Annotated in this window: 96 protein-coding genes and 3 pseudogenes (2 of these 99 running past the window's edge); 49 read left to right on the top strand and 50 right to left on the bottom strand. The window is 68.1% G+C overall.

Annotation, left to right across the window (positions count from 1 at the left end):
* From gyrA to dnaA, 6 genes and pseudogenes are all read right to left on the bottom strand, one after another.
* A protein-coding gene (gene gyrA / locus KO481_RS00830) for a DNA gyrase subunit A (protein WP_215914989.1) crosses the window boundary here: on the bottom strand, positions 1-1,893 show its 5' portion. The gene continues 612 nt to the left of window position 1, outside the view; only the first 1,893 of its 2,505 coding nucleotides appear in the window; the start codon lies at positions 1,891-1,893; its stop codon lies off the left edge, out of view.
* Between the two features lie 48 nt (positions 1,894-1,941).
* Complete coding sequence (gyrB, locus tag KO481_RS00825; protein ID WP_215914988.1) at positions 1,942-3,978, bottom strand: DNA topoisomerase (ATP-hydrolyzing) subunit B; 2,037 nt, start codon at positions 3,976-3,978, stop codon at positions 1,942-1,944.
* 462 nt (positions 3,979-4,440) lie between these two features.
* Entirely contained in the window at positions 4,441-5,010 is a 570-nt protein-coding gene (locus KO481_RS00820) for a DUF721 family protein (RefSeq protein ID WP_215915850.1), read from the bottom strand.
* Between the two features lie 487 nt (positions 5,011-5,497).
* Positions 5,498-6,664, bottom strand: a pseudogene (gene recF, locus KO481_RS00815) (DNA replication/repair protein RecF); the annotation flags it as partial.
* A gap of 128 nt (positions 6,665-6,792) precedes the next feature.
* Complete coding sequence (dnaN, locus tag KO481_RS00810; RefSeq protein ID WP_215914987.1) at positions 6,793-7,962, bottom strand: DNA polymerase III subunit beta; 1,170 nt, start codon at positions 7,960-7,962, stop codon at positions 6,793-6,795.
* An 855-nt stretch (positions 7,963-8,817) separates the two neighbouring features.
* A complete protein-coding gene (gene dnaA, locus KO481_RS00805; protein WP_215914986.1) occupies positions 8,818-10,623 on the bottom strand; it encodes a chromosomal replication initiator protein DnaA in 1,806 nt (601 codons plus the stop codon).
* Between the two features lie 540 nt (positions 10,624-11,163).
* Between dnaA and rpmH the strand changes: the two genes are divergently transcribed.
* The 9 genes from rpmH to KO481_RS00760 all read left to right on the top strand — a co-directional run bounded on the left by rpmH (position 11,164) and on the right by KO481_RS00760 (position 18,859).
* On the top strand, positions 11,164-11,307 hold the full coding sequence (gene rpmH, locus KO481_RS00800; protein ID WP_033085250.1) for a 50S ribosomal protein L34: 144 nt from the start codon (positions 11,164-11,166) through the stop codon (positions 11,305-11,307).
* A gap of 159 nt (positions 11,308-11,466) precedes the next feature.
* A complete protein-coding gene (gene rnpA / locus KO481_RS00795; protein WP_215914985.1) occupies positions 11,467-11,868 on the top strand; it encodes a ribonuclease P protein component in 402 nt (133 codons plus the stop codon).
* Complete coding sequence (gene yidD, locus KO481_RS00790; protein WP_215914984.1) at positions 11,865-12,254, top strand: membrane protein insertion efficiency factor YidD; 390 nt, start codon at positions 11,865-11,867, stop codon at positions 12,252-12,254. The genes rnpA and yidD overlap by 4 nt, the downstream gene beginning before the upstream one ends.
* Before the next feature lie 4 nt (positions 12,255-12,258).
* Positions 12,259-13,464, top strand: a complete 1,206-nt coding sequence (gene yidC, locus KO481_RS00785; protein WP_215914983.1) for a membrane protein insertase YidC — start codon at positions 12,259-12,261, stop codon at positions 13,462-13,464.
* Positions 13,465-13,496: 32 nt separating this feature from the next.
* Positions 13,497-14,132: a Jag family protein gene (locus KO481_RS00780; protein ID WP_215914982.1), complete on the top strand. Its 636-nt coding sequence runs from the start codon at positions 13,497-13,499 to the stop codon at positions 14,130-14,132.
* A gap of 158 nt (positions 14,133-14,290) precedes the next feature.
* Complete coding sequence (gene rsmG, locus KO481_RS00775; protein WP_245400211.1) at positions 14,291-15,082, top strand: 16S rRNA (guanine(527)-N(7))-methyltransferase RsmG; 792 nt, start codon at positions 14,291-14,293, stop codon at positions 15,080-15,082.
* Between the two features lie 802 nt (positions 15,083-15,884).
* Positions 15,885-16,877, top strand: a complete 993-nt coding sequence (locus tag KO481_RS00770; RefSeq protein ID WP_245400320.1) for a ParA family protein — start codon at positions 15,885-15,887, stop codon at positions 16,875-16,877.
* 4 nt (positions 16,878-16,881) lie between these two features.
* Entirely contained in the window at positions 16,882-17,898 is a 1,017-nt protein-coding gene (locus KO481_RS00765; RefSeq protein WP_215914981.1) for a ParB/RepB/Spo0J family partition protein, read from the top strand.
* A 208-nt stretch (positions 17,899-18,106) separates the two neighbouring features.
* A complete protein-coding gene (locus tag KO481_RS00760; RefSeq protein WP_215915848.1) occupies positions 18,107-18,859 on the top strand; it encodes a GNAT family N-acetyltransferase in 753 nt (250 codons plus the stop codon).
* An 82-nt stretch (positions 18,860-18,941) separates the two neighbouring features.
* On the opposite strand, the gene KO481_RS00755 is transcribed toward KO481_RS00760, so the two are convergent.
* The 8 genes from KO481_RS00755 to KO481_RS00720 form a co-directional block, all read right to left on the bottom strand.
* Entirely contained in the window at positions 18,942-20,135 is a 1,194-nt protein-coding gene (locus KO481_RS00755; protein ID WP_215914980.1) for an N-acetylmuramoyl-L-alanine amidase, read from the bottom strand.
* 305 nt (positions 20,136-20,440) lie between these two features.
* The gene (trxA, locus tag KO481_RS00750) at positions 20,441-20,767 is read right to left on the bottom strand and encodes a thioredoxin (RefSeq protein ID WP_215914979.1); all 327 of its coding nucleotides are present in this window, start codon (positions 20,765-20,767) and stop codon (positions 20,441-20,443) included.
* A gap of 26 nt (positions 20,768-20,793) precedes the next feature.
* A complete protein-coding gene (gene trxB / locus KO481_RS00745; protein ID WP_215914978.1) occupies positions 20,794-21,780 on the bottom strand; it encodes a thioredoxin-disulfide reductase in 987 nt (328 codons plus the stop codon).
* 149 nt (positions 21,781-21,929) lie between these two features.
* Positions 21,930-22,778, bottom strand: a complete 849-nt coding sequence (locus KO481_RS00740; protein WP_215914977.1) for an RsmA family anti-sigma factor — start codon at positions 22,776-22,778, stop codon at positions 21,930-21,932.
* Positions 22,779-22,970: 192 nt separating this feature from the next.
* Positions 22,971-23,528, bottom strand: coding sequence for an RNA polymerase sigma factor SigM (sigM, locus tag KO481_RS00735; protein WP_215914976.1), 558 nt, complete (start codon positions 23,526-23,528; stop codon positions 22,971-22,973).
* 293 nt (positions 23,529-23,821) lie between these two features.
* Positions 23,822-27,697, bottom strand: coding sequence for a murein biosynthesis integral membrane protein MurJ (gene murJ / locus KO481_RS00730; protein WP_245400210.1), 3,876 nt, complete (start codon positions 27,695-27,697; stop codon positions 23,822-23,824).
* Positions 27,698-29,114: 1,417 nt separating this feature from the next.
* A complete protein-coding gene (locus KO481_RS00725) occupies positions 29,115-31,685 on the bottom strand; it encodes a DUF6049 family protein (protein ID WP_245400209.1) in 2,571 nt (856 codons plus the stop codon).
* Positions 31,686-31,707: 22 nt separating this feature from the next.
* Positions 31,708-32,244: an NUDIX hydrolase gene (locus tag KO481_RS00720; protein ID WP_215914975.1), complete on the bottom strand. Its 537-nt coding sequence runs from the start codon at positions 32,242-32,244 to the stop codon at positions 31,708-31,710.
* A gap of 124 nt (positions 32,245-32,368) precedes the next feature.
* Here KO481_RS00720 and KO481_RS00715 point away from each other — a divergent pair, with 124 nt between their 5' ends.
* On the top strand, positions 32,369-33,826 hold the full coding sequence (locus tag KO481_RS00715) for a CCA tRNA nucleotidyltransferase (RefSeq protein WP_308166194.1): 1,458 nt from the start codon (positions 32,369-32,371) through the stop codon (positions 33,824-33,826).
* A 10-nt stretch (positions 33,827-33,836) separates the two neighbouring features.
* Here the strand turns inward: KO481_RS00715 and KO481_RS00710 are convergent, their stop codons facing one another.
* The gene (locus KO481_RS00710) at positions 33,837-34,652 is read right to left on the bottom strand and encodes a hypothetical protein (protein WP_215914974.1); all 816 of its coding nucleotides are present in this window, start codon (positions 34,650-34,652) and stop codon (positions 33,837-33,839) included.
* Between the two features lie 140 nt (positions 34,653-34,792).
* Between KO481_RS00710 and KO481_RS00705 the strand changes: the two genes are divergently transcribed.
* The 4 genes from KO481_RS00705 to KO481_RS42645 all read left to right on the top strand — a co-directional run bounded on the left by KO481_RS00705 (position 34,793) and on the right by KO481_RS42645 (position 38,764).
* Complete coding sequence (locus KO481_RS00705; RefSeq protein ID WP_215914973.1) at positions 34,793-35,191, top strand: TOBE domain-containing protein; 399 nt, start codon at positions 34,793-34,795, stop codon at positions 35,189-35,191.
* Positions 35,188-35,955 (top strand): molybdate ABC transporter substrate-binding protein, encoded by a 768-nt coding sequence (modA, locus tag KO481_RS00700; RefSeq protein ID WP_215914972.1) that lies wholly within the window; start codon positions 35,188-35,190, stop codon positions 35,953-35,955. The genes KO481_RS00705 and modA overlap by 4 nt, the downstream gene beginning before the upstream one ends.
* A 270-nt stretch (positions 35,956-36,225) precedes the next feature.
* A complete protein-coding gene (locus KO481_RS00695) occupies positions 36,226-37,089 on the top strand; it encodes an ABC transporter permease (protein ID WP_372451915.1) in 864 nt (287 codons plus the stop codon).
* A gap of 289 nt (positions 37,090-37,378) precedes the next feature.
* Positions 37,379-38,764, top strand: coding sequence for a sulfate/molybdate ABC transporter ATP-binding protein (locus KO481_RS42645; protein WP_443677987.1), 1,386 nt, complete (start codon positions 37,379-37,381; stop codon positions 38,762-38,764).
* Positions 38,765-38,767: 3 nt separating this feature from the next.
* Here KO481_RS42645 and KO481_RS00680 read toward each other — a convergent pair whose 3' ends face one another.
* Positions 38,768-40,354: a glycoside hydrolase family 183 protein gene (locus KO481_RS00680; protein WP_215914971.1), complete on the bottom strand. Its 1,587-nt coding sequence runs from the start codon at positions 40,352-40,354 to the stop codon at positions 38,768-38,770.
* A gap of 202 nt (positions 40,355-40,556) precedes the next feature.
* Here KO481_RS00680 and KO481_RS00675 point away from each other — a divergent pair, with 202 nt between their 5' ends.
* The gene (locus tag KO481_RS00675; protein WP_215914970.1) at positions 40,557-40,865 is read left to right on the top strand and encodes a fimbrial protein; all 309 of its coding nucleotides are present in this window, start codon (positions 40,557-40,559) and stop codon (positions 40,863-40,865) included.
* Between the two features lie 16 nt (positions 40,866-40,881).
* Here the strand turns inward: KO481_RS00675 and KO481_RS00670 are convergent, their stop codons facing one another.
* Positions 40,882-42,252 carry an MFS transporter gene (locus KO481_RS00670; RefSeq protein WP_372451863.1) on the bottom strand — a complete coding sequence of 457 codons (1,371 nt, stop codon included), beginning with the start codon at positions 42,250-42,252 and terminating at the stop codon, positions 40,882-40,884.
* A 205-nt stretch (positions 42,253-42,457) separates the two neighbouring features.
* Between KO481_RS00670 and KO481_RS00665 the strand changes: the two genes are divergently transcribed.
* Positions 42,458-43,249, top strand: coding sequence for a pirin family protein (locus tag KO481_RS00665; protein ID WP_215914969.1), 792 nt, complete (start codon positions 42,458-42,460; stop codon positions 43,247-43,249).
* A gap of 70 nt (positions 43,250-43,319) precedes the next feature.
* Positions 43,320-43,802 carry a DUF4190 domain-containing protein gene (locus KO481_RS00660; protein ID WP_215914968.1) on the top strand — a complete coding sequence of 161 codons (483 nt, stop codon included), beginning with the start codon at positions 43,320-43,322 and terminating at the stop codon, positions 43,800-43,802.
* 1 nt (position 43,803) lies between these two features.
* On the opposite strand, the gene KO481_RS00655 is transcribed toward KO481_RS00660, so the two are convergent.
* On the bottom strand, positions 43,804-44,331 hold the full coding sequence (locus tag KO481_RS00655; RefSeq protein ID WP_245400208.1) for a hypothetical protein: 528 nt from the start codon (positions 44,329-44,331) through the stop codon (positions 43,804-43,806).
* Positions 44,332-44,444: 113 nt separating this feature from the next.
* On the opposite strand from KO481_RS00655, the gene KO481_RS00650 reads away from it, so the two are divergent.
* From KO481_RS00650 to KO481_RS00640, 3 genes are all read left to right on the top strand, one after another.
* A complete protein-coding gene (locus KO481_RS00650) occupies positions 44,445-45,296 on the top strand; it encodes a helix-turn-helix domain-containing protein (protein ID WP_215914967.1) in 852 nt (283 codons plus the stop codon).
* A gap of 10 nt (positions 45,297-45,306) precedes the next feature.
* Positions 45,307-45,696: a DUF397 domain-containing protein gene (locus tag KO481_RS00645; protein ID WP_215914966.1), complete on the top strand. Its 390-nt coding sequence runs from the start codon at positions 45,307-45,309 to the stop codon at positions 45,694-45,696.
* 82 nt (positions 45,697-45,778) lie between these two features.
* Positions 45,779-47,761 (top strand): M13 family metallopeptidase, encoded by a 1,983-nt coding sequence (locus tag KO481_RS00640; protein WP_308166193.1) that lies wholly within the window; start codon positions 45,779-45,781, stop codon positions 47,759-47,761.
* A gap of 152 nt (positions 47,762-47,913) precedes the next feature.
* Here KO481_RS00640 and KO481_RS00635 read toward each other — a convergent pair whose 3' ends face one another.
* The 9 genes from KO481_RS00635 to KO481_RS00595 all read right to left on the bottom strand — a co-directional run bounded on the left by KO481_RS00635 (position 47,914) and on the right by KO481_RS00595 (position 58,569).
* Positions 47,914-49,089 carry a Fic family protein gene (locus KO481_RS00635; protein WP_245400207.1) on the bottom strand — a complete coding sequence of 392 codons (1,176 nt, stop codon included), beginning with the start codon at positions 49,087-49,089 and terminating at the stop codon, positions 47,914-47,916.
* Positions 49,090-49,204: 115 nt separating this feature from the next.
* Positions 49,205-50,437: an alginate lyase family protein gene (locus tag KO481_RS00630; RefSeq protein WP_215914964.1), complete on the bottom strand. Its 1,233-nt coding sequence runs from the start codon at positions 50,435-50,437 to the stop codon at positions 49,205-49,207.
* A gap of 88 nt (positions 50,438-50,525) precedes the next feature.
* The gene (locus KO481_RS00625; RefSeq protein ID WP_215915839.1) at positions 50,526-51,797 is read right to left on the bottom strand and encodes an ABC transporter substrate-binding protein; all 1,272 of its coding nucleotides are present in this window, start codon (positions 51,795-51,797) and stop codon (positions 50,526-50,528) included.
* Positions 51,798-51,879: 82 nt separating this feature from the next.
* Positions 51,880-52,731, bottom strand: a complete 852-nt coding sequence (locus KO481_RS00620) for a carbohydrate ABC transporter permease (protein WP_215914963.1) — start codon at positions 52,729-52,731, stop codon at positions 51,880-51,882.
* Complete coding sequence (locus tag KO481_RS00615) at positions 52,728-53,651, bottom strand: carbohydrate ABC transporter permease (RefSeq protein WP_215914962.1); 924 nt, start codon at positions 53,649-53,651, stop codon at positions 52,728-52,730. Before KO481_RS00615 ends, KO481_RS00620 begins: the two co-directional genes overlap by 4 nt.
* Before the next feature lie 328 nt (positions 53,652-53,979).
* Positions 53,980-54,861, bottom strand: coding sequence for a L,D-transpeptidase (locus KO481_RS00610; protein WP_215914961.1), 882 nt, complete (start codon positions 54,859-54,861; stop codon positions 53,980-53,982).
* Between the two features lie 335 nt (positions 54,862-55,196).
* Positions 55,197-56,597, bottom strand: a complete 1,401-nt coding sequence (locus KO481_RS00605) for a cytochrome P450 (RefSeq protein WP_215914960.1) — start codon at positions 56,595-56,597, stop codon at positions 55,197-55,199.
* A complete protein-coding gene (locus KO481_RS00600) occupies positions 56,597-57,823 on the bottom strand; it encodes a serine hydrolase domain-containing protein (RefSeq protein ID WP_245400206.1) in 1,227 nt (408 codons plus the stop codon). Before KO481_RS00600 ends, KO481_RS00605 begins: the two co-directional genes overlap by 1 nt.
* 164 nt (positions 57,824-57,987) lie before the next feature.
* The gene (locus KO481_RS00595) at positions 57,988-58,569 is read right to left on the bottom strand and encodes a DUF6764 family protein (protein WP_245400205.1); all 582 of its coding nucleotides are present in this window, start codon (positions 58,567-58,569) and stop codon (positions 57,988-57,990) included.
* Between the two features lie 143 nt (positions 58,570-58,712).
* Between KO481_RS00595 and KO481_RS00590 the strand changes: the two genes are divergently transcribed.
* Positions 58,713-60,188 (top strand): MFS transporter, encoded by a 1,476-nt coding sequence (locus KO481_RS00590; protein ID WP_215914958.1) that lies wholly within the window; start codon positions 58,713-58,715, stop codon positions 60,186-60,188.
* A gap of 90 nt (positions 60,189-60,278) precedes the next feature.
* On the opposite strand, the gene KO481_RS00585 is transcribed toward KO481_RS00590, so the two are convergent.
* On the bottom strand, positions 60,279-60,950 hold the full coding sequence (locus KO481_RS00585) for a chymotrypsin family serine protease (protein ID WP_215914957.1): 672 nt from the start codon (positions 60,948-60,950) through the stop codon (positions 60,279-60,281).
* A gap of 582 nt (positions 60,951-61,532) precedes the next feature.
* Between KO481_RS00585 and KO481_RS00580 the strand changes: the two genes are divergently transcribed.
* From KO481_RS00580 to KO481_RS00520, 13 genes and pseudogenes are all read left to right on the top strand, one after another.
* Positions 61,533-62,351 carry an MlaE family ABC transporter permease gene (locus KO481_RS00580; RefSeq protein ID WP_215915837.1) on the top strand — a complete coding sequence of 273 codons (819 nt, stop codon included), beginning with the start codon at positions 61,533-61,535 and terminating at the stop codon, positions 62,349-62,351.
* A gap of 3 nt (positions 62,352-62,354) precedes the next feature.
* Positions 62,355-63,218 (top strand): MlaE family ABC transporter permease, encoded by an 864-nt coding sequence (locus KO481_RS00575; RefSeq protein ID WP_215914956.1) that lies wholly within the window; start codon positions 62,355-62,357, stop codon positions 63,216-63,218.
* A gap of 9 nt (positions 63,219-63,227) precedes the next feature.
* Positions 63,228-64,724, top strand: coding sequence for an MlaD family protein (locus tag KO481_RS00570; RefSeq protein WP_215914955.1), 1,497 nt, complete (start codon positions 63,228-63,230; stop codon positions 64,722-64,724).
* 156 nt (positions 64,725-64,880) lie between these two features.
* Positions 64,881-65,909 (top strand): MCE family protein, encoded by a 1,029-nt coding sequence (locus KO481_RS00565; protein ID WP_215914954.1) that lies wholly within the window; start codon positions 64,881-64,883, stop codon positions 65,907-65,909.
* The gene (locus KO481_RS00560; protein WP_215915836.1) at positions 65,909-66,904 is read left to right on the top strand and encodes an MCE family protein; all 996 of its coding nucleotides are present in this window, start codon (positions 65,909-65,911) and stop codon (positions 66,902-66,904) included. Before KO481_RS00565 ends, KO481_RS00560 begins: the two co-directional genes overlap by 1 nt.
* Positions 66,901-67,992, top strand: a complete 1,092-nt coding sequence (locus KO481_RS00555; RefSeq protein WP_215914953.1) for an MCE family protein — start codon at positions 66,901-66,903, stop codon at positions 67,990-67,992. Before KO481_RS00560 ends, KO481_RS00555 begins: the two co-directional genes overlap by 4 nt.
* Positions 67,989-69,086, top strand: a complete 1,098-nt coding sequence (locus tag KO481_RS00550) for an MCE family protein (RefSeq protein ID WP_215914952.1) — start codon at positions 67,989-67,991, stop codon at positions 69,084-69,086. The genes KO481_RS00555 and KO481_RS00550 overlap by 4 nt, the downstream gene beginning before the upstream one ends.
* Entirely contained in the window at positions 69,083-70,252 is a 1,170-nt protein-coding gene (locus tag KO481_RS00545; RefSeq protein WP_215914951.1) for an MlaD family protein, read from the top strand. Before KO481_RS00550 ends, KO481_RS00545 begins: the two co-directional genes overlap by 4 nt.
* Positions 70,253-70,381: 129 nt before the next feature.
* Entirely contained in the window at positions 70,382-71,350 is a 969-nt protein-coding gene (locus tag KO481_RS00540; RefSeq protein ID WP_215914950.1) for a hypothetical protein, read from the top strand.
* 326 nt (positions 71,351-71,676) lie between these two features.
* The gene (locus KO481_RS00535; RefSeq protein ID WP_215914949.1) at positions 71,677-72,312 is read left to right on the top strand and encodes a hypothetical protein; all 636 of its coding nucleotides are present in this window, start codon (positions 71,677-71,679) and stop codon (positions 72,310-72,312) included.
* A gap of 165 nt (positions 72,313-72,477) precedes the next feature.
* Positions 72,478-73,662 (top strand): L-2-hydroxyglutarate dehydrogenase, encoded by a 1,185-nt coding sequence (gene lhgD, locus KO481_RS00530; RefSeq protein ID WP_308166188.1) that lies wholly within the window; start codon positions 72,478-72,480, stop codon positions 73,660-73,662.
* Positions 73,663-73,772: 110 nt separating this feature from the next.
* A complete protein-coding gene (locus KO481_RS00525; RefSeq protein ID WP_215914947.1) occupies positions 73,773-74,285 on the top strand; it encodes an SRPBCC family protein in 513 nt (170 codons plus the stop codon).
* Positions 74,286-74,294: 9 nt separating this feature from the next.
* Positions 74,295-74,724: pseudogene (locus tag KO481_RS00520) on the top strand (ribonuclease H family protein); the annotation flags it as partial.
* A 535-nt stretch (positions 74,725-75,259) separates the two neighbouring features.
* On the opposite strand, the gene KO481_RS00515 reads toward KO481_RS00520, so the two are convergent.
* The 5 genes from KO481_RS00515 to KO481_RS00495 all read right to left on the bottom strand — a co-directional run bounded on the left by KO481_RS00515 (position 75,260) and on the right by KO481_RS00495 (position 80,383).
* Positions 75,260-76,051, bottom strand: a complete 792-nt coding sequence (locus KO481_RS00515; RefSeq protein WP_215914946.1) for a TIGR03084 family metal-binding protein — start codon at positions 76,049-76,051, stop codon at positions 75,260-75,262.
* A 70-nt stretch (positions 76,052-76,121) separates the two neighbouring features.
* Positions 76,122-77,477 (bottom strand): DUF445 domain-containing protein, encoded by a 1,356-nt coding sequence (locus KO481_RS00510; protein WP_215914945.1) that lies wholly within the window; start codon positions 77,475-77,477, stop codon positions 76,122-76,124.
* Between the two features lie 150 nt (positions 77,478-77,627).
* Positions 77,628-78,632, bottom strand: a complete 1,005-nt coding sequence (locus KO481_RS00505; RefSeq protein ID WP_215914944.1) for a zinc-binding dehydrogenase — start codon at positions 78,630-78,632, stop codon at positions 77,628-77,630.
* 36 nt (positions 78,633-78,668) lie between these two features.
* A complete protein-coding gene (locus KO481_RS00500; RefSeq protein WP_215914943.1) occupies positions 78,669-79,799 on the bottom strand; it encodes a PrsW family intramembrane metalloprotease in 1,131 nt (376 codons plus the stop codon).
* Positions 79,800-79,855: 56 nt separating this feature from the next.
* A complete protein-coding gene (locus KO481_RS00495; RefSeq protein WP_215914942.1) occupies positions 79,856-80,383 on the bottom strand; it encodes a hypothetical protein in 528 nt (175 codons plus the stop codon).
* Positions 80,384-80,575: 192 nt separating this feature from the next.
* Between KO481_RS00495 and KO481_RS00490 the strand changes: the two genes are divergently transcribed.
* On the top strand, positions 80,576-81,166 hold the full coding sequence (locus KO481_RS00490; RefSeq protein WP_215914941.1) for a Uma2 family endonuclease: 591 nt from the start codon (positions 80,576-80,578) through the stop codon (positions 81,164-81,166).
* Positions 81,167-81,210: 44 nt separating this feature from the next.
* On the opposite strand, the gene KO481_RS00485 is transcribed toward KO481_RS00490, so the two are convergent.
* The 3 genes from KO481_RS00485 to KO481_RS00475 all read right to left on the bottom strand — a co-directional run bounded on the left by KO481_RS00485 (position 81,211) and on the right by KO481_RS00475 (position 84,143).
* Positions 81,211-82,419 (bottom strand): glycoside hydrolase family 76 protein, encoded by a 1,209-nt coding sequence (locus KO481_RS00485; RefSeq protein WP_215914940.1) that lies wholly within the window; start codon positions 82,417-82,419, stop codon positions 81,211-81,213.
* A 536-nt stretch (positions 82,420-82,955) separates the two neighbouring features.
* Positions 82,956-83,429, bottom strand: a complete 474-nt coding sequence (locus tag KO481_RS00480; RefSeq protein ID WP_215914939.1) for a flavodoxin family protein — start codon at positions 83,427-83,429, stop codon at positions 82,956-82,958.
* 138 nt (positions 83,430-83,567) lie between these two features.
* A complete protein-coding gene (locus KO481_RS00475) occupies positions 83,568-84,143 on the bottom strand; it encodes a TetR/AcrR family transcriptional regulator (RefSeq protein ID WP_215914938.1) in 576 nt (191 codons plus the stop codon).
* 296 nt (positions 84,144-84,439) lie between these two features.
* Here KO481_RS00475 and lon point away from each other — a divergent pair, with 296 nt between their 5' ends.
* The gene (gene lon, locus KO481_RS00470) at positions 84,440-86,875 is read left to right on the top strand and encodes an endopeptidase La (RefSeq protein ID WP_245400307.1); all 2,436 of its coding nucleotides are present in this window, start codon (positions 84,440-84,442) and stop codon (positions 86,873-86,875) included.
* A gap of 266 nt (positions 86,876-87,141) precedes the next feature.
* On the opposite strand, the gene KO481_RS00465 is transcribed toward lon, so the two are convergent.
* Positions 87,142-87,582 carry a PaaI family thioesterase gene (locus KO481_RS00465; protein ID WP_215914937.1) on the bottom strand — a complete coding sequence of 147 codons (441 nt, stop codon included), beginning with the start codon at positions 87,580-87,582 and terminating at the stop codon, positions 87,142-87,144.
* A gap of 3 nt (positions 87,583-87,585) precedes the next feature.
* A complete protein-coding gene (locus tag KO481_RS00460; RefSeq protein WP_215914936.1) occupies positions 87,586-88,158 on the bottom strand; it encodes a TetR/AcrR family transcriptional regulator in 573 nt (190 codons plus the stop codon).
* Positions 88,159-88,233: 75 nt separating this feature from the next.
* On the opposite strand from KO481_RS00460, the pseudogene KO481_RS00455 reads away from it, so the two are divergent.
* The 7 genes and pseudogenes from KO481_RS00455 to KO481_RS00425 form a co-directional block, all read left to right on the top strand.
* Positions 88,234-88,707 (top strand): annotated as a pseudogene (locus KO481_RS00455) (Y-family DNA polymerase); the annotation flags it as partial.
* Between the two features lie 429 nt (positions 88,708-89,136).
* Positions 89,137-89,652, top strand: a complete 516-nt coding sequence (locus KO481_RS42640; RefSeq protein WP_308166343.1) for a DinB/UmuC family translesion DNA polymerase — start codon at positions 89,137-89,139, stop codon at positions 89,650-89,652.
* A gap of 193 nt (positions 89,653-89,845) precedes the next feature.
* On the top strand, positions 89,846-90,631 hold the full coding sequence (locus tag KO481_RS00445) for an enoyl-CoA hydratase/isomerase family protein (protein ID WP_215914935.1): 786 nt from the start codon (positions 89,846-89,848) through the stop codon (positions 90,629-90,631).
* A gap of 71 nt (positions 90,632-90,702) precedes the next feature.
* Positions 90,703-91,080, top strand: a complete 378-nt coding sequence (locus KO481_RS00440) for a RidA family protein (protein WP_215914934.1) — start codon at positions 90,703-90,705, stop codon at positions 91,078-91,080.
* Positions 91,081-91,259: 179 nt separating this feature from the next.
* Positions 91,260-93,413, top strand: coding sequence for a hypothetical protein (locus KO481_RS00435; RefSeq protein WP_215914933.1), 2,154 nt, complete (start codon positions 91,260-91,262; stop codon positions 93,411-93,413).
* A gap of 122 nt (positions 93,414-93,535) precedes the next feature.
* Positions 93,536-94,531, top strand: a complete 996-nt coding sequence (locus tag KO481_RS00430) for an acrylyl-CoA reductase family protein (RefSeq protein ID WP_215914932.1) — start codon at positions 93,536-93,538, stop codon at positions 94,529-94,531.
* 404 nt (positions 94,532-94,935) lie between these two features.
* Positions 94,936-95,829 carry an RpnC/YadD family protein gene (locus KO481_RS00425; RefSeq protein WP_215914931.1) on the top strand — a complete coding sequence of 298 codons (894 nt, stop codon included), beginning with the start codon at positions 94,936-94,938 and terminating at the stop codon, positions 95,827-95,829.
* A 60-nt stretch (positions 95,830-95,889) separates the two neighbouring features.
* Here KO481_RS00425 and KO481_RS00420 read toward each other — a convergent pair whose 3' ends face one another.
* Entirely contained in the window at positions 95,890-97,776 is a 1,887-nt protein-coding gene (locus KO481_RS00420) for an ABC transporter ATP-binding protein (RefSeq protein WP_215914930.1), read from the bottom strand.
* 357 nt (positions 97,777-98,133) lie between these two features.
* Here KO481_RS00420 and KO481_RS00415 point away from each other — a divergent pair, with 357 nt between their 5' ends.
* Entirely contained in the window at positions 98,134-99,033 is a 900-nt protein-coding gene (locus KO481_RS00415; RefSeq protein WP_215914929.1) for an NADP-dependent oxidoreductase, read from the top strand.
* A 6-nt stretch (positions 99,034-99,039) separates the two neighbouring features.
* On the opposite strand, the gene KO481_RS00410 is transcribed toward KO481_RS00415, so the two are convergent.
* Positions 99,040-99,426, bottom strand: coding sequence for a hypothetical protein (locus tag KO481_RS00410; protein ID WP_215914928.1), 387 nt, complete (start codon positions 99,424-99,426; stop codon positions 99,040-99,042).
* Between the two features lie 240 nt (positions 99,427-99,666).
* On the opposite strand from KO481_RS00410, the gene KO481_RS00405 reads away from it, so the two are divergent.
* Positions 99,667-102,441: an FAD-binding and (Fe-S)-binding domain-containing protein gene (locus KO481_RS00405; protein WP_215914927.1), complete on the top strand. Its 2,775-nt coding sequence runs from the start codon at positions 99,667-99,669 to the stop codon at positions 102,439-102,441.
* 363 nt (positions 102,442-102,804) lie between these two features.
* Positions 102,805-103,728 (top strand): DNA-3-methyladenine glycosylase family protein, encoded by a 924-nt coding sequence (locus KO481_RS00400; protein WP_215914926.1) that lies wholly within the window; start codon positions 102,805-102,807, stop codon positions 103,726-103,728.
* A 5-nt stretch (positions 103,729-103,733) separates the two neighbouring features.
* Here KO481_RS00400 and KO481_RS00395 read toward each other — a convergent pair whose 3' ends face one another.
* From KO481_RS00395 to KO481_RS00360, 8 genes are all read right to left on the bottom strand, one after another.
* Complete coding sequence (locus KO481_RS00395; protein ID WP_215914925.1) at positions 103,734-105,008, bottom strand: ABC transporter substrate-binding protein; 1,275 nt, start codon at positions 105,006-105,008, stop codon at positions 103,734-103,736.
* Entirely contained in the window at positions 105,005-105,829 is an 825-nt protein-coding gene (locus tag KO481_RS00390) for a carbohydrate ABC transporter permease (RefSeq protein WP_372451913.1), read from the bottom strand. Before KO481_RS00390 ends, KO481_RS00395 begins: the two co-directional genes overlap by 4 nt.
* A gap of 46 nt (positions 105,830-105,875) precedes the next feature.
* Entirely contained in the window at positions 105,876-106,727 is an 852-nt protein-coding gene (locus KO481_RS00385) for a carbohydrate ABC transporter permease (protein ID WP_215915834.1), read from the bottom strand.
* Positions 106,728-107,146: 419 nt separating this feature from the next.
* On the bottom strand, positions 107,147-107,899 hold the full coding sequence (locus KO481_RS00380; RefSeq protein ID WP_215914923.1) for an SDR family oxidoreductase: 753 nt from the start codon (positions 107,897-107,899) through the stop codon (positions 107,147-107,149).
* Positions 107,900-107,986: 87 nt separating this feature from the next.
* Positions 107,987-110,227, bottom strand: a complete 2,241-nt coding sequence (locus tag KO481_RS00375; RefSeq protein ID WP_215914922.1) for a hypothetical protein — start codon at positions 110,225-110,227, stop codon at positions 107,987-107,989.
* Positions 110,228-110,455: 228 nt separating this feature from the next.
* A complete protein-coding gene (locus KO481_RS00370; protein ID WP_215914921.1) occupies positions 110,456-110,746 on the bottom strand; it encodes a hypothetical protein in 291 nt (96 codons plus the stop codon).
* An 83-nt stretch (positions 110,747-110,829) separates the two neighbouring features.
* Positions 110,830-111,033: a hypothetical protein gene (locus KO481_RS00365; RefSeq protein ID WP_308166186.1), complete on the bottom strand. Its 204-nt coding sequence runs from the start codon at positions 111,031-111,033 to the stop codon at positions 110,830-110,832.
* Positions 111,024-111,338 carry a hypothetical protein gene (locus tag KO481_RS00360; RefSeq protein ID WP_215914920.1) on the bottom strand — a complete coding sequence of 105 codons (315 nt, stop codon included), beginning with the start codon at positions 111,336-111,338 and terminating at the stop codon, positions 111,024-111,026. Before KO481_RS00360 ends, KO481_RS00365 begins: the two co-directional genes overlap by 10 nt.
* A 327-nt stretch (positions 111,339-111,665) precedes the next feature.
* Between KO481_RS00360 and KO481_RS00355 the strand changes: the two genes are divergently transcribed.
* The 3 genes from KO481_RS00355 (at position 111,666) to KO481_RS00345 (ending at position 113,192) form a co-directional block, all read left to right on the top strand.
* Positions 111,666-112,574 (top strand): helix-turn-helix domain-containing protein, encoded by a 909-nt coding sequence (locus KO481_RS00355; RefSeq protein ID WP_215914919.1) that lies wholly within the window; start codon positions 111,666-111,668, stop codon positions 112,572-112,574.
* Positions 112,575-112,624: 50 nt separating this feature from the next.
* A complete protein-coding gene (locus KO481_RS00350) occupies positions 112,625-112,828 on the top strand; it encodes a DUF397 domain-containing protein (RefSeq protein ID WP_215914918.1) in 204 nt (67 codons plus the stop codon).
* Between the two features lie 169 nt (positions 112,829-112,997).
* A complete protein-coding gene (locus KO481_RS00345) occupies positions 112,998-113,192 on the top strand; it encodes a hypothetical protein (RefSeq protein WP_215914917.1) in 195 nt (64 codons plus the stop codon).
* 123 nt (positions 113,193-113,315) lie between these two features.
* Here KO481_RS00345 and KO481_RS00340 read toward each other — a convergent pair whose 3' ends face one another.
* Both KO481_RS00340 and KO481_RS00335 read right to left on the bottom strand, forming a co-directional pair.
* Positions 113,316-114,062, bottom strand: coding sequence for a succinate dehydrogenase/fumarate reductase iron-sulfur subunit (locus KO481_RS00340; protein WP_215914916.1), 747 nt, complete (start codon positions 114,060-114,062; stop codon positions 113,316-113,318).
* 2 nt (positions 114,063-114,064) lie between these two features.
* A protein-coding gene (locus tag KO481_RS00335; protein ID WP_215914915.1) for a fumarate reductase/succinate dehydrogenase flavoprotein subunit crosses the window boundary here: on the bottom strand, positions 114,065-115,343 show its 3' portion. The gene runs 662 nt beyond the window's last position; only the last 1,279 of its 1,941 coding nucleotides appear in the window; its start codon lies off the right edge, out of view; the stop codon is at positions 114,065-114,067.

The following is a 115,343-nucleotide window of genomic DNA, read 5'->3' as shown; positions in this document are numbered from 1 at the left end:
CAGGCCGTTGCGGGTCGCCAGCACCAGATACGGCGCGTCCTCGTAGGTCTTGAGCTGGATGACCTGGGCGATCTTCTCCTCCGGCTGGAACGCCAGCAGGTTGGCCACGTGCTGGCCGCGGGCGGTGCGCGCGGCCTCGGGCAGTTCGTAGGCTTTGGCCCGGTACACCCGGCCCAGGTTCGTGAAGAACAGCAGCCAATCGTGCGTCGAGGTGACGAAGAAGTGCTTGACCAGGTCGTCCTGCTTGAGCCCGGCGCCCTGCACACCCTTGCCGCCGCGCTTCTGGCTGCGGTACAGATCGGTCTTGGTGCGCTTGGCGTAGCCGGTCTCGGTGATCGTCACGACCACGTCCTCGCGGGCGATCAGATCCTCGTCGGCGACGTCGCCGTCGGCGGAGATGATCCGGGTGCGCCGGTCGTCGCCGTACTTCTCGACGATCTCCTTCAGCTCATCGCGCACGATCGCGCGCTGGCGCTCGGGCCTTTCGAGAATGTCCTTCAGATCGGCGATCTCGAGCTCGATCTTGGCCAATTCGTCGACGATCTTCTGGCGCTCCAGGGCCGACAGGCGACGCAGCTGCATATCGAGGATCGCGGTGGCCTGGATCTCGTCGATGTCGAGCAGCTGCATCAGGCCGGTGCGCGCGGTGTCGGTATTGGCCGAACGCCGGATCAGCGCGATGACCTCGTCGAGCGCATCCAGGGCCTTGACCAGGCCGCGCAGGATGTGGGCACGCTCCTCGGCCTTACGCAGCAGGTAGCGGGTGCGCCGGACGATGACTTCCAACTGATGCGCGACGTAGAACCGGATCATCTGGTCCAGCCGCAGCGTGCGCGGCACGCCGTCCACGATGGACAGCATGTTCGCGCCGAAGCTGGTCTGCAGCTGGGTGTGCTTGTAGAGGTTGTTCAGCACCACCTTGGCCACGGCGTCGCGCTTGACCGTGACCACGATCCGCATGCCCGCGCGGTCCGAGGACTCGTCGTGGATGTCGGAGATACCCGCGATCTTGCCGTCCTTCACCTGCTCGGCGATCGAGTTGATGAAGTTGTCGGTGTTGACCTGGTACGGCAGCTCGGTGATGACGATCGTGGTGCGGCCGCGGTTGTCCTCCTCGATCTCGACCACGCCGCGCATGCGGATCGACCCACGACCGGTGGTGTACGCGTCGTGGATACCGTTCGTGCCGACGATCAGGCCGTGCGTCGGAAAGTCCGGGCCCTTGACCCGCTCCATGCAGGCCTCGAGGGTGGTCTCCTCGTCGGCCTCGTGGTTCTCCAGTGCCCAGTAGATCGCCTCGGCGAGCTCGTTGAGGTTGTGCGGCGGAATATTGGTCGCCATGCCGACCGCGATGCCGTTGCTGCCGTTCATCAACAGGGCGGGTACCCGGCTGGGGAGAACCGTCGGCTCCTGGGAGCGACCGTCGTAGTTCGCGATGAAATCGACCGTCTCGTGGTCGATTTCGCGCAGCATCTCCATCGCCAGCGGGGTGAGCCGGCATTCGGTGTACCGCATGGCGGCCGCGCCGTCGTTGCCGCGCGAGCCGAAGTTGCCCTGACCGTCGACCAGCGGGTAGCGCAGCGACCAGGGCTGCGCCATGCGCACGAGGGTGTCGTAGATCGAGGTGTCGCCGTGCGGGTGATAGTTACCCATCGTCTCCGCGACCGGGCGCGCGGACTTCACGTAGCCGCGGTCGGGGCGATATCCGTTGTCGTACATCGCATACAGCACGCGGCGGTGCACCGGCTTGAGGCCGTCGCGGACCTCGGGCAGCGCGCGGCCCACGATCACGCTCATCGCGTAATCGATGTAGCTGCTCTGCATTTCGTTCTGGATGTCGACCGGTTCGATCCGGTCGCCACCGCCGCTGGGCGGCAGCGTTGTTTCAGTCATGAAGTCTCCTAAGTAGTCCGGGTGTGCGGCAGTGTGTTTCGCACCGGACTACACGTCGAGGAAGCGAACGTCCTTGGCATTGCGGGTGATGAAGCTGCGACGCGCCTCGACGTCCTCGCCCATCAGGATCGAGAACAGCTCGTCGGCGGCGGCGGCATCGTCCAGGGTGACCAGGCGCAGCACGCGGACCGACGGGTCCATCGTGGTCTCCCACAGCTCCTTGGCGTTCATCTCGCCCAGACCCTTGTAGCGCTGGACGCCGTCCTCCTTGTTGATCTTCTTCCCCGCGGCCAGGCCCGCCTCGAGCAGGCCGTCGCGCTCACGGTCGGAGTAGGCGAACTCCGGATCCGAGCGCTGCCACTTGAGCTTGTACAGCGGCGGCTGGGCCAGGTACACGTGCCCGTGCTCGACCAGCGGGCGCATGAACCGGAACAGCAGCGTCAGCAGCAGGGTCGAGATGTGCTGGCCGTCGACATCGGCGTCGGCCATCAGCACGATCTTGTGATACCGCAGCTTGGCGATGTCGAATTCGTCGTGGATGCCGGTGCCGAACGCGGTGATGATCGACTGCACCTCGTTGTTCTTCAGCACCCGGTCGATGCGGGCCTTCTCGACATTGATGATCTTTCCGCGCAGCGGCAGGATCGCCTGATACATCGAGTCGCGCCCGGACTTGGCCGAGCCACCGGCGGAGTCACCCTCCACGATGTAGATCTCGGACTTCGTCGGATCCTTGGAGCGGCAGTCGGCCAGCTTGCCGGGCAACCCGCCCAGATCCGTCGCGCTCTTGCGGCGCACCAGCTCGCGCGCCTTGCGCGCGGCGACGCGCGCCTGCGCCGACGAGACCGCCTTGTTCACAATGGTTTTCGCGTCGGCCGGATTGGCCTCGAACCAGTGCGCCAGGTGCTCGTTGCAGGTGCGCTGGACAAACGACTTGACCTCGGTGTTGCCGAGCTTGGTCTTGGTCTGGCCCTCGAACTGCGGCTCGCTGACCTTCACGCTCACGATGGCGGCCAGGCCCTCACGGATGTCGTCACCGGTGAGGTTGCCGTCCTTCTCCTTCAGGAGCTTCTTGTCCTTGGCGTACTTGTTCACCACCGTGGTCAGGGCCGCGCGGAAGCCCTCTTCGTGGGTGCCGCCCTCGTGGGTGTTGATGGTGTTGGCGAAGGTGTGCACGGACTCGGAATAGCCCGAGTTCCACTGCATCGCGACCTCGAGCTCGTGGCCGGTGCCCTTGCCGGTGAACGCCACCAATGTGTTGTGGATCGGCTGCTTGGTCCGGTTGATGTGCTTGACGAAATCCTCGAGGCCGCCCGGGTAGTGATAGGTGCGGGTCTTGACCTTGTGCTCGGCGGGCGCGCCCTCCTCGGCGTGCTTGGGCGCCTCGGCGGTCTCGCTCACCACCTCGTCGGTGATGTCGGTGTCGGCCACCCGCTCATCGGTCAGCGTGATGGTCAGGCCCTTGTTCAGGAACGCCATCTCCTGCAGCCGGCGGGCCACGGTCTCGAAGTTGTAGACGGTGGTCTCGAAGATGTTCGGATCGGCCCAGAAGCGGATCGTGGTCCCGGTGCGCTTGGTCGGGTCGCCCTGGAGCAGCTTGCCGGGCCTGGCGTCCTTGTACTCCTGGCTCCAGTGATATCCGTCGTAGTCGATATCGGCCTGCAGCCGCGTCGACAGCGCGTTCACCACGGAGATACCGACGCCGTGCAGACCGCCGGACACCGCATAGGACTCGGAGTCGAACTTGCCGCCCGCGTGCAGCTGGGTCATGACCACCTCGATGGTGGGGATGCCCTGCGCGTGCATGCTGGTGGGGATGCCGCGGCCGTCGTCGACGACCTCGACGCCGCCGTCGGCCAGCAGCGTGACATCGACGCGGGTGGCGTACCCGGCCATCGCCTCGTCGACGGAGTTGTCCACAACCTCCCAGATCAGGTGGTGCAGACCGCGTTCACCGGTGGAGCCGATGTACATGCCCGGGCGCTTGCGTACCGCCTCGAGCCCCTCGAGCACGGTGATGGATTCCGCGCCGTAGGTCTGCTTACCTGATTTGGAGCCGCTTGCATTGGAGTCGTTGGCAGCCACTGCTCGGTAGCTCTCCTTACTTGCTGATCTCCCGGCTCGATGTCGAAGCACAGCGCGGCACACGCCGGACCCCAGATGGTGTCTGCTCGAGGTGACGAACGGCTCGAGAACTACGGGTCCAGCGGGCGGCTGCACGGAACGTGCCGGGGGTATCGCCGCTAGTTACTCCCCCATCCTACTGGCACACCCAGCCCAGGACCCACCTATGACACCCCTGACGGCGTCGTGAGTGCGTTAATTCGGATGGCAACGGGTCGGCTTGTAGGTTTGAATCCGTCACAAGCCTGCGCGGCCCGTCGGATGCCCGCGCGGCGGTTTGCCGGATGGTTGAGCGGATCTTGTCATCGGCCGGTGCGCGGTTCCACGTGAAACGACCCCGCTTCAGCAACCGCCCGACCTAATGGGCGCCGTCGGCGAAGCCGTCCGAAACCGTGCATGGCCGGAGCGAATGCGGAGGTACGCCTAACCGTACGTATCGCGGGGCCCCAGCCCCTTCACGTGCCGCGCCCCCTTGCGCCAGCTCGGAGCAGCCGGGCCGCTGATCTTGAGCTGTTTCACCACGCCCTGACCGACGGCGGCATTGATCTTCGCCAGCAGCTGCGCCTGCAGCATGCGCAACTGAGTCGCCCAGGCTGTGGACTCGGCCTGGATGCTGAGCACCCCGTCGGTCAGCGAGACGGGGGTGGCGTGGCTGGCGATGTCCTCGCCGACCACGCTCGACCAGCGGCCGAATACCGTTCCCTCGGCGACCTTTCCGGACCAGCCGCGGCCCTTGGCCAGGGCGCCGGCGACCGCGGACAGCAGCTGGGGATCGCGCTCGTCGGGCCCGGCACCCGACCAGCCGCGGCGCCGCAGCGCCCGCACGCCGCCCCTGCGCGGCGAGGCCCGGCCCTGCCCGACCGCCTTGCCGCTGGCCTTGGCCGCGGCGCGCGCCTCCTCCAGCGCCCGACGGGCCAGGTCGATCCCCCGCAGTTCGGTCTCCGGGCCGGTGGATTCGGCGGCGGAGGAACCGCGCTCGAGATCGTCCGCCATCGCCATCGCCCTTCCCTGCACTGCCGGTGCGGCCCGGTCGTGCGGGCAAGGGACAGGCTCGCAATCGGCTCCGGGTGCCGGTGTTGCACAAAGGCTAGCGGGTGGGATCGATGACACGCCCATGCGGCGAGCAGTGTCATGCAACCCAATTACGACACGTGACGATGGACGGATATGGGCAATATCACAGGCTCATCGATCAGTGCGCGGAATCACCACCGGATGATGCGCCGAGGGGGGCGTCCGGGTCTGTGGGGACGTCCGGGTCCGTGGAGGCGTCCGGATCCATGGAGGCGCCCGGATCCATGGAGGCGCCCGGATCCATGGAGGCGCCCGGATCCATGGAGGCGCCCGGATCCATGGAGATTTCGGGCGCAGCAGCAACGTCTGGCGCAGCCGCGGTGGCCGACGTAGCGGCGGTGTCCGGCGCACCGGCAGTGGCCAACACATCGGCAACGGTCGACGCAGCGGCAGTGGCAACGGCCGGATCCACGATGCGGGAGATGCGGTGGTCGGCCGCACCGCTGGTCTCCACGTGCAACGGCCGCGCCTCGAGCTCCGCGGGCACGTCCTCGGGCACGGCGGCGGTGATCAGCACCTGTTCGGCGGTGGCCGCGACGGCGGCCAGGGCCGTGCGGCGACGTCGGTCGAGCTCGGCGAAGACATCGTCCAGCATGAGGACCGGATCGGTGCCGAGACAGCGCAGTAGTTCGAAGGAGGACAACCGCAGCGCCAGCGCGAACGACCACGATTCCCCGTGGCTGGCAAAGCCTTTCGCCGGTGCGGAGCCCAGCATCAGGTCCAGGTCGTCGCGGTGCGGGCCGATCAGGCAGACACCGCGTTCGAGTTCCCGTGGGCGCGCGGCGCTCAGCTCGCGCAGCATGATCTCCTCGAGGGCCTGCGCGTCATCGGGATCCGGAGACCGGCCGGGTTCCAGGAACTCCGGCGGCAGATAACCGCTGCGATAGCGGATGGCGGCGGTGCGGGACTCCGGCGCGATCGAGTGGTACGCCTGCTCCAGGTGTGGATGCAGCTCGTGTACCAGGCGTAACCGCTGTGCCAGTAGTTCGGCACCGTGTACGGCCAGATGCCCGTCCCAGACATCCAGCGTGCTCAGATCCGCCGACGAGCGCGAACGTGCGTGCCTGCCAGCGGTTTTCAGCAGGGCTGAACGCTGGCGCAGTACCCGGTCGTAATCGGAGCGCACGCCGGCCAGGCGGGGCAGCCGCGCGGTGCACAGCTCGTCCAGGAAACGACGGCGCTCGGATGGATCGCCGCGGACAAGCGCGAGATCCTCCGGTGCGAACAGCACCGTCTGCAGGATCCCGAGGATCTCGCGGGTGCGGCGCACGGGCGAACGGTTGATCTGTGCGCGGTTGGCCGAGCCCTGGTTCAGCTCCATATCGATGCGCAGCTCGCGCCCGGAGTTGACGACCGTCGCACCGATCCGGGATCGCTGCGCGCCCAAGCGAATCAGTGGTGCGTCCGCGGCCACGCGGTGGGAGCCGAGTGTGGACAGATATCCGACGGCCTCGATCAGGTTGGTCTTGCCGTTTCCGTTGGAACCCAGGAAAACCGTGCGACCGCTGGATAATTCGAGATCGGTCTGGTCCCAGGAGCGAAAATCACGCAGCGTCAATGTCCGCACGTACATCGCTCAGTCCACCGCTCCCGCCGGGGACCCTGTGGAAAACCTGGGGAGGCGGACCGAACGGCCCACCCGCCCAGGGTATTTCACAGAGTTGTCAACAGTATCCACAGCTCGCCCCACAAGGCGCGGACTCAGCCCGGCAGGCGAACCGGCATCAGCAGGTAGATGTAGTCGGTAGACAGCGCGGGGAAGGCGCCGGACTCGTTGACCTCGGGCTCGGCCTCGCCGACCGGAGTCAGCACCGCGGGCCGGCTCGGCGTGGTGAATCCGAAGGTCACGCGGTCGGCGTGCAACGCGGACAGACCGTCGTTGAGGTAGCCGGGATTGAAGGCGATGGTCAGCGGCTCGCCACGGAAATCGGCCGACAGCCACTCCTCGGCGCGACCCGCGTCGTCGCCACCCGCCGAGAGCAGCAGGCCCTGATCGGAGAATTCGAGGCGAACCTGGGCGCCGCGTTCGGCAACCAGCGCAACGCGTTTGATCGCCTCGATCAGCGCGGCGACCTCGAGCGTGGCGATCGAGGTGTGCTCCTTGGGGAGCAATTGGCGGAACTTCGGGAATTCCGCGTCCAGCAGCCGGGTGGTGGTGCGGCGGCCGCCGTTGACGATACCGAGCAGACCGTCGGTGCCCGTGCCGAAGGCGAGTTGCACCGGAGCATCGGTGGCGCCGAGCGTCTTGGCGGCCTCGGAGAAGGTGCGCGCGGGGACCAGCACCGCGGTCTCCACATCGGGGCGGCCGGGCTGCCACTCCAGGTGCCGCACGGCAAGGCGGAAGCGGTCGGTGGCGGCGAGCACCACCTTGGAACCCTCGATCTCGACCCGGATGCCGGTGAGCATCGGCAGCGTGTCGTCGCGGCCGGCGGCGACGGCCACCTGGCTCACCGCCGAGCTGAACAGATCGACCCCGAGCTCACCGGTCTGCGGGGGCAGTTCGGGAAGCTGGGGATAATCCTCGACCGGCATGGTCGGCAACGAGAACTTGGCACTGCCGCAGGCGATCAGCACGCGGGTGCCGTCGACCGACACGTCGACCGGCTTGTTGGACAGCGCCTTGGTGATGTCGGCCAGCAGGCGCCCGGAGACCAGGACCTGTCCGGGACCGGCCACCTCGGCGGCGACTCGCATCTGCGCGGAGACTTCGTAGTCGAAACCGGAGACCGTGAGCCCCTCCTCGCTCGCGACGAGCAGGACGCCGCCGAGCACCGGCACGGGCGGGCGCGACGGCAGACTGCGCGCCACCCAGGCGACGGACTCCGCGAAATCCTCGCGAGCGACCCGAAACTTCATGCTTGCAAGCTCCATCGCCCGGTATTTCCTCTCCCAGTCTCGGTCGGTCGTGACCTGTTCGATACGTGCGCGGGTTCATGCATGAGGTGCTGGATCGGCCTCCCGCATTCCCTCTCACCGCAGTGTGACACAGGCGACCGACACCAAACCGTACCCGTGAACGACAGCAAAGACCACGCCGCCCCCTCCGGTGCGTCGGATGGGATGCCGGGGGTCCATCCGTGGGCGGTGCCGATACCGGATGGGCGCCGCTCCGGGTCCTGCCCTTCTCCCTGCCTTCGATTCGGTCCTGGGGATGGTGCCGTCGTGTCGATGTATCCCCGAACCGAGTTTCCACACACCCTGTTTTAAAAGAGATCTCTCTAGAGAGAGAACTGAAGTAGTAGTAGGCGCTGTGGAATCTGTGGAGTCCGGGCGAACTCCCTGCTAGGGAGGCGTGGCGGCATGGGGATGTCCGGAGGGTGACTCGAGGATGAACGGGGAGCCACTGTGGAGTTCACGGATCTGTCCCAACCCCATCCTCGAGCCATCCTCGAGTTCTCCCCCGGTGATCACCCTGTTGTGCACACGTGTGCGTAATCCGGTGCAGAACCCGTGGATTCCTCGAGGACCTGACAGGGATTCCTCGAGGAATCCACACCCCGAATCGGGGATCGCGACTGGTCAGCCCCCGTGGATGAATCGGCCTGTGCAATCTGTGGACTAACCCCTGTGAGCGGTCGATGCACAGATTGCTCCCCAGCGCTGTGGGCAACTCGGTGGACAGCCGGGGGATTCCTCGAGGACTCCACAAGAATTCCTCGAGGAATCCACAACGCGAAAAGGCCCCTTCACCCAGGTCAGCGGGGTGAAGGGGCCCTGTGGATCGAATCAGCGGGAGCGCTGTTTAATTCGGGCTGTGAGTTCCTGAACCTGGTCGTACACGCGCCGGCGCTCGGTCATCTCCTTGCGCACCTTCTTCTCGGCGTACATGACCGTGGTGTGGTCGCGGCCGAAGGCCTGCCCGATCTTGGGCAGCGACAGATCGGTGAGTTCGCGGCACAGGTACATCGCGATCTGCCGCGCCTGGGCCAGCGGCCGCGCCTTGCCCGGACCGGTCAGCTCCTCCAGCGTGGTGTTGAAGTACTCCGCGGTGACGGCCATGATCGTCGAGGCGGTGATCTCCAGCGTGGTGGTGTCGGGCATCAGATCCCGCAGCACCACCTCGGCCAGCGACAGATCCAGCGGCTGCCCGTTGAGCGAGGCGAACGCCGTCACCCGGATCAGCGCGCCCTCGAGCTCGCGGATATTGCGCTCCACCCGGCTGGCGATCAGTTCGAGCACGTCGTGCGGCACGTCGAGGCGGTCCATCCGCGCCTTCTTGCTCAGGATGGCGATCCGGGTCTCGAGTTCGGGCGGCTGCACATCGGTGATCAGGCCCCACTCGAACCGGGTCCGCAGCCGCTCCTCCAGCGTCGCCAGCTGCTTGGGCGGCCGGTCCGAGGACACCACGATCTGCTTGTTGGCATTGTGCAGCGTGTTGAAGGTGTGGAAGAACTCCTCCTGGATGCCTTCCTTGCCCTCGATGAACTGGATGTCGTCGACCAGCAGGATGTCGGTCTCGCGGTAGCGGCGTTTGAAGGCCACCTTGCGGTCGTCGCGCAGGCTGTTGATGAAGTCGTTGGTGAATTCCTCGGTCGAGACGTACTTCACCCGCATCCCCGGAAACAGCCGCTGGGCGTAGTGGCCGGCCGCGTGCAACAGGTGCGTCTTGCCCAAACCCGAAGCGCCCCAGACAAACAGCGGGTTGTAGGCGCGCGCGGGCGCCTCGGCGATCGCCACCGCGGCCGCGTGGGCGAACCGGTTGGAGGCGCCGATCACGAACGTCTCGAACGTGTATTTGGCATTGAGGCTCGCCGACGAGGAGGAGGCGGCCGGGGCCGGCGCGGGTGGCTGGGGGGGCTTAGCGAAGTATGTCGGCCACGAGTTGGGGCCCTGCACGACCGGTTCGTCGTCCTCTGGCTTCTCCGGCTGTGGCCGCCGCACCGGTATGGGTTCGGACTCGGGCGCGAAAAGCGACTCCTGTCCGGGCGGGCTCGGGGCGTTGCGGACCGGGGGCAGGTCCATGTCGTGGCGCATCGGGGTTGCCACCCCGTGGTTGGGGATGTTCGGCAACTCTCCGGCCATCTGCACGGCCGCAAACTCGGGCTGGGGATAGTCGTCGCCGGCCGGATACTCGGGCGGGGTGTGATAGCGCGGCGCCGGGTAGTCCGGTGGTGCCTGGTACTCCGGTGGTGCGGGGTAATTCACAGGCTCGCGGGGAGCGCGCGGATGCTCACGCAGCCGGTCCGGGCGGGAGGTCAGGCGCGCATGCCGGGGCTGGCCGCCGAGGCGATCGGCGGGCGGGGCCGCGGGCGCCGCGATCCGGACGCCGAGTCCTTCCACCTGTGGGCCGAGCCGTCGGCCGAGGGAACGCAGGATCGGTTCGCGCAGATCGCGCTCGATCGCCTCCTGGGCGAGTGAGGAGGGCACCGAGAGCAGGGCGAATCCCTGTGCCACCGTCAACGGTTTGACCAGGCCCAACCATGCCTTCTGGGCGTTGCTCACCGGAGGGATGGCACCGTCGGCCGAGCCCATGGTGAGTTCGGCGACCACCTCCGGCCAGACTGCGGTCAACACGTTCTGCTCGTCGTCCACGTATACTTCCTCCCCGGAACATCTCGCTTGGAGCAGACGGTCGGCATCGCCCGCAGTCCCCCGCAGCATGGGCGTCGGCAAGGCCGTCTTGGTGGGCTGGGGGCCATAAGAATATGCCACCCCAGGGGTGTTTCCACACAATTATCCACAGATGTGGAAAAGCGCATCAGTGCGCGTAGGGCTGTACACATCCCCCGGACGATGCCCAGACCAGGCGTTCTTCGGCAATCCCCCAGCAACGCACCATACTCGTTGCCGTGACCGTGCGGCAGGGGCGCTGGGCGAGTCGCCGCGGGGCCTCGGTAGTGGCGCAGATCGCATCGAGGGACCCGAGTTTGACCCTGTACGAGCTGATCAGTACCCTCGTACAGTCACCCATTGACGCGGTGCGCAGTGCCTGCTGTCTCCACACGGACAGGTCATTGCACCCCGATGGGCGTTGTTCGGATGCGGCCTCCAGGCCCACATTGCGAACACAGTATGTTTCACCGACTAACTTCGAGCGCCGCCTGGCGCTCACCAACTCGAGGAGTGTTGACCGTGGCCAAGGGCAAGCGGACGTTCCAGCCGAACAACCGTCGTCGGGCGCGGGTCCACGGCTTCCGTCTCCGGATGCGGACCCGCGCGGGTCGCGCCATCGTGTCGGCGCGCCGCGGCAAGGGCCGCGCCAAGCTCACGGCCTGATCGATCGGTACCGGCATCGCGCCGCGCACCGGCGGGCCCGAAGGAGGCAGCTTGCGTAACTACGCAGGGCCCTCGGAAGCGGCGCCGGAGGATGGAGCGTCGTGAACTGTTCGCCGTTCGGTCCGTACCTCTCCACCCGATACGTGCTCGGACACCCAGGTGTTGCCTGAGCCGTATCGGCTGCATCATCGTGCCGATTTCTCCCGGACGGTGCGGCACGGCCGGCGAGTCGGGAGACATGATCTTGTCGTGCACGCGCTCCTGACACCTGTGTCGATCGAGAATGTCCGCTCCGGCGGCCCGCGATTCGGTTTGATCGTCAGCAAGGCGGTGGGCAATGCGGTGGTGCGTCACCGCGTGGCTCGCCGCCTGCGTCATATCTGCGCCGGTGTGGCGGGTGAGCTTCCCGTCCTGGCGGATATCGTTATCCGGGCCTTGCCGGGCGCGGCGACCGTGGACAGCGCCGAACTGGATCGGCAGCTGCGGTCCGCGCTGCGCCGGCTGCTACCCGAGGCGAGTCCGTCCGAGCCGCCCACGCTGGAATCCGGCAGACTCTCATGAAGTACCTTCGCGCCGCGGGCCATTTCCCGGCCAAACTCCTGATCTTCCTCATCGAGCTGTACCGCACCTACATCTCCCCCACCCGGCTGCCGGTGTGCCGGTTCACCCCCACCTGCAGCGAGTACGCGGTGACCGCGTTGCGCACCCGAGGGCTGTTCATCGGCCTCGGATTGACGGCCGTGCGTCTGGCCAAATGTGCGCCCTGGCACCCTGGTGGGTGGGACCCCGTTCCGGAACGGAAGCGGAAGGGGGCTGCCGCCGATCCGGTTGTGCCCGAGAGCTCCGCGCCCGCGCCGAGCTCGGCGACCGGTGAGGCAGCCGAACAGAAGCCTTTGAAGGGGTCGCCGCCCGCGGTGACCGGCGACACGACCGACGGGAGTGCATAGAGCCGTGCTCGATTTCATTTACTATCCGGTGTCCTGGATCTTTTGGTTCTGGCACCGCGTTTTCGGGTTCGCGCTGGGCCCGGACAACGGGTTCGCCTGGGCGCTTGCCGTGGTGTTCCTCGTGTTCACCCTCCGCGTCGTGCTGTACTGGCCGTTCCTCAAGCAGGTGCGCACCACTCGGCAGATGCAGACGCTGCAGCCGAAGATCAAGGAACTGCAGAAGAAGTACAAGAACGATCGCCAGAAAATGGCGGTCGAGATGCAGAAGCTGCAGAAGGAACACGGCTTCAATCCGCTCATGGGCTGTCTGCCCATGCTCGTGCAGATCCCCGTCTTCATCGGCCTGTACCACGTGCTGCGCTCGTTCAACCGTGTCGGTGTGGTCAGCGGTCTGCCCGGCCTCGGCCACAGCGGCGGCATGACTCCCTATGCGAACGCGCACACCCCGAACTACGCCTTCGGCGTCGGCGACGTGCAGTCGTTCCTGCGGGCCCGCATCTTCGGTGCGCCGATCTCCGCGGCCATCACGACCCCCAAGTCGCAGCTGGCCGCGTTCGCCGACTTCGGCGGCATCCCCCATGTGGCGAACATGATCGCGGTCGCGGTCCCGCTGATGCTCATCGCGGGTCTGGCGACTCACCTGAACGCTCGCGCCTCGGTTGCCCGCCAGCGTGCGACCGGCGTCGGCGGCGTCGATCCGACCGGCATGGGAGCCGCTCCCACGACGAGCCCGATGGGTCCCAACCAGGCCGAGATGATGAACAAGCTCGCGCTCTATGTCTTCCCGATCGGTGTGATCATCGGTGGACCATTCCTGCCGATCGCCATCCTGTTCTACTGGGTCTCGAACAACATCTGGACCTTCGGTCAGCAGCACGTCGTCTTCAAGCAGATCGACAGGGAAGAGGCGGCCAAGAAGCAGGAGGCGCTGGAGCGCCGTGCGCAGAATGCCCCCAAGCCGGGCGCCAAGCCTGATGCCCGGCGTAAGCGCGGCAGTGCGGCGACCGATGCTCCCGTGGACGAGCCCATCGATGCTCCCGTGGACGAGCCCGTGGATGCACCCGTCACCGGCACCGAGGTCACGGCGCAGTCGAAGAACGGAACCGCTAGGTCCGGGAAGGGTCCGGCCTCGGCGGGTAAATCGGCAGGGCAGGGCAATCGCAAGCGATCCGGTAATCGTGGCCGCCCGAATCAGAAGCGACGTCGCTGATAACTCGCGGCTGGAATGAAGGAAACGACAACATGACTGTTGAGACCGACGGAGGGGACGCCACTGTGGCGCTGAGCGCGAACGGAACCATGGAGGAAGCCACGACGGAACCCACGCACCCCGCAGAGCCCGCCTCGGACACACCCGCGGACGACGAGGCCGGACGAGAGGTTGCCGCCACGGAGGACGACGACGCGGGCGACGCCGAGGAGGAGCTGATCGAGGAGGGCGAGATCGCCGGTGACTACCTCGAGCAATTGCTGGACGTGCTGGACTTCGACGGCGATATCGACCTCGATGTCGAGGGCGATCGCGCCGTGGTGAGCATCGATGGTGGTCGCGATCTGTCGAAGCTGGTAGGGCGCCGCGGCGAGGTGCTGGACGCGCTCCAGGAGCTGACCCGGCTGGCGGTTCAGCAGGCGACCGGCGTGCGCAGCCGGCTGATGCTGGACGTGGCCGGATGGCGGGCCAAGCGCCGCGAGGAGTTGAGTGCCCTCGGTGCGGCGGCCGCCCAGCGGGTGCTCGAGTCGGGCAAGCCGGAGTCGCTCGCGCCGATGACTCCGTTCGAGCGCAAGATCGTCCACGACGCGGTGGCGGTCGTGGACGGCGTGGAGAGTGAGAGCGAGGGCGTCGAGCCCAATCGACACGTGGTGGTTGTTCCCGCTTAGTCGGACGCCAGCACCGCGAGCACCAGCGTGCGAGAGGGCCCCCGGTTCCCCGGAACCGGGGGCCCTACGCTTGTACGGAGGTAGTCGCACGGCCGGAAGCATCGTCAATGGATACTGAGTCCCATCGGTCCGGAAGGAAGTTTCACGTGGAACGAGGCATGAGCGGGTCAGTGCCGGAGGCGGCAGCGGAGCGTAACCACGCAGGCTCCCCGGTCATGCCCGATCGGCTCGGCGCGGGCGTCACCGACTCGAACCCCTCCCCCGGTTCGGGTGTCGAGCCGCCGCCGGCCGAGGCGGCACGCGTGTTCGGCGACCGGCTGCCGCTCGCTCGGCAGTACCACGCGGCACTGGCCTCCGTCGGCGTCGAGCGTGGACTGATCGGGCCCAGAGAGGTTCCGCGGCTGTGGGATCGGCACATCCTCAACTGTGCAGTACTCGGAGAGCTCATCGCGGAGGGGGCCACGGTGGTCGATATCGGCAGCGGTGCCGGACTTCCGGGAATCCCCCTGGCCATCGCCCGGCCCGATCTGCGGGTGACGTTGGTCGAACCGCTGTTGCGTCGAACCATCTTCCTGGCCGAGTTTATCGAGTCCGCAGGGCTGAACGTGACCGTCGTGCGCGGTCGTGCGGAGCAGCCCGGTGTCCGGAAGGAGGCCGGCGGCGCGGATGTGGTGACCTCGCGCGCGGTGGCCCCGTTGGCGAAGCTGGCGCAGTGGTCGCTGCCGCTGGTGCACGATCACGGGCGCATGCTCGCGTTGAAGGGCTCGAGCGTCGCTGAGGAACTCGAGCGTGATCGTGAGGAGCTGACGCGCGCGGGTGGCGGTAATGCGGAGGTGCTCGAATGTGGCGCGGGGATCGTCACGCCGCCGACGGTCGTCCTGAGCGTCGAACGACTCCCTCGCTCCGAGAGGGAGAATCGGCGCGGAGCTCGAAAGCAGCGCGCCCGCTGATCGTGTCAGGCGGCGCGCTCGCGGCCATCTGGTGGGCTGCGTCGCCGGGTTTGCGTCGGGATGTTCGCTCGGGTGTTTCATGTGAAACCACGCCAGGGTGCGATGTTTCACATGAAACCCGATGATCGAAATCGGGTCGCGCTGAGCGACGATCGTGGTGTTTCACATGAAACATGCTCGGCCGCTTACGTCGTCCCACGCCGGGGTGTAACCCCCATCGATGCGCAGGTGTTCGAGTGCAGCTGTTCGCGATGAGCTGCCCCTCTGGCCGGGTGGCTGACCGGGAGTTCCCGTTCGGTCGTGTGTCCGATCGAGATGCCTCGCGGTGCGCGTGAATTGATGCGCGCATGCCCTGTTGGCTCCAGTTCGGATCGCTTCGTCACGGTGACGAAGGTCTGTCGACCATTCGGTGTCGTACCTCATGTCCATCGGTATCGCCCTCCCGATCCCCATGGCGGGCCAACCGATTCGGCGTCGAGGTTTCATGTGAAACAACCCGAAATTTGATGCGGAGCCGGATCTGTGGACGCGAATCGGTCATTCTGCGCGTGTCGTAGAAGGATTGCCGCGGTTCAACTTCCGTATTCGGTCCGGTGCTGGCAAGCTAAGTGGCGTTGAGCGTGAGCGCGGAATGTGATGCCCGACAGGCTCGCCGGAAGGGCATCGTTCTCACCCTAGGCGCCGCGCTCCGCTTGCTCGAGCCACGCGGCGCTGAAGCCGCTCCGGCGCGTGTCTGAAGTTCTCGGGGTTAGGAGCCTGTATGTCGAACGTTTCACGGGAAACAACGTCCCGGGTCCCTGGAATGCTGGAGGGTAGCGGCTTCGATCCAGATGAGTTCGGCCGCTCTGCCTTTTCGGGCATCTCCGCCGATACGCCGATCGCGGCCGAGGCTCAGCGCGCGAGCCAGGTCCTACACCCTGGAGGAATGAACATCCCGAAGCCCCGCGAGCAGAGAATCATCACGATCGCCAACCAGAAGGGCGGGGTCGGCAAGACGACCACGGCGGTCAATCTGGCCGCCGCGCTTGCGCTGCAGGGGATGACGGTGCTCGTCATCGATCTCGATCCGCAGGGCAACGCCAGTACGGCCCTCGGCGTCGAGCATCACTCCGGTGTGCCGTCGAGTTATGAGCTACTCATCGGCGAGATCTCGGTCCAGAATGCGATTCAGCAGAGCCCGCACAACGAGCGCCTGCTGTGCATCCCCGCCACTATCGATCTGGCGGGCGCCGAGATCGAGCTGGTCTCGATGGTGGCCCGCGAGGGCCGGCTCAAGGCCGCGATTCAAGAGGCGAATCTGGCCGGCTATGACATCGATTACGTCATGATCGACTGCCCGCCCTCGCTTGGCTTGCTGACCGTCAATGCGCTCGTTGCGGCCAAGGAGGTGCTGATCCCGATCCAGTGCGAGTACTACGCGCTGGAGGGCGTGGGGCAGTTGTTGCGCAATATCGGGCTCGTGCAGTCGCATCTCAATCCCGAACTGCACGTGTCGACCGTGGTCCTCACGATGTACGACGGGCGCACCAAACTCGCCGACCAGGTCGCCGAGGAGGTGCGCGGACACTTCGGCGATGTGGTCCTGCGTTCGGTGATTCCGCGCAGCGTCAAGGTGTCCGAGGCGCCCGGCTACGGTATGACGGTTCTCGATTACGATCCCGGCTCTCGCGGTGCGATGAGCTATCTGGATGCGGGTCGGGAGATGGCCGCACGGTCGACCGGCTCCGGACATGCGTCGGATCTGGTGGCCGCGGCGCCGGTGGAGAGTGGCGATAACGAGGAAAGGGGCCGATAAGCCGATGAGTCAGGCGAAGAAGGGTGGACTGGGGCGCGGGCTCGCCGCGCTGATCCCGACCGGACCGACCGAGGTGCAGGGGCTCGGAAGCGCCGCGGCAAATGCCGTCATCGGACTCGATCCGATCGGTCCGCATCCGGCTGAGGCGTATCTGCATCGGGTACCCGATCCGGTCAGCGAATCGGACGCCGGTGCGACCTACCGCGAGATCCCGCCGGAGCAGATTCAGCCCAACCCCAAGCAGCCGCGTCAGGTCTTCGAGCAGGAGGCGCTGGACGAGCTGGTTCACTCGATTCGCGAATTCGGCTTGATGCAGCCGATCGTGGTGCGCGCCCTGTCCGGTGTGACCGCGATCGGTTCCGACTCCCCCGTGCAGTACCAGATCGTCATGGGCGAGCGTCGCTGGCGCGCCTGCCAGGAGGCCGGCCTGACGACGGTCCCGGCGATCGTCCGGGAGACCACCGACGATGCGATGCTGCGCGATGCTCTGCTGGAGAACATCCATCGCGTGCAGCTCAATCCTCTGGAAGAGGCGGCGGCCTATCAGCAGCTGCTGGAGGAGTTCGACGTCACCCACGAGGAGCTGGCGAACCGCATCGGCCGGTCCCGACCGGTCGTCACGAATATGATCCGACTGCTGAAGCTGCCGATTCCCGTGCAGCGTCGGGTAGCGGCCGGTGTTCTCTCCGCCGGCCACGCGCGTGCCCTGCTCGGCCTGGACTCCGGCGCGGAGGCTCAGGAGAAGTTGGCCGAGCGAATCGTTGCCGAGGGCCTGTCGGTCCGGGCGACGGAGGAGGCCGTCACGCTCGCGAACCGGTATCCGGAACAGGAGCGCAAGCCCGGGCCGGAGCGCAAGCCCGTCTACTCCCCCGGGCTGGATCGTCTCGCCGAACGGCTCGCGGATTCCTTCGATACCCGTGTCACCGTGAGTATGGGTAAGAAGAAGGGCAAGATCACCGTGGAGTTCGGGGACCTGGCGGACCTGGAACGCATCGTGAGTCTGATGGAACAGCAGCGGTAGCCCTGACAGCGCAAATATGCGGGCAAACACCCGCGAACACCTGATGAGTATTGCCCCGGCGTAGAAACGTCACTGTGACAGCGTCGGGGCGCCGGGTGTGACGATGTGAAATGAGGCGGTTGGCGTTGATCGCTTATTCTTGCTGGCGAGAAGATATTGATGCGACGTGAGTGTGGATGAATCCGACAGCTGGAGGCTGAGCAGAGCGGTGTCGACCAGCGTGACCGCACTGACCCTCGGCGGACTGGACAAGCTCCCCGCGCACGCACGGCGATGCGTGTTCTGGGAGATCGACCCCGCCGTGGCCGAGGACTCTCGCGAATTCAGCGATCCGGTCTTCGAAAAGGAAGCATGGCTGTCCACGGTCATGCTCGAGTGGGGTTCCTGCGGTCAGGTCGCACTCGTCAACGATCAGCCCGCCGGCTGCGCGCTGTACTCGCCGCCGAGCGTGGTGCCGCGGGCCGGGCTCTTCCCGACCTCACCGGTGAGCCCGGACGCCGTGCTGCTGACCACGCTGCGCGCCGAATTCCAGTATCAGGACACCGACGTTACCAACCGGCTCATGCAGGCCGTGGTGGCCGATCTGATGCGTCGCGGCGTGCGTGCGATCGAGGCATTCGGCATTCGCAAGGATCCCTCGGCGACGCTGCTACCGACCCGCTCGATCAGCTCGATGATGCTCATGGAGCGCATCGACACCCCGGCCTTCGGAATTACCTCGCCCGGAACGCCGTCCGCGTCGCGAGCGAACGGCGCCTGCTCCCCCGAGGGCTGCATGATCGATGCCGAATTCCTCGAGGATGTCGGCTTCGACGTCGTCGCGCCGCATCAGCGCTTCCCCCGGCTCCGCCTCGAGCTGGACAGTGACCACCTCTGGAAGGAAGACGTCGAGCGCGCGCTGGATCAGCTGCTGGCCACCGCGGCACTGACCGTGACGCCGACAAAGGTCGGTTGTCGGTAGCGAACGGCACACAGCAAAACGGCGGCCCCCGGGATAACCGGGGCCGCCGTTTTCGGTGCCGGGGGCGTCTGCACGCCCTTCCTCACATACGGTCCGCCGCGGCAAGTTCCTCCGCCAGCAGTTCGGCGAAGGTGTATGTGCCGGTGGGCTGATCGTCCTGGCCGAGTAGGTACAGCCGCTTCACCGAGACGAGGATGGCCTCGGCGACCACGTCGCGCATCCGCGGGTTGGTCAGCACAGAGGAGTCGTAATCGTTTGTGAGATAGCCGATATCGACCTGAACGGTCGGCATCTTGGTCAGCCGCAGCAGATCCCAGGTACGCGAGTGCGTCCGGCAATCCTGCAGCGATGTGCGGGCAACGATCTCGCGCTGGATGAATCCGGCCAGCACCTGGCCGATCATCGACACCGAGCCGTGCGAATTGCCGAAGTGAAAGCTGGCGACACCGCTGGCCAGCGGGCTGGGATTGGTCGCGCAGCGCAGCGAGATCATCAGATCCGCGTCGAAGGTGTTGGAGATCTCCGCCCGCTCGGCATCGGTCGGATTGGCGCCCCACGGCCGGGACAGGAAGGTCTCCATGCCTGTCGCCGCCATCCGGCCCTCCAGCCGGTTGGCCAGGTCCCACAGGATTTCCGACTCGTACACGTCGCCGAACTCGGTGGGCACGGTGACGCCCTTGTCCGGCCCGCCCATGCCCGGATCGATGACGATCCGCTTGCCGGTCAGCTGCGGCCCGGCCCGGTGCACGACCTCCTCCTCCGCGATGCGGTGCGGATTGCCGCCGGTGACGCGGGCGCCCAGCAGATCGAGCGAGCGCAGCGTGTCGGGGCCGCAGATGCCGTCCGCCGACAGGCCGATCTCGCGCTGGAACGCGGTCAGCCCGTCGTGTGTGTGCGGGCCGAAGTATCCGTCGATACGGTGCACATAGAAGCCCAGGTCCTGCAGGCGCCGCTGCAGCGTGGCCACGTCGTCGCCGTAGAGCGGTGCGGAGAGCTGATAGATCAGCGTGCGGGCGCCCAGGCGATAGGAGGCCTCCTTGAGGGCGCGGTACGTGGCGGGACCCACCACTCCGTCGACCAGCAGGCCGCGGTGCTGCTGAAAGGCGCGCACTGCGGAATCGAGTTCGTGATCGAAGGAGGCGTCGGCATCCTTCCAGTACTCACCCGACTCGCCATCCCCGATGCGCGGATGCATATGTAGGAAACCCAGACTTGCAAGGGTGCTCCGAACCTCTGCTACGGCTGGACCGGTATCGCCGTGACGAAGTCGGTGCATGCGTGAGAGCCCTTTCCTTCCGCCAAACCCGGGTACCCATTCGTGGGACCACCCAACCCCGAAACCTTTCCGAGGATGTACGAGGGCGCCGCCCCCCGCAGGGCACACGACCGGAGCGCCGGTCGATTGTCTCAGACCCGGACCGAATTTCGGCAATTCTGGCGAGTGCAGAGGATCCTACCCCGCTGTCGACGCCACACTGCGCAACGACGGAGGCTCCGCTGACGGCGTGATCGAGACACACCACCAGCGTGCGGCGCCGAAATCGTACCCTGCGCCGCCGCCGTCGTGATGCTGATCGCCGGTTAGATCACGCCTTCGAGTTCGCGAAGCAATGCGGCCTTGCCCTTGGCGCCGACGATGCGCTTGGTCTCCTTGCCATCCGTGAACAGGATCATGGTGGGAAGGGCCAGGACGCTGTAATCGCGCGAGGTCGCCGGGTTGGCGTCCGCGTCGAGCTTCGCGATCGTCAACTTGTCGCCATGAGCGGCCGCGATTTCCTCCAGCACCGGCGCGACCATCTTGCACGGCCCGCACCAGTCCGCCCAGAAGTCGACTAGCACTGGCTTGTCGCTGGCCAGGACGTCCTGCGCGAAACTGGCGTCGGTGACGGTTTTCGTGGATTCGGACATGGTGGTGTGACTCCTCGAACTGCGGATCAGTGGGCGGGGACTTCGACCGGCTGACCGGCGTGATTCAGTGTGTTGCTGGTGATGTCGCCCTGCTCGGCCAGCCAGCGTTCGGCGTCGATGGCCGAGCGGCAGCCGGTGCCCGCGGCGGTGATGGCCTGGCGGTAGGTGTGATCGACCAGATCGCCCGCGGCGAAGACGCCGGCGAGGGAGGTCGCAGTGCCCGGCTCGCTGACCTTGACGTAGCCGTCGCCGTCGAGATCGATCTGCCCGCGGACCAATTCGCTGCGCGGATCGTGGCCGATCGCGACGAACAGGCCGGTCGCGGCGAGCTCGGAGGTCTCGCCGGTGCGAGTGTCGCGCAGGGTCAGGCTGGTCACGCTGCTGTCGCCGTGCACCTCGACAACCTCGGAGTTGAGCTGGAAACGGATCTTCTCGTTCGCCTTCGCCCGCTCCAGCATGATGCGCGAGGCGCGGAACTCCTCGCGGCGGTGCACGATGGTGACGCTGGAGGCGAATTTTGTGAGGAAGGTCGCCTCTTCCATCGCCGAGTCGCCGCCGCCGACCACCACGATGTCCTGACCCTTGAAGAAGAATCCGTCACAGGTGGCACAGGCGCTCACGCCTCGGCCCAGCAGCCGCTGCTCCCCCGGAACGTTCAGATAACGCGCCGCCGAACCCATGGCGAGAATGACCGCGTAGGCCTCGTAGGTCTCGCCGCCGACGGTCACCTTTTTGATCGGGCCGGACAGGTCCAGCTCGTCCACATCCTCCGTGCGGATGTCGGCGCCGAAACGCTTTGCCTGCTCACGCATTTCGTCCATCAGGTCCGGGCCCATGATGCCCGAGCGGAAGCCGGGGAAGTTCTCCACCTCGGTCGTGGTCATCAGCGCGCCACCGAATTGGGTGCCCTCGAACAGCAGCGGTTCGAGCTCGGCGCGCGCGGCGTAGACCGCGGCGGTGTAGCCGGCGGGGCCGGAGCCGACGATGATCAGGTCGCGAACTGGCGTACTCATGAGGCCCTTCCGAAAGATGTCTCAACAGGCGTGTCGGTCAACAACAGGGTAAACGCTGTTGTTCCCGCACTGTGTCCGGTAGTACTCACGGCGTTACGGCCGGACACGGCGTTAGTGCCGGTGGTGCCGCCGCCCGCCGCGCTCGAGGCTCAGCCGATGTCCTGCATCACAAGCTTGTGGGGGTGACCGGCCCCGCAGTCCTTCCCCACGATCAGCGCGGTGATCTTCGGCGGGTTCGGTCCGGTCAGCAGCACGAGCACCGCAGGCTGGCTGCGATAGGTGGCGTTCATCGCGCCCAGCACTGTCCGATCCAGGCCGACAGCGGCGAGGCAGCCGTTCAGCGCGCCCGGATTCTGCAGCGGGCCGCTCAGATCGCGGCGGCCCATGGCGCCGAGCAACTGGGAGACGGGCAGATCATCGGACAGGTTGACGACATCGTCGGATTGCTTGATGGGCAGCGCATTCGGTGCCGCTTGGTGCCCCCGGAGGGAGTCCACTCCGACGAGGGTGCCCGCGACGAGGGCGATGGCGGCGGCGGCCGCGGCGAGCCAGCGCCATCGTCGCCGGTCGATCCGGATGGGCGCGGGGACGGGCTCGTCCGATTCGAGGGGGTCTATGGCTTCGAGGGCCGCGGTATCGACCGCGGGCAACGGATGTGTCGCCGGCGGCTGCGTGGCGGCACGGGCGACCGGGAGACGATGCACGGTGGCGACGCGCTCGGCCGGTGGCTGTGCGGTGCCGCTGGCAAGCTCGTCGAGCAGCCGGTCCAGGCGCGCGGTGACATCCGGTGGCATGGCGTGCAGCACGGCCGAGTCCTGGCCGAGCGCGTGTAATTCGGCGGTGACATCGTCCAGCGAGCGCAGGAACCGCAGGGCCTCCGGATCGCTGCGGACCTGCGGCCACAGCTGTTCGGACAGATCGGGTGTGACATTGTTTGCATGCAGGTCGGCCAGTAGATCGGTGGAGAAGGGAGGCTTGGGAGCTGAGCTGGCTACCATCGAGCCTCCTGATTCCTCTTTGTCACCGGGTGCCCCGGGATGGCGCCGACGCGCGGCGCTCTCGCGCTTGTCGTCCATCGTCTCTCCGGATCGGGCGGTGCTGAGCAAGTAGTACCCGCGGACCTCGCAGTGCGGATGAGGGCCTTGCGAGTCCGGCGAAATTTGTTCGTCACTAGTAATGACGCATCTCAACTACTTCCGGTTCCCAGGATTCCGCAGGAATTCCAACTCCTGCTGAAGTCGCTTGCGGCCCCGGGCACACCGGCTCTTGATGGTCCCCTCGGCGACGCCCAGCAACTGCGCCGCTTCTGCCACCGTATACCCCTCCATATCGATCGCCACAAGCGCGGCGCGCTGATCGTCGGGCAGGCGCAGCAGCGCGCCGTCGACCAGCATCGATACCTCGAGCTGGGCGATGTCGTCGCGTTCGGCCGCGGGCTCGGCGACGGTCTCGTCCGACAGCGACACGCTATAGCGGGACTTGTTGCGGCGAATGCGATCCAGGCAGGCGTTCAGCACGATCCGGTGCAGCCAGCTGCGGACCTCCGCGTCGCCGCGGAATCGGGCCGCATTGCGATGCGCGGACCACAGCGCGTCCTGCAGCGAATCGGCGGCATCCTCCGGAATGCGGCAGGTTCGCAGTGCCAGCTGCCACAGATGGTTGTAGTGACGGCGGAACAGCGCGCCGAAGGCATCACGATCGCCGGCGACATGGGCATCGAGGAGTTCGACATCGGTGGCCGTATCCAACTCGATCGGGCGCCTGCGCTGAACGGACGCCCCCGACGTCCCCCCACTGGATCGCTCGATCGCTTCAAACGACAACACATACCCCTCGAAAAGCGCTCACGATGGCATACGCGTCCACAAATGGACACCGGCGGTACTTCGCTCGTCCGGGACCGCGTTGTCAGATCCCGGGAAGCTCCCCTGCTGAGAGCGCGCTGAGAATCATATCGGCTGGTTCGAACCTCGAGCAACCAGACCGTGGGAACTCGGGCGGGGCGCGGCTGTGCCACCGCGACGGACCGGTGGTACGCCGATCAGGGCGCCGCCTGATAGCGGATGTCGGCGATCGCGGACTGGAACTGACCACCCGACTGGGCCAGCGTCGTGATCCAGATGAGCATGTAATTGACCGGCTGATCGGTCTTCACGGAGATCTCGGTATTGCCGTTGCCGAGCGTGGCCTGGCCGATCAGCTGGGTCTGGTCGAGGGTGGGCGAGGCGGTCGGCGAGGTGCGGACCTCCACCACGGTGCCCGGGCTGGGCGAGGTGATGACCACCTTGGTCAGCTTGCTGGGGCTGCCCAGGGTGGTCATCACGCCCACGCCCTTCTTGAGCGCGGGGAACTGCTGGAAGTACTGGTCGGTGCGCCATGCGGTGGTGGGGTTGCCGTCCAGCACCGCCGTGACGTGCCCGGGATCGTCGGGGGTGCCCTCCGGGGAGAACACCGTGGCCGCCGTGATCGGCACCGGGACCCCGCCCGTGGCCGGGGTCATGGGCGCGGAGGTGGCCGCGCCGTGGCTCACCGGGGCCACGGCGGCGGTGGTGAGACCGAGCTTGCGCTGCTCGTCCAGCGGGGCGTTGGAGCTCGCGGGTGCGAACACGCTCAGCAGCCACCAGATGATCACGCCGACCACCAGCGCGGCCAGCACGCCGAGCCCGACCAGGATCCACATCATCCGCTGCGAGCGTTCCTTCTCCGCCGCCAGCAGCTCGGGATCGGCCAGGGACTCGTCGGCCGTGGCATTCGCACGCTGACCCAGCCGCAGCACCGGGATGAAGTCGGTCTTCTGATCGACCACCGAGGCCTGTTCCAAGACGTGCTGCACCGTCGCGGCCGTGCGGACGCCCTTGTTCGACTCCAGCGATCGCACCGCGACCGCGGAGATCTCGAACGGCGTCTCCGGCCGGATCTGCCGGGGCTCGACCGGGGTGCCGTCCGGGCCGAAATCGGCCAGCCGCAGCCCACCGATCGTGGCGGCGGTCCCCGAGACACCGGCGGTCCGGATCGGCCAGCGCGCGGTGATCAGCGCGTACAGCATCGCGCCCAGGCCGCGCACGTCCGACTGCGCATCCGAATCGGACAGGGTGCCGGGGAAGGCCAGCACCGCATCGCCGGATGCGCTGATGCGCACCCGATCCGGGTGGTCGATAGAGAGGGAGCCGCCGCCGCGATGGGCCATCTCGGCCGCCGCGGCCAGCGCCCGGACCGCCCGCGCGGCGCCGATCGGCGAGGGCACGGTCTCGGCCATCTCACGCAGCGAACGCCCGGGTGTCCACTCGGCCACGACGATGCCGCCGGAACTGCCGCGGACCACGTCGAGCACCCGGGCCAGGCCCGGGGAGTTGATCCGGCCCAGGCGCAGGGTGCGCGACAGGATCGCCTGCGGACCGTCGTGGCCGGCGTTGTCGGCCGCCTTCTGATCCGCGTCGACGAAGGTCAGCGCGACCTCGCGATCCAGCTTCACGTCCAGCGCCTGCCAGAACCGCAGCCCGCGGGCGCCGCCGTGACCGGCCAGCAGCCGGTAGCGGCCGCCGGCGACCGACGCGCCCGGAATCAACTTGGGGCCGCGCTGGGCGCGCCGACCCGGCGATTCGACCCGCATCGGCGGCATCTCCGGCGCGCCCACCGGCAGCATGCCGGTGTCGTAGGTCGGATCGTGCACTGGCGTGTCGTCGTCGTGCTGGCCGGTGTAGTCCGGCCCGGCCTCGGCATGCAGATCGGCCAGGTCCTCGGCCACATACCTGTCGTCGCCGGGCTCATCAGGCGCGAACCTGCCGGGCATGACGTCATCGGTGCGCACTGCGCCTGCCGCACTGCCGACAGCATCTGCGGCAGGGACGCCGCCCGCCGCGTCGTCGCTCACCCTCGTTCCTCCTTCACCGTGGTGTGTCGAAGTCCGATATGTCGACGGCGCACCCGGCCCGTCGCCCACCCGGCCGACACCCGGCTCCGCGCGGGAAGCAGCATCGGCCTGCCCGCGATCGCCGGGACCGGCATTTGCGTTTCTCTGCCGAACAGGGTACGGGAACTCACCCCCGCCGGTACGGTCAACCGCTTCAGGCCGGATAACCGGCAGGACCATCGTTTGCTGCGAGTCGGCGTACGGGTCGTAGCGGTAGTAGTACGGCGAGGCGAGTTCGGGTCGCGGCAGCAAGGTCGTGTCGCCCTCGCCGACCGGGCCGTCGAGATCCAGATCCGGCGCGGGCGGGGTGAGGCCGAGCCTGCGGGAGATCGCGACCGTGATGGCGACGATCTCCGGAATGCCCACCAGGCGCATGAGTCCGAAGGCGACACCGAACATCAGGATGCCGTCGACGCCGACCCGGAACATCGCGCCGAAGCCGTGATGCAGGCGCGGCAGACCCAGCAGTTGATCCACGATCAGGGTGACCGCCGCGCCGGCGACCGAGGCCAGGACCACCCTGGTCACCGTCCGGCCGACGTTCGACATGCGCAGGTCGCCCAGGCTGCGATGCAGCAGCCAGCCGCCGACGATCGCGCCGGTGAGGAAGCCCAGACCGGTGGCCATGCTCAGCACCATCACGATCTGGGCCGGTCGGACCAGCATCGGAGCGATCGCGCACACCAGGATCTTGACCGCGGTGATGCCGAGAATGATCCAGGTCGGTGTCCAGGCCTGCTCGCGGGCGTAGAACACGCGCAGATGGATCAGCACCAGCGCGTACGGGATCAGCGCGAAGGCCGACCAGCTGACCGCCTCGCCCAGCCGATGCGCGTTGTCGTGACCGAAATGGCCGTAGCCGAACAGCAGCTCGCCGACCTGCGGGCCGGCCACGGTGAGGAACAGCACCACCGGGACCAGGGCAATCATGGTCAACCGGGTGGCCGTGCCGAGATCGTCGACCACCGCGGGTGTGTCGTCATTGGCCGCGTTGCGGCTCAGCCGCGGCATGATCGCGGTGAGCACGGTGACGCCCAGCACGCCGTAGGGCAGCTGCAACAGATTCCATGCCTGGTTCACGATGGCCGGACCGGCCACGTCCCAGTGCGAGGAGACCCGGGTGGCGAAGATGAAGCCGATCTGGCTGATGGCCACGTACAACACGACCGCGCTGGCCATACCGCCGAACTGCTTGAGCCGGTCGTCGAACCCCCAGAGCGGACGCAGGTTGATCCCCGCGCGCCGGATCGCCGGGACCATGCTCGCCACCTGGACGAAGACGCCGAAGGTCATACCGCCGCCCAGCAGCAGCACCTTCGGCTGGGCCATCGTGAAGGGGTCGAGGGTGATCCCGCCCGGCAACAGCAGGTACAGCCCCAGCACCAGCAGCACCGTGAGGTTGTTCAACACCGGCGCCCACGCGCCCGGCTTGAAGATCTCGTTCGTGTTGAGCACCGCCATCAGCAGCGAGGACATGCCGTAGAACAGCACCGCCGGGATGAGCAGAAAGGCCAGTGCGGTGGTGAGTCCGACGCTGACCTTGCCGTCGTCGGTCAGGAACAGGTGCTTGGTCAGCGCCGGCGCCGCGGCGGTGCACATCAACGCGACCCCACCCAGCACCACGACCGCCACGGTGAACAGTCGCCGGATGAAGGCCTCGCCGTTGTCGCGATCTTCCTTCTGCGCGCGGACCAGCGTGGGAACCACGAAGGCGGTCAGCACGGCGCCCAGCACCAGCTGCTCGATCATCGTCGGGATCTGGCTGGAGACGGTGAACGCACTGGCGACCGCGGGGCCGAGCGCCATCAGCACCAGCGCCTGCTTGGCGAAGCCGGTGATCCGGCTCATCAGCGTCGCGATCGCGATGGAACCGGTCGCACTCAGCAGCCGGGAGTTCGCGCTCGCGGGTGTGCCCGCCTCCTCATGGGCTTCCGGGGCCGAGCGCTCGTACTCGTCCGGCTCGCCTGCGGGGCGCCGCCGCGCGCCCGCGGGGATGCGCTGTGGCATCGCTCGGTTCTCGGTATGCGGGGGTGGCCCGGGACGTCGCCGCCCCGCCGACTCGCCATCGGGTCCGGTGCCGGGCGGCATCCGGCGGACGGGGCCGCCGCCGGGACCCGGTGGCACTCGGCGCATGGTCCCGCTCGGGGGTGTCTGGTCGGGGCGCGGCGGCATCCCGTCCGGGCGGGCGGGACCGCCCGCGGACCGGTCCGGCGGCATCCGGCGTGCCGGTCCGCCAGGTGGTACCTGTCGCATGGTGCCGCTGGGTGGCATTCCTTCGGGTGACCGGCGGTCCGGCGGTACCTGCCGCATGGTGCCGCTCGGAGGCATCCCCTCGGGGCCCCGGCGGTCCGGTGGCATGCGGCGCATGGTGCCGCTCGGCGGTGCCTGCTCCGGTGGGATTCGGCGATCGGGTCCGTTCGGTGGCGCCTGTCGCATGGTGCCGCCGGGTGGCATTCCTTCGGGACCCCGGCGGTCGGGTGGCATGCGGCGCCGGTTGTCCGGTCCGCCCGGCGGTACCCGGCGCATGGTGCCGCTGGGCGGCGCCTGGTCCGGTCGAACCGGACCGCCTGCGGACCGGTCCGGCGGCGGCATCCGGCGGTCCGGTCCGTTCGGTGGCACCTGTCGCATCGTCCCGCTCGGCGGCGGCTGCCGGACCGGTCCGTTGGGCGGACCCGGCCGACGCGCATCGGCGGGAGGGATCACCGGAATCGGACCGGTCAACGGAACTCGCAGCGGCGCGCCGGAATCGTCCTGCTCGCCGGGGCGGCCACCACCGCGCTCCCAGGGCGCGGCCGGATGCCGTCGCAAGCCCGGATCGTCCTCCGCGGGGTCGGTACGCCGGGGGTCTTCGTAGCCACTCATCGAGCCCCCTGCGCTCGGCGGACAAGCCCACGCACGGCTCCGCGCGAGCCGGGGCGCGACAGGACACTCGTCGGGCACAAGTCGGTGGCAGTCAGGCAGGGCGACACACTGTTCCGGCGCGACGCGACAGCGCCCGGGCGCGAGGACAGAGCGCTTCGGCCTGACATGACAGAGACAGCGCGGGACGACTTGCGGTGTCGGTGTGCCATGACAGCACCCGTGCCGGAGGACAGAGTGACTCGGTCCGGCAGGACAGCGTCCGGGCGGGGCGACCCGTGGTTCCGGTGTGATGCGACCGCACCGAGACGAGCCGACTCGCTGCCTCCATGTGACACGACAGCACCGGGACGGGACGACCCGCCGCTGCGGCCGGGAACGACGGCCTCGGAGCGCGATGTGACCGCGACCGGGCACATCGAGACACTGCTCGGGTGTGACGGGGCAGCACCCCGCGACGCCATGTAACCCCGGTGTGACCCGGCACCGACCAGACGCGACAAGGCACCGCGCGCGGACGCGGCCGTGCTGTGGCCGGTCCTGTCCACTCGGCCGTTGCGCTTGGTCATGATGTCTCCTGTCGCTGCAGGACCCGCTTGCGCGCACGCAGGTACCTGTTGAGCCTGCGCCGCTTTCCCGGGTCCAACCCCTCGTCGGCCGGATCGGGCTTGCCCCGGAAGCGGCGCCACAAGCGGCGACCGGCCAACAGGAACAGCAGTGCACCGGCACATGCGGTAATTATCGCCAACGCTGAACCGTAGGCGTTCGACCGCACCTTGACCGACGCGGCGTTGCCCAGCGGGATTCCGTCAGGTGTGGTAATGGAGATCGGGATTGTCAGGTTGCGACTGTCGCTGACTTTCGTCGGGATCTGGAAGGACCGGGTGCCCTCCGCGGGCAGCGTCTGCTCGCCGATGTCGGTGATGTCGGCGCCGGCCGGTGTCTCGATCCGGAACCGGATCCGGGCCGCGACCGGCAGCTCGTTGCGCGCCACCAGCAGCAGCGGGCTCTGCTCCGAGGCCAGCGTGTACACCCCGCCCGGCGGCAGCACCGTCACGGAGTGATAGAGCCCGTCCAGGGCGTGGCTGGTCTGATCGAGACGACGCTGTGCGGCGGTATCGGCCTGGGCTCCCGGGCTGGTGCGGTCCGACAGCGACAGCGCCCGCACCAGGTCGTCGCGCAGCGGGGTGAGGAACGTGTGCGGGGTCGGTTCCTGCTGTGGCACCTCGACCAGCGCGTTCATCAGACCGGTGATCCGCCCGGTCTGCTGCCGGACCGGGCCGGTGTACTGCCGAGGCGCGCTGTCGGACGAGTCGGGCAGACGACTCGGCGCGTAGGGGTGTGGGTTCGGCGATAGGGCGAGCAGATCCTGGAACGATCGCGGCGTGGCCAGGCCGTTGCGGAACATCGCATCCAGCTGGCCGAGCAGGGCCGCGGCCTCGTCGTGGTTGGCACTCCACTGCTGGGGCGGCATCAGCACCAGTGAACGCGGCCGGTTCGGCTGTGGATTGAGCGCGGTCCAGGACATCGCGCCGAGCGCATCCTGCAGGCGTGCGGCCCGCGAATCCTTCGCGACCTCGTACCGCACCCGCTCGGGTGTGAACGCCGGGGTCGGCGGATTCGAGCCGACCGCGGCCAGCGCGGTCGCGGACCAGATGTCGAAGGTGGCCACCTTCAGTCCGGGATCGGGCGCGGTCGCGCCGCCGGCGGGAGGCGTGGCCGCGCCCGCGGACGAAACACCTGGTAGCCGAACCATTTCCGGGGTACCGGTAGGGGAATTCGCGGACACCGCAGCGGCGTTGTGTGCGGTCGGTTCCGAATCCGTTGCGGCGCTTCCGGGCTCGGCGACGGCGTTGTCGGCCAGCACGGCGCTGGTGAAGCCGTGCCCGGTGAGCATGGTCGCGGCGGCGGTGTCGATACTTCCGGAGTCGGGCAGGGCGGCCCCGCGCAACGACCGCACCGACAGGATCTGATCGACGACGTCGGCGGGCGATTGGATGGCGCGGGCCATCAGTGCATCGTCGTGCACGGCGGCCAGGGCGGTGAGGTCGACCTGCGCGAACGGCACGGCGACGGTGCATATCGACGGTGCCAGCGCCCGCAGCCGGTCCAGCCACGCCTTCGCGGCCTGGGTCCCGGTGCCGTCACGGGTAGGGCCGTCGGGATCGGACGGGCTGGCCAGCACCCGGTACCCGGTGGTCATGTCCGACACGGTGATCAGCAGATCCGGGTCGACCGCCAGGCACAGCGCGCTCGTGACATTCGGCCCGGTCCGGGCGGTGTCGGGCCGCACCGCCGATTCCAGCGCGCCGAGCAGCTGGTCCAGGCGCCCGCCGGTGGCCAGTTCACCGGCCAGTTCGTCGTCGGTGAGCAGCGCCTTGCCGGTGACCGAGCCGGGAATACCGGCGACCAGTCGCGGCCGATCGGCCAGCGGCCACAGCATCGTGGTCGCCACCGGCGCGTCGGTTGGCGCCGGAACCGGCTGCGATCCACTGGGTTTCTGGTCCGAGTCGCTGGGCAGCGGGGGCAGGCCGAGCACCGGGAGCAGGAAGCGGGCATCGTCGAGGCGGGCCTGGCCGCCATAGGTGGGGGTGCCGTTGACGTTCAGCAGCAGCGGGTAGATGCCGGGCTCGGTGATGTCCAGGGACGCGGTGATCGGCGCGCTACCCGCGGCGCCCCTGCTGCCGGCGCGCACCCCGACGCGCAGCGCGAACTGCTGGCGCTGCCCGGGTTCCAGCCGAGTGGCGACGTCCTGGAACGGGGTGGGGATGGTGTAGTCGGACTGGTCCAGGCGCAGCGCCGAGCGCAGGCCCCGCGGATCCTTGATCGCGGCGGTGCGCTGCGCCCGCACGGCGATGTCGTCCACCTCCCGGTCGCCGATGTTGGTGACCGTCCCGGAGATCGTCAGGACCGAATCGCTGCTGGTGGTAACCGCATTCGGGGTCACCGAATCGAGGGTGAGCTTGAGAAATTTGGGTGTCGTCGTCGATCCGGAGCCCGTGGGGTCCGCCGCCGCGGGGCCGGTCAGCGGCAGGCCGAGCGCAGCCAGCGCCAAGACAATGAGGAGCGGCGCCCAGCGGCGCCGATGGTGTGCTGTGCGCAGCCGCGCCTGCGGGGCGTCGATGAGCTGGCTCATTGACGCCTCCGACCCGCATGCGTCATTGTCTGCCGTTCTCCATCCGGTCGATCAGGCGATTCGCGACCTCCGCCAGCCGTCGCTCGTCCGCGTAGGCCAGCCGGGAATCCAGGTCGGTGAGCGGGACCCAGGCGACCTGGGTCACCTCGACGTCGGCGTCGGACAGCTCGCCGCCCACCGAGCGCATCAGATAGTGGTGCACCGTTTTGTGTACCCGGCGGCCGTCGGTGACGAACCAGTAGTCGATGCTGCCCAGCTCCGCCACGACGAGGCCGTTGATCCCGGTCTCCTCGGCGACCTCGCGGACCGCGGTCTGTTCGGCGGTCTCGCCCGCCTCGATATGACCCTTGGGCAGTGACCACAGGAGCCGGCCCCGCCGGTCGGTACGCCCGATCAGGGCGGCGCAGCGCTTGTCCCGCGGCCCGTCCAAGCCGTCCACGACGAGGCCGCCGGCCGAGGTTTCCCGGACAGTGCGCATCCTCGGCTTGGCCGCATTACCGGCCGAACCGCGGCGCCGGGGCTGGCGGCGTCGACTGTTCGCGCGATCGGCCGGAGACACCCGGTTAGTCTAGCTGCGTGGAAGGGCCTTCCTTCCCGCCCAGGCTCCGGCGCGGCGCACTCGGTCGCGGTGTGGCCCAGTAAGCTGCGTCTCTGTGGTTTCACCGAAGTCCGAGGATGTAGCTGTGCCCGCCCCCGATCCAGCACTCGAGGATCGGCGAACGCGCCTGCTCGCCTCGGCGGCGATCACTCTCGGGCGCGTGGCGAACGTGCTGGCTCCGCTGGGTGAGATGTTCGCCGCACGGGGACACCACCTGTATCTGGTGGGCGGCAGCGTGCGCGATGCGGTGCTGGGACGCCTGGGCACCGACCTGGACTTCACCACCGACGCACGGCCCGAGGTCGTGCAGGAGATGCTGCGCGGCTGGGCCGACAACCTCTGGGACACCGGTGGCCTGGCCTTCGGCACGGTGAGCGCGTCGAAGGCGGGCTGGCAGCTCGAGATCACCACCTTCCGCAGCGACAGTTACGACCGGGTCTCCCGCAATCCGGCGGTGACATTCGGCGACACCCTCGAGGACGACCTGATCCGCCGCGATTTCACGGTGAACGCGATGGCCGTGCGGGTCGGGGTGGACGGGACGCTGGAGTTCGTCGACCCGCTGGATGGCATGTCGGCGCTGCTGGCGGGCGTGCTGGATACTCCTGCCGCGCCGGAGGATTCGTTCAACGACGATCCGCTGCGGATGCTGCGCGCGGCGCGGTTCGTCTCGCAGCTGGGCTTCGCGCTCGCGCCCCGGGTGCTTGCCGCGATCGCCGCCATGGCCGCGGAGATCGACCGCATCACCGCCGAGCGGGTGCACACCGAGCTGGACAAGCTGATCGTCGGTGAGTACCCGACCGAGGGCATCGACATCATGTGCGAGACGGGACTGGCCGAGCGCGTGCTGCCCGAGGTGCCGGCGATGCAGCTCGAGATCGACGAGCACCACCAGCACAAGGACGTCTACCAGCATTCGCTGACGGTGCTGCGCCAGGCCATCGATCAGGAGCAGGGCGATCCGGACCTGGTGCTGCGCTGGGCGGCGCTGCTGCACGACATCGGCAAGCCGCCGACCAAGCGCAACGAGCCCGGCGGCGGGGTCAGCTTCCACCATCACGAGGTGGTGGGGGCGAAGATGGTCCGAAAGCGCATGCGCGCCTTGAAGTATCCGAAGCAGTTCACCGAGGACGTGGCCCGGCTGGTGTATCTGCACCTGCGCTTCCATGGCTACGGCAAGGGACAGTGGACCGATTCGGCGGTGCGGCGCTACGTCACCGACGGCGGTGAGCTGCTGCCACGGCTGCACAAGCTGGTGCGCGCGGACTGCACGACCCGCAACAAGCGCCGGGCCGCCGCGTTGCGCGCCACCTACGACGATCTCGAGGTGCGCATCGCCCGCCTGCAGGAGCAGGAGGATCTGGCCCGGGTGCGTCCGGACCTGGACGGCAACGCCATCATGGAGCTGCTGGGCCTCGAGCCCGGGCCGCAGGTGGGCCGCGCGTGGAAGTATCTGAAGGAATTGCGGCTGGACCGTGGGCCGATGTCGCGCGCGGAAGCCGAAGCCGCCTTGCGGGATTGGTGGGATTCGGGCGCGCAGTAGCCCCGCGCGATCAGAAGATGATGAGCGTGGTCCCCGCGACAATGGCGGAGCGGATCTGCGCGAGGTCGAACGATCCGGTGATTTCGGGGAGTTCCACGTGGAACCGGACGCGCTCCCCGTCACGGTCGGCGCTGTGCACTCGGAGGTTCTTCGGGAGGCCGGTCAGCGGAATCGGCGCCAGAGCGATCCACCGCCGCGGAATTCGCACCCCGGACCAGCCCGCCCGGTGCACGGTGATGGTGAGCAGGTCGTCCGCGACCGCGGCCTCGACCAGCGCGCGTACCCGCAGGCGCCGGTGCCGGGCGGTGATCAGCCCGTCCGCATGCACGCCGAGTTCCCAGTCCAGCTCCCAGGTGTTGAGCCACTCGACCAGCGCCGCCAGTCCCACCGTGCCGGTGATGTCGAGGTGCGAGCTGCGCAGCTTCGTCGGCACGCCGGGTATCAGGCGCACGCCGTGGGCGACGACGGACATCTGCTCGATCGGGTGACCGTTCCACCGCAGCTCCTCCAGCACCGCTTTGGTCTGGAAATGGGCGCCGCGGCGGCGCACCTTCAGGGTCCGCAGCACCGCACGCAGGTCGTGCCCGAGCAGGGCGGCGTTGAGCTCGCGGCCGCCGAACTGACTGAGGATTCCCTCGCTCAGGAGCGTCATCAGCACATCGGGCATCAGCGCCGTGACCGCGCCCGCGCTCAGGTCCGCCACCGGGTCGAGCCAGGCGGTGGTGAAGCCGCTCCACTGATCCAGCCAGACCGGGTCGAGCAGGCGTCTGCCCAGATCGACCGCCCGCATCGGCGACCAGGCCTTGGGATCGAAGTAGGCGGCCATAACTGGCTCAAGGGTACCGGCACGCGGTGACACGTGGCTCTTGTCCCTGGTGAGATCCGGCGAATAACGCGCCCATTCGATCCGCAGATTCGGAGGATCACACGTTGTTTCCACCGTGAATGCGGAACTACTCTCACTGCATGCCCAACCTGCGGATTCGTGAAGCCGCCGAATTGCTCGGCGTCAGCGACGACACCGTGCGCCGGTGGATCGATACCGGTGCGCTCGCGGCGCACAAGGACGCCTCCGGACGGATGGTGATCGATGGCAAGGCTCTCGCGGCATGGGCGGTCGCACAGGCGCGGCCGCCGCAGGTGACACTCGGCGGCGCCAGTTCGGCCCGCAATCGGTTTCCCGGACTGGTCACCACCGTGGTGGCGGACGGGGTGATGGCACAGGTGGAGATGCAATGCGGCCCGTTCACGGTGATATCCCTGATGAGCAGCGAGTCGGTGCGAGCGCTGGGTCTCGAGCCCGGCAGCGTCGCGGTGGCGAGCGTGAAGGCGACCACGGTGGTGGTCGAAACGCCACCGGCATGAGCCACGCCCGTCGCGCGGGCGTGCTGATCACCGCCGGCGCGCTGGCGGCGGCACTGGCGGGGTGCGGTTCGGGCGGTTCGGACGGTTCCACGACGACGTTGACCGTCTTCGCGGCGGCCTCGCTCAACCACGTGTTCGCCGATCTGGGCAAGAAGTTCGAGTCCGATCATCCGGGCACGAAGGTCGCGTTCTCCTTCGCCGGTTCCTCGGACCTGGCCGCCCAGCTGAATCAGGGCGCACCGGCTGACGTCTTCGCCTCCGCCGACACCGCGAACATGGACAAGGTCGTCAAGACCAAGCGAATCGCCGAGAAGCCCCGGAACTTCGCGACCAATGTGCTGACCATCGTCACGCCGCCGGGCAACCCGAAGCACGTTGCCACCCTGGCCGATCTGGCGAAGCCGGGGATCAAGGTGGTCGTCTGCGCGCCGCAGGTGCCGTGTGGTTCGGCGACCAAGAAGGTCGAGGCGGCCTCGCACACCAAGCTGTCGCCGGTGAGCGAGGAGTCCGACGTGACGGACGTGCTTGCCAAGGTCACCTCCGGGGATGCCGACGCCGGGCTGGTCTACGTGACCGATGCCTCCGGTGCAGGTGACAAGGTCGCCACCGTCTCGTTCCCGGAGTCCGCCGGCGCGGTGAACACCTATCCCATTGCCGCGGTCGCCGATTCGAAGCATGCGGACCTGGCCGAGCAGTTCGATGCGCTGGTCACCGGCCCGGACGGTCGCGCGGCCCTGGCGAAGGCGGGATTCGGCGCGCCGTGAAAAACCCGGGTACGGCGGACTTCCGCGGGGCGGCGCGGCCGAGCGGTGTCCGCCGTGCCGCGAATGACGCTGTTCCCGTGCGGTGTTGCCTCGAGCCGTCCGGCCGGGTTCGAAACCGGTCCACTCGGCCGATTATCGGTTACGTGACCGGCTGGCGCCCGGGGCGATTCGGGCGGGAGTGCCGTCGTGACCGCTGACCAGGCGCGCGGTCACGGTCGTGACGAGGCGGAGGCGGCCGCGCGACGGGGGCCGAATCCGGTGCGGCGCGGGATTCGGGCGGTCGTGCGGGCGCCCGGACCCGCGGTGCCGCGGTGGTTGTTGCTGCCCGCCTTTGTGGGATTCGCGTTCGTCATCATGCCGCTGGTGGCGCTGACCGATGCGGTGGACTGGTCGCACTTCTTCGTGCTGGTGACCGGTCGGTCGTCGCGGGACGCGTTGTGGCTCAGCATGAAGACCGCGCTGGCCAGCACGGTGCTGTGTGTCGTGCTGGGGGTGCCGATGGCCGTGCTGCTGGCCCGGGTGCGGTGGCGGATCCTGCCGCTCCTTCGGGCAATGGTGTTGCTGCCCTTGGTATTGCCGCCGGTCGTCGGCGGTCTGGCGCTGCTGTACCTCTTCGGCCGGTACGGGTTGCTTGGACGCAGGTTGGAGGCGATGGGCATCGAGATCGCCTTCAGCACCACCGCGGTCGTGCTGGCGGAGACGTTCGTGGCCCTGCCGTTTCTGGTCATCACGCTCGAGGGCGCGATGCGCACCGCCGGGGAGCGCTACGAGCGGATCGCCGCCACCCTCGGGGCCGCGCCGACCACGGTGTGGGTGCGCATCACCCTGCCACTGCTGCGTCCGGCGCTGATCTCCGGCGCCGTGCTCGCCTTCGCGCGGGCGCTGGGCGAATTCGGCGCCACGATCACCTTCGCGGGCAGCCTGCAGGGGCGTACCCGCACGCTGCCCCTCGAGATCTATCTGCAGCGCGAGAACGATCCCGGTGCGGCGGTGGCGCTTTCGCTGCTGCTGGTCGTGATCGCCGTGCTGATCGTGCTGGTCGCGTATCGCCGCGTCGGGGTGCCGGAGGGGCGCGAGTGGGCGGGTGGGCTCTGGCGGTGGGGCGGTTCGGGCCGGGTGCGGGTGCCTGAATGACCGACTTCAACGCGGCCCGATCCGCCGCGGTACCTGTGGACTGGCGCTTCCTGACGCGTTCCGGAGCCGCCCCCTCGGCTACGGCTGGGAGCGCGGTCGCCGGATCCGTAGTGGCACTGGTCGATGTGGCTGCGAGTGGAAGCGCGGTCGCCGAATCCATCGTGGCATTGGCTGATTGCGGCTGCGCGGCGGGCTCCGGAGCTGTGCGGGGTACGGCAGGCCCGGTCATGGTCGAACGCCTGGGAGCGACAACCGACGTGGCGCAGGACGGTCGGTGGTGAATACCCCTTTGTCGAACGGTGACGCCGGGCTGGCGGTATCGGTCCGGCTGGCCGAGCGCGGCCTGGACGTCGAGCTGGCGGTGGAGCCGGGCGAGGTGCTGGCGGTGCTGGGTCCGAACGGCGCGGGTAAATCGACACTGCTGGAGATCATTTCGGGGCTGGTAAGTCCCGACGCGGGCTACGTCCGGCTGGACGGGCGCGCGTTGACCGATACCACTGCCGGAGTGGCGATTCCGGCGCATCGACGTGAGATATCGCTGCTCGCGCAGGATCCACTGCTGTTCCCGCACCTGACCGCCGCGGCGAACGTCGCCTTCGGCCCGCGCAGCCGAGGCATGGGCCGCCGCGCCACGGTCGCCGTCGCACGGGAATGGCTGCACGCGGTCGACGCGACCGCGCTGGCGGACAGACGCCCCGGCGAGCTGTCGGGCGGTCAGGCCCAGCGGATCGCGCTGGCGCGGGCGCTGGCCGTGCAGCCGCGGCTGGTGCTGCTGGACGAGCCGATGGCGGCCCTGGACGTGGCCGCCGCCCCCGCCATGCGCGTCCTGCTACGCCGTGCGCTACGCGATTCGGCAGGCGCCTTCTCACAGCGAAACACCCACGCCCGCAGCGCAATTCTGGTCACTCACGACATCGTCGATGCCCTTACCCTCGCCGATCGGGTGGTGGTTGTCGAATCCGGGCGCATCGTCGAACAGGGTCCCGTGACCGAGGTCCTGTCCCGTCCACGCAGCGCCTTCGCCGCCCGGATCGCGGGGGTCAACCTCATGATCGGCGCCGCCGTCGCCCCGGAAACAGAATCAGCGCACACTCCGCTCGGCGTGGAAGAGGGCCGGCGTCAGCGTGCGTCGCTCGGCACTGCGGCCCGGGAAGACGATGTGTTGCAACGCGATGCCGTGCCCGGTGTGTTCGGCGGCGGGCACGAGATTGCGCCGAGCGCCAGTCGCCGTGACGACCTGCCGTCCGATACCGCTGCGTGGCAGCACGATGCGGGTGCGCCGGGTTCGGTGCGCACCGAGGGCTCGGCTGCTGGGGAACAGCCTGAAATCCATTCGGCCGCGGGCGCCGTTCGCTGTGGTGAGGACACCGTGTACGGCCGGTGTGCCGGACCGTGGACGCCGGGAGTCCGGGCGGCGGCGGTCTTCTCCCCCGCCGCCGTGGCGGTGTACAAGCAGCGGCCGATCGGGAGCCCCCGCAACGTCTTTCGCGTCCGGGTCGCCGAGCTGACCGATCGTGGCGGCGTGGTCAGGGTGCACAGCGCCGACCGTCCGGACGGAACCGCCGGTATGGTAGCGGATCTGACGCCCGCGGCCGTCGCCGAGCTGGAGATCGTCCCCGGCGAGGAGGTGTACTTTTCGGTGAAGGCCGGTGAGGTGCAGGTCTATCCGTGCTGAGCGCTACTTGGTGTGCGGGTCGTTCAGGGTGGCGTGCATGAGGTACACGTTGTAGCTGTTCCAGGCCGACATGGTGAAGTACAGGTCCTTGCCGGTGGACCAGGGGTGGATGAACCCGCCGTACGCGGTCGGATAGTCGGTGGTGCTGACCAGCGGCACGCCGTCGGTCCAGGTGCCCTGCGGCGCGGCGGCGGTGCGCAACACGATGGCCGAGCGCAGCGGGTCGAGGTACACCATCTGCCACTGACCGCTGGAATCGTCGTACCGGACCGAGAGCTCGCCGGCGATGCCGGGAACCAGTGGGGTGGCGACGTTTTCCTGTGCCGGAGCCCAGGTGCCGTTGACCCAGTACTGATAGGCGGTCTTGTTGAGCACCTGGTCGGTGGGTACGCGCGCCAGCCCGATCACTCCGACGCGGCCGTTGGGCGTGCCGAACATGTAGACGTATTTGCCGTGCGGCACCATGGTCGCGACCTGGAAGCGGTCGATCCCGAACATGTTGTCCCACTTGGCGTACTGGTCCTTGACCCAGGTCTTGCCCTCGTCGTCGGAGTAGGCCAGACCACCGTTGTTGGTCCACCACATGCCGGGAATCTTGCTCCAGTGATTCACCGACATGTAACTCAGATACTGCCGCTTGCCCAGGGCGAACCCGGAGGTCGGGATGACGGTGGTCTCGAAGTTCCGAATCTTGCGGCTGTCCAGCAGTTCCGCGGCGTGGCAGCGGCTGTCCTGCACCATGGTGTCGATCTTCATGCCCTTGGACAGGTCGTGATCGGTGCTGTAGCCGAGCACGTTGCTGCGCCAGTCCTGGTCGTCCTGACCGGCGCCGCCGGGCTTCCAGCCCTTACCGAAGGTATCGCCGAAGATGATCGCGACCTGGCCGGGCTTGGTCTGCCACATGATGCCCAGATCGGTGCCGTCGAGCTGCCAGCGCATATCGGTGCGGTTGGCGGATCCGTGGCCGGTCACCTGATCGACCAGATTCACCGAGCCGACAGTGCGCGGTGCGGGCGGCGCGGCGATCGGTCCCGGCTGGGCGGGATGCACCGCCAGGCGCGGCGGGGTCTCCGGTTTCGGCGCCGGTCCGCCGGGCACCGGGATGGGAATGGGCTCGATATCGGGCGTGATCTGGATCTGCGGCAGGTTGAACATCCCCGAGCCGGTGCCCGATCCCGTGCCGGAGCCGGTGCCCGACCCCGACGCGGAGCCGGAGTCGCCCGGTAGTGCGGGGGTCGACGGCACGGGTTTGGGAGTGTCGCGGATGTCCGGGCACGGATTCTGGCAGGGGTTGCGCGGCAGCGGCGCGGGGGTGATCCGCGTGTTGTTCGGCGGTGGCCCCGGTATCGGCACGGGCGTGATCTTCGGTACCGGGATGGGGATCTGGATGGTCGGCGGAAAGAGCGGCGCCGGCGGTGCATGCGGGTCGGGCTGGCGGGCAAGCGGATCGAAACCCGTTTCGCCACAGGTATTCACGGGCGGCGGAGCCCAGGGCGCCGGGGTAGCCTGCGCCGGGGCGGGCAGCAGTACGGTGCCGGTCAGCAATACTCCGAGGAGTGCGGGCGCAGCGCCTGAGTACTTCGCCAGCAAGCCAGTGGCCTCTCTCGGTCCGCTCCGGTATTCGCCGCGCCGTCATGGCAGTGCATTGGTCCCGGCCATCACCGGGCGTCGGCACAGCGGTGCTCAATCTAGCCGACCGACTCGCCCCGGTGCCGGGTAAACCCCGGCGCGGCGGGCAAATCCGGCCCGATTCGCCGGGAACCCGCAGGCAGTACGGTGCGTCGAAATCCGTATGACCGATATCGATTACGTCTTCGGCACCGGTGACGGCACCGTCCACGCCTGGTCGTCGCCGGCGGACCTGGCGCTGTCCGGATCCGGTGGGTGCGACGCGGTCCGGCTCGATTTCGACGGTTCCGGCCGGGCCGACGACGCCCTCTGGGATTCGAACGGCGACGGCGTCGCCGATATCGCCGCTCTGGACCTGGACGGCGACGGGGTGCTCGACCACTACTTCACCGATCCCAGCGGCCTGGGCACCTGGGATCACCAGATCTGGCCCGCGGATGCCGAACTCTCCCGAACGGACGTCGCGGAATGAGGCCTCCGTCGTGCCCTCAGGCGAGCCTGCGCCCGCGCCGCAGCCGCGAATTCACCGCGACGACCCCGATCCCCAGTCCGTAACAGCAGGCTCCCGCCAGTACCACCCCGACCGAACGCCCGTCCGCGGGCATCACCGCCGCGGCCACCGCGATCGCCAGCACGAAGGCGATATTGAACACGGTGTCCTGCAGCGCGAACACCTGGCCGCGCCGGGCGTCGTCGATATCGATCTGCATCGCGGCATCGCCGGTGAGCTTGATGGTCTGCCCGGCGAGACCGAGCAGGAAGGCGCCCGCCAACAGCAGTGTCCGGGCCCGCCGATCGTCGGCGCTGGTGGTGAGCGTGATGGGGGTGACCAGGACGACCTGCACCACGAGCGCGGTGAACAGCCCCACCACCACGGTCCGCGCCCGGCCCAGGCGCGGGATCAGCAGCGGCGCGATCACGGCGGCGACCAGCATGCCGGAGGCGGTCGCGGCGATCGCCACCCCGAAGCCGACCAGTCCGCCGCTGAGCGAGAGTCCGGCGCGGGTCGAGCGCCGCAGCACCAGCACCATCAGGAGCGTGTCCGCGCCGAAGACGATCCGGTGCACGCCGATCCCGATCATCGCGGTCGTGCATTCCACCGATTCCCAGACCGCCCCGGCGCCCGTTCGCAGCCCCGTCAGAATCGCCCGGACCGAGCTGGGCCGCCGGCCCGCGCGCTCGTCCGGCGCGGGCCCCAGCGTCCCGGCGCCGAATCCGATCGCGCACACCGCCCCGATCACCGACCCGCTCGCGCTCGCCGCCACCGCGACCGCCCCGGACAGGTCCCCGGCGCCGATGGCCCCGATGATCGCGACCGCCACCGCCGCCCCGGCGCCCGCGCAGCCGGAGGCCACCGTCGCGAGGACCGAATTCATCGCCACCAGCCACCGCCGATCCACCACCCGAGGCAGCGCCGCGGACACCCCGGCCATCACGAATCGGCTGATCCCGACCACCGACAGGGCCAGCGTCAGCAGCAGCGATGTCGGCGCGCCGGCGAGCAGGCATCCGCTCGTCACGCCGATCAGCAAGGCGCGCAACACATTTGCCACCAGCAGGACCATGCGCCGGTCCCAGCGGTCCAGCAGCGCACCGGCGTACGGACCGATCACCGAATACGGCAGCAACAGCACCGCGAACCCGGCCGCGATGGCCAGCGGATCGGTCCGTCGCGCGGGATCGAACAGGATCACCCCCGACAGCGCCGCCTGGAACATCCCGTCCCCGAACTGCCCGGCGAACCGCACCAGCGCCAACCGCGGCAGATCCGCACCGGATTGCCGCAGCGCGCGGAGCAGCTCGTGCCGCGCGGCGGACCGGCCGGGCGCGGCTACCTCGTCATCGGGTCCACCGGACACCCCGCGAGGGTACTGGATACCCCTCCGACGCTGGTCATTTGCCGCCCGCCGCGCCCCGGTGTGTATGCGGGATTGTTGCTGTGGATACCGCGTCACCCTGGGCAATGCTGTGGCACGCTAGAATTCAAGAGGAATTCAGGGTCCGGTGCGGTATCCGCTCCTACCCTGAAAGGCGATCGCTGCTCGGCCCGAGAGGAGGACCGCGGTGTCCACACTCACAACCCCGCACATCGATGTCCATCGCGCCGGCGATCGCATGAAAACCCGTGTGGCATGGCTGGATTCGAAGCATTCCTTCTCCTTCGGCGAACACTACGATCCCGAAAACACCCACCACGGACTGTTACTCGTCAACAACGAGGATGTCGTGCGGCCCGGCGAGGGTTTCGAGACCCATCCGCATCGGGACATGGAGATCGTGACCTGGGTGCTCAGTGGCTCACTGGTGCATCAGGATTCGCTGGGGCACGCCGGCGTCATCTATCCCGGACTGGCGCAGCGGATGAGCGCGGGCACGGGGATCCTGCACTCGGAGAAGAACGATTCCTGGCATCTGCCGCCCGAGCAGGGCGGCACCGGTGAGCACGACGATCCGGTGCATTTCGTGCAGATGTGGGTGGTGCCCGACGAGCCCGGTCTGGAGCCCGGCTACCAGCAGCTCGAGATCGACGACGAGCTGGCCGGCGGGGGCCTGGTCACGGTGGCCTCCGGCCTGCCCCGCTACCGCGATCGCACCGCGATCGCCATCAACAGCAGCCATTCGGCCATGCACGTCGCGCGCCTGGGTCTGCCCGGTCAGCCCGCGGTCGTCGACCTGCCCGCGGCGCCCTATCTGCACCTGTTCGTGACCGAGGGCGAGGTCGAGATGGAGGGCCTGGGCGTGCTGTACGCGGGCGATGCGGTGCGCCTGACGCGCAGCGGCGGCCAGCGGATCACGGCGAATAGACCCTCGGAGATGCTGGTGTGGGAGATGCACGCACGCCTGGGTGGGCAATAGCCGCACCGGGCAATACCATCGGCAGCCGAAGCGAACCCGGCCGTGCGCCCGGGTCGACGAGAGGACAGCCATGACGGAGTATCCCCCGCCCGGTCAGTACCCGTCTGCACAGGGCCCCGGCGGCGGCTATCCCCCACCGCCCTCCGAGGGCTATCCGATGCCGCCCGGCGAGCAGTACCGGCCGCAGGGCGGTCGCGGCTTGGCCGTCACGGCGCTGGTGCTGGGCGTCCTGGCGCTGCTGAGCACCCCGACGGTGCTGGGCGGGGTGTTCTTCGGCCTGCTCGGCCTGCTCTTCGGCATTATCGCCACGGTCAAGGCGCGCCGGGGTACCGCCACGGGCGGCGGGATGGCGATCACCGGGCTGATCCTGGCCGTCCTGGGCCTGGCCGGCGGCATCGTGGTCGGCATCGTGGCGGGTAACTGGCTCGCCGATCACGGCGGCCGGGACTACATGGACTGCGTGAAGCGGGCGGGCAACGACCAGTCGCAGGTTCAGAAGTGTGCCGACGAATGGAGGTCGAGCCTGCAGAACACACCCACGCCCGTGCGCTGACTCAGTGCCTGTCGCGAATCGCCGCGATGACCTCGGCCAGGTCGGGGCGGAAATGGCCCTCGGGTGAGTCGATCCAGACCCGGTAGCCGGTGCGTTCGTCGGCCGGAGAGGGCAGCACGATCCTCGTGCCCGGCAGCGCCAGCCCCGCATACTCCCGGTACAGCGCCGCCAGCACGGCCGTATCGTGCACGGATTCGTCGGCGTGCGCGGTCAGGAAGGTCCAGCGGCTCGAGCGCGGATGTCCGATGATCGGGCCGCAGCGACCGTGTGGGGCCGCGCCGGGCTCGCCGTTGGCCCGCAGCCGTTCGCGTACCCGCGTGCCCAGCGCCGCGGGGACGGTGACCGCTCCGATGGCCCCGATCTCCAGCATGATCCGGCCCAGGTGCGGCTCGACCATGCCGTACAGACCGTTTTCCTTGCGGTAGCGCCGGCAGCGCTCGAGCGCCTCCTGGGTGGTCACGAAGGATGCCACCGGCGCGGTGAGCGCGGGCGCCGGCGCGGCGGGTGCCGGGTCGTCGAGCGTGCCCATGGCGAGCCTCCCAGCATTGGATGGCGGTGCACCGATAGATCGACGCTAACCCTGCGCAATCGAAATGACAATAGTCACACGCCAGCGAATTCGGCGGCGTACCATCGGCGCACATGGCACCTCTGTCCCCCACGGTGGCCCGGTGGGAACTGGTTCTGCGCCTGCGGGAACTGCGTGAACAACGCGGATTCGATTCGGCGACCTTCGCCAGGCGGGTGGGATTCACCGCGGCCAACTGGTCGCACGTGGAGAAGGGCCGCAGGGTCCTGACCGTGAACACCATCGGCCCGGTGCTGGAACTGCTGGATGTCTCCGACGAGGAGCGCGAGGAGCTGCTGGCCCTGCTGCAGGCCAGCAAGGAGCGCGGCTGGTGGGCCAAGACCTCGGCCCTGACCGGTGTGGAGCTGCAGCGCTACTACGGGATGGAGTACGGCGCGGAGAGCATTCGCAGCTACGACAGCCTGGTGATACCCGGCCTGCTCCAGACCGAGGACTATGCCCGGGCGCTGATCAGCGCGGATGTGATGATCAGGCCGGTGCAGGTGGAGCAGTTGGTGGCGGTGCGGATGCGAAGACAGCAGCGGGTGCACGGCCCGGATCCGGTGAATCTGACCGCCGTGGTCGGCGAGGCGACGCTGCTGCAGCAGATCGGCGGGCCGAAGGTGCTGCGCGGGCAGCTGGAGTATCTGGTGAACTTGCTCGATCGGGTCGACACCGTCGAGCTGCGGGTCATCCCGTTCAGCGCTCCCGCCGGCGCGATCCTGGGCGCGGCCAGCTTCCATCTGCTCGATTTCGCCGGGGAGACCCTGCCGACTTTCGGATGGTCCGAGAGCGCGGTCTTCGGGGGTGCGGTCGACAATCCGGAACAAGTTCGCGATCTTGCGTTCGCATATGTGCGAACGCTGGACCAATCCCTCAGTCGCACTGACTCATTGGCCATGATCAGAAAGTACGCTCGCGTGTAAAATTCTGCCCATGCCGTATTCACAGGTTCTGTATCGGCCGGAGGTCACCGGCTGGTTCGCCTCGACCCGCACCAACAACGGCAACCAGTGCGTCGAGGTCCGGTTCGACTGGGCGGCGGTCCTCGTCCGCGATAGCAAGTTCCGGCGCAATCCGGCGAACCGGCCGCAGGACGAGCCGGTCATCACCGTGAGCGCGGGCCAATGGATGGCCTTCCTCGACGCGGTGCTGGGCCGGGTGGCGGTGGCCGATCCCGCCGGGCCGGTGGCCGAGCGCGGGGCCGACGGTCACACCACGATCCGGCACGGCGCGGTCTCGCTGACCTACACCCCGGGCGAGTGGGCGGCCTTCGTGGCCGGCGCGCGCGACGGCGAATTCGATCGGACCCCGCTGTCGGTCTGAGCCACGACGGCGCCGCGGGGCGATGTGCCCGGTATGTGCTGGTTCGTCGCGGAGGTCGGCTCGCATCGGCATACTGGACAGCGTGACTGCAGACGTGACGAGTTCCTCGGGCCTTGATCTCTCCTTCCGCGACGCCGCCGTGCGGGTGCAGGACGACCTGTTCGCGCACGTCAACGGCCAATGGCTGGATACCCACGAGATCCCCGCGGACCGCGCGGTCGACGGCGCCTTCCGCACGCTGTACGACCAGGCCGAGCTGGACGTGCGCAAGATCATCCAGGCCGCGTCCGCCTCCGATGCCGCCCCCGGCTCGGACGAGCGCAAGATCGGCGATCTGTACAACAGCTTCATGGACGAGGCCGCGGCCGAGGCGGCCGGGCTGACCCCGATTGCGCAGGAACTGGCCGCGGTGGCGTCGGTCGCCGATCGCAGCGAGTTCGCGGCGCTGCTGGGCCGGCTGCAGCGCACCGGCGTCGGCGGCGCGCTCGGGTTCTATGTCGACACCGACGACAAGAACTCGCAGCGCTATCTGGTGCATGCCAGCCAGGCCGGCATCGGACTGCCCGACGAGTCCTACTACCGCGGCGACGACTACGCCGAGATCCGCACCAAGTACGTCGAGCACATCGGGCGCATGTTCGCCCTGGCCGGGCTCGATCTCGATCCGCAGCGCGTGTTCGAGCTCGAGACCAAGCTGGCCGCCGGGCACTGGGACGTGGTGCGCCGCCGCGATGCCGAATTGAGCTACAACCTCACCACATTCGCGGACCTGTCCGCCGAGCATCCCGAATTCGATTGGGATGCCTGGACCTCCGCCCTGGCCGAGAACGTGGAGAAGTCCGGTCCGGAGCTCTTCGCCGAACTCGTTGTGCGCCAGCCGGACTACGTGCGCACCTTCGCCGGGCTGTGGGCCTCGGAGCCGCTGGCGGATTGGCAGGCATGGGCGAGCTGGCGCGTGCTGCGGGCGCGGGCGTCATATCTCACCGCGGCGATCGTCGAGGAGGCCTTCGACTTCAACGGCCGCACCCTGTCCGGCACCCAGGAGAACCGGGAGCGCTGGAAGCGCGCGGTGTCGCTGGTGGAGGACCTGCTCGGCGAGGTCGTCGGCAAACTTTATGTGGCACAGCACTTCCCGCCCGCGGCCAAGCAGCGCATGCAGGTGCTGGTGGAGAATCTGCAGGAGGCGTACCGCCGCAACATCGCCGAGCTGGAGTGGATGGGGCCCGACACCCGCCGGGCGGCGCTGGCCAAGCTGGAGAAGTTCACCCCGAAGATCGGCTACCCGGATCGGTGGCGCGACTACTCCGAGGTGCACATCGACCCGTCGGATCTGGTCGGCAACTACCGCAGCGGGCATGCCGCCGATCACGACCGCGACATGAACAAGCTGGGCGGCCCGGTCGATCGCGACGAGTGGTTCATGACCCCGCAGACGGTCAATGCCTACTACAACCCGGGCATGAACGAGATCGTGTTCCCCGCCGCGATCCTGCAGCCGCCGTTCTTCGACATGAACGCCGACGACGCGGCCAACTACGGTGGCATCGGCGCCGTCATCGGTCACGAGATCGGCCACGGGTTCGACGATCAGGGCAGCAAATACGACGGCGACGGCAACATGGTCGACTGGTGGACCGACGCCGACCGCACCGAATTCAGCAAGCGCACCAAGGCTCTGATCGACCAGTACAACCAGTTCTCCCCCCAGGCTCTCGCCGGCAACCACAAGGTCAACGGCGAGTTCACGATCGGCGAGAACATCGGCGATCTCGGCGGCCTCTCGATCGCCCTCGTGGCCTACCAGATCGCCCTGGGCGCCGATCAGCCTCCCGTCATCGACGGCCTGACCGGCCTGCAGCGCGTGTTCTTCGGCTGGGCGCAGGTCTGGCGTACCAAGGCTCGCGCCGAGGAGGCCATCCGCCGCCTCGCTGTCGACCCCCACTCCCCGCCGGAGTTCCGCTGCAATGGCGTCGTCCGCAACCTCGACACCTTCCACGAGGCATTCGAGGTCGAGCCCGGCGACGAGCTGTACCTCGCCCCCGCCGAGCGGGTGCGCATCTGGTAGGCGCACGAACCGTCGTTCGCACAGAGAGCGGTACCTTTCCCGGAGGTACCACTCTCTGTGCACGGTGCCTGTCTGGAATTCGGGATTTGTTGTCGGCCAGCGGATTCCACGTAGGGCGTGCCAAATCGGCAGCCAACCAACGGGTGGATCTTCTATCCCCCGTATGGGTCGGATAACACGAACGGTGTCTGTGCGATATCGAGGACATCGGCGGGGAATTGCGGTCCGGCGATGTAGTAGCGCGCGCGGGTGCGACCGACGGGCTCGAGTATTCCCAGATTGACGAGGTCGCGTAGATCGCGCTGGGCCTGTTGCAGGCTCAGCCCTTCCGACTGTTCGTACCGAGTGCGCCGCACCCGGCCGGATATCGCCACATCATGTAGAGCTGCGACAACCCGTTCATCGAGTTCGGTGTTTGCGGCGAACTCGTCCAGCAACGCCCACACCTTCCCGGTGCGGATCCACCGGGCATGCACGGTCTGCGCCTGCTGGTGATAGGCGGTCAGATTGAACCGAATCCATTCGGATGCATCCTGTTCCGGCCGGAATACGGTGCCGCGGCGGCCGAGCACGCGGTAGTACTCCCACGTATTGCGCGACCGTCCCAGCCATGCCTCGATAGACGAGAATTCGGGAGCCAGGACCCCTTCCCGGGCAATTAGCAATGTCTGCAGGGAGCGTGACATCCTGCCATTGCCGTCGGCCCACGGATGGATCGATACCAGGTTCAGATGGGCCATGGCCGCGCGGATCAGCGGATGTACGTCGTCGGGGGCGTTGAGCCAGTCGACGAGTTCGGTCATCAGAGCTGGTAGCTGGTCGACATCGGGTGCGGTATACGCGGCAACGCTCGGATCGTCGGTATCTGTCACGTATACCGGGCCACGACGCCACTGACCCGCGATCTTGCGCGGTGTATGTCTGTGCCCCTGCAACATCCAGTGCATTGCATTGAGCTGACCTGTGCTGTATGAGAAGTCGTCCGCATCGTGCAGGGTCTGGATATAAGTCATCATCTGCTCATAGGCGAGGGTCTCGGCCCGGTTCTCCTCGGAGACGTCAACGTCGCGTTCGCCCGCGATCAGGTCCTCTACATCGATCGTGGAAACCTTGAAACCCTCGATCGAGTTGGATGCCGCCACGGCATCCGCGGTGAGAAATTTGCGCAGACCACCGGTCCACTTGCCGGGGTGAGCTTGAAGTTGATGGCGCAGGTCGCCGCGCATCCGATCCACGTCGGCCAGAACGCGCGCATCAGCTGCGGTCAGCGTTGGGGTCGAGATCAGCATGCGTAAATAATATGTCGACGTAATAATTGCGTCAAACATCTCGGGGGCTTCGGCTGGATCTGGAGGACGTAGATGCCGCGAAGTTGCTTCTACACGGCCCTGTAGGCCGATCTGTTCTAGGCCGGTGCTGATGATCTGGTCGACGGCGGGGAATTCAGGCGGGATTACTCGCGTGGGTCAGGGTCTCCCACATGGTGAACAGGTCCATGCCCGCCGGGCGCTGCTTATTGGTGAGCTGCCCGGTGTAGGGCATGTCCATGCCCATCCGGTTGTGCAGCGCGTTGTACGCGACCTCGGTGACCGGGCCGAGCTCGCGCTCGAGGTGTCCGCCGCACAACCAGGCCGGCATGGGTTCGCCCAGTTGGTATTTCGAGTGCAGTTCGAAGCCGGCCCGCAGGCGGTCGGCAACCTGCGGATAGAGGTCGTGATGCTGGATGCGGCCGGTCTCGGCGATGTGCGCGATCGCGGACAGGCCGTACCCGGTGTGGGCGAAGTCTCGGCAGGTCTCCTGTGCCACGCCATCGACGAGCTGGGACTGCCCCCACCAGTACTTGGTGATCTCCGCCGGGGTGTGCGCGTGCGTGCGGGCCGAGACCTTGGGCAGCGGGCCGTCGGAGCTGAGGTAGACGTAGGCCGGGACCCGGTTCAGATACATCGCGACGGCCTTGTCGTAGGTGGCGCGATCGTCGAGGAATATCCCGATGCCCTGACTCGCCTCGAGCATCGATAGCTCCCAGTTCCCGTTCGAGGGGGAACCGGTGATCACCTTGGGCAGGTACACCTTTCGCAGCAGCTCGGCGAACTTTTCCGCGCCAGGCCAGCCGGTGTAGGTGTACCGCACGATCTCCGCGGCCCGCGTCCACACCGAGGCGGCCCACCCGCTCTGCAGCGGCGCATTACTGCCGGTGTGCCCCGTGAGCACCGCCGACCACGCGTCCATGACCTCGATGGACTTCTGTGCGAACCGCGCCTGACCGGAGATGTACCAGGCCAGGGCGTCGGTATAGGCCGCGGCGGCGTCCCGGCGCTCGTCACTGCATCCGTTGTTGGGGTGGTCGTACGGACCGCAATCCACGACCGCGCGCGGCTTGGCCCGATAGTCCACCGCCGCGGACTGTGTCGCCAGCATCGCCTCGTAGGCCCCCTTCCACGGCTGCGCCCCCGCGGTGACCTGCTTCTTCACGAAATCCAGCTGGCCGCGCGATACCAGCACCCCTGGATGCGCGAAATCCCCTGTTGCGGAGGCGGTGGTGGCCGGCGCGGCATGCGCACCCGGCTGCCCGCCTCCGCTCGAGCACCCCACCGATGATCCGGCGATGGCCATGACCGCGATCAGGATCGATACGATTCGGGCGCGGCGGTGCCGGGGCATACGGATGTCCCCCATCGGAGATCGGTGCGGTGTCGAGTGTGGTCGCAGTCAACCTATCGTCGCGCAGCGTTCGGTCGTCTACCGGTGGGGGATCCCGTGCGCGCTATTTCGGGAGCTTGGGCTGGATCTGGCGGGTGTAGATGGCCTGGAGCTGGTCCTGGACGCCCGCCAGGGCCGCGGCGGCGTCCTTGTTCTGGAGGCCGATCTGTTCGAGGCCGGTGCCGATGATCTGGTCGGCGCCGGGGAGGAAGACGCGGGCGTAGTCCTGGGATTTGGTCAGGGCCAGCTGATCGATGGCGGTCTTGTTGACCGGGTTCTTCGCCAGGAAGTCAGCCTCGCTCGGCTCCTGTACGGCCGACTTGCGGACCGGAATGTAGCCGGTGGCCTGGGAGAAGTACGAGGTGTTCGCGGCATTGGTGATGAAGTCGATGAACTTCAGCGCGTTGGCCTTTCGCGCATCGGAGATGCGGGCGGGAATGGCGAGGCCGGCGCCGCCGGTCGTGCAGCCGGGACCGTTGGGGTGCGGCAGGAAGGCGGTGCCGAAGTTGAGCTTGCCCGCGGCGTTCGCGTTGATGCCCTTCAGGTCCCCGGTGGAGGTGATGGCCGAGGCCACGACGGCGGTGCCGAAATCGGTGGCGATGTTGGGGCGAATGCTGGCGTACTTCTTGTCGTTGATCGAGGAGCGCAGGTAGTTCCCGGCCTCGATGGTGTGGGGATCGGTGAACTTCAGCGTCCACTGATCGGAGTAGGCGCCGCCGAAGGTCCAGTTCGGCCCCTGGAACGTCCACGCCAGGTAGTTCTTGGCATTACCCCAGCCGTGCGCCCACTTGCCGTCGCCCACCACGCGCTGCAGCTCCGGGCCCCACTGGTCGAATTCCTGCCAGGACTCGGGGCCGCGGTCGGGCAGCCCGGCCTTGGCCCAGATGTCCTTGTTGTAGCAGAAGATCGGGGTCGAGCGGGAATACGGCAGCGCCCAGGTCTTGCCGTTGAACTTGTAGTCGCTGACGAAGGAGTCGACGTAGTCCCCGACGTTCACCCCGGCCGCGGAGAAGTGACCGTCCAGCGGCTCGATCGCGTTGGTCAGCGCGTAGTTGAACCACCAGACATCCGACAGCACAACGACATCGGGCAGATCGCCGCCGGTCAGCGCAGCATTGAACTTCTGCGCGACCTCCTCGTAGTTGCTGCCGGCATCGACCAGATTGACCGTCAGATCCGGGTACTTGGCGTGGAACCGATTGATCAGCTCGGTCTCCTGATCCTTCGAGGTACCGGGATGGTTGGACCAGAAGGTGATCGTCTTGGCATCACCGGATTGCTTTGTCCCGCCGCCGGTTCCGGCGCAGGCCGTCAGCGCCAGGCCGGTGGCGGCCATCCCGGTCAGGCCCAGAAAGCCGCGGCGCGACAGCGCGGGCCGAAGGGAATCCGAACTGAACACGGCAAACTCCTTGTAATGGTTAGCTTTTGACCGCACCGGAGGTGAGGCCCTTGATCATCTGGCGTTGCAGAATCAGGAAGACGAGCAGGATCGGCACCATGGTGAGGAGGGTTCCGGCCATGACCGGACCCCAGTTGGTGACGCTCGGATTCTCGGTGTTCTGCAGCAGCGTCAGCCCGACCGGCAGGGTGGCCACCCGCGAGTCGTCGGCCATCAGGAACGGCCACAGATATTCGTTCCACTCGTTGACCAGCGTGACGACGGCGAAGGCGACCATGGTCGGCCCCGACATCGGCAGCACCACCCGGGTGAGCAGCCGCCACCAGTTCGCGCCGTCGATCCGCGCGGCCTCGATGACCTCGCTCGGCAGCGACAGGAAATGGTTGCGCATCAGGAACGTTCCGAACGCGACCCCGCACAGCGGAACGATGATGCCCGGGAAGGTATTTCGCCACCCGAGCTGCGCGACGAGCGCATAGTTGGAGATCACCGTGATCTGGTTGGGCACCATCAGGGCCGCGATGATCACCAGGAAGATCGCCGTCTTGCCGGGAAAGCGCAGGAATACCAGCCCATACGCGCTGAACACGCCGAGCACGAACTTCACCCCCGCCACGATCGCGGTGACGATCAGCGAATTGCGCAGGAAATGCCAGAACGGCAGGGTGGTCGTGGCGACGTGGTAGTTCTCGGGATGCCAGCTGTGCGGCCAGTACGTCGCGGGCTGGGTGTAGATGTCGGGGCGCGCCTTGAACGAGGTGATCAGGATCCAGAACAGCGGCACCCCGACGATGATCAGCACGCACACCATCGCGGCGTAACCCAGGAACGTCGCCGCGAACCGGCGGCGTCGGTACGTCATGCTCATCATGCCTCCCGATCCATGACGCGGACCTGCACGAGCGTGACGATCAGCAGCACGACGAACATGATGGTCGCGACCGTCGCGCCGTAGCCGGCCCGGAGGTTGCGGAAGGACTCCAGATACACCTGGTAGACCATCGTCGTGGTGCCGGTGCCCAGCGGCCCGCCGCGGGTCATCACGTTGATGATGTCGAAGACCTGCAGCGAATTCAGCATCACGGTGATCGACAGGAAGAACGTCGTCGGGCGCAGCTGCGGGAGCAGCACATGCCAGAACCGGCTCCACGCGCCCGCGCCGTCGATCTTGGCGGCCTCGGACAGCTCGGGCCGGGCGCCCTGCAGCGCGGCCAGGTAGATGACGAAGCTGTAGCCGAGGTTCTTCCAGATGTATGTGACGGTCACCATGAACAGCGCCCAGTGCGGATCCTGGTAGAAGTCCGGCGCATGCGTCATCCCGAGCCGATGCAGCACGTCCTGCACCAGGCCGAAGCTGGGATCGAAGATGAACTGGAACGCCACTCCGATCGCCGCGCCGGAGATGACGAACGGCGCGAAGATCACCGACCGAACAGCATTGCGGCCGAACAGCTTCCGATCCAGCAGCATGGCCAGCGCGAGTCCGAGGACCATGCTGCCCGCGACCGCGGCCACGGTGAAGATCACCGTATTGCCCACGATCTGCCAGGAATCGCCGCGGCCGAACCACTCCCGGTAGTTGCTCAGGCCGATGTAGTTCGCGAGCGGATCGGCCAGATTCCAGTCGGTGAAGGACAGCCGGATGTTGTCGATCAGCGGCCGGTAGACGAACACCCCGAGCAGCACCAGATTGGGCACCACCAGAACAAGGAACAGCCCATAGTCACTCCAGGGCCGCCCCCGCAGGCCACGCCCGCGGCCAGGCAGAACTCGTTCGGGTCGCGGTCGCACCGTGGCAGCCTTACGCCTTCGGGCAAACAGTCGGTTAATCGCCGTTGCCCGCCTGCTGAACAGTCCGCGCGGTGGATCACCAATCGCCGACGTCTCCCCGGACAAACCAGACATGCGCCGAATCGTAAAGGGACGGATCTCGATTGCGTGGTTAATCGCCAATGAACTTCAGTCGGAGATCAACACAACGCCCACCGATGATGCCGGCTCGGCGGACGGTGCCATGGGGGAAACGGCACCCAGCGGACAACAATGCTGGTAGATCAATAGATGCAACGCGGCCCCGGACTCGATGTCCGGGGCCGCGTGACCAGCAACTATCTCACTCTCAGGCCCAGTCGCCCATGCCGTCGCTGTGGCTGGCCTGGCCGCCGTTGGTGTTCTTCACGACCACCGGGTCGCCCTTCTGCGCGTTCTCGAAGAACCACTGGGCATCGGCCGTGCTGACGTTCAGGCAGCCGTGGCTGACGTCCGAGTTGCCCTGCTGGGACACCGACCAGGGCGCGGCGTGCAGGAAGATGCCGTTGTTCGCCAGCCGGGTGGCGAACTCGACCGGGACCTTGTAGCCCTCGGGCGAGGTGTCCGGCACACCGAAGGTGGCCGAATCCATGATCATCTTCCGGTTCTTCTCACCGACGTAGTAGATGCCGTTGGGCGTCGGGTGCGCGGTCTTGCCCATCGAGGTCGGCATGGTCTTGATGACCTGGCCGTTCTTGGTGATGGTGATGGTGTGGGTGGTGTCGTCGGCGGTGGTGATGACCTCGTCGCCGGTCTTGTAGGCGACCTTGGTGCCGCCGGCCTCGACGGTGATGCTGTCGTGCGCGGGCCAGAAGTTCTCCGGCCGCCAGCGCGCCTGCTTGTCGCCGTACCAGTAGAAGTGGCCCTTCACCGGGGTCGACGAGGTGATCCGGATGGCCTTCTCCGCCGTGGCGTGGTCGGTGACGGGATCCTTGAAGTTGATGAAGACCGGCTCGGCCACGCCGACGACGTCGCCGTCACCGGGGCTGAGGGTGGGCCGGGCGAAGTTGGCCTGCGGGAGCGCCGGCGGGTTCTGCATCGGCGCGGCGCCGGGTGCGGGCTGCGGGCTCTGCACCAGCGCGGGTGCACCCGGAATATCGGGGCCGCCCGGCCACAGCGGCGTGGCGGCGGCCGTGCCTGCGGCCAGCGCACCGGCGGCGGCTACCGCGAGGGATAGGACTCCGATCCGCATTGTCCGGGGTGTCTTGTCCCGCAGGGGTTTCCGACAGGTGGTGATGCGCAAAGCCGTTCGTCCTCTCAATCTCACAAATTCACGCGCGAAAACGCGCGGAAGATCTCGTTCACGATCCACAGCGAAATGTGTATCGCCCCCTGCCCGGATTCCATTACTACATCTCCGGGCGATGCGATCCAATCGTCCAATGCCAGTTATGAACTCGCAGCGCACGATGTGCGATCGATCACCGATCCCGGCGTGCGGTATCGATCCGGGTCGTCTGCGCCGCTCGGGGCGGTTTGCCGGACCGGAACTGCGACGTGGCCGCAGATAAGAGAAACGATGCCTACTCAAACATCATTGTGAGGCAAATCACTGCCCTGACCGGGGTGAGAGATGACCTTGAAGGTAATACCCGAACGCGGTCCGGTGGCGATGTTGTGCGGCACCGACAGCGGCATCGGCCCCCGGGCGTATGCCGGCGTGAGCGCGAGTTCGGTCCGGGCGATCACGGTGGCCAGCACGATGCGCAGTTCGTAGTCCGCGAGCGAGGCGCCCACGCAGCGGCGGTGCCCACCCCCGTACGGCGCGAATTCGAAGGGGCCGTAACGGCGTTCGAGGAAACGCTCGGGCGCGAACCGCGCGGGATCGCTCCAGACCTCGGGATCCGAATGCAGCAGCGGCACCGCGATGCCCATGGTGTCCCCCGCGCCGAGCTCGACGCCGCGCAACGTGTACGGCCCGGTCAAGCGGCGCAGCACGATCGGCACCGGCGGATGCAGGCGCAGCGTCTCCTGGCAGACCGCGTCCAGGTAGGGCAGCCGGACCAGGTCGTGCGGTTCGGTTGCCGGATCCACCTGCGCCAGCTCCGCGCGCAGCCGCCGCAGCGCCTCGGGATGGCGGTGCAGCCGGTACAGCGCCCAGACCAGGGTGGTTGCGGTCGTCTCGTGCCCCGCGACGAGCAGGGTGCGCAGCTGTTCGAGCAGATCGGTGTCGGATATCGCCTCGCCGTCGTCGTAGCGGGCCTCGAGCAGCATCGCCAGCACATCCTCGCCGAATATTCCGGTGGCGCGGCGGGTTTCGATATCGGCGGACATGAGCGCATCCAGGCGCGCACGGGCCGCGGTGAACCGGTCCCACGGCGAACGGCCGAATACGCCGCGCCGCAATGCGGGAACGAGCATCAGCGGGCCGCCGAAGGCATTCAGAAATCGGTTCACTGCATCGATGTATTCGGCACGGCGGGAATGGCTTTCGATGCCGAGTACCGCCTCGAGAATGACCCGCAGGGTAATGGCGCGGGCCGCGGCGCGGGCATCGACCCGGGTGCCCGGGGCCCACGGCTTTCCGGTGCGGCGGCCGTCCAATTCGTCCCGGGCAGAATCGCGAATGATGGTGGCGTAGCGAATCATTCGGGATCGATGGAAGACCGGTGCGAGCACCATACGCTCGCGATGGTGCCGTTCCCCGCGGGCCAGGATCAGCGACGCCGAACCCACCATCGGTTCAATGGGATTCGGCAGTGGCGGCACCACCAGCTCGATCGGCGCGCGCAACAGCTCGCGCGCCCCGGCGGGGGTGCCGGTGAACAGGCCGCCGCCGAACCCGGGAAATCGGACCAGGAACGGATCCCCGTCGCGGGCGCGGCGCCACCGGAAATACCGCTCGAAGTCGACCCCCGCGAACAGTGCGTGCAGCAGGACGGGCCGCGGCGCCCGCGGTCCGTGGCTGTCCGGCGCCGGAGACGACATCACTCCAACCTGGCCTCATCCAGCACCGCGGTGTGCGCCATACCCCCGAGCCGGGCCATGCGACCGTCGCCGATCGTGTTGAGCGCGTTGCCGAGCCGGTTGGTGACGAACGCGACCGACAGGCGCAGCTCCGGATCGGCGAACGCGCCCGAACCGCCGACACCGTAGTGCCCGAACGCCGTGCGAGGCGGGCGGCGCGAGAGTACCGGCGGGCGGTGATATCCCAGGGTGAACGGGGACGGAACGCCGAGCACGTAGTCGCGACGTTCCGCGAGCTGCACGTGATTGATCGCCGCGATCGTCTCCGGCCGCAGCAGCGGCGGGGCATCCGGGGCGGTACCGGCCAGCCGGCCGCCGTTGGCCAGGGCCCCGTACATCTGCGCGAGCGAGCGCGCGGTGAATACGCCGTTGAACCCGGGCATCACCGCGTCGTGCACCCGGGGGTCCGCGGCCAGGGTGTCGAATCCGTCCGGCATTCCGGCCTCGGCCACACCGCGCATCACGTGGTTGCGCTCGAACTGTGCGGCTGCGGTATCCCACCGCATCCCCGGGATCTTCAGCCGGGGAAAGGTCGGCGCGATGCGGAACCGCTCGGATTCCGGTACGCGATACCAGAATTCGGCGGTGCCCAGCGGTTCGGCGATCTCGCGGCGCAGCACCTCGGTGAAATCGTCGCCGGTGGCCCGGCGCACGATCTCGGCCACCAGCCAGCCGAAGGTGACCGCGTGGTATCCCGAGGCGTGCAGGCGCCGCGGGTCCGGCGGGGCCGCCGCCAGCGCCGCCACCATGGCGTCGTAGTCCAGGAGGTCGGCCGGGGCCGGGGCCAGCCCGCGCACCCGGTGCAACCCGGCGCGGTGGGCGAGCACCTCGCGGACGGTGATGGCGGCCTTGCCGTTCGTCGCGAACTCCGGCCAGTACTCGGCGACCGGCGCGTCGTAGTCGATCAGCCCACGCTCGGCGACCCGGTGCAGCACCGTGGCCGCGACGCCCTTGCCGGTGGAAAAGCTCAGCGCGACCGTGTCGGCCGCCCAGCGCCGGTCCGGCGCGGCCCACCCCGCCCACACGTCCACCACCGGACGGCCGTCGAGATAGATCGCGAGCGCGCCGCCGCCGTGGGTGGGCCGGTCGAATATCCGGAGGAAGCGGTGCACGACCGGGACGAAGCGCGGGTCGATGAGCATCCGCGGCGCGCCCGGCTCCGGGGTGATGTCGTCCTGATCTGGCATCGCCGCAACCATCTGCCGAACCTCCTCGCCCTGCTCCGATATCGGGCCTCGTCAGGGCGACGACGGCCCGATAGCCAGCCTAACTCTGCCCGCTCCGACCTTACTCGCAGGTAACGTGGTGTGATCAGGCACATTCACGGCCTCGATCCGCCGCGGGCGTGCCTTCAGCCGATGCGGAAGTCGTCCGGGCGGGCGGGCGCCGCCGACCGTTCCTGGGGAGCCGGGCGGCCCGGCTGCGAGGCGGTCTGCCAGCGGCCGAACGGTGTGGCCAGGCACGCCGCGCCGCTGTGCGAATCCCAGGCCAGGGCCGCCGAACCCAGGCAGACGACCGTCGGCCCGCCCGAAATCACCTGTGCCTGTGAGCCGTTCATCGCGATCGTGAGGGCGATCAGGTCGCCGGCCGGTGCTGCGCGCAGCGAGGTGTACGCGAACGCGTCGGGACCCAGGCCGATCGCGATCGGCACCCCCGCGGCCCCGTCGCTGGCCCCGACGCCGCCGCTCGCGCCGAATCCGAAGGCCATCGCACCCGAACTGGCCCTGGCATATCCGACCCCGTCGTAGGCGCCGGCGCGGGCGTATCCGGCATCGGAGACCGCGGCCCGGCAGGCCGTGTGCCCGTCGACGACCGTGACGTCCTCGCCCCGGCCGGAATCGCAGTTCACTGCGGTAGCTGATGCATTGCTAATTCCATTTGAATATATACCGACTGCTGCGGCGGAACACGCAATTATGCTGATCAGCTTCATTGTTCAACTCCATCCTGACGTACAGGACCACTGTACCCAGATGGTTGCTACGACTCGGCAATTCGGTACGCGACCGTTTCACGTGGCGGATTCCCGCATGTGAAACGACACCGATTCTCGTCACGATCCGTAGCGTGAGAGCAATGAGTGATTCTGCATCCCCGCGCCTGCGTTCGGCGACCGGGCGATGGATTCTGCTGGCCACGGTGCTGGGCTCCGCGGTGGCCTCGATGGATGCCACAGTCGTCAACATCGCGCTGCCGCGCATCGGGAATGCCCTGCACACCGGGGTTTCCGGGCTGCAATGGACATTGAGCGGCTACACGCTGACGCTGGCCTCGTTCATCCTGCTCGGCGGATCGCTGGGGGACAAACTCGGCCGTCGTAAGGTATTCGTCTGGGGCACAATCGGTTTCGCGGCGGCCTCGGTACTGTGCGGCGCGGCGGTGAACATCGAGATGATGATCGCCGCGCGGGTGGTGCAGGGGGTGGCCGGCGCGCTGCTCACCCCGGGCAGCCTGGCTCTGATCTCGGCGTCCATCGACCGGCGCGACCAGGGCGCGGCGATCGGCCTGTGGTCCGGATTCGGCGGGATCGCGGGCGCGATCGGCCCGTTCCTGGGCGGCTGGCTGATCGACGTGGCCACCTGGCGCTCGATCTTCCTGATCAATGTGCCGCTTGCCGCGGTGGTGGTGGCCGTCTCGCTGCGGCACGTGCCCGAGAGCCGCGATCCGAACGCCTCGACGCGGCTGGACATTCCGGGCGCGGTGGTGGTGGCCCTCGCGCTGGGCGCGCTGACCTTCGGCCTGATCGAGAAGATGCCGGTGCTCGCGGTCGCCGGTCTGGTGCTGCTGGCGGTGTTCGTGGTGATCGAAATGCGCAGCAATCATCCGCTGGTGCCGCCGTCGCTGTTCCGGTCCCGGGTGTTCACCGCGGCGAACCTGGTGACCCTGGCTGTCTATGCCGCGCTGGGCGGGGTCTTCTTCCTGCTGGTGCTGCAGCTGCAGCAGGTCGCGCACTTCTCACCGCTGATGTCGGGCGTGGCCACGCTCCCGATCACGCTGCTCATGCTGGTCCTGTCCTCCCGCGCGGGGCGCTGGGCCCAGCACCACGGCCCGCGCCCGCTCATGACGATCGGACCGCTGCTGTCCGCGGGCGGGCTGGTGCTGTTGCTGCGCATCGGATCCGGTTCGGGCAGCATCGGCGGCTATCTGCGGGACGTGCTGCCCGGTGTGCTGGTGTTCGGGTTGGGGCTCTCGGCGCTGGTAGCCCCCCTGACGGGGGCGGTGCTGGGCGCGGTTCCGGCGGGCGAGGCGGGGATCGCGTCGGGGGTCAACAACGCGGTCGCCCGTACCGCGCAGTTGCTCGCGGTGGCCGCGCTGCCGGGGCTGGCGGGGATTTCGGGTTCGATCGGGGACGCCGCCGTGATCGATCACGGCTTCCGGGTGGCGATGTGGATCTGTGCGGGCCTGCTGGTCGTCGGCGCGGTCATCGCGGCCGCACTGCTAGGCAGCCCGCGCAAGCGCGACGCGCTGCCCGCCCAGCCGACCGACGTGGATTGCCTGCCGAACTGCGGAGTGACCGGACCGGCCGTGCAGCCGAAGCTTTCGGGGCAATAAAAAACCGCGAGGCGGCTGTCCGAGTCGAACACTCGAATTGCCGCCCCGCGGTGCGGGTTTCACTCCGCGCTCCGAACGAGGGAGAACCGGTCAGATCGGGCGGAAGCCCGCGCCGGCGCCGCCGCGTGCGTTCAGATCGCGCACGATCGCGCTCATGTTGGTGCCGACCTCGGGACCGAAGCAGGACACCGCCAGGTAGGCGTTCACCATGCCGACCAGCGTCGAGCCGATGACCACCGGTGCGCCGGAATCGCCCTCCACCACACACATCTGGGACCAGGTCTCATCGGTCTGGAAGATGTCGCCCCACGCGATGCCGCAGGTGTTGCCGGTGGTGCGGCCCTCCTTGCAGACGATGTTGGGGAACTGCGCCGGGGCGCCGAGCCGGGTGATCGTCACGTTGCCCACCCGATTGACCGGGACGACCTTGCCCGGATCGAATTGGATCACCGCGTAGTCCAGATCGTGGTTCGAATACACGAAGCGGCCGATCACACCCGCGCCGCGATCCCGTTCGGCCCACACCTGCGCGCCCGCCTCGCCGCAGTGGCCGGCGGTCAGGCCGACCAGCCGTCCCGCCCCGTCGTGGCCGATCGTGGTGACCGTGCACTCGAACTGGTTGTCAATGATGATTCCGGAACCGCCACCGATGACCGCCGGTCCGGCCGCGGCCTGCGCGACTCCCGCGCCCGTCCCGAGCAGCGCCGCGCCGATGGCGACTGCGAAGGCGGTACGCGCCGCCTTGGCGAGTGTGTTGAACATGTCCCTCCAGAGACGTCGGAAGCCCGCACGATATCAATCCATGTAGTTACTACATCCTGTCAGTAATCGCGCTCCGGTGTGCGTTCTACGGGACTGTAGTTTGCTGGTCGGCTGCCACGGATCGTGAGGTCGGGCCGGGCGCGGCGCGCGGGGCGCACGCGGCGTCGTGACCGGCGCGTCGGCGCGGCGACACGGCCCGCAAAGATACACGATTCGCGGGTTCGAGAGATAGGCTCCGAGTTTACACGGCGAGCCATTATTTAGATTAATTCGTTCCGGTTTATTTCGCGGAGCGACCGAGAAGAGTTGGACATTCGTTCAGGAGTGTAGAACCTGTTCTAGAAGCCATCCGCCGTTTTTGTTGCTTTTCCCAACCAATTGGCCCATTTCACAGCCCCGGACCGGCCGTGATGTGGGTCTATGGCTGGAGTCACTGATCGTGATGTGTTTTTCCTAACTCCGTAGTAGGGTGCGTCAAGCAAACAGTCGTCGGGGCGAGTAACCGGCGTCGAGAGGGGTTAGCCAGTGCAAGTCACCACCGACGGTCCGGGCGGGTCGGGGGCCACGCGTCCAGCGTCGCGAATGGGCGGCGCGCTCGACTGGACCAGAGGGTACTGGCAGGACCATCCGAAGCGTTCGCTGGAAACCTTCGGCCGTCAGATCACCATGGGCATTGCGGCCGTCGCCGAGCTGTTCGTCAGCATCTTCCGCCGCCGGTTTCCCTTCGGCGAATTCGTTCGCCAGTGCGCGTTCATGTCCAGCGTCGCCGCCGCGCCGACGCTGCTGGTTGCCATCCCGATCGGTGTCATCGTCTCGATCCAGGTCGGCTCGGTCGCCGGGCAGGTCGGCGCGACCTCCTTCATCGGCGCGGCCAACGGGCTGGGCATCATCCAGCAGGGCGCCCCGCTGGTTACCTCGCTGATGATCGCCGGCGCGGTCGGCTCGGCCATCTGTGCCGACCTCGGTTCCCGCACCATCCGCGAGGAGATCGACGCGATGAAGGTGATGGGCGTCGACCCGATGCGCCGTCTCGTAGCGCCCCGTCTGGGCGCCGCTATGTTAGTGTCGGTTCTGCTGTGCGGGTTCGTCGTCTTCGTCGGCTTCCTGACCGGCTACATCTTCAATATCTTTGCGCAGAACGGCACGCCGGGCTCCTACATCGGAACCTTCGCCTCCTTCGCGGTCACTACGGACCTGCTTGTGGCACTGGTGAAGTCGTTGATCTTCGGGTTGCTGGCGGCCATCATCGCCTGCGACACCGGGCTGAACACCCGTGGTGGCCCGGGCGGAGTCGCGAACTCGGTGAACACGGCCGTGGTGCTGTCCGCGGTGATGTTGTTCGGTGTGAACCTGATCGTCACGGAGATCTACAACACCCTGTTCCCCCCACAGATGGTCTGAGCGGTGTCGTCAACCTATGTACCGCCGCTGCTGCGGCCCCTCGAGCGCCTCAAGTCGTCGGCCGGCGCGCCGCGCGACTGGCTGGCCCGCATCGGTCACCAGGTCTTCTTCTTCCTGCGGTCGATCGGCTCGATGCCGTTGGCGTTCAAGCACTATCCCAAGGAGATCTGGCGTCTGCTCTCGGACGTCACCTGGGGTAACGGCAGCCTGATCGTCGGCGGCGGCACCGTGGGCGTGGTGCTGATCCTGAGCGCCTTCGGCGGTATGACCGTAGGAATCCAGGGCTACACCTCGCTGAATCTGCTGGGGCTCAGCCCGATCACCGGCGCCATCTCGGCCTTCGCCACCACCCGTGAACTGGGCCCGATGCTCGCGACCCTGGCGTTCGCCGCGCAGGCCGGCTGCCGGTTCACCGCGCAACTGGGCTCGATGCGCATCGCCGAGGAGATCGACGCCCTCGAATCCCAGGCCATTCGCCCGCTGCCGTATCTGGTCAGCACCCGGATGATCGCGGCGATGATCGCGATCGTCCCGCTGTACTGCCTGGCCCTGCCGTTCGCCTACATCTCCTGCGCGATCACGGTCCGGCTCTACGGCGGCACCGCCAGCGGCACCTTCCAGCACTACTTCTACCAATTCCTGGTACCGCACGACGTGCTGTGGTCGCTGCTGAAAGCCATTGTCTTCGTGGCGATCACCACCTTCATCCAGTGTTACTACGGATTCTTCGCCTCCGGCGGCCCCGAGGGCGTCGGCGTCGCGGCCGGGCGCGCCATCAAGTACTGCATCATCGCCGTGGTCTTCGCCGACTTGTTCATCACGCTGGCGGTCTGGGGAGTCAACCCCGGCATCAGGATTTCGGGATAGGGGCCGGGCATGATCATCGATCCGAGTGGGCGCGGACCGACGATGCGGCAGCTGCTGGTCGCGGGCGTGGCCGGGGTGGTCGTCTTCGCGCTGATCCTGACCTTCCTGATGGCCCGCTACAAGGGCTACATCCTGCATCCCAAGGTCGACGTCACCGCGAACCTGAGCACCACGGGCGACGGACTTCCCTCCGATGCCGATGTGAAGTTCCGCGGCGTGCTGGTCGGCTCGGTCAAGGACGTCGCCGTCGCCGAACAGGGCACCCAACAGCAGGTGCACATCGAGCTGAAGCCGGAGTACACCGACGGCATTCCGGCCAACGTCACCGCCCGGGTGGTGCCGAGCAACCTGTTCGCCGTCACCTCGGTCGAGCTGGTCTACAACGGCTCCGATCAGGCTTCCCTGCACCAGGGTTCGCAGATCGCCGAGGACCGCAGCCAGGGCACCATCGCGCTGCAGGACACGCTGACCACGGTCCGCACCATCCTGAACAAGATCGATCCGGTGCAGCTGGGCCGGGTGCTCGGCACGCTGTCCTATGCGCTGGAGAGCGGCAGCCGGGTGCCCGGCTCCACCGTGGAGCGGCTGAACGACTGGCTGACCAAGGTCCGCGCGGCCGTGCCGAACGTGGGCCAGACCCTGGACAACTTCTCCTCCTCCTTCGACGCCCTGAACCAGTCCGCGCCGCAGCTGGTGCAGACGCTGGCCGAGTCGGTGAAGACGGCGAAGACCATCTCCGACAAGCGGGCCGCGGTGGCCGCGCTGCTCACCGGCAGCGAGAGCACCGTGGACAAGGTCAACGCCCTGTTCGCGGCCAACGGCGACGTCGGCGAGCGACTCACCCGGGACACCGGCAATCTGTTCGGCGCGATCACGGCCGAGCCGCAGGCGATTCCCGAGGCCATCGCGAGCCTGAACTCCTCGATCCGGGCGTTGAACACGACCTTCCACTGGGGTCCGCAGCGCCAGATGGTCTGGAACCTGGGCCTCACCTTCACCCCGTACAAGCCCTACGACCGCAGCAACTGCCCGCGCTACGGCACCATGGCCGGACCGAGCTGCGGGACCGCGCCGGCGGTATCGGATCCCGGTCCCGCGACCCCGGCGCTGAAGCCGCGCGCGCTGGACTCCGCGCGGGGCCTGCCGCCGCTGGCGGCGGTGCCGGGCCTGCCCGCCATCCCGGGCCTCACCGTGTCCGCGCCCGCGGCCCCGGTCGCGCCGGCGGTCCCCTTCGCCGGGACGCCGCTGCAGAGCCTGTTCCCGAACGGCATCCCGGGCCTTTCGCGGCCCACCGCGCCGAAGCCGGCCGCGCCGAATGGCCCGGCCGCCCTTCCGGTCTCGCCGAAACCGGCCGCCGCGCCGATCGCCGGGACGGTCGACTACACCGGTGACGCGGCCGTCACCGCGCTGCTGGGACGTCAGCCGACCATCGCCGAATACCTGCTGCTGAGCTCGATATTGAACGGTGGAACCTTGCAAGTTACCGAAAACGGTGCGGGCCGGTGAACGGAGCGAAGCGGAGTGAACCAGTGAGCCAGCACGCCCCGTGCACGATGGAGCCGAGCGCCAGCGAGGCGGAATCGTGAACGGAGCGAAGCGGAGTGAACCGATGAGCCAGCACGCCCCGGGCACGATGGAGCCGAGCGCCAGCGAGGCGGAGTCGTGAGTATTCGCAAACCGCTGATCGGCTTCGGCGTCTTCGCGATCGTCTCGGTGCTGGTGACGGTGGTCATCTGGAATACGCTGGCGCGCAGCGTTTCCGGCTCCACCAACAGCTACTCCGCGACGTTCACCGATGTGCTGGGCCTGCGTCCGGGCGACGACGTGCGGATGGCCGGGGTGCGTGTGGGCAAGGTCAGCAAGATCGACCTGGACAAGCAGCACCACGCCGTCGTGACGTTCATCGTGCAGCGCGATCAGACCCTGTTCGGCACCACCAAGGCGCTGATCCGCTACCAGAACCTGATCGGCCAGCGCTACGTGGCGCTGGCCCCCGGCACCCAGGGCAGCGGCAACGCGCTGCGGGACGGCGCCTCGATCCCGCTGAACCAGACCGAGCCGTCCTTCGACATCTCCGGGCTGCTCAACGGTTTTCAGCCGCTGTTCCAGACGCTGAACCCGAAGCAGGTCAACGACCTGTCCAATACCTTTATCCAGGCGCTGCAGGGTGACGGCGTCTCGCTGAGCGCGTTCATCACCCAGGCCGCCGCGCTGGCGGGCGACTTCCAGCGCCGCGACGCGATCCTGTCCGATGTCATCGTCAACCTGTCCGGGGTCATGCAGGGGCTGGCGAAACGAGGCGACGAATTGGAGACGCTGGTGACCCAGACCCGTGCCTTGATCGGCGGGCTGTACGAACAGGGCCAGTCGCTGCAGCGCTCGACCGTGCAGATCGCCGACGCCACCACCTCACTGGTGAACATGGTCGGCGGCGTGCAGCCGAAGATCGCCGCCGCGCAGAACGCCACCGTCGACGCGCTGACCATGCTGATCGCCAACGGCGCCAAGCTCGATCAGGCCGCGATCGACCTGCCGAACATCCTGGCCGATGTCGAGAAGTTCACCCAGGACGGCGCGTACGCCCAGGCCTACGTGTGCAGCCTCGACATCTCGCTGTACGGGGTGCTGCTGCCGCGCGGGCTGCTCACCCAGATCGGTGGTCACTCCCAGTCGGCGGTGTGCCGGCCATGATGGGAAAGATCAGAGCGCGTTTCGACCGCAACCGTAACTTCTGGCTGGGCATGATCGGCGCCGCGTTGATCGTGGTGCTGCTCGTGGGCTCCTCCGGCTTCAACAAGCTCGGCGTCGGGAAGCAGTCCATCGACGCCGAATTCGCCCAGACCGCCGGCGTGCGGGTCGGCGACAAGGTCGATGTCTCCGGCGTACCGGTGGGCTCGGTCTCGGGTGAGAAGCTCGAGGGCGACCACGTCCTGATCACGTTGCAGGTCAACGGAGATCTGAAGCTGGGCCCGGATGCGAAGGCCGCGATCAAGATGGCCACGCTGCTCGGCGCCCGCTACATCAGCCTGGATCCGGGCGACGGATCGGGCCTGAGCGGCAACCGAATCCACAAGAACAACACCGTGGTTCCGTACGACCTGAACGACGTGATCCAGGTCGGCACGCCGAAGTTCGAGGCGCTGAACACCCAGCAGCTGGTGCAGTCGTTCAAGGTCATCGGCGATCAGCTCGACGGCTCGCCGCAGCTGACCGCGCAGGCCCTGGACAGCGTCGGCGCACTGGCCAAGACCATCAACGACCGCAGGGATCAGGTCGACGGCCTGCTCAAGAATCTGGACAAGGTCACCAAGATCCTCGCCGACAACCGCAACAGCCTGCTGCTGGTCATCACCCAGGGCGAGGCCATCGCCAACCGGGTGATGGAGCGTCAGGCGCTGCTGCGCGAGCTGCTGAACAACGTGGCCAACCTGACCAGGCAGCTGCAGCAGATCGGTGCGGAGAATCGGAATCAGCTCGGCCCCACCATCGATCAGCTCAACACGATGGCCGCCGGCCTGCAGAAGAACAAGGACAACCTCGATCGGCTGCTGTCGATCATGCCGGTCTCGTTGCGCCAGCTCAACAACGCGCTCGGCAACGGCCCCTACGGCGAGGTCGGGCTGCCGTGGCTGTTCCCGGACAACTGGTTGTGCTTCGCCCGAGTGATCGAGGGGTGCCAGGGATGATCTCACTCCGCCGCGCCACGCAGGCGATCGCGATCGGCGCCGCCGCCCTGGTGGTGGGTAGCTGCTCGTCGCTGTCGACCTCGGTGCAGAACACGGTCGGCGGGGCCACCCACATCACCGCCGAATTCCGCAATATCGCGGGCATGTTCGAGGGCAATCCGGTCACCGTGCTGGGCCTGCAGGTCGGCAAGGTGGACAAGATCGTGCCGCACGACCAGTACGCCGAGGTCCACATGACCATCGACAGCGGCGTGAAGATCCCGAAGACCGCGATAGCGGCGCTGATCTCGCCCTCGATCGTCACCGATCGGCACATCGAGCTGAGCCCGGTCTACACCGGCGGGCCCACGCTGCCGGACAACTCGTACCTCACCCTGGAGTCCACCCGCACCCCGGTCGAACTGGACACACTGATCAAGACCATCGATCAGTTCACCGCCGCGCTCTCGCCCGCCAAGGGCAGCACCAAGGGTCCGCTGGACGGTTCGCTGCTCTACGACATGGTCGACGGCCAGGGCCAGAAGATCCGCGACACGCTCAACGCCCTGTCCGGTGCGCTGAAGGTCGGGGTGAACAACAAGGACGCGGTCGCGGAGATCATCATCAAGCTCAACGAGCTGACCTCCATGCTCGCCGACAACGACAAGTCGGTGCGCGACTTCAGCAATCGAGTCACCCAGCTCTCGGCCCTGCTGGCGCAGCAGGCGCCGGGCCTGCAGGCCACGCTCGATCAGATCAACGCCTTCCTGTCCAACACCAGCGGCGTGTTCGGTCAGTATCAGAATCAGCTGGCCTCGAGCCTGACCGGGCTGACCAACGTCACGAATCAGTTGCGCGCCAACGCCGCCAACCTCACCGAGGTCGTCGACGTCACGCCGCTGGCGCTGCAGAACATCGACAATTCGATGGACCGCAGCCGGGGCATCATCAGGCTGCACGGCCTGATCGGCACCGCCCTGGACGGCGGAATCATCACCTCCTTCTGCGAGAAGATCCAGATGCGGGCCGACGGCTGCCGCACCGGCAAGGTGCAGGATCTGGGACCCGACTTCGGATTGACCGCGGCGATGCTGGGACTGACGAAATGATCCGGAACAGAGTGGGGCGCAGCCTCATTGCCGCGGCGGTCGCGACCGGCGTGCTGACCGTGGCCTCGGGCTGCGGGCTCACGGTCGATAGCCTGCCGTTGCCCAAGCCGGGCACGCAGGGCGAGACCTACACCGTGCACGCGGTATTCGCCAACGCGCTGAACCTGCCCGATCAGGCCAAGGTCAAGATCGGCGGCTCGGACATCGGCACCGTCTCGCACATCACGACCAAGAATTTCCAGGCCGTGGTGGACCTGACGATCCGCAAGGACATCGATCTGCCCGAGAACACCACCGCCGAACTGCGCCAGGCCACTCCGCTGGGCGATGTGTTCGTCGCGGTGTCCCGGCCGCCGAACTCGGCCGATCAGCCGCCGCTGAAGGGCGGCGACACCATCGGCATCGACCGGACCTCGGCCGGTGCCTCGGTCGAGGAGCTGCTGCTGTCGGTCTCGATGCTGTTCAACGGCGGCGGCGTCGCGGCGCTGAGCAACCTGACCTCCGAGCTGGACTCGGTGGTGGGCGGGCGCCCGCAGCAGCTGGCCGATCTGCTGAAGCAGATGACCAGCGTGGTGACCACCCTGCACGCGGACAGCACCCGGATCGACGGCGTGCTCAACGGATTCGACGCCATGGTCAACACCGTGCAGCAGCATCACAACGAGCTGGGCCAGGTGGCCGACACCCTGCCCTCGATGATCGGCACCATCGCCGAGAACAACAGGTCGCTGGGCGATCTGCTCGCCAAGGTGTCCGTGACCAGCGCCGCACTGGGCGACTACTCGAACACCACCTCCGCCCAGCTGTCGAGCCTGCTGGACAATCTGCGCAGGCTGATGTCGGCGCTGTCGGCCTCGCAGCGGAGTTTCGGCCCGATGCTGGACGCGTTGCGCGAGATCCGCCCCGGCGCGGATGCCTCGTTCAAGGGCAACACCCTCGCGGTGGCGGCAACGCTGACCAATCTCGACGTCGGCCTGATCACCGATCCGGCGCACAGCAAGTTCTTCGATCTGCGCGACGCGCAGGACTTCACGGGCAGCCTGATCCAGGTGCTGCAGGTCGTGCAGAACCGCCTGCAGGGGAGGCACCGATGAACTGGGTCCGGCGGCACAAGGCGCTGATGTCGAATCTGGGGCTGCTGATCGCGCTGGCGATCGGCGCGTCCTACCTGGCCGTCAGCGTGATGCGGGTGAATCCGCTGCAGAGCACCTACTCGGTCGCGGTGGATCTGGACCAGTCCGGCGGCCTGCAGCCCGGAAACGACGTGACGCTGCGGGGCTTCCGGATCGGCAAGGTCAACAACATCACCATCACCGAGCACGGCGCCGGCATCAAGGCCGACGTCGCGATCGATTCCCGCTACCGCATTCCCAAGGACACCGCGGTCGCGGTGCAGGCGCTGTCCGGTGCGGGTGAGCAGTACATCGACTTCCGGCCGAACACCGATCAGGCGCCCTACCTGGGCGACGGCTCGGTGGTTCCCTTCGATGCGCAGCGGGTTACGACCCCCACGCCGGTGTGGGCGGTGCTGGACAACTCCAGCGCCTTCTTCTCCCAGATCGACCCGGCCCGGATGAGCACCATCCTGACCGAGCTGGACACCGCGCTGAGCGGAGGTCCCGATCAGATGCGCAGCCTGATCGACGCGCTGAGCGTGGTGACCGCGGGCCTGGACAATCTGGCGCCGCAGACCACCAATCTGCTGGCGAATCTGCGCACGATCGCGGCCACGACCTCGAATGCCCAGCCGGATCTGAGCACCCTGGTGCGGAATTCGTCCACGCTGTTCAACCAGTTCAACAGGGCGAACTCCGAGCTGAGCCGGATCCTGGACAAGGCTCCCGCCCAGATGCAGGAGCTGGGTGCGGTGCTGGACAAGACCGCGGATCCGATCACGAAGCTGGCGGCCAATTTCGCGGCCATCACCAAGGCCGCGCAGTTGCGCACCCCGGCGCTAGAGGCGCTGTTTCCGGCGCTCGTGGTGGGCAGTTCCGCCCTCGGCGTGCCGGCCCACGACAACGAGTTCCACACCATCGTGGACATCTGGCCGCGCCCGTACTGCTCGTACAACCACCCCACGAGTGATCCGTGGAAGGTGGGCGACGGTACCGTCAACAGGTACAACTACTGCACCAATCCGCCGCCGGACCAGCAGATTCGCGGGTCGGCGAACGCACCGCGGCCCGCTGTCCCCAACAACGGCGCCCAGATGCCGGCGGGAGTCGACCCGAACGCTCGCACCCTGCCTCCCGTACGGTGATGCACGCAACTCGACGGTGACCCCGGCGAGCGCATACTCGCCGACAGTTCGCGCGGGCCGGGGCACCGACCCGGCCCGATCCGGCAATACGGTGCGCGGCCGCGCACCGAGAAAGTGACACCTTCATTCATGTCCGATGACGCTGCAGACAAGACGAATACCAGTGCGGAGAAATCCGCGCAGGTCGATCAGCCGCAAGACAGCACCGAGGCGGACGTGACGGCGAAGGCTTCGGCGGACGAGGCCGCCGAGAGTGCTGCCGCCGAGAGTGCCGCCGCGCCGGGTGATGCCGCCGACGCGGGCAAGACCGAGGCCGCCGCGGCGGACGATGCCGCGACCGCGAAGGTCGACAGCGCGAAGGCCGACAGCGACAAGACGGTCAAGCTCCCGGCCGCCGCGCCCGCCGAGGACGCCACGGTCAAGCTGGAGTCCGCGGCCGCATCGCAGTCCGGTGCTGAGCCGACCGTGAAACTTCCTACCGCCGCGGCGAATTCCGTCGCCGCGGCACCTGCCGGTTCCGAGGGCGGCAAGCGCGGCTGGGTGCCGATCGCCGGCGCCTTCGCGGCGGGCGTCGTGGTGGTCGCCGCGGCCGCGGCGGTGACCTGGTTCGGTCTGCAGGACCACGACCGCGGCAAGCAGCTCTCCGCGCGCGACAGCGCCGTTGCCGCGGCCTGTGATTTCGGCCGGCAGGTCGGTACCTACGAGTCGAAGAACTTCGACGACTACGTCAAGCGGGTCAAGGATCGTTCGGCCGGCGACTGGCTCACCCAGTTCGACGGCGCCTCGACCGCGCTGAAGCAGATCACCCAGCAGGCCCAGGCCAGCTCGTCGGTCAGCGAGATCCACTGCGCCTGGGAGTCCGGCGGTTCCGACAAGGCGTCCGTGGTCATGCTGATCACCCAGATCCAGTCGAAGGCCGCCACCCCGCAGCCGCAGCACCTGACCATCGGTGTGGTGGCGTCACTGGAGAAGAAGGACGGCAAGTGGCTGGTCGACAACTTCCAGTCGCCGATGACACAAGACATGCAGAACAACGCGCCGGCGCCGGGCGCCAACACCGCGCCCGCGCCCGGCGACAGCCAGCAGCCTGGTAACTGAACCAGTAGCGGAGCCGCGCCGATCAGGTTCGACCGGCGCGGCCCTGGTCATGCGCGTGCAATAGTCCCTGCGTCTGCCGATGCCGACCGGCCGTTCGTGCACGGACGTGGTCGGCAACCGCCCAAGGGGGTGCCCATCCTGCGCCTGATCCGATCCTCCGGCTGACGGCAGCGTCGGATGCGCCGGTTCGTCTTCCCTGATCGGTGCTGTGATCTTGATCATCGGTCCGGTGCGGTACCCCCTGACACAGTAACCTGGACGTGCGTCCGATTTTCAACGGTGTGGGTCGGGCGGGGCAGGGAGGACCAGGGAGAGGGAGACGCACCGTGAAATCGCCGCAGATCGCCAGGCACGCCGCCGTGGTGCTCGCCGGAATGGCCAGCATCGGGTTCACCGTCGCGGCCGGTACCTACATCGTCAATGAGATGGCATCCAATCAGCGCGACGCAGCCGCGCGCCCGGTCCGCGTCGAACCCGGCCCGCCGGGCACGGACGGGCCGCTCGCGGAGCAGGCCGCTGCGCCGCAGCAGCCGGTCCTCACCGCGAGATTCACCGTGGAGGCCCGGGTCTACCCCGCAGTCGCTGCCGTTCCGCGGCCCGCCGCCCCCACTACCCAGCCGGCCGTCTCACCCACTGTCGTCGCGGTGCAGACGAATCCCACCACGGGCGATCGGCTGCCGTCGCTCAGTGATGCCTATCTGGGCGCGAATGTGAGTCGCACCGAACCGGATTCGCTGTCGATGACCGTGAACACCAATCTGTTCATGGAGCTGACCGCAGGGTCGGACGCATCGGGCACGCAGGTCGGCGACACCCAGCTCCGCACCGACCTGGACGTCCGGCACGGCCGGATCACCCTCGCGGTCTCGGACCCGGCCCTCGGCGAGCACGCCGTGCAGCTGTCCCCGCGGCACGCCGAGCCCGCGTCGGCGGACCATCAAGACCAGCTCGCACAGGCCTGAGCCTGACCGGCGTTCTGCTCCCGCGCGGGTCGGGGACTGGGCCGCCGTGCGTGCGGCCGGATCGTCGGCTCGGTACGGCCTGAGCTCGGGTGGTGCTCGGCTCCGGTGCGGTCGCTCGCCGCGGCCGTGCTTCTTGTTCGCATGCCGGCGTGTGACACTTTCCGGGTGTACGACTACTGCGTGATCGGCGGGGGCATCGTCGGGGTGGCGACGGCGTACCGGCTCCTCGAGGAACGCCCCGGGGCGAGCGTGCTGCTGGTGGACAAGGCCGCGGCGCTCGCGGCCCATCAGACCGGACACAACAGCGGGGTGATCCATTCCGGGATCTACTATGCGCCCGGCAGCCTCAAGGCCCGGATGTGCCGCCGCGGCGCGCAGTGGACCAAGGAGTTCGCGGCCGCACAGGGCATTCCGTATCGGGTGTGCGGAAAACTGCTGGTGGCCACGGATTCCGTCGAGCACGCCCGGATGCTGGACCTGTACGAGCGGTCGGTCGCCAACGACGTCGAGGTGGAACTGATCGATGCCGCCGAGTTGGTGCGGCGCGAGCCCCGCGTGCGCGGGATGGGCGCGCTGTTCGTGCCGAGCACCGGCATCGTCGACTACGTCCGGATCACCGCGGCGCTCGCCGAGCAGGTGCGGGCCCGCGGCGCGCAGATCGTGCTCGGTGCGGAGATCACCGCGATCGACGAAAACTCCGATGCCGTCACGATTTCCGGCCCGGCGGGGTCCTGGCGGGCGCGGCGGCTGGTCGTCTGCGGCGGCCTGCAATCCGACCGGCTGGCGCGGCTGGCGGGATTGCCGGTCGCGTTGCGTATCGTGCCGTTTCGTGGTGAGTACTACCAATTGCCCTCCACCCGAGCCGATCTGGTGAGCACCCTCATCTACCCGATCCCGGATCCGGACCTGCCCTTCCTCGGCGTGCATCTGAGCCCGACCATCGACGGGGAGCTGACCGTCGGCCCGAACGCGGTACTCGGGCTGTCCCGGGAGGGCTATCGCAAGGGCAGCGTCGATCTGCGCGATGCCCGGGAGATACTGGGCTACCGGGGATTTCACCGCGTCGCGGCGGCCAACGTCCGGACCGGCCTGCGCGAAATGCGGGACTCGGTCTTCAAGCGCGGGTATCTGGCGCAGTGCCGCCGATACTGCCCGGACCTCACCCTGGCGGATCTGCGCCCGCGCGAGTGCGGCATCCGCGCCCAGGCGGTGTTGCGCGACGGAACCCTGGTGCATGACTTCCTGATCGAGCGCACCCAGCGTTCGGTGCACGTGCTCAATGCCCCGTCCCCGGCGGCGACGTCGGCCTATCCGATCGCCGAACACATCGTCGGCCAACTCCTGGACTGATCGCCGCGATCGCCCGCTCGTCGTCGACCCGGTTCGCCGGTTCCCTTTTAATAAATAGGAGTGCTGTAGTACTTTTATCCGCAGCCGTGGAACAGGAAGTCAGCACGCCTATGGGCCACATCAGATACGCGAGCGACGTCGGGGCACCGGTGGAGGTCGCGTTCACGTACACGGATAATCCCGCGTTCGTGCCGGAGTGGATGGTCGGCATCGCGGCATTCGAACCGGCCGGTGAGACCGGCTGCGGGGCGGGCGCCGTCTATGCCGCGACCCTGCGCTTCGGGATGTGGCGCACCACGGTCGAGTGTGAGATCACGCAGTACCGCCCCAATGCGGTCATCGGATACACGCTGCGCAGGCGTCGCCCGGGGAAGGTGACGCCTGCGGTATCCGGATCCGCACCCGCATGGTGCACCCTGACCCTGCGCTTCGACCCCCTCGGATACGGCCGCGCCGTGCTGACCTCGGAGATCGAGTACCCGGCGCCGCGCCGACGCTCGGTCCGGCTGTGCGCCACGCCGATCCGCGCGACCCTGCAATGGATGCTGCGCCGCAGCGAATCGCAATTACGAAGGGCTATCGAGGATTTCCACGGTACGGATCTTGTCGGCCGAATTGCGTAGGGTACGTGCATGATCATCGTGAGCACCGACGGATCCTGCCTCCGCAATCCCGGGGGCGCCATCGGATGGGCCTGGGTCAATCATCAGGGTGCCTCCGCCAGTGGGGGCGCCTCGGCCGGCACCAATCAGGTTGCCGAACTACGCGCGGTGCTCGAGGCGATCGTCGCGCATCCGGGCGAGGAGCCGCTGTTCATCGAGAGCGATTCGCTGTATGCGATCAAGTGTGCGTCGGAATGGGTTTCGGGCTGGCGGGGCAACGGCTGGCGCACCTCCACGGGCGGCCCCGTGAAGAACGTCGAACTGGTCCGGCACATCGACCGCGCCATCTGCACCCGCCCCGGCCCGGTCCGATTCCGCTGGGTCCGTGGCCATGTCGGCAACTACTACAACGAGCAGGCCGATCAGCTCGCCGGCGCCGCGGCCCGTGAGGCCCAGGCCGCACCCGATGCGAACGCGACGGGTATTTCCGACCTCCCCTCGCTGTCGCTGGGCGATCCGGCTCGGCCGATCGACCCGGCCCCGCCGACAGACCCGATCCCGGTGATCGAGCCGACGACAGAGCCCATTCCGGTGGTCGAGCCTGTGGATCCGAGGGTCCTGGTCGGCCAGCCCGGCCTGCAGGTCGACCGTGCGCTCGCGTCCGGCGTCGCAAAGGTTGCCCTGCGCCCGAAATCCTCCCGGCCCGCACCGGAACCGGCCGATGCTCTGACTCTCTTCTGAGCTCGGCCTCCCCAAAAGCCTGGCGGCAGTGGTGAATCGCCCCACTGCCGTCAGGCGCCCCCGTTGACCCGTCATACGGCACGCACGTCAAATTCTCGTTATTTCGCGTGTTTCCAGTTGTGAGAGACAGGGTAATCAGCAAACCGGCAGGCGAGCGCCTGCTTCGACTGCCAACACGGAGCTTCCGGCCAAAGGCGTCCGGTCGGCATCAGGCAGGCGCGAACCAAGTCGGCGCTCGCCCGCCTGTCTTCGTATCAGGCGAATTGTCCCGCGGCCCGGCCCGTTCCCGAGGGGCCGGCGAAGGCCTGGGCAATGCCGAGCCACTCGTCCGCATCGGCGCCGCTCGCCCGCAGGGCCAGATCGTCTCGGTGCCTGCGCTGGGTCACCAGCAGGCAGAAGTCCAGGGCCGTTCCCGTCACGCGCTGCGGTGCCGATTCCGGGCCCCACGTCCACAGGTCGTCGTCCGGCGCGGTCAGTTCGACCCGGAAATCCTCGGCTGGAGCGGGCCGTTCGTGCACCGTGTAGGCGAAATTCCGGGTGCGGACGCCGATATGGGCGATGCTGCGCAGCCGCGCGGTCGGGGTGCGGGTGATGCCGAGCGTGTCGGCCACGTCCTGACCGTGGGCCCAGGTCTCCATCAGGCGAGCGGTGACCATCGACGACGGGCTCATCGGCGGTCCGAACCAGGACAGCTTGACCCCGGCCGGAACCTTTCCCAGCGCCTCGACGAGCGCGGATCGCCCGCGGCGCCAGCGGTCGAGCAGCTCGGCGGGCGGGGTTGCGGCGGCCTGCTCGGCGCCCTCGTCGACGAAGGTCAGGGCCTTGGGCAGGGCCTGGCGCACCAGTTCGGCGAAGGCGTCGGGGTCGGTCGCCGAGAGCGCGGCGACGTTGTCGGTCCACGCCAGATGCCCGATCTGGTGCGCGATCGTCCAACTGGGTGCGGGTGTGGGCGCGGCCCACTCCGCAGCGGGCAGCGCCGCGACGATCGCGTCCAGATCGGCGCATTCGGCCGCGAAGTCGTCGAGAAGTGTCACCAGGTCAGCCATCGACCCAGCATCGCAAACGCGCCCCGAAAAATGCAAGCATGCGTGCTTGTTTATCGTGAAACGTTGGTATTTACCAGCCGAACAGAATCAGATGGACCGCGCCCACGACCAGTCCGAGCGCCGCGCCGTGCAGATACAGCAGCCAGGCGTCCTGCTCGACCGAGGCGTAGAACATCTCCATGAACTCGCCCGGGGTGAGCTGCTGCAACTTGCGCGCGGCGAACTCATCGATCTTCTTGGCCTGCTCCATCGTGAAGGCCTCGTCCGCGACCAGCGACGGCGCCAGACCCACCGCGGCGCCGGCCGCGCCCGTCTTCAGGTTGTCGAACTGCCGGCGCCCGAACGCCGCGCGGACCACACCGGTGGTGATGCCGAGCTGGCGATTGATCTCCTCGGCGATCAGCGTTTCCACGATCTGATAGGTCTTGTCGCCGTTCGGGCCCTCCAGCAGTTCGTGGGCCAGATTGGGCAGCGTCAGCACCTCGTAGGCCAGGATGTGCGCCAGATCGCCGGCCGCCTGTGGCTGCCGCTTGGCCAGCAGCGCTTGCTTCCACAGGTATTTGTAGCGCGGCTGCGGATCGCCCGGCTCGAACACCATCTTGATCGCGATCACGTTGACCAGCACACCGATCGCGGCCGCGGCCGCCAGCACGACGACCCAGCCCGGAATCCAGCCGATCACCGAAATGTGTTTGTGCACATTCATATACAGCGCCAGCAGGAATCCGAACGGCGCGCCCAGCAGGCCGACGCGCACCATGAAGCGCAGCTCCGGCGCCGCGATCGTGGTGGTCAGATCCTCGAGAATGTAAGGGTTTTCGCGCAGATACCGGATGACGAAGATCTTGATGTCGATGAGCTGATCGACGTTGTCGCCCAGCTGCTCGAACGCGCGCCGGCACAGCGCGGGCAACTCGCGCTCGACCCGCTGGTACAGCAGCTGGCGCGCGGCCCGGGGCACCGCCCGCCACAGCTCCGGGTTCTCCCGGTGCATCACGCTGTTGACCAGCTCAGGCACCTGCGGGCGGGCGGTCTCGGCGATGTAGTCCGCGATGCCCTGCAGATCCAGTTCGTGAATGAAGTCCCGGGGACTACCGATCCGCATGATCGCCATGTCGACGCAGATGCTGGCCATCTTCTCGGCGCGGGCGGGAATGAATCCCTGGAAGCCGATCTGCTGGCCGTCTCCGGAGAACGTCGGCAGCACCTGCACCCGCCGCGGAAAGTACGGATACAGCACCTTCAGCCCCGGAATCCGGACGCCGCGGAACTGCAACGGCCAGAACAGCATCAGCACGCCGGTCCAGTTGGTGAGCCAGCCCGCGGCGGCGCTGAAGATCGAGAAGCTGACCAGGTCGACGACGAATTTGGTCTGATGGGTGAGAGTCTCCCAGTCGATGAAGACCCCGCCGGCGACCGTCGTCATCTGGGGTCCCCCTCTGTGGTCGAACGCTGTGCCGAGCTGGTGCTGAGATATCGAGGCACCGACGTTCTCACCCTAGTCCTCACTCACCCGGTCGGCCCGACGCGCACTCGTCTTACCCACCCCGCAAGCCCGGCGGCGTGCCATCCCCGTTTATGGCTTCAGCACGATCCGGATCGGGTTGCCCTCTTTGGCCTCCAGGGCGTGCACGGCCTTGTGCGCATCGGCCAGCGGCACCACCGCGCTCACCGAGCGGGCGAAGTCGATGCGGTGTAGCCGTTGCAGTTTCACCAGTTCGGTGACGTGCTCGGGCTCCGATCCGTAATGCCCGCGCAGCTGCTGCTGGAAGAAGCTGAACGCGGTGCCGCCGGTAATGGTGATCGGCTTGTTGGTCAGGCCGACCAGGGTCAGTCGCCCGCGCGCGCCGAGGCAGACGATGGCCTGCTCGCGCACGGCGGCCACCCCGGCGAAGTCGAAGGCCGCGGCCAGTCCCGCACCGCCGGTCGCGGCGAAGATCTTGCCGCGCAGACCGGCGTCGGCCGAATCGAAGGCCAGGTCGGCGCCGAATTCGAGCGCGCGGTCGCGGGCGCCGGGCAGCGGGTCGACCGCGATGATCGGCGCCGCACCCATCATCCGCAGCAGTTGGACGCCGTGTGCGCCGAGCCCGCCCACGCCCCACACGCCGACCGCCTCGCCGGGGCGGACCTGCGCGGTGGCGGTGATCGCCGCCCACGGCGTGGACACCGCGTCCGGAATGAAACAGGCCTGCTCGAACGGGAGATCGTCGGGGATCGGCACCAGCGTGTCCACGCGAGCCAGGGCGTATTCGGCCCAGCCGCCGTCGTAGTCGACCCCGCGGGTGAACACCTGCTCCTCGCGCCGCTCGCCGGCCTGTAGCAGCACCCGGTCGCCGACCTTCGCCGCGGTGACGCCCGGTCCCAGCGCGTGCACCGTGCCCGCGACCTCGTGCCCGAGGGTCACCACGTCGCCCCCCAGGAACAGCGGGGTCAGCGTGCCGTCGATCAGATGCACATCGGACAGGCACACGCCCGCGGCCTCGACCTTGATCAGCACATGATCCGGGCCGGGTTCCGGGGTCGGGATCTCGTCGAGTTCCAGGCGGCGTTCGGCGCCGAGATGCAGGCGTGCGGCAAGCATGGTCGGGTGCTCCTCACGAGTGGGCGGTCGGTGAGCTCAGCGGGCGCCGGGCTCGGTGATCATCGAACCGGTCGGCCTGTTGAGTATTGCACCGCCGGTCGCGGTGAGGTGGGCGTCCACGGCCTGCGCCCAGTCGAGCAGTTCGTGCCGCCGCAGTCGCGCGATCCGATGGGGCACGCGCTGCGCCTTGCGGGCCCGGTGCCGCGCGCGGCGGGAGACCAAGGTGTTCAATTCGTCCGGCGGGGCCATCCGCTGCGCTGCCACGAAGTCGACCAGTGCGCGGAACCAGCGCTGCTCGGTGCGCACCACCCACAGGTAGACCACGACGAAGATGACGACGAAGAGCACGCCCTTCAGGAGGGTACCGCCCAGGCCCGAATCGTCGGAGGTCGGCGAGTCCCAGCCGAAATGCATTGCGGCGCCGAGCAAATAGAAGATCGCGAAGACCACCGCACGCCGCGCCCGGGACCATCCCGGCGCGCCCAGCGCCGTGACGATGCCGATCCCGGCGATGCCGGTGAGCATCCAGTGTGAGACGAATCCGGTGAACAGCCGCAGCACCCCGACGATCAGCGCGCTGCCGATATCCCCCTGCGCGGACAGCAATCCCGCATTGGCCTCGTAGGTGATGTCCTCGATGACCTGGAATCCGAGCCCGGTGAATCCGCCCAGCAATAGTCCGTGCATCGGCCGGGTCAGCAGCGGACGGCTCAGCCACGCCACCGTGAACACGCCCAGGCCCTTGATGCTCTCCTCGACGATGGTGGCCGCGATCGGGGCCTGCCAGTTCTCCGCGAACGCGTCGCCGAACACGTTCTGGACGATGCGAGTGATGTTGTCGTTGGCGAACATTGCGATGCCCGTGCCGCCCGCCGCACCCCACACGAAGCCCATCGCCAGCACGTTCACGATCCGCACGTGCGCGCGGAACAGATCGAGCCACAGGATCAGCGTCGCGATCACCAGCAGCGTCACCACCGCGAACGGCAACCCCACCAGTATCCCGGACCAGGTGAGCACCGCGGCCGGCAGCAGCTGGAACACCAGCGCGGCCAGGCCGCCGAGGCAGACCAGCCAGTAGATCCACCACAGGGCCGAGCGGGGCAGGAACCACGGGTTCGGTCCGGCGGGGCCCGCGTACTGATATTGCGGCCTGGCGACCGGCATCGGGTTCGGCATCGCGACCCGTGGCGGCCATCCGCCTCCCGGGACGTGGGGGCCGTTCACGACTTCGCCCGCAGCGAGTAGATCACCGGCAGCAGATCCGACATCGACGACTGCCCGCTGAGCAGCACCGACACCGCCAGATTGTGATTGCCCAGCACCGCGCAGACGCCGGGGTGGGTCGTCCCGTGGCAGGTCGGCCCGGAGAACCCGTGCGTATTGCCGATCTGCTCGTTGTCGGTGACCACGTCGAAGGCCTGCACCCCCAGCACCTTCTGCCGCCACCGCGCCGCGGCGTCGAAATCGGTCACCCCGTTGACGACATTCACCAGCAGCACCCGCCGGTTCGGCCCGTCCAGCACCGCGGTCGTGTCGTCCCCCGTCGGCCGCCGCGTCCACCCGTCGATCCCGGTGAATTCGATGGTGTCCGGTGCCTCGCCCGGCGCGCTGAGCACGATCTTCTCCCCCGCCCCCACCGCAGTCCCCCGCGTCGGTACCACCGCCGCCAGCACCGCGGGCACCGCGATCAACGCGCCCACGATCGCCAGCACGAACCCGGCCTGCCGCCAGTCATGCCCCGTGCTCACCCATGCTCCTCTCGGCGCGGGCCACCGCGTTCCGGCACACCGACCCCATGCCGTCAACGATAGAAGTAGTCGGACAGTGCCGAAGTCAGCAACACGTTTTCCGCGGGGAGCGGGGGCGCCGAGGACCCTGTGCGTGCGGTGTCGATGGGTACGCTGTGGACGGGAGGAAGTCGGCCGGAAAGGAAGGACGCCGTGAGCGTTGCCCACGGCCATGTCTTCGGGCCGTACACGATCTACGATCTGGACGCAATGCCCGACGAGGGCAAGGGATACGAGCTCGCCGATGGGTGGTTGATTCCACTCTCACCGAGCCCTCTGCACGACAGGGTCGCCGATGCCCTGAGGGATTACTTCCGAGCGGCTGCACGTAGTGCTGGTGCCAAGGTCTACGTCCAAGCACCTATGGATATCTCCACCTCGGCAGGAGTCCGCAAACCCGATGTCGCGGTGATAGATGGTGAGGCCGCGCGTGTCGCCATGGAGACCGGGATGCGTACCTATTACGGACGCGATGTTCTCTTGGCGGTCGAGGTTGTCTCGCGGCGCAGTGGTAGCGAGCAGACCGATCGAGTCGACAAGCTGTACGAATACGCAGAGACCAGGATTCCGCAGTATTGGATTATCGATCTGGATCCGCGTCCCCAAATCGCAGTCCATTCGCTGGTGGACGGGGCATACGGTCGGCCGGTGACGTTCCATGCCGGTGAAAAGCTCCACATCGACGCACCGTTTCCGGTTGCGCTTGATCCAGGTGAATTGCTCAATCTCGATAATCTTTGGTAATTCCGGCAACCAGCAATACTCCGCTTCCGCCGGAAGCCGGAGACTCAGTGTCCGGCCGCGGTGAGCTGATAGTCCGCCTCGAGCAGCATCCATGCGCTCAGCTGGATCGACAGGTCGCGGGTGAGGTTCGGCGCGGATCCCGTGGGCGGGTCCGTGAGGTCGGGGAAGGTCATCAGGCTACCGGGTGCGGCTACCGGGCGGGTCCAGTCCGCGCCGAAGAGCGGCAGCCCGTCCACCTCGGCGCGGTTGGCCCAGGCCGCCTGGGCGGAGGCGTGCACGATCCTCGCGGCGGTGGTGTCGCCCAGGGCCAGGGCTGTCTGGGTGAGGTATCTGGCGAGGATGCCCATGAACAGGCCGGAGTCGTTCCCGGCGGCCGCGGCGATGACGCCGGCGGTGGTGAGCCGGTCCGCGGTCCCGGCGACGAGCGCCGCGGCGCGGTCGCGATGACCCGAATCGCCTGTGCGGACGGCTAATTCGGTTTCCAGCCCGATGGCCACACCCTGGCAGTAGGTGAGCAGGACCCGGTTCACCCGCCCGCTCGGTTCGTGCACACCGTCGAAGACGAGGCCGCTGTCGGCGTCGCGCAGCCGGGTGTTCAGGAAGTCGGCGAGCTGTGCGGCGCGCGGCACATTGCCCAGGCGCGCCATGGCGATGCCGGTCGGGCCGATCGCGGAGGTGCTGTAGTAGTCGTTGCCGATCTTCCAGGGCACCGCGCCGACGGCCGGATTCCAGCCGTCGACCAGGGCGTTTCGCAGCCTCGGAACGGCGTCGCCGAACCGGACGCCCAGCAGCCGGTCGGCGCGTTCGAGCGCCAGGACCAGCCACGACATGTCGTCGCAGTACCCGTTGGTCCAGCCGGTGAGATTGCGGGTGTGGATGCCCCGCGCGAGGTCGCCGATCCGGTCGATGCGTTCGGGGGTGCGGGCGCGGTATGCGGCGTCGATCGCGCAGTCGAGCAGGTGGGCCTGCCACCAGTAGCACCATCGCGCCAGCAGCAGTTGATCCAGCAGCGACGATGGCCAGTGCAGCGTGCCCAGCCGCATCCCCGGCTGCCCCCAGAGCATGTGCACGTGACGTTCGATGATCGCCCGCTCCGCCAGGTGCGCCCGCTCCCCGGGACCTTCGGGCCCTGGAGGCGCCTTCCGCGCGATAGTCACCGCCTGCATCGGCTGTGTCATCGCGGTGAGTGCGACGGAGCCCGCGAGGGCGAATAGCACCTTGCGCCGGCCGATCCCCTTACTCGGGTGATCCATCCGCTCGGGCTCCCCTGTGCTGAACAACGATCGCCGGGGCCGGAAACCGTGCAGCTACATTTTATCCGGCACCGAGGACCTCGGCACGGCGTCGAATGGGCGCTCAGGCGCAGGTGTCAACCGTCCGAACGCCGATCCGCAGGGCGGTGGGATCGACTCCGGACGCCGTGCAACTCGTCGTCGTGGAAACGGCTATGACAACCGATCATGCTGTCGCCCAGTGGATTTCACTGGCTACATTGTCGGTGCCGCCGGTCGGATACTCGCCGCCCGGACGATGGCCCCGTACGGCGATTCGGCCGAACGCGCCACGCTCCCTATGCGCCTACGTTGCTGATGGTGCACGGACTGTTCATCACACCGGCCCGATATATATGGGCAGATGCCGCCCCGTTGCGCGCCGATCGGGCCCTAATGCACCTGGGAAGTTCGAATCCGAGTGCGCCCCGGTAGCACGGATCAGGATGTGCCGCCGCAGTTCGAATCAGGATGCGCCCAGGGCGGCTCGGCCCCGTATGCGCGCCGGGACCTGGAGTTCAGGATGCGCCGTCGATCCGGGCCCGCAGCCCTTCGGCGAAGGCCCGCGCCGCGTCCAGATCGGCCGCGTTCGGCCGCCCCTTCCGGACACCGCCGACGATCAGCAGCGGGAGGAAGGTGTCGAACCCGAAACACGAGAACGTATCGACCACCTCGAAGCCCTTCTGCTCGAGCAGCCCGACGAAATCGCGCCGATAGCGCCGCAGGGGCGTCTCCGGAAGACCGCTGGTGTTGAAGACGAAGGCCCGGCGCCGCTGCTCCCCGGGCAGCGATCGGGCGAACTGCAGCAGTTCCGGATAGAAGGCCATATTGCGCACCCCCGAACCGAATCCCACGACATCACACGAGGAAAGCTCGGTCGCATCGATCTCCGCGGGATCGACGACGCGTGCCCCCAGCACCTCACCGATGACGTCGGCGACCTTCCTGGTATTGCCGTGCGACACCGACCTGCACACGATGACGGCCTTCACCTCGAATCCCTTCCACCCTCGAAACCCGCTCGCGCCCACCGGGATACGCGCGGCGGCTTCGGTTGTTCTCCCCACGTCGTGAAACTCTCCGCACCTTAACACGGTTCGCGGCCAGGGTGATCCGGCGCGACGCCTTGCCTACGCGTAGGACGGCCAGTTCGTCAGGGTGAGATGCAGCGCGTCGACAATGTGCGGCCACGACGCTTCGGCCGGACGGGAGTGCGCGAAACCGCCGGACGCCTCGAGTGTGGCGAATCCGTGAAATGTGCTGCGCAACAGGCGCGCCGCGTCCAAACCCTCGGCCTCGCCCAGGTCGTAACCGCGCAGCAGGGCGGTGGTGAGTTCGATGCTGCGCAGCAGCGCGGGTTCCTCGGCCACCTCGGCCGGGTCCATCGGGATCTGCGTCGCCGCATACCGCTGCGGATGATCCAGCACGTAGGACCGGTACGCGTCGGCGAAGGCGACCAGCGCGTCCCGGCCGGACCGCCCCTCGAGGGCCGATCCGATTCGCTCGTTCAGCTCGGCGCTGGCCAGCAGGGCCACCCGCACGCGCAGATCGTGCACATTGCGCACGTGGACGTACAGGCTCGGGTCCTTCACCCCGAACCTCCGGGCGACCGCCGAGAGCGTGAGCTTGTCGAACCCGATCTCGTCGGCGAGCTCGGCCGCGACCCGGACCACCCGGTCCGTCGTCAGACCCGATCGTGGCGACATGAGTCAGCACCTCCTAATCGCATGAGGGTAGAGGTCCGGGCGTGCGAGGGGGCCGGTCGGCTCGATCTGTAATCTCCGGATGTTCAGATCGGAACAATCCACGGACGATCGCTGTTGAGTAGATGACGCTCAACTTTGGATCGCTGACCTGTTCGCGGTCGGTGAACACGGGTTCGGAACAGAACCGAAGGGTCCGGGGTTGAGCAGGTATCGCTCAACTTTGGAAAGGGTCGAACGTGACTACACCACAGAACCTGCCGGTGCTGTTCCTCACCGATCCGATCGTGCTGCCGGGCATGGTTGTGCCCATCGAGCTCGACGAGTCGGCGCAGGCCGCCATCGACGCCGCGCGGGCCGCGGGGCTGGACGCCGTGCTGCTCGCCCCCCGTCTGGCCGAGGGTTACGCCGCCTTCGGCGTGGTCGCCACCATCGAACAGGTCGGCCGGATGCGCGGCGGGGCGCCCGCCGCGGTCCTGAAGGCCGAGCACCGGGCCAAGATCGGCCACGGCGTGACCGGGCCGGGCGCGGCCCTGTGGGTCGAGGCCGAGCCGGTCGAGACCCCCGCGACCGACGGCCGCACCAAGGAGCTCGCGGCCGAATACAAGAAGCTGGTCGTCTCCGTCCTGCAGCGCCGCGAGGCCTGGCAGGTCATCGACGCGGTCAACAAGCTGACCGACCCCTCGGCCCTGGCCGACACCGCCGGTTACGCGCCGTACCTGACCGACGAGCAGAAGCGCGAAATCCTCGAAACCCCCGACGTGACGGCGCGCCTGACCGCGCTGATCGGCTGGACGAAGGATCACATCGCCGAGGCCGAGGTCGCCGAGAAGATCAGCGAGGACGTGCGCGAGGGGATGGAGAAGTCCCAGCGCGAATTCCTGCTCCGCCAGCAGCTCAACGCGATTCGCAAGGAGCTCGGCGAGGGCGAGCCCGACGGCGCCGACGACTACCGCACCCGCGTGGAGAACGCGGACCTGCCCGAGTCGGTCCGTGAGGCCGCGCTGCGCGAGGTCGATCGGCTCGAGCGCGGTAGCGATCAGAGCCCCGAGGCGGGCTGGATCCGCACCTGGCTCGACACCGTGCTGGAACTGCCCTGGACGGTGAAGACCACCGATTCGACCGATGTCTCGGCCGCGCGGGCGGTGCTGGACGCCGATCACCACGGCCTGGACGAGGTCAAGGACCGCATGGTCGAGTACCTGGCGGTGCGCTCGCGGCGGGCCGCGCGCGGCCTCGAGGTCGTCGGCGGCCGCGGCTCCGGCGCGGTGCTGGTGCTGGTTGGTCCGCCCGGTGTCGGCAAGACCTCGCTCGGTGAGAGCGTGGCCCGGGCGCTGGGTCGCAAGTTCGTGCGCGTCGCCCTGGGCGGCGTGCGGGACGAGGCGGAGATCCGCGGGCACCGGCGCACCTATGTCGGCGCGCTGCCCGGGCGCATCGTGCGCGCGATCAAGGAGGCGGGATCGATGAATCCCGTTGTGCTGCTGGACGAGATCGACAAGGTCGGCTCGGACTTCCGGGGCGATCCGGCCGCCGCGCTGCTCGAGGTGCTGGATCCGGCGCAGAACCACACGTTCCGCGACCACTACCTGGATCTGGATCTGGACCTGTCCGACACGCTGTTCATCGCGACCGCGAACGTCATGGACACCATCCCCGGCCCGCTGCTGGACCGCATGGAGCTGATCACGGTCGACGGCTACACCGAGGACGACAAGGTGGCCATCGCCCGCGACTTCCTGGTGCCGCGCCAGCTCGAGCGCAATGCGCTGACCGCACAGGAGGTCTCGATCACCGAGGAGGCGCTGCGCGAGATCGCCGCGAACTACACCCGCGAGGCGGGCGTGCGGCAGATGGAGCGCCTGATCGCCAAGGCGCTGCGCAAGGCGGCGACCAAGCTGTCCGAGCAGGACCCGGGGACTCGGACCGCTGCGAATGCCGGTGCCGGAGTTGTCGATTCCGGTGTCTCGCCCGAGGGTGAGATCGGGATCGACGGGCAGGCACTGGGCTACGACCCGGAGCTGGGTTACGAAGCCCTGCTGAATTCCGAATCCGGCACGGTACCGGTGGTTTCCGATCAGCTGGTGATCGGACTGGCCGACCTGAAGGACTACCTGGGCCGCCCCCGCTTCACCCCGGATTCGGTGGAGCGCACCGCGGTTCCCGGCGTGGCGACGGGCCTGGCGGTCACCGGTGCGGGCGGCGACGTCCTCTACATCGAGGCCAACGCCGCCGAGGGCGAGCGCTCGCTGACCCTGACCGGGCAGCTGGGCGATGTGATGAAGGAGTCCGCGCAGATCGCGCTGACCTACGTCCGCTCGCACCTCGAGGAGATCGGGATCGAGCCCTCGGTGCTGGATCGCAATATCCACATCCACTTCCCGGCGGGCGCGGTGCCCAAGGACGGTCCGTCCGCGGGCGTCACCATGGTCACCGCCCTGGTGTCGCTGGCGCTCGGGCGGCAGGTCCGCTCGGATGTCGGCATGACCGGTGAGGTCACGCTGAACGGTCGGGTGCTGCCGATCGGCGGGGTGAAGCAGAAGCTGCTCGCCGCCCAGCGCGCGGGACTGAAGACGGTGTTCATCCCGGCCCGCAACGAGCCGGACCTGGACGACGTCCCCGCGGAAGTGCTTGCCGCACTGGATGTCCGCCCCGTCGCCGACGTGGCCGAGATCCTGGGCTACGCCATCGAGCCGGTCGCCGAGCCGGCGTACGGGGCCCTCGCGGCCTCGGCCTGATCGGTACGTCAGGGGCCGTGCGCACTCCTTCGGGAGGCGCACGGCTCGCCCGGTGAATTACCCATGTGCAAACGAGATCAGTCGTTGCGGTCCGTATACCAGGTCGCAGCATGCACACCCGCACTGCGGAGATGTACCGGCAGATTGGCGCCGAGGAGTGAATCCGGCGGGTCGCCGCAACCGCCCTGGTGATGGTCATTACCCGTGCACCGGCTCGAAACCCGGCAGGGCGCAGGCGATTGCGGCGGTCCGGCCGCTCGGTACGGCTAGCGGTCCGACTGGGGAAGTGTGCGTTCCACCGACGTCGCCGTGCCCTGCGCGACCGCGCACAACACCGACTCTCCGTTCTCCTGTTCGGCGCGAATCTCGCAGGAGCACACGGCTTGTCGACGGGTTGAACCGGTGACGTGGGCGTGTGCGCGCAGCCGGACCCCGCTGGCGGGACGCAGGTAGGTGATGGTGAAACCGCCGGTCAGCACGTTTGGGCCGAGGACTGTGCCAGCCGCATACGTGATGACGTTGTCGGCCGCGTAGGCCAGCACACCGCCGTGCACGAACCCGAACTGCTGACCGAGTTCGGGGCGGATCGGGATCTCCAGGGTGGCCTCGCCGCCGCCGAACGCGGTGATCTCCGCGCCGACCAGCACGCTGAAGGGTTGTGCCGCAAGAACTGTGCGGGCGGTGTCGAGATCGAGGGTCGTGGTCATCGGTCATCTCTCCGGTTCGGGGTGGACAACGCGCAACGCCCGCCAGGCCGCCTCGGCCAGTTCGGGAGCCACATCGAGTGGGGCGGTAGTGATTTCGCCACCGAGCCACAGCCGCGAAAACTCCTGGGCCGGGCCCAGCCACAGCGCGTAGACCAGGTCGAAATCGAGGTCGCGGACCGCGCCGTAGGCGGCGTGCGTGCGCCACCAGCGCAGCGCGGCGCGCAGGAATTCGCGGTTGCTCTCGCTCTCGCGCACCCCGGGCGGCCGGGCGGACAGGAGAATTCTCGCCCGATGCGGTGTCTGGGTGACCCAGCGCAGGTGTTCGGTGACCCCGGCGACGATCCCCGAGCGGGCGTCGGTGCGCTCGCCGACCGCGGCCCAGAAATGCCGCTGATAGTCCGCCAGGGCATGGGCCCAGACCTCCCGGTACAGCTCGGCCTTGTCGGGGAAGTGGTGGTACAGCGCGCCCACGCTCGCCCCGGCCGCCTCGCGAATCTCGGCCAGCGTGGTCTCGAGCGCACCCTTCTCGCCGAACTGCCGCTCGGCCGCCTCCAGCAACCGATCTCGAATCTGCACAGACAGAATATAGTTCTGTCGCCCGATGCGGCGCAATGGCCGGAATTGTCGGTGGCCTGCGGTAAGACTGGAGCCGTGCCCCGGTGGCTGCTTCACGTCGATCTCGATCAGTTCCAGGCGGCGGTCGAATACCGCCGCCACCCGGAGCTGCGCGGCAGCCCGATCATCGTGGGCGGCCACGGTGATCCGGCCGAGCCCCGCAAGGTCGTCACCTGCGCGTCGTATCCGGCCCGCGGCTACGGGGTGCGAGCCGGGATGCCGCTGCGCACCGCGGCGCGCAAATGCCCCGGAGCGGTGTTCCTGCCGCTGGACATCCCCACCTACGAGGAGGCCTCCGAGCAGGTCATGGACCTGCTGCGCACCTTCCCGGTCCGGGTCGAGGTGCTGGGCTGGGACGAGGCCTTCCTCGCCGCCGACACCGACGATCCGGAACGGCTGGCGCGCGAGATCCGAAGCGCCATCACCGGATTGGATCTCACCTGCGCGGTGGGCATCGGGGACAACAAGCTTCGCGCCAAGCTCGCCACCGGATTCGCCAAGTCCGTCGGCAAGGGCGATACGCCCGTCCGCATCGACGACAAGATCGGTACCGACGTCCCGAACGGCAGCGACGACTCGGGCACCCAGAACGGCGTGGATGCGTCCGGAGGCTCGGATGGATCGGATGGCACTGACGGGCCGGATGGCACCGACGGCACGGATAGCGCCGACGGTACTGATGGCACCGACGGCACGGATAGCGCTGATGGCACTGACGGCACGGATGGCTTGGATGGCACCGAGGGCGCGGATGTTGCCGGCGGCGCCGATGGTGCCGGCGATTCGAATGGCACTGCCGCAAGCAGGATCGGCGGCGGCGATTCGGGCACCCGGGATCGCGCCCGGCATCCGGACGCTGGGACGCCGGAGTCAGTCGGTGCCGATGGTGCGACCGGGACCGGCATCTTCCGGCTCACCGCCGCCAACTGGACCGAACTCATGGCGCATCGCCCGACGAGTGCGCTATGGGGTGTCGGCGCCCGCATCGCGAAACGCATGGAGGCCCTGGGGATCACGACGATCGCCGAGCTCGCCGCGGCCGACCGCGCGCTGCTGGCCGCGGAGTTCGGTCCCAACACCGGGCCGTATCTGTGGGTCCTCGGGCACGGCATGGGGGATACCGAGGTGGTCACCGAGCCACGAATTCCAGTGGGCCACAGCAAATCCGAGACATTCCCGAAGGATCTCACCGAACGCGCCGATATCGACGCCGCGGTGGTGCGGCTGGCGACCGCGGTCGCCGAGGAGGTCGCCGCCACCGGCCGCATCACCCAGCGCGTCGGAGTCACGGTGCGCACCAGCACCTTCTACACCCGTACCAAGCAGCGCAAACTTCCCGCGCCGACGACCGATGTCGCCGAGATCGCGCACACCGCCCTGGAGGTGCTGGCGCGCTTCGATCTTGATCGACCCATTCGGCTGCTCGGGGTGCGCGTGGAGCTTGTTCCGGAGTAGGTTGCGGCACTTGCCATCCCGGACATCGGCGGCCCGTCACATCGGTCCCATAGCACCGTCCTCGATTCGACGGCATCCGGTATCGCGCCCGTGCGTCCGTGTCGGGTGACTTCGGCAGGATCCGGGCGGAGGTCGGGTGCTTCCGGACATTTGTCATGCTGAGTGGGCCGACGCAACGATGGAGGAGTCGTCCATGAGCCAGTTCCAGACGATCGAGTTCGAGCAGAGTGGGGCGATCGCCCGGATCACGCTGAACCGGCCGGCCGCCGCCAACGGTATCGATCACGTGCTCGGACGGGAGCTGGCGCAGGTCGCCGCCCGCTGCGCCGACGATCCGGCGCTGAAGGTGGTCACGCTGACCGGGTCCGGCCGGTTCTTCTCCGCGGGCGGCGATCTGAAGGCGATGGCGGCGCAGGGCGGCGGTGCCGGCGCCTATGTGAAGGGGCTGGCCCACGATCTGCACAAGGCGATCTCGTCGTTCGCCCGGATGGACGCGCTACTGATCGTCGCGGTGAACGGCACGGCCGCGGGTGCGGGCTTCAGTCTCGCGGTGACCGGCGACCTGGTGCTCGCCGCCGAATCGGCCTCGTTCACGATGGCGTACACCCGGGCCGGGCTCAGCCCCGACGGCGGCGCCTCCTACTACCTGCCCCGCCTGATCGGCCTGCGCCGCACCCAGGAGCTGATGCTCAACAACCGCACCCTCACCGCGGCCGAGGCCCTGGACTGGGGCCTGCTGCACCGCGTCGTGCCCGACGCCGAGCTGCGCGCGGCGGCCGACGAGCTGGCCGCCCGGTTCGCCGCCGGTCCGCGCCATGCCAACGCCAACGTCAAGAAGCTCCTGCTGGTCAGCTCGGACCACACCCTCGAGGAGCAGCTCGCTCGCGAGGCCGCGTTCATCTCCGCCGCCGCCGACGACGCGGACGGCCAGGAGGGGATCGCCGCCTTCCTGGGCAAACGATCCCCCGAGTTCACCTAGGCGACAGGCCGGGGTGCGTCCGCACTCGAAACCGACACCCCCACCGGTCATGCGGACATATCGTCGAACCCGTGCAGATCACCAGCATTGAGCCGCAGTACAACTCCTATGGTCAGGGAGCATTGCTGACGGGTGCCGATCGGCTTTTGTTCATCAGCGGTCAGGTCCCGGAATCGCCGGACGGCGAGGTACCGCAGGACTTCGAGGAACAGGCTCGGCTGGCGTGGCGCAATGTCGCGAACGTGCTGGCGCAAGCCGAGATGACCCTCCGCAACCTCGTGAAGGTCACCGTATTTCTTGCCGATCGGGCCGATCGCGAGGCCAATGCCCGCATTCGTGACGAGGTGCTGGGCGGTCACTGCCCGGCGCTGACGGTGATCATCACGGGCATTTACGACGAGTCGTGGCTGTTGGAGATCGAGGCGATCGCGGCGGCCGGACCGGCATGATCCTCGGCGATCTGTCGATCGCGAGGCCAACGCGCGCATTCGTGACGAGGTGCTGCCCGGTGCTGACCGTCGTCACCCGATTCGTGGCCAGGCGTGGCGGGCGGAGATCGAGGTGATCGCGGCGGCCCGGCCGGCGCTGCTCCGCGGCGTGGATGGGCGGGTTCGATGGTGCAACGGGCATGGATGCCGGCGATCCAGGTAGTGGCCGCGACCGGACCGGCATGACCGCGCCCGAGGCCGTAGGGTCGGGTGCCATGCATTACGCGTTGGCCGCACCGCCGGAGCCGTCGTCCGGTCCGGTCACGTCGCGCGGTGCGCTGCGTCGCTATGCGAATCCGCTGGTCGTGGCTTTCGCGCTGATCGTGGTGCAGCTGGTGGTCCGCGGCTGGGTGGCCGGGCGCGGCTACTTCTATTGGGACGACCTGATTCTCGCCGGTCGTGCGGGCAGATATCCGCTGTTCTCCACCGACGTGCTGCTGTACAACCACGACGGCCATTTCATGCCCGCCGCCTTCGCCGCCGCATGGATCATCACCCGCCTGGCTCCGTACGTCTGGGCGGGGCCGGTGATCTCGATGCTGGTGCTGCAGCTCGGCGCCTCGGTCGCGGTGCTGCGGGTATTGGTCGTGCTGGGGGCGCCCGGATATGGATCGCGCACCGCGGTGTACTCGACAGCGCCCGACTCGGCCGGAGATGCTGAGGTCCGCCGGTCCGCCGCTGATCGGCAATCATCCTGCGTGGGTGGGACTTCCGCGGTGATTCCGATCGTCGAGCCCGCCCCCCTCGGTGTCCGGCATGACCACGACGCCGTGGGGGTCGTTGCGGGCCGTCGCGCCGAGGACGGCAAGGCGAGTTCGCGATCCCGGCGGGAACGCTGGGCGGCGCTCGGGGGTCGGACCCGCTGGGTGATCCTGTTGCCCTTGGTCTTCTATCTGTTCTGCCCGCTGACGTTGCCCGCCTTCGCGTGGTGGTCCGCGTCGCTGAACGCGCTGCCGCTGCAGTTCGCACTCGCGTGGGTGGCCGGGGATGCGGTGCTGCTGGTGCGCAGCGGGCGGCGGCGGTATGCGGTGTCGGGTTGCCTTGTGCTGCTGGTGGCGCTGCTGTTCTTCGAGAAGTCGGTGATCGTGCCGTTCGTCGCGATCGCGGTGGCGGCGCTGGCTCGATATGTCGATGGCGAGGATCGTGCGATCCGGGTCGTGATTCGGCGGGGCGCGGGACTGTGGATCGGTTCCGCGGCGATGCTGGGCGGCTGGATCGCCGTCTATTTCACTGCGGTGCACCATATCTCGGTGGTGCGCAGCACTCCCGCGGGCGTTCGCGCGCTGCTGCACCACGCCATCTCGCGGGGCATCGTGCCCGCGCTGCTGGGCGGGCCGTGGGGCTGGGAGCGGTGGATGCCGTCGACGCCGTGGGCGGTGCCGCCCGGATGGACCGTCGGGATGGCGTGGATAGTGCTGGGTCTCGTTGCGGTGCAATCGATTCGGATCCGGCTCCGAGTGCTGCCCGTCTTGCTGGCGGTGGTGGCGTACGTCGTGGCGGCGCAGCTGCCCATCGCGCTGATCCGCGGCGGGCCGAATACGACCGCCGAGCTGTCGCAATCCCTGCGGTATCTCGCGGATCTCACCGTGCCGCTGACCATCGCCGGAGCGCTGCTGCTGCGGGCGCGGCCGCGGCGTCCCGGGCCACGGGCACTACGCCCCGCGGTCGTCGGTGCGCTGGCGGTTGCCTTCATGGTGAGCAGCCTGTGGTCCACCTGGACCTACGGCCGCTCCTGGTCGGCCAGCCCGACCAGGACCTATCTGACCAACGTGAAATCCGCGCTCGCAGCCGGGGGCGCGCCCCTGCTCGAGCAGGAGTTGCCCTGGGATGTACTGAACCCATTGACATATCCGCTGAACCGGATCAGCGTGGCGCTCTCGCCCCTCGCCCCCGCGACAATGTTCGCCCATGCCACCCCGCACCTGCGGATGATCGCCGACGACGGCCGGATCGTCGACGCCGCGGTCTGGTGGAACCGGGGCATCCCGCCCGGACCGGCCCCCGGCTGCGGCTATCGCATCGCCACCGCCCAGCCGGTTCCGATCCCCCTCGACGGCCCGATGATCGACAACGCCTGGACCGCCCAGCTCAACTACCTCGCCGGCCGCGACGGCTACCTCACCGTCGCCCTCGAGCACGGCGAAACCGTGCTGGCCCCCGTCCGGAAGGGCCTGCACACGGTCTACGTCCGCATCATCGGCCACGGATCCCTGCTACGAATCGGCTCTCCCACACCGGGTTTGAACCTCTGCCTGGGCGTTGGCCCGATCGGTGTGGCGTCATACGGCCATTGACAATGCCGCGTGGAATGGCCCTCGTGCTCCCGCGGATGACGTGCTGATTCGTGTGTATGGAGGGCGCGACGCCGGGCGCGGGTCGCTCGCCCGGCGGGTACCTCGCGCATATGCTCGGACCCATGGCGTTCTGGGCGATGGTGGCACACGAGACGGACAACGGCGTGGCGCTGGTGCGCGAGGAGGTCGGCGACGACTTCCTCGGGCCGGGCACGGTGACGATCAAGGTGCACTATTCCAGTGCGAACTTCAAGGACGGGCTGGCGATTACGCCGCGCGGCGGGGTGGTGCGCAACTATCCGATCATCCCGGGCATCGATATCGCCGGTGAAGTGGTCGCGTCCGAGAGTGCGGATTTCGCCCCCGGCGACGCGGTGATCGCGCACGGCTACGAGATCGGCGTCTCGCATCACGGCGGATTCGCCGAACTGGCGCGGGTCCCGGCCGAGTGGGTGGTGAAGCTGGACGGTCTGAGCACCCGCGAGGCCGCCGCCCTGGGCACGGCCGGATTCACCGCCGCCATGAGCGTGCAGGCGCTGCTGGAGCGAGGTCTGACGCCGGGCTCGGGTCCGGTGCTGGTGACCGGTGCGACCGGCGGTGTCGGCAGCGTCGCGGTCGACATCCTCGCGGGCCTGGGCTTCGAGGTGGTCGCCTCGACCGGCAAGACCGACGCGGGCGAGCAGCTCGCGGCCCTCGGCGCGAAGTCGGTGATCGGCCGCCTGCCCGAGGATCCCGATGCCAAGCCGCGCCCCCTTGGCAAGGCGGTGTGGGCGAGCGCGGTCGACAGCGTCGGCGGCAAGTCCCTGGCCCATGTGCTCAGCACGATCGAATACGGCGGCGCGGCCGCGATCAGCGGGCTCACCGGCGGCTCCGAACTGCCCACCACCGTGCTGCCGTTCATCCTGCGCGGCGTCGCCCTGATCGGCATCGATTCGGTCAACTACCCCATCGCCCGGCGCCGCGCGCTGTGGACCCGCCTGGGCAACGACCTTAAACCGCAACACCTTTCGGAGCTCGAGAACTACGCGCCGATCACCGAGGCGGACACCGTGCTGCGCGCGATCCGCGAGGGCAAGCATTCCGGCCGCACGGTGCTGGGAGTTGCCGGGGAGTTCTGAGTCACTGTCCGGACCTCTCGCGTAAGTCCAGGTGGAAGGGGGATCCGTCGGTGGCGGGTCCCCACCCCCCGGGCCAGCGCCAGCCGGATCGTCGCGGCAACGTCCGCCGGGAGCACCGGTGGCGCCGGGGTATGGAACCAATTGCCGGGGCGGAAATGATTGGTCGTGACCACGAGGATGCTGCCTCCGGGTCCGTCGGTTATATCGCACACTCCGCGCTCGGCAGCGAGGAGGCACTCGGCAATTTATCAATTAGTTCAATGGGCGAACTCTCATTTACGCGAGTGTCCTGGCGAGGACTATCAAACCGCACCTTCCGATCTGGAAAGGGTGCGGATATGGCGACGGTTGAGTCTAATGTCATTGACTGGCAATCGCTTTCGTGAGCGTGTACGGTCGCGGCCATGCCAACACTCCTTCATGAAGGTTTGGTCGATATATTCAAGTCGCGACCCGAGCTGGCGACATGGTTTTTGGAGCAGACGTTCGGGGTGTCGTTACCCGAATACAAAAGAATCCATGCCGAGCCGTGCGATTTCACCGATACCGGTCCGAAGGAGTTCCGGGGCGATGTAGCGCTGGCATTGAACGATCGATCCGGAAAGGCCGTGGCCGGTATCTCGGTGGAGGTGCAGTTGGGGCGCGACAAGACCCGGCACTTTGCCTGGCCGGTGTATGTCGCAACCCTCCGGGCGCGCCTGCAGTGCCCGACGTATCTGCTGGTCATTGCGCCCCGGGCTCCCATCGCCAGGCTGTGCCGTCTTCCGATAGAGCTGGGTCATCCCGGACTGGTGCTACGCCCGCTCGTGCTGGGACCCGAATTGATCCCGGAGCTGACCGATCCCGCCGAGGCCATCGCCGAGCCCGAGCGGGCGGTGCTCTCGGGCATGGCCCACGGCGATGGTCCCAACGCGGATGCCGTGCTCAACGCCCTGTTGGCGGGCCTGAGCAAGACCGATACCGACCGCGGACTTCTGTACACTGACCTGGTAACTGCCGTGCTGTCCCGCGCCGGTCAGCGCCGTTTGGAGGAGCTCATGGCAACGACATACGAGTACCAAAGCAACCTTGCCCGCAAGTATGTCGAGGAGGGGCGCGAGAAGGGGCGCCAAGAGGGGCGCCAAGAGGGGCGCGCTCAGGGCGAAGCCCGGATGTTACTCAGGTTCTTGGGAAAGCGCGGGATTACTGTTACTGAAGACGTCGAGGCTCGGATCATGGCCTGTACCGACCGCGAACAGATCGAGCGCTGGGCAGACAAGGTCGACATCATCGACTCGGCGGACGAGCTCTTCGAGTGACCGTCAAGCGAACGGATCGCGGGGGCCTTCCTCCCGCGATCTGTTCGTTGCGAGACTCATTCATGCCCATGCCGCGACGTTTTCGGTCTCCCCGGCGAACTGGGTGCGGTACAGCTCCTCGTAGCGCCCGCCGGCGGCGAGAAGTTCGGTGTGGGTGCCGCGTTCGATGATCCGGCCGTCCTCCAGGACCAGGATCTGATCGGCATTGCGGATGGTGGACAGGCGGTGGGCGATCACCAGCGCGGTGCGGCCCTCGAGGGCGGCCGTCAGCGCCTCCTGGACCGCGGCCTCGGAGGTGGAATCCAGAGAGGCGGTGGCCTCGTCGAGGATCACGACACGCGGCTGCTTGAGCAGCAGGCGGGCGATGGTCAGGCGCTGGCGCTCGCCGCCCGAAAGGCGGTAGCCGCGCTCGCCGACCATGGTGTCCAGCCGGTCGGGCAGGGAGTCGATCAGATCTCGCAACCTGGCCTGGCCCAGGGCGTCCCACAGCTCCTCGTCGGTGGCCTCGGGGCGTGCCAGCAGCAGGTTGGCGCGGATGGTGTCGTGGAACAGGTGGCCGTCCTGGGTGACCAGGCCGACGGTGTCCTGGATCGAGCTCCCGGTGAGTTCGCGCACGTCGACGCCGTTGAGCCGTACCGCACCGGCATCCACGTCGTACAGGCGCGAAACCAGCTGCGCGATGGTCGATTTACCGGCTCCCGACGAGCCGACGAGCGCGATCACCTGGCCGGGCTGGGCGTGCAGCGAGATGCCGTGCAGCACCTCGGTGCCGCCGCGGGTGTCGAGGGTGGCGACATCCTCCAGCGAGGCCAGCGAGACCTTGTCCGCGGACGGATAGCCGAAGCGGACCTCGTCGAACTCCACCGAGACCGGGCCCGCCGGAACCGAACCCGCGTCGGGCGCGTCCTCGATCAGCGGCTTCAGGTCCAGCACCTCGAAGACCCGCTCGAAGCTCACCAGCGCCGACATCAGGTCGACCCGGGCGCTGGCCAGCGCGGTGAGGGGGGCATACAGCCTGGTCAGCAGCAGCGACAGCGCCACCACCGAACCCGCGTCGAGCCGCCCGTGCAGGGCGAACCAGCCGCCCAGGCCGTACACCAGTGCCACCGCCAGCGCCGAGACCAGCGTCAGCGCGGTCACGAAGACGGTCTGCAGCATCGCGGTGCGCACGCCGATATCGCGTACGCGCCCGGCCCGCAGCGCGAACTCCGCCGACTCCTGCCTCGGCCGCCCGAACAGCTTGACCAGGGTCGCGCCGGGTGCGGAGAAGCGCTCGGTCATCTGCGTGCTCATCGCGGCATTGAGCTGCGCGCCCTCGCGCTGGATGCCCGCGATCCGCGTGCCCATGCGCCGCGCCGGAATCATGAACAGCGGCAACAGGATCAGCGACAGCAGGGTGATCTGCCAGGACAGCCGGACCATCACCACGACCGTGAGCAGCAGCGTGACGATATTGGTGACCACGCCGGACAGCGTCGTGCTGAACGCGCGCTGCGCACCGATCACATCGTTGTTCAGCCGGCTCACCAGCGCCCCGGTGCGAGTGCGGGTGAAGAACGCGATCGGCATCCGCTGCACATGGTCGAAGACCGCCGTGCGCAGATCCAGGATCAGGCCCTCGCCGATGCGCGCGGACAGCCACCGGATCAGGATCCCCAGGCCGTTGTCCAGCACCGCGACCAGGCCGATGACGATCGCCAGCGTGACGACCGAGCGCGGCGCGGAATGCCCGACGATGTCGTTGACCACCCGCCCCGCCAGCACCGGATTGGCCACCTCGAGCAGCGCCGAGACCACGCTGAATATGAGGAATCCGATCAGGAGGGCCCGGTGCGGTCGCGCGAACCGCAGAATCCGCCATGCGGTGGCGCGCCGGAACGAGCGCCGCTCCTGCGGCGCGTTGGCCTGCCGATACAGCTGGCTCCACGCCACCGATTCGATAGTCATCCTCAGTCCCTTCACTCCCGGCCCATTGAACTCCGGTGCACCGACACTAAGACCTGAACAATGGTTGAGGACAAGTCTTTCCGTGGCGGATCTCGTTCGCGTCCGGCGAAATTGCCCTGGACGAGACCACATGAGGGTGCCGAGCCCACGCCGCGCCCGGCGCCCGTGGAGTTGTCGGACATCGACCCGGGTCCGGCCGCGGTCGCACCGCTGCGGATCGAATCCATCGGCTCGACGACGGCACGAGCGTCCGGCGCTGCGGCCCGGACTCGCGATCACGCCTGGACGCCCCCGGTTTCATGGACGCCTGTGCGCGTCTGACCGGTTGCTGCGCGAGGGCGTTCTAGGCTCGGTGCCATGCATGCGATCCAGTACGAGACAGTCGGGGGCCCCGAGGTACTGCGGCTCGTCGAGTTACCGCTGCCCGAGCCCACGGGAGCACAGGTGCGGGTGGCTGTGCGCGCGGCGGGGGTGAATCCCGCGGATTGGAAGACCCGGCAGGGGTTCATGGGCCCGCAGGAGCTCCCGCGCGTGGCTGGTTTCGAGATCGCCGGGGTGGTCGACGCCGTCGGCCCCGAGGCCCCGTGGCGAGTCGGCGACGAGGTCATGGGCTGGCCGAAGAACGGCGGCTACGCCGACTACGCCCTCGCCGAGCGGCTGGCGGCCAAACCCGCCGGGCTGTCGTTTCCCGATGCCGTCGCGATTCCCGTCGCGGCCAACACCGCGAGCGGCGGCCTGGAGGTGCTCGGCCTCGAGTCCGGCCAGACCCTGCTGGTGAACGGGGCGTCGGGTGCGGTCGGCGCGATGGCCGTGCAGCTGGCCCGGGCCGCGGGCATCGAGGTGATCGGGACCGCCTCGGCCGCGAATCAGGCGGTGGTGGCCCGGCTCGGCGCGGCCCCGACGACCTACGGCGAGGGCGTGGTCGAGCGGGTTCGCGCCCTGGCGCCCCGGGGCATCGACGCGGTCTTCGACTGCGCGGGGCACGGATTCCTCGATGCCGCAATCGAATTGCGCGGCAGCACCGACGGCGTCATCACCATCGCCGACGGCGACGCCGCGGAAAAGGGCGTGCGGTTCTATTCCCGGACCGAGGGCCCGGCACTGCAGGAGGTCGAGAAGGTCGCGCAGCGGGTTGCCGCCGGCGAATTCCAGCTGACCGGCCCCGCCCGCACCTATCCGCTGGCCGAGGCCGCCGCGGCGCAGCGCGAGAGCGAGACCGGCCACGGCCTGGGCAAGATCGTGCTGCTGCCGAGCTGATTCGGGCTATGCACCCAGTCCGCGACGCAGCGCGTCCACGGTGGTCTCCGGTGAGGTGTTGAAGCAGAACCGGATGCCGGGCGACGCTTCGACGACGACGTTCAGGATGCGTTCGAACAGCAGCGTATAGGCAACGTTCGCGCGGAGTCCGGCGCCGATCATCACCAGCCCGAACGGCCCGTCCGCCAGGGCCTTTCGGACCTGCCGCTCGGCCTCGTCCGGATCGTTGCCGAGGTAGCAGGGCACCGCGTCGAAGCCCGCCTCCCGCAGCGCGCCGCTTCCCGCCTCGATCCGGGCCGTCATGGTCGCCTCGTCGAGGCCGGGGAGCTTGCTGTAGTCGAGCGCGGAGGGATGAAGTCCGATGGACAGAATGCGCTCGGTCGAGGTCTGCATGCGCTCGACGGTACGCGCGGCGGCGGGGCCCGGCAGTGTGTCGCCGTCAGCTGCGGGAATGCGGGTCTGTCGGGTGGGCTCGCCGCGCGTCCCGCCGGTCGGGGGATGGTCGGCCGGTCCGTATGGCCGGGGATGGCGACCGGCTTGCGGTGGTGTCGCCGCGTCCATCCGGGGATGGCCGGCCGATCCGCATGGCCGAGGACGGCAACCGGTTCCCCCTACCCGGCATAGGCTGGCGCTATGACCCAGACGTGGCTGCGGGCGTTGCGGAACGGGATCGACGGCGAGATCGACAGTGGTTTGCGACGTCGTGCCGAGTACGCCTCGGACGCCTCGAACTACCGGGTGCTGCCCACCGCGGTCGTATTCCCGCGCGGTGACGCCGATGTGGCGGCGACGCTGGCCGCGGCGCGCGAGGCGGGGGTGTCCGTCACCGCGCGCGGTGCGGGAACGTCGGTGGCGGGCAACGCGATCGGGCCCGGTGTCGTGATCGACTTCAGCAGGCACATGTCCGCGGTGCTGGGCATCGATCCCGAAAACCGTTGCGCACGAGTTCAGCCGGGAGTGGTGCTGGCACAGTTGCAGCGCGAGGCCGCGGTGCACGGGCTGCGCTTCGGACCCGATCCATCCACCCAGAATCGATGCACGCTGGGCGGCATGATCGGAAACAACGCGTGTGGACCGCGCGCAATGGCGTGGGGCCGCACTTCCGACACCGTGCGCGAGCTGCGCATACTCGACGGAATCGGCGCCGAGCGGGTGCTCGGCGCGGGCCTGGAGTCGGTGCCCGGGCTGACGGAGTTCACCCACGCGCACCTCGCTGTCATCCGCACCGAACTGGGCCGCTTCGACCGCCAGGGTTCCGGATACGGTCTCGAACGGCTACTGCCCGAACGCAATCCCTCGGCGGCCGGTGCCTTCGCCGGTTCCGAGGGCACCTGCGGGCTGCTGCTGGAGGCGACGGTCGAGCTGGTGCCGGTACACCGCAACACCGTGCTCGTGGTGCTCGGATACCCCGATATGCCCACGGCCGCAGACGATGTCAAGGCGGTGGTGGCGAGCGGGCCCACGGCGGTCGAGGGGATCGACGCCCGGTTGGTGGACGTTGTCCGGGCGCACCGGGGAACGGTCCCGGACCTGCCGAAGGGACGCGGGTGGCTGTTCGTCGAGTTGCCCGGTGACACCGCGGACGAGGCATTCGACCGGGCGGTCGCGCTGTGCCGCACCGCGCACGCACTGGATTCCCGGATCATCACCGATTCCGGTGTGGCGGCGGGGCTGTGGCGGATCCGGGCGGACGGCGTGGGCCTGGCCGGGCGCACCCCCGAGGGACATCCGGCCTGGCCGGGCTGGGAGGACGCCGCGGTGCCGCCCGAGCATCTCGGAGCCTACCTGCGCGAGTTCGAGGAGCTGATGCGCGCGCACGGCGTCGACGGACTGATGTACGGCCACGTCGGCGACGGATGCATTCATGTCCGGCTTGATCTGCCGATAGCCGATGCGCCGCAGCGGTTCCGGAGATTCCTCGAGGATGCCGCGGATCAGGTGGTACGTCACGGCGGCTCGCTGTCCGGCGAGCACGGCGACGGCCGGGCTCGCTCGGAACTGCTCTCGCGCATGTATTCCCCGGCGGCCCTGGACGCCTTCGCCGGATTCAAGGCCCTGTTCGATCCGGACGACGTGCTGAACCCGGGAGTTCTGGTGCGCCCCAAGGCAATCGATGCCGACCTGCGGCTGGTGGGCCTGCGCCCCGCGCCCGCGGCGGGCGGATTCGCCTATCCCGCCGACGGCGATATCGGCGCGGCAGTGCATCGCTGCGTCGGAATCGGCAAGTGCCGCGCCGATTCCCGCGCCACGGGCGGTTTCATGTGCCCGTCGTACCTGGCCACCGCCGATGAGAAGGACAGCACCCGCGGACGCGCGCGGGTCCTGCAGGAGGTGGTACGCGGCGCGCTGGATTGGCGCTCGGACGAGGTAGCGGAATCGCTGGACCTGTGCCTGTCCTGCAAGGCATGCGCGTCGGACTGCCCCGCCGGGGTCGACATGGCCACCTACAAATCCGAGGTCCTGCATCGCCGCTACCGGCATCGCCTCCGCCCGATCGACCACTACGCCCTGGGCTGGCTACCGCGCTGGCTCGCCGTGGGCGTCCGGGCGCCGCGCGCGGCCAACGCCGTCGCCGCGATCGGCCCCCTCCGCCGCGCCGGCTTCCGGCTGGCGGGCATGGACCCGCGCCGGGAGATGCCGCGATTGGCGGACAAGAGCTTTCGTCATATGTGGGCCGAGCGGGGCGCTGATACCACGACAGGCGACGATCCCGGGATCATGCTCTGGATCGACAGTTTCACCGATGCGTTTGCCCCCGAGATCGCCTGGGCCGCGGTGGAACTCATCGAGTCGCTCGGGCACCGGGTGACGATTCCCGAACGCCGGGTGTGCTGCGGGCTCACCTGGATCAGCACCGGACAGCTCGACGGTGCGCGGCGGCGGCTGCGCGGCACGCTGGCCGCGCTGGATGCCCATGTGCGCGCCGGCGGTGTCGTGGTGGGGCTCGAGCCCTCGTGCACGGCCGCGCTGCGCTCCGACCTGCCCGAGCTGCTGCCCGACGATCCACGGGCGGCGGCGACCGCGCGTGCGGTGCGGACGCTGGCCGAATTCCTGACGGGGGACCCGGCCTGGCGTGCGCCGGACCGCCGCGGGCGGACCGTCGTCGTCCAACCGCACTGTCATCAGCACGCGATCATGGGTCACGACGCGGACCGCGCACTGCTCGAGCAAACGGGTGCGAAGATCACCGAAATTGCTGGTTGCTGTGGACTTGCCGGAAATTTCGGCATGCAATCCGGACATTACGACGTATCGGTCGCGGTTGCGGAAAACGGACTATTGCCGGCCCTGCGGAGGGCAGGTACGGGGGCCGAATTCCTCGCGGACGGTTTCTCCTGTCGTACGCAGGCGGTCCAGCTCGACGGGCGCACCGGTCGACATCTCGCCCAATTCCTGCTGGAGCACTGAGTCCTTCGCTGAAGGCGCCCGTCGCGCAAGCGCTTACGGGCTTGGAATCAGCTGCCGAACGGCAGGGTGCCCGGGGCGATCTGATAGCCGGAGCTGCCGGCGAAGATCCCGCCCATGATGTTGAGGATCGCATTCAGCAGGTTGGTAATCATTCGAGCCCTCCATTGCGTATGCCAATCGATTGCCGATTAGCTCAATCGGGCTGAAAATCGTCCGGTTCGGCGGACGCGTTACAAGGTACTGGTCGACGGATCAACGGTGCGGATCCCGGTTTCCCGCCCCGGGAGCAGGATCCGGCGCCGCGGATCCCGGGACGGACGGGGCGGCATCGTGGCCGATCCGCGCCCGGCGCACAATGTCCCGGTGGATACGAGGATCGATGCCGCGCGGACGGTGACCGCCGAGCGCCCGATCGATCTCGCCAACACCGTTGCGCCGCTGCGGCGCGGCCACGGTGATCCCTGTCATACCGTCGCGCGCGATGGGGCACACTGGCGGGCCTCGAGGCTGCCGACCGGCCCGGTCACCTACCGACTGGCCCAGGCCGGGCCCCGGGCGGTGACGGCTCAGGCCTGGGGCCCGGGTGCGGCGGAACTGGTCGACCGGCTGCCGGGGATGCTCTGCCTCGACGAGGACGTCGCGGACTTCGCCCCGGCGCATCCGAAGATCGCCGAGGCGCACCGGCGCCACCCGGGCCTGCGGATGCTGCGCACCGGCCTGATCTTCGAGGCGCTGGCGCCCGCGGTCCTCGAACAGCGCGTGCACACCGCGTCCGCGCGGGCGTCGTGGCGCCGGCTGGTGTGGAAATTCGGCGATCCGGCCCCGGGCCCCACCCCCGTCCCGATGCGGGTGCCGCCGCATGCGCAGACCTGGCGGCGCATCCCGTCTTGGGACTACCACCGCGCCAATGTCGATCCACAGCGCTCTCGGACCATCGTGCTGGCCGCGCGGATGGCCGACAAGCTCGAACAGGCCGCGACGATGGATCCCGCCGCCGCCGCCCAGCGCCTGCGTACGGTTCCGGGCATCGGCGTGTGGACCGCCGCGGAGACCGCCCAGCGTGCCCTCGGCGACTCGGATGCCCTGTCGGTCGGCGATTTCCATCTGGCCGCGACCATCGGCTGGACCCTGCTGGGCCACCCGATCGACGACGACGCGATGGTCGAATATCTCGAACCCCTTCGCCCGCACCGCTACCGGGCCGTGCGGCTGCTGGAGATCTCCGGTCAGGCGCACAAGCCCAAGTTCGGCCCCCGCACCCCGCTGGTCGACATCACCCGCATCTGACCGGGCTAGCGCTGATCCATCGCCGCGTTCGCGGCGGCCTCGGTGCGAGACAGGGCTTCGGGCACCGGGATCCGGCCCAGAAACATCTCCGACAGGCCCTGGGTGAGCACGTCGAAGGCGGCCGGGAACCCCGGTCCGCCGCCGCTGGGGATGCGGGGACCGCGCAGCACATCGAAGAAGGGCGAGACATCGATTCCTTTGTGGGCCCAGTAATCTCGATAGATGCCCTGGTCGGCGACGACGGCGGGAATGCTCGCGCCGTCCCGGGCGAGGTAGGCCTGACTCTGCGCGCCGCCGAGCCAGGCCAGCAGCCGACGGACCGCCTCGGGGTGTGGCGTCGCGGCACTGGCCACGACGCCGATCGCGTTGTCGGTGCTGACCCGCCCTGCCGGACCCTGCGGGATCATCGCCACTCCCCACGCGAACTTCGCCTGCTGGGCGATCTGCGCGAGGTTGTACGTCCCGGACTGGAACAGCGCCAGCTTCCCCTGCAGGAAGGCATTTCTGGTGAAATCGGTGTTGTCGTTGGTGTCGGCCGCCGAAGGCGATAGGTGCTCGGCGATCAGCCGGACCAGATAGTCGAAGGCCTGGGCACCCTCGGGGTTGTCGAAGACGAATCGCTGGTCCGGTCCCTGTAGACGCCCACCGGCCGAACCCAGGAACGGCAGCACGATCGACTGGAAATCGTTGGCGGCGTTGTACGGCCACAGCGCAACGGCCGCCAGCCGCCGCAGCAGCGGGGTGAAGGTGTCCTGCGCCGCGGGACCCCAGCGCAGCGTGGACAATTCGTCCGGGTCGACGTGTGCGGCCGCGAGCAGGTCCCGGTTGTAGTACACCGCCGTGCCGCCGTCCACGAATTGCGGTACCGCCCAGAGCTTTCCGCGGCGGGTGTACTGCGCCACGGCGGCCGGATCCCAGGCCCGCGCGGCATTCGGGCCCAGCAGCGCGCCGATGTCCATGAGCCGGCCCGCGTCGGCGTAGTCCTCGTACAGGTTCGACCAGTACACGTCGTCGGCGGTGCCCCCGGCCACGTCCAGCCGCAGCTTCTCCTGGTAGTTGGCCCACGGCACCACCGTGATCCGCACTTCCACGTCCGGATTCGCGCGCTGGAAGGCATCGAGCGAGGCCCGGTACGCGGGAACGAAACTCTGATCCCAGATCCGCATGCGCAGCACCGTGCGGCCCGATCCGTCGCCGCTGTGCCCGAGCCACAACGCGGCCGCGACGAGCAGTGCGACGCTGAGCGCCAGGCCCAGGACGACTCGTGTCGAGGTCTTCATTTCAGCCCCGTCCACGCGATCGACCGCAGCACCTGTCGCTGGAACACCACGAACAGCAGCACCAGCGGCACGATCGCCAGCGTGGTCGCGGCCATCACCAGGGTCCACTGGGCGTTGTACCGGGTCTGCAGGCTCGCGGTGGAGACGGTCAGCACCCGCCAGGTGTCCCCGCTCGAGGCCACCAGCGGCCACATGAAGTTGTTCCACTGCGACACGATGGTTATCAGCGCGAGCGTGGCGAGGATCGGGCGGCTCATCGGGACCATCACGTGGACGAGGATGTCCAGCGTGTTCGCACCGTCCAGCCGTGCGGCGCCGAGCAATTCCTCCGGGATCCCGCGGAAGTACTGGCGCAGCAGGAAGATTGCGTATGGCGAGGCCAGTACGAACGGAAGAATCAACGCCCAGAACGTATTCAGCCAGTGCAGCTTCGCGAACATCAGGTACAGCGGGATGAGGGTGACCATCGAGGGCACCATCATGGTGCCGAGATAGACCCAGAACAGCGCCTCGCGGCCGGGAAATTCGGTGCGGGCGAACGCGTATGCGGCCAGGATCGAGGTGAACAGCTGTCCCCCGGTGATGAATACCGTCATCAGCGCGGTGACCAGTACCGCCCGGCCGAGTCCATGCTGCAGCACCGTCGAGAAGTTTTCCCAGGTCGGCGGATCCGGCAGAGCCAGCGCGGACTCGTTCGCGAACTGCCCGGGTGTCTTGATCGCGGTGAGCGCGCTGAGCACGAGTGGCGCCACCGTGAGCAACGCGCCGCACAAGAGCAGCAGATATACCGCGCCGGTGCGGAAAAGGCCTGGGGCGGTGATTCGTTCGGAGCGGCCGCGATACTCACGCACCGAACCGGGCGCGGTCTCAGAACTCATACGCGGTCCGATTCCGGAAGTACCGGTGCTGCGCCACCGTGATCGCGAACATCACCACGAACACCACGATCGCCATCACCGCCGCCCGCCCCGGCCGCGCCGCGTCGAAGGCCTCGGAAAAGATCCGCATCGCCACCACATCGGTGTGGTTCCCGGGCCCGCCCCGGGTCAGCGCATACACCGAATCGAAGGTCTGGAATGCGGTGAGAACCCCTGTGACCAGGACGAAGAACATGGTCGGTCGCAGCAGCGGCAGCAGCACCCAGCGGATCCGCCGCCACCCGCTCGCCCCGTCCAGCGCGCCCGCGTCCAGGATCTCCTGCGGAATGGCCCGCAGCCCGGCCACGAAGAACAGCGCCACATAGCCGAAATTCGACCAGATGCTCACCGCGGCAACCGAGGGCAGCGCCAGGGCCGGATCGGACAGCCACTCGATCCGGCGCCCCAGCAGCGCATCGATCGCACCGCCGGTCGGCGCGAAGAGCCACTGCCACACCACGCCCACCGCGACCGGCGCGCACATCCACGGCAGCGCGAAGACCACCCGCAGCGCCGTCCCGCCGCGCCGCCGGGCCAGTGGCGCGGCGACGGCGAAGCCGAGCACGGTCTGCACCGGCACCACGATGACCGCCAGCGCCAGCGTCACCAGCAGCGCATGCCCGAAATCCCGATCACCCAGTACCGCACGCCAATTGCGCAGGCCCACGAACCGCATGGGCCCCAGCAGATTCCAGCTGTGCAGGCTCAGCCAGGCCACGACCGCGATCGGCAGCAGCAGAAAGCAGCCGACCCCGACCAGGCTCGGCAGCAGCAGCGCATAACTTGTCAGCGCACGACGCATCTCACGTCGGTTCACACCGTGCGAACCTACCCGTGCACCGCCGCGCTCGCTTACCACCGTCGGCGAGGCGTGTTGTGTGCCTCGCGCTGACGGTGCACATCGCCGCGATTGGTGAGCCGCACGCGGTCTGTCCCGCTCTCGCTGAATTGGCGCCTCGGACATCGCTGTTGGTCGATCCCGGGGCGCGACCCGATGGGGCGCACGTCGACATCCTCCCGATCGGTCATCGATTTCCGCCGATCAGCGGGTGAGGATCGATCGCACGGCGGGTGACTGCGCGCGCAGTGCTGCCGGTCGACTTCAGCCCGCCCGATGCGATCTACCCCGGTGCGGCTTCCCCGTCGGAGAATCCGGACCTGGCCGCCGGCGTACCTGTAGGTCATCCAGGCGGCCGAGACCGCGAGCGGAGGGACGGCGGATCAGTTGGTGGGCCCGCCCGCGACGTAGATGACCTGCCCCGAGACGAAGCCCGCGCCCTCGCTCACCAGGAACGATGCCGTGTGCGCGATATCCTCGGGACGTCCGACCCGCTGGACCGGGATCTGAGCGGCGGCGGCCTTCTGGAAGTCCTCGAATCCGACGCCAACCCGCGCGGCGGTCGCGGCGGTCATATCGGTGACGATGAAGCCCGGGGCGATGGCATTGGCGGTGACGCCGAACTTACCCAGTTCGAACGCGAGGGTTTTGGTGAATCCCTGCATGCCCGCCTTGGCCGCGGAGTAGTTGGCCTGCCCGCGGTTGCCCAGCGCCGAGGTGCTCGACAGGTTCACGATGCGGCCCCACTTCGCCTCCACCATGTAGGACTGCACCGCGCGGGTGAGCAGGAAGGCGCCGCGCAGGTGCACGCCCATCACCGCGTCCCAGTCGTCGACGCTCATTTTGAACAGCAGATTGTCGCGCAGGATGCCCGCGTTGTTGACCACCACGGTCGGCCCGCCCAGCGAGCCGGCCAGTTCCTCGACGGCCGCGGCCACCGAGGCCTCGTTGGACACGTCCGCGCCCAGCGCCACCGCCTTCCCGCCCGCATCGGTGATGGCCGCGACGGTGTCGGCACAGTGCGCCGCATCGAGGTCGAGCACGCCCACGGCCAGCCCGTCGGCGGCCAGGCGCTTGGCGACCGCGGCGCCGATCCCGCGGGCGGCTCCGGAAACTACGGCAACTTTGTCGGCCATGGTGGTGTGCTCCTGTCGTCTGCTGTGGGCCAGTCCACTGAGCAGCATACGAACCGGAGAGTAGGTATCAGTTCACAACCGGGGAACTCACGAGGTCCACAGCGTCCAGACGGCGCTGTGGCCGCTGCCCTGGCAGACCAGGGCGCGGCCGTCGGAGGTCCGCGCGCTCTTGTCGGTGGCCGGGGTGCAGGCGGTGCCGTTGGTGTATACGGCGGTCGAGACGTTGTACGGCCCGGTCCAGCGGTAACCGCCGTTGCCCTGCAGGCACAGCAGGGTGCTGCTGTCGGCCGCGGTGCCGATGAGTGCGGCCTGTGCGGCGGTGCACGTCTCGCCCTGGACGACGCCGACCGGCGCGCTGCTGGATGCGGCCGTCGGGGTCGTGGTGACCGGTGCGGCGGTGACCGGCGCGGTCGACGGTGCGAGCGCGGCGCTCTGCGTCGCCGGCGCGACCGTGGTGGTATCCGAGGCCGCCTGCGTATGGAACGGGTTGTGCGGCACCGTGAATCCGGACATGACCAGCAGCCCGCCGACGACCATCACCTCCGCGACGCCCATCATCATCGCGAACAGTGCCATGATGCGGCCGCGCGGATGGCCGAAGGAGATGAGCCCGAACACGATCGCCACCGGGAACAATCCCAGCAGCGCGCCGACCAGCGCCACGATCGAATACGGATTGACGATCGGCGGCACCTCGACCCGCACCCGCCCGGACCGCCGGCGGCTCCTCGACTCGTACGACTCGTCCTCCTCGGACGCGTGCGGGCGCCGCCGCACGGTGCCGGTCTCGTATGCCTCCTCCTCGGCGGCCGCGCGCCGGCGGGATTGTCCGGTGTCGTACAGCCTTTCGGTCACCTCGACCACCTGCCGGTGCGCGCCGGTGTCGTACGGCTGTTCCGCCGCGGGAGCCGCCGGCTCGTCTGCCGCACTGTCGTAGGACTCTTCGAGCTCGGAAACCGGGTTTCGGCGGGATTGTCCGGTGTCATAGACCTTCTCTATCGCGGGAGTCGAGCGGTGTGTCTGGTGTCCGCTGTTGGAGACCGGTTCCGCCATGGCGGCCGGTAGTCGGTGCGTTTGTATGTCGTCGTAGTCCGGGGCCGGTGCGGACGAGCGGATCGGCTGTCCACCGGGGTGCCCGCGGTCCGGTGCGGGTAGTCGGGTGGACTGTCCGTTGATGTGGTCACGGTCGGGTGCGGGTGCGGTCGGCCGGACCGGCTCTCCGTTGGGGTAGCCGCGGTCGGTTGGTGGTCGGTGGGACTGTCCGTTGGCATAGTTCGTGGTCGGCTCGGGCAGTCGAAGCGCCTGTCCGTTACCGGACCAGTCGTCCGGCGCCCGGCCGACCTGGCCGTTGGCGTATCCGGCTTCAGAAGGGGAGGAAGACGGGCGGGCGGTATACCGGTTGCTGTCGTCTTCCGACTGGGACAGCCGGGCCGAATATCCGTTGGTATAGCCGGCATCCGATGAGGAGGACAGTCGCGCGGTGTAACCGTTGCCGTAGTCGGCTTCCGTCGGGGACAGGCGGGCTGTATGTCCGTTGGCGTAGCCGACTTCCGACGGGGCAGGAGAGAGCCGGGCTGTCCGACCGTTGGCGTAGTTGGCTTCCGACGGCGAGGCGGGCAGTCGGGGAGCGTTCCCGTTGGCGTAGCTGGCTTCCGATGGCGAAGCCGGTAGCCGGGGCGCATGTCCGTTGGCGCGGTTGCCTTCCGACGGAGACGCGGGTAGCCGAGAAGTCTCTCCGTTGTTGTAGTTGGTTTCCGAGGGTGACGCGGGTAGTCGGGTGGCACGTCCGTTGGCGAAGTTGGCATCTGATGGGGATGCCGGTAATCGGGGCGCATGTCCGTTGGCGCCGTTGATTTCCGATGGCGACGCAGCCAGCCGGGGGGCGTGCCCGTTGGTGTGGCCGGCTTCCGTAGGGGAGGCCGGTAATCGGCGAGTCTGCGCGGTGGGGTAGACATCATTCGTGGACGGCGCGTTCCGGACGGCCTGTCCATTGGAATAGCCCCCGTCCGATATCGGATCGGGTAGACCGAGAGCGTGTCCGTTGGTAGGGAGCCCGTTTCGCGCGGCGGATGCAGGGCGCTGTCCGTTGACGTAGCGCTCGTCCGGACGCCGATCTTCCCACGGCTCCGCGGCGGGCGCCCGCATCGGACTGTTCAATACGGTGTCCCAGGGATCCGCGGCGGGCGCCTGGACGGGCCGATCCACGGGCTGCCAGTGCAGATCCTGTGCGGTAGGGGCCTGCACGCCGCGAGTCTGCGACTCGGTAACCGGCCACGGACCGCCCGGGGGTGCCCATCCCTCGGCGTCGGACTGGTTGCGGCGAGTCATGCGGTTCCTCTCACTCGAGCAGGAACCTAGTGCAACGGACCCGCCCCCTACCGAAGAGAATAGGTGCCAGGGCGCAGGAGCGATATCCGATCCGAATCGCGGTGCACGTCGCCGGTCCGCGGGTGGCGGTGAATCTTCACCGTGTCGGCCCTGGTAGGCGCGGTGATTCGGCGCTGCCCGGCCCGCCGGGCGTCAACCCCTTTCCGCCCGGCGGATCTGCCTCGGCCGCTATTGCGCGCAGTGCTCGGACAGGAGCCGCTCGCCGACGATCGCCGTGCGTAATCGCAGCATTGAAACCGCAACCCAGAACAGGAAACGGTCGTAGCCGTTCAGCGGCGCATGCGCCGGGCGGCCCCGGAACAGCGTGCGAGGCACCGGAGCGCAGTGGCGGGTCGGCCTGCGGGCCGCGGGCGCGGCCAGGTACAACAGCGCGCCCTTCCGCCCGGGAGCGGGAGTGTGCCGCGCGGGCGCGTCGGCCCGCCGGGCGGTGGTGCGGCTGGGAGGAGGGAGCAGCCGCACCACCTTTCGGTGCCCCGTGTCCGCCCACCCCGCGGGCTTCGCCGACGCCGACGGCCTACCGGCCCCTCTGACCAGCGGGGTGTTCACGGCAGCGCCCGCTCGTCGAGTACGCAGCGGCCCTCTTCGACCAGGACGGCGCGGGCTCGGCGGCGCACCCGGCACAGGTCGACCGAGCACTCCAGGTGCAATTGCATTGCGGCGTGGGCCTGTTCGACGGTCATGATGCCCGGATCGACCCCGCAACGTAGTAGTCCCGCCACGGGCATGTTCAGGTTGGTCAGCTGCACGACAGGGCCCCCTCGCGTTGTTGTCCGCGTCGTCGCGGTGGCGGCTGGTCGTCCCAGGGCTGCTGATGGATCGCCATGCCGAGTGCTTCCAGGAGCGTCAGTCCCACCTTGGTCGCCAGACCCCCGACCGAATCGAGCAGTGGGGGCACCGCTTCGGCAACCTGCAATGCGGCCACCGCCTGTGCACAGGTCAGGGTCCGGCCGGGCAGATACGAGACCACCCAGCCCTCCTGCCCGACGCTGCGGGCCCTGTGGGGGGTGCGGTCGCTGGTCATCAACGACGACCCGATGACGTGTACTGCCATGACTCCTCGTTCCTGCGTGCGAATCCTGATGGTGCCCGGAGGTTTCGAGATCGCGCCGTCCACAGAGCGCGTGTACCAGAGATGTTAACTCCGAGCACACATCCAGCATCCGCCAATCGCCGTAGGGACGCGCCCGGATTGGATATCCATGGCGAATTCGGGCGAATGTCCAGCAGCGAATCCATCTGGGGGAGGAAGATTCTCCATAGTGGACGAGAGGCCCCCTGTCGATGCGACGGAGGCCGGGGCGGGGAGCGCGCAAGGGGGCTCCACTCTCCCCCGGCCAGTGCTTGATGCCGGCGGCATCCGAATGGAACGGAGTGTGCTGTGCCTGAAAGTTCCGAAACGAGTGCGGACAACACCTCGTCGTCGACCGTGCCGAGACGCCAGCTCGGAAGACATCTGCGGGACTGGCGAACTCAGTCCGGTCAGACCATCGCGGAGGCGGCGCGGCTGATGGAGTGGGGCGCAAGCACGCTGCAGCGCCTGGAGAAGGGACAGGCAGATCGCATACGCACCATAGACATTCAGGAACTTTGCCGCATCTACGGCATCCCGGAGGAATTCGCCGAGGGACTCAAGGGCCTAGCCCAGCAGGCCGCGGTGAAGAGCTGGTGGCACGCCTACGGTGACCTGATCCCCGAAAACTTCGATGTCTTCGTGGGTTTGGAGGCATCGGCGCAGTGCCTGACCTCCCACCAGTCCGAACTGGTTCCGGGCCTGCTGCAGATCGCCGAATACGCCCGTGCGCTGAACAGCCTGGGCTATCCCGGGGACACCGAGGCGGAGCTGGAGCGGCGGGTCCAGCTGCGACTTCAGCGGCAGGCCTTGATAACTCGCAGAAATCACCCGGCAACCCTGAACGTGGTGCTGGACGAGTCCGTGTTGCGCCGCGTCGTCGGAAGTGCAAGGGTGATGGCGGCGCAGCTTCGGCACTTGGCCGACATCAGTACTCGGGACAATGTCACGCTGCGCATCTTGCCCTTCGCAGCCGGTGTCCCCCTGGGGCTTTCGCCCGGCCCGTTCGTAATTCTCGAGTTCGGTACCGACAGCAAGGGGCAGCCGGTGGAGCCTCCCGTGGTGTACGTGGAGGGTTTCACCGGAGACCTGTATCTCGAGAGGAAAGCCGACGTGTGTCGGTATCGACAGGCGCACGAGGCTCTGCAGCGCAGCGCGTTGGATGTTGACAGCAGCAGGCAACTGCTTCGGCAGATCGCGAAGGAATACATGGCATGAGTGGGGTCCCGCGCTGTGCGAACCGCGCTCGCGCCGGAAAGGACGAGACGATGAGCAGAGAGCTGGACGGCGCTCGGTGGTTCAAGAGCAGTCGTAGCGGCGCGGGCAAGGAGTGCGTTGAGGTCGCCTTTCTAGGCACCGGGCGGGTCGGCATCCGGGACAGCAAGAATCCGGGCGGTCCGGCGCTGATCTTCGGCCCGGACGACTGGGCGGCGTTCACCTCGGCGGTGTGCGGCGGGCGCTTCGACCGCTGATCGCCGCACGCTGGGCGGGTCCGGCATCCGGGCGCGGACCCGCCCGGTAGGTGCCATCTGCGTGGCCGAATATTCGCTGTTCGGCCGAGTGGCGGTGATGATCACGAAACGGTGGCCGTTGTGCAACGAAACCATGTTTGCCAATGTCTGTTATGGGTAAACCCTATATGTGGACCGAGGGCTGAAAAATACTCCGCGGTACCGCAAGCCGTTGCCCGGCGATTGGGTGGAACGCCTGATTGTGGGAATGCTGTTCGCGGTATCGGCCGGCGGTGTGTACACACTGACCGGGGCGGTGTTTTCGGCGTTGCTCATCGGCCTGCTCGTCGCGGGCGTGGCCGTCGGGGTTGTCACCCAGCTCTAGCCCGCCGCGGGCCCACGCCGCGAGGCTGATTCCCAGGCCAGGGCCCTGCCGTAGAGCATTCCCACCGAACACCACACTGCCCCGTCCCGATCGAACATCGGGACGGGGCAGTGTGGTGTCCGGCTACCGCCGGAAGAGCTTGTTGCCCAGCCAGACGATCGGATCGTATTTCCGGTCGGCGACCCGTTCCTTCATCGGAATCAGGGCGTTGTCGGTGATCTTGATATGTTCCGGGCACACCTCGGTGCAGCACTTGGTGATATTGCAGAGGCCCAGACCGAATTCGTCCTGCGCCATATCACGACGATCGGCCACATCCAGCGGGTGCATTTCCAGCTCCGCGACCCGCATCAGATACCGCGGGCCCGAGAAGGCGGCCTTGTTGTCGTCGTGATCGCGCACCACGTGACAGGTGTTCTGGCACAGGAAGCACTCGATGCACTTGCGGAACTCCTGCGACCGCTCCACGTCGACCTGCTGCATCCGGTAGTCGCCGGGCTTCAGGTCGGCCGGTGGGGTGAACGACGGGATCTCCCGGGCCTTCTGATAGTTGAACGACACGTCGGTCACCAGATCGCGGATCACCGGGAAGGTGCGCATCGGGGTCACCGTCACGACCTCCTCCCGGGTGAAGGTGGACATGCGCGTCATGCACAGCAGCCGCGGGCGGCCGTTGACCTCGGCCGAGCAGGATCCGCACTTGCCCGCCTTGCAGTTCCAGCGCACGGCCAGATCGGGCGCCTGGGTGGCCTGCAGACGGTGGATGATGTCGAGCACGACCTCGCCCTCGTTCACCTCGACGGTGAAGTCCGCCAGGGCGCCACCCTCGGTGTCGCCGCGCCATACTCGGAATTGGGCGTCGTAACCCATTGCTACGCATCCCCTTTCACGGAGGATTCAGCTACTGCCGGATGATCGGCGAGTTCTGCAGGGGTGTAATACTTCTCGAGTTCGCCGAGGTCGAATAGCGCGAGCAGCTCCTCGCGCATCGGCTGCTGCGGCTCGTTGGTGACGGTGACCGCGGGCACGGTCTGGCCCACCCCGTCCGGATCGACCCGGCAGACCAGCAGCGTATTGCGCCAGTCCGCGTCCATCTTCGGATGATCGTCGCGGGTGTGCCCGCCCCGGCTCTCGGTGCGCAGCAGCGCCGCGTGGGCCACACATTCGCTGACCAGCAACATGTTTCGCAGATCCAGCGCCAGGTGCCAGCCCGGGTTGAACGCCCGCTTGCCTTGCACGGTGACGTGGTCGAAGCGCTCGCGCAGCTCGCCGAGCTTCTGGATGGCCTCCTGCAGCTCGTGTTCCTTGCGGATGATGCCGACCAGATCGTTCATGGTCTGCTGCATGTCGGAGTGCAGGGTGTACGGGTTCTCGGCCTCGCCGTCGGCGGGCGGATCGAACGGCGCCAGCGCGGTTTTCTCGGCCATCTCGATATCGGCCTCGGACACCGCGGGACGATCGGCGAGCCCCTCGACGTAGGAGGCCGCGCCCAGGCCCGCGCGGCGGCCGAAGACCAGCAGGTCCGACAGCGAGTTGCCGCCGAGCCGGTTGGATCCGTGCATGCCGCCGGAACATTCACCGGCAGCGAACAATCCGGGCACCGCCGCGGCCCCGGTGTCCGGGTCCACCTCGATACCGCCCATGACGTAGTGGCAGGTCGGCCCGACCTCCATCGGCTCGCTCGTGATGTCCACGTCCGCAAGCTCTTTGAACTGATGGTGCATCGAGGGCAGCCGCCTGAGGATCTCCTCGGCGGGCAGCCGGGAGGCGATATCGAGGTAGACGCCGCCGTGCGGGGTGCCGCGGCCCGCCTTGACCTCCTCGTTGATGGCGCGAGCCACCTCGTCACGCGGGAGCAGGTCCGGGGTGCGGCGCGCGGAATCGTTGTCGCGCAACCACTGATCGGCCTCCTCCTCGGTCTCGGCGTACTGCCCCTTGAAGACCGCGGGAATGTAGTCGAACATGAACCGCCTACCCTCGGTGTTCTTCAGCACCCCACCGTCGCCGCGCACACCCTCGGTGACCAGGATGCCCTTCACGCTCGGCGGCCAGACCATTCCGGTCGGATGGAACTGCAGGAACTCCATGTTGATCAGCGTCGCCCCGGCCCGCAGCGCCAGCGCGTGCCCGTCGCCGGTGTACTCCCAGGAA

The sequence above is a fragment of the Nocardia albiluteola genome (genome assembly GCF_018860155.1).
Taxonomy (GTDB): Bacteria; Actinomycetota; Actinomycetes; order Mycobacteriales; family Mycobacteriaceae; genus Nocardia; species Nocardia albiluteola.
This window is presented reverse-complemented; position numbering and strand designations above follow the sequence as displayed.

Coding starts and splice junctions, on each gene's coding strand:
- KO481_RS00610 (WP_215914961.1), bottom strand. CDS start 54,861: ATGCGGATCGGAGTCCTATCCCTCGCGGTAGCCGCCGCCGGTGCGCTG.
- KO481_RS00385 (WP_215915834.1), bottom strand. CDS start 106,727: ATGCGTCGTGCGCTGACAAGTTATGCGCTGCTGCTGCCGAGCCTGGTC.
- trxA (WP_215914979.1), bottom strand. CDS start 20,767: ATGTCCGAATCCACGAAAACCGTCACCGACGCCAGTTTCGCGCAGGAC.
- KO481_RS00350 (WP_215914918.1), top strand. CDS start 112,625: ATGAGCAGAGAGCTGGACGGCGCTCGGTGGTTCAAGAGCAGTCGTAGC.
- KO481_RS00515 (WP_215914946.1), bottom strand. CDS start 76,051: ATGGCTGACCTGGTGACACTTCTCGACGACTTCGCGGCCGAATGCGCC.
- KO481_RS00675 (WP_215914970.1), top strand. CDS start 40,557: ATGACCGATATCGATTACGTCTTCGGCACCGGTGACGGCACCGTCCAC.
- KO481_RS00740 (WP_215914977.1), bottom strand. CDS start 22,778: ATGGTAGCCAGCTCAGCTCCCAAGCCTCCCTTCTCCACCGATCTACTG.
- KO481_RS00505 (WP_215914944.1), bottom strand. CDS start 78,632: ATGCTTGCCGCACGCCTGCATCTCGGCGCCGAACGCCGCCTGGAACTC.
- KO481_RS00550 (WP_215914952.1), top strand. CDS start 67,989: ATGATCCGGAACAGAGTGGGGCGCAGCCTCATTGCCGCGGCGGTCGCG.
- lon (WP_245400307.1), top strand. CDS start 84,440: ATGGTTGTGCCCATCGAGCTCGACGAGTCGGCGCAGGCCGCCATCGAC.
- KO481_RS00525 (WP_215914947.1), top strand. CDS start 73,773: ATGGGCCACATCAGATACGCGAGCGACGTCGGGGCACCGGTGGAGGTC.
- KO481_RS00375 (WP_215914922.1), bottom strand. CDS start 110,227: ATGACTCGCCGCAACCAGTCCGACGCCGAGGGATGGGCACCCCCGGGC.
- KO481_RS00435 (WP_215914933.1), top strand. CDS start 91,260: ATGGATGCCGGCGATCCAGGTAGTGGCCGCGACCGGACCGGCATGACC.
- KO481_RS00710 (WP_215914974.1), bottom strand. CDS start 34,652: ATGGCCGCCTACTTCGATCCCAAGGCCTGGTCGCCGATGCGGGCGGTC.
- KO481_RS00465 (WP_215914937.1), bottom strand. CDS start 87,582: ATGACCACGACCCTCGATCTCGACACCGCCCGCACAGTTCTTGCGGCA.
- trxB (WP_215914978.1), bottom strand. CDS start 21,780: ATGAGTACGCCAGTTCGCGACCTGATCATCGTCGGCTCCGGCCCCGCC.
- KO481_RS42640 (WP_308166343.1), top strand. CDS start 89,137: ATGGCGCATCGCCCGACGAGTGCGCTATGGGGTGTCGGCGCCCGCATC.
- KO481_RS00560 (WP_215915836.1), top strand. CDS start 65,909: ATGGGAAAGATCAGAGCGCGTTTCGACCGCAACCGTAACTTCTGGCTG.
- KO481_RS00655 (WP_245400208.1), bottom strand. CDS start 44,331: ATGGGCACGCTCGACGACCCGGCACCCGCCGCGCCGGCGCCCGCGCTC.
- KO481_RS00475 (WP_215914938.1), bottom strand. CDS start 84,143: ATGTCGCCACGATCGGGTCTGACGACGGACCGGGTGGTCCGGGTCGCG.
- KO481_RS00625 (WP_215915839.1), bottom strand. CDS start 51,797: ATGGCCGCCACCGGCCTGGCGCTGACGGCCTGCGCCGGAACCGGCGGC.
- KO481_RS00650 (WP_215914967.1), top strand. CDS start 44,445: ATGGCACCTCTGTCCCCCACGGTGGCCCGGTGGGAACTGGTTCTGCGC.
- rsmG (WP_245400211.1), top strand. CDS start 14,291: ATGAGCGGGTCAGTGCCGGAGGCGGCAGCGGAGCGTAACCACGCAGGC.
- KO481_RS00605 (WP_215914960.1), bottom strand. CDS start 56,597: ATGTCGTCTCCGGCGCCGGACAGCCACGGACCGCGGGCGCCGCGGCCC.
- KO481_RS00755 (WP_215914980.1), bottom strand. CDS start 20,135: ATGCACCGACTTCGTCACGGCGATACCGGTCCAGCCGTAGCAGAGGTT.
- KO481_RS00620 (WP_215914963.1), bottom strand. CDS start 52,731: ATGATGAGCATGACGTACCGACGCCGCCGGTTCGCGGCGACGTTCCTG.
- KO481_RS00410 (WP_215914928.1), bottom strand. CDS start 99,426: ATGCAGACCTCGACCGAGCGCATTCTGTCCATCGGACTTCATCCCTCC.
- KO481_RS00590 (WP_215914958.1), top strand. CDS start 58,713: ATGAGTGATTCTGCATCCCCGCGCCTGCGTTCGGCGACCGGGCGATGG.
- KO481_RS00725 (WP_245400209.1), bottom strand. CDS start 31,685: ATGAGCCAGCTCATCGACGCCCCGCAGGCGCGGCTGCGCACAGCACAC.
- KO481_RS00405 (WP_215914927.1), top strand. CDS start 99,667: ATGACCCAGACGTGGCTGCGGGCGTTGCGGAACGGGATCGACGGCGAG.
- KO481_RS00555 (WP_215914953.1), top strand. CDS start 66,901: ATGATCTCACTCCGCCGCGCCACGCAGGCGATCGCGATCGGCGCCGCC.
- KO481_RS00820 (WP_215915850.1), bottom strand. CDS start 5,010: ATGGCGGACGATCTCGAGCGCGGTTCCTCCGCCGCCGAATCCACCGGC.
- KO481_RS00585 (WP_215914957.1), bottom strand. CDS start 60,950: ATGTTCAACACACTCGCCAAGGCGGCGCGTACCGCCTTCGCAGTCGCC.
- KO481_RS00600 (WP_245400206.1), bottom strand. CDS start 57,823: ATGCCAGATCAGGACGACATCACCCCGGAGCCGGGCGCGCCGCGGATG.
- KO481_RS00420 (WP_215914930.1), bottom strand. CDS start 97,776: ATGACTATCGAATCGGTGGCGTGGAGCCAGCTGTATCGGCAGGCCAAC.
- KO481_RS00395 (WP_215914925.1), bottom strand. CDS start 105,008: ATGAAGACCTCGACACGAGTCGTCCTGGGCCTGGCGCTCAGCGTCGCA.
- KO481_RS00415 (WP_215914929.1), top strand. CDS start 98,134: ATGCATGCGATCCAGTACGAGACAGTCGGGGGCCCCGAGGTACTGCGG.
- KO481_RS00485 (WP_215914940.1), bottom strand. CDS start 82,419: ATGGATCACCCGAGTAAGGGGATCGGCCGGCGCAAGGTGCTATTCGCC.
- KO481_RS00595 (WP_245400205.1), bottom strand. CDS start 58,569: ATGAAGCTGATCAGCATAATTGCGTGTTCCGCCGCAGCAGTCGGTATA.
- KO481_RS00445 (WP_215914935.1), top strand. CDS start 89,846: ATGAGCCAGTTCCAGACGATCGAGTTCGAGCAGAGTGGGGCGATCGCC.
- dnaN (WP_215914987.1), bottom strand. CDS start 7,962: ATGGAGCTTGCAAGCATGAAGTTTCGGGTCGCTCGCGAGGATTTCGCG.
- KO481_RS00570 (WP_215914955.1), top strand. CDS start 63,228: ATGATCATCGATCCGAGTGGGCGCGGACCGACGATGCGGCAGCTGCTG.
- KO481_RS00500 (WP_215914943.1), bottom strand. CDS start 79,799: ATGCCGGTCGCCAGGCCGCAATATCAGTACGCGGGCCCCGCCGGACCG.
- KO481_RS00780 (WP_215914982.1), top strand. CDS start 13,497: ATGACTGTTGAGACCGACGGAGGGGACGCCACTGTGGCGCTGAGCGCG.
- KO481_RS00380 (WP_215914923.1), bottom strand. CDS start 107,899: ATGGCCGACAAAGTTGCCGTAGTTTCCGGAGCCGCCCGCGGGATCGGC.
- KO481_RS00630 (WP_215914964.1), bottom strand. CDS start 50,437: ATGGGGGACATCCGTATGCCCCGGCACCGCCGCGCCCGAATCGTATCG.
- KO481_RS00430 (WP_215914932.1), top strand. CDS start 93,536: ATGGCGTTCTGGGCGATGGTGGCACACGAGACGGACAACGGCGTGGCG.
- modA (WP_215914972.1), top strand. CDS start 35,188: ATGAGCCACGCCCGTCGCGCGGGCGTGCTGATCACCGCCGGCGCGCTG.
- KO481_RS00770 (WP_245400320.1), top strand. CDS start 15,885: ATGCTGGAGGGTAGCGGCTTCGATCCAGATGAGTTCGGCCGCTCTGCC.
- KO481_RS00580 (WP_215915837.1), top strand. CDS start 61,533: ATGGGCGGCGCGCTCGACTGGACCAGAGGGTACTGGCAGGACCATCCG.
- yidD (WP_215914984.1), top strand. CDS start 11,865: ATGAAGTACCTTCGCGCCGCGGGCCATTTCCCGGCCAAACTCCTGATC.
- KO481_RS00660 (WP_215914968.1), top strand. CDS start 43,320: ATGACGGAGTATCCCCCGCCCGGTCAGTACCCGTCTGCACAGGGCCCC.
- KO481_RS00705 (WP_215914973.1), top strand. CDS start 34,793: ATGCCCAACCTGCGGATTCGTGAAGCCGCCGAATTGCTCGGCGTCAGC.
- KO481_RS00545 (WP_215914951.1), top strand. CDS start 69,083: ATGAACTGGGTCCGGCGGCACAAGGCGCTGATGTCGAATCTGGGGCTG.
- KO481_RS00765 (WP_215914981.1), top strand. CDS start 16,882: ATGAGTCAGGCGAAGAAGGGTGGACTGGGGCGCGGGCTCGCCGCGCTG.
- KO481_RS00510 (WP_215914945.1), bottom strand. CDS start 77,477: ATGACGACGGTCGCCGGCGGGGTCTTCATCGACTGGGAGACTCTCACC.
- KO481_RS00340 (WP_215914916.1), bottom strand. CDS start 114,062: ATGGGTTACGACGCCCAATTCCGAGTATGGCGCGGCGACACCGAGGGT.
- KO481_RS00540 (WP_215914950.1), top strand. CDS start 70,382: ATGTCCGATGACGCTGCAGACAAGACGAATACCAGTGCGGAGAAATCC.
- KO481_RS00635 (WP_245400207.1), bottom strand. CDS start 49,089: ATGTTTGACGCAATTATTACGTCGACATATTATTTACGCATGCTGATC.
- KO481_RS00645 (WP_215914966.1), top strand. CDS start 45,307: ATGCCGTATTCACAGGTTCTGTATCGGCCGGAGGTCACCGGCTGGTTC.
- murJ (WP_245400210.1), bottom strand. CDS start 27,697: ATGCCACAGCGCATCCCCGCGGGCGCGCGGCGGCGCCCCGCAGGCGAG.
- KO481_RS00360 (WP_215914920.1), bottom strand. CDS start 111,338: ATGGCAGTACACGTCATCGGGTCGTCGTTGATGACCAGCGACCGCACC.
- KO481_RS00425 (WP_215914931.1), top strand. CDS start 94,936: ATGCCAACACTCCTTCATGAAGGTTTGGTCGATATATTCAAGTCGCGA.